Genomic DNA, 114483 nt, shown 5'->3' on the forward strand with positions numbered 1-114483 from the left:
CCACCTGCCTTACCGACTCCTTCTGGGCTTCGATGACCTGAAGCAACTCGCTGTCGAAAACTGCGTAACTCTTTGTTTACCAAGGAGTTTTCCGTTTCGACTGCGCCGGAAGTGGGGCGAATTATAGACTTCCAGAATCTGCCGTCAACACCTATTTTCATAATTCTGTCATATCGGTGCAAACAGCCCCAGAAACGCAAAGGCCGGCCCCTGGGGCCGGCCTTTTTCCCTTTCTACTTACAAGCTAGGGAATGCGAATTGCGATGCTTCATGGCTCGCCCGCTGCGGCCAGCGCTGGGTAATAGCCTTGCGACGGGTATAGAAACGCACGCCATCGGGACCGTACGCATGCAGATCGCCGAACAGCGAACGCTTCCAGCCACCAAAGCTGTGATAAGCCACCGGCACCGGCAATGGCACGTTGACGCCAACCATACCGACTTCGATCTCGTCACAGAACAACCGCGCCGCTTCACCGTCACGGGTGAAGATGCAGGTGCCGTTGCCATACTCGTGATCGTTGATCAGTTGCATGGCCTCTTCCAGGCTATTGACCCGAACGACACACAGCACGGGTCCGAAGATCTCTTCTTTATAGATACGCATCTCTGGCGTGACGTTATCGAACAGGCAGCCGCCCAGGAAGAAACCATCTTCATGGCCGGTTACGCTCAAGCCACGGCCATCGACCACCAACGAAGCTCCGGCCGAGACGCCGTCTTCTATATAGCCACTCACTTTGTCACGAGCCTGAGCGGAAACCAGCGGGCCCATGTCCAGACCACAGGAGGTACCGGCACCGATCTTCAGCGCCTTGATCTGCGGCGTCAGTTTGGCCACCAATGCATCTGCCACTTGGTCGCCAACACACACGGCCACCGAGATCGCCATGCAACGCTCGCCGCAGGAACCATACGCAGCGCCCATCAGAGCACTGACGGCATTATCCAGATCCGCATCCGGCATCAGCACCGCATGGTTCTTCGCGCCGCCCAGTGCCTGGACGCGTTTGCCGCGCTTGGTGCCTTCGGCATAGATGTACTCGGCAATCGGCGTCGAACCCACGAAGCTCAGCGCTTTGACTTCCGGCGCTTCGATCAGCGCGTCAACCGCAGCCTTATCGCCGTGCACCACACTCAGCACACCTTTAGGCAGACCGGCTTCCAGCAACAATTGAGCGATCAGCAATGTCGAGCTTGGATCACGCTCGGACGGTTTGAGGATGAAGCAGTTACCGCAGACGATCGCCAGCGGATACATCCACAGTGGCACCATCGCCGGGAAGTTGAACGGAGTGATACCGGCAACCACACCCAGTGGCTGGAAATCCGACCAGGCATCAATGTTCGGCCCGACGTTGCGGCTGTACTCACCCTTGAGGATTTCCGGCGCTGCGCAAGCGAACTCGACGTTCTCGATACCGCGTTTCAGTTCACCGGCAGCGTCTTCCAGAGTCTTGCCGTGCTCTTCGCTGATCAATTGGGCGATACGTGCTTCGTTCTGCTCCAGCAATTGCTTGAAGCGGAACATTACCTGCGCACGCTTGGCCGGTGGCGTATTGCGCCACGCCGGGAACGCAGCTTTGGCCGAGTCGATGGCTTTCTGAATGGTTTCACGGCTAGCCAACGGCAGCTTGTGGATGGCCTGGCCAGTAGACGGGTTGAACACGTCGGCCGTGCGACCGTCTTCGGTTACCAGTTCGCCATTGATCAAATGCGGGATAAGGCTCATGCAGGGCTCCTGAAAAGTTGTCCACAGACGCCCGTCGAGGGCGTCTGCTGTTTTGTACTTATATAGAGGGGAAAATCAGTCGATCTTGTTCAGCACTTCGCCGACCGCGTCGAACAGACGATCCAGGTCTTGCGGCTTGCTGTTGAAGGTTGGGCCGAACTGCAGGGTGTCGCCGCCGAAGCGCACGTAGAACCCGGCTTTCCAAAGCGCCATGCCGGCTTCGAACGGACGCACGATGGCATCGCCATCACGCGGTGCGATCTGGATCGCGCCGGCCAGGCCGTAGTTACGAATGTCGATGATGTTCTTCGAGCCCTTGAGACCGTGCAGCGCATTTTCGAAATGCGGTGCGACTTCGGCCACGCTCTGCACCAGGTTTTCCTTTTGCAGCAGATCGAGGGCTGCCAGGCCAGCGGCGCAAGCCACCGGGTGTGCGGAATAGGTGTAGCCGTGCGGGAATTCGACTGCGTACTCAGGCGTCGCCTGATTCATGAAGGTCTGGTAGATCTCGGAGCTGGCAATCACCGCGCCCATCGGGATCGCGCCGTTAGTGACTTGTTTAGCGATGCACATCAGGTCCGGCGTCACGCCGAAGCTGTCTGCGCCGAACATCGAACCGGTACGGCCGAAACCGGTGATCACTTCGTCGAACACCAGCAGGATGTTGTGCTGATCGCAGATCTCGCGCAGACGCTTGAGGTAACCCTGTGGCGGAACCAGCACGCCAGCGGACCCGGCCATTGGCTCGACGAATACAGCAGCGATGTTCGAAGCGTCGTGCAGTTCGATCAGCTTGAGCAGTTCATCCGCCAGGGCGATGCCGCCCTCTGTCGGCATGCCACGGGAGTAGGCATTACTCGCCAGCAAGGTGTGCGGCAGGTGATCGACGTCCATCATCGCCTGGCCAAACATTTTGCGGTTGCCGTTGACGCCGCCGAGGCTGGTGCCGGCGATGTTCACGCCGTGGTAACCACGGGCACGGCCGATCATTTTGGTCTTGGTCGCTTGGCCTTTCAGACGCCAGTAGGCGCGGACCATCTTCACCGCAGTGTCGGCGCACTCGGAACCCGAGTCGGTGAAGAACACGTGGTTGAGATTGCCCGGCGTCAGGTCTGTGATTTTTTCAGCCAGCTGGAACGACAGCGGGTGACCGTACTGGAAGCCCGGCGAGTAATCGAGGGTGCCCAGTTGCTTGGCGACCGCTTCCTGAATTTCCTTGCGGGTGTGCCCGGCGCCGCAGGTCCACAGACCGGACAGCGAATCGTAGACTTTGCGGCCTTTGTCGTCCGTCAGCCAGCTGCCTTCAGCCGCCACGATCAGTCGCGGATCACGCTGGAAATTGCGGTTGGCGGTGTAGGGCATCCAGTGAGCATCGAGCTTGAGCTGGCTGGCCAGGGAAGTCGGGGCATTTTCAGGCAAGTTCATGGGCAAAACCTCGCAGGGCGATAAGCGGCGTGGAGATGAAAAGCGTTCTTGCAGCTAAATTGCCACGGAGATAAAGTCTGTGAAATCCAACTCTTCTAACGTTCAGTCTGGTCGCTACTAAACTTTGAGTCATTAACGCATGAGCACTCGCCGTCCCGATCCACTGGCCCAAGTCAGCGACTTTGATATCCGACTGCTGCGCATCTTCCGCAGCGTGGTGGAATGCGGTGGCTTTTCAGCGGCGGAATCGGTGCTGGGCATTGGCCGCTCAGCCATCAGCCAGCAAATGAGCGATCTGGAACAACGCCTCGGCCTGCGCCTGTGTCAACGCGGGCGCGCCGGGTTTTCCCTGACCGAAGAAGGTCGCGAGGTGTACCAATCGGCGTTGCAGCTATTAAGTGCGCTGGAAAGTTTCCGCACCGAGGTCAACGGCCTGCACCAGCATCTGCGCGGCGAGTTGACCATTGGCCTGACCGATAACCTGGTCACCCTCCCCCACATGCGGATCACCCACGCGCTGGCGCAATTGAAGGAACGCGGGCCGGACGTGCAGATTCAGATCCGCATGATCGCGCCCAACGAAGTCGAACAAGGCGTGCTCGACGGCCGCTTGCATGTCGGTGTCGTGCCGCAGGCCAGCGCGCTGTCGGGCCTGGAATATCAGCCGCTCTACAGCGAACGCTCGCTGCTGTATTGCGCGGTCGGGCACCCATTGTTTTACGTTGATGACAAACAACTGGACGACGAGCGCCTCAACAGCCAGGACGCCATCGCCCCGACGTTCCGCTTGCCGGCCGAGATTCAGGCGCATTACCAGGCACTCAATTGCACCGCCAGTGCCTCGGACCGCGAAGGCATGGCCTTCCTGATTCTGACCGGACGCTACATCGGTTACCTGCCGGATCATTACGCGAGCCTTTGGGTGCAACAAGGTCGATTGCGTGCCCTTAAACCCAAGGCACGCTTTTATGACTTGAGCCTCGCATCGGTCACTCGCAAGGGCCGGCGCCCCCATCTGGTGCTGGAAAGCTTTTTGGAGAGTCTGGCGGCAACACGCTAGGGCTTTTATTGCCTCGGGACTTGTCTGGAGCCTGTGGGTGCGCTATCAACGCACTGGTTGCACCCACTCAACAGTCTGGAAGTGCCTATGACCTTTGAAGTCCCCGCTCACGGCGGCAAACCTGCCAGCCGCATTCGTCAGAAGAACGAAGAGACCATCATCAAAGCCGCCGAAGACGAGTTCGCCCGTCACGGGTTCAAAGGCACCAGCATGAACACCATCGCCTTGAATGCCGGGTTGCCCAAGGCAAACCTGCATTACTACTTCACCAACAAGCTTGGTTTGTACGTCGCGGTGTTGAGCAACATTCTTCAGTTGTGGGACAGCACCTTCAACACCCTCACCGCCCAGGACGATCCAGCGCAAGCGCTGACTCGTTACATCCGCGCCAAAATGGAATTCTCGCGCCGCCAGCCACAAGCCTCGCGCATTTTTGCGATGGAAGTAATCAGCGGTGGCGAGTGCCTGACCGAGTATTTCAACCAGGATTATCGCGACTGGTTCCAGGGCCGGGCCGCGGTGTTCCAGGCGTGGATCGACGCAGGAAAGATGGACCCGGTCGATCCGGTCAACCTGATCTTCCTGTTGTGGGGCAGCACCCAGCATTACGCAGACTTCGCCACCCAGATCTGCCGTGTCAGCGGCCGTACCAAGCTGACCAAGCAAGACATGGAAGACGCCGGCAACAACCTGATCCGCATCGTCCTCAAGGGCTGCGGCCTGACGCCAACCATTTAAGACACTTATGCCTTCTACCCTCAGCGGCTTTTGCGAGTTTCGCGAAGAGATTCGCAAAAGCCGCTTCATCACCTTCGCCGCGCCGATCTCCAGCCCCGCTGAGGCTCAGGCGTTCATCGAGCAGCACAGCGATCTGAATGCCTCGCACAACTGCTGGGCCTGGAAACTGGGCGACCAATATCGCAGCAACGACGATGGCGAACCCGGTGGCACCGCCGGCCGGCCGATTCTGGCGGCGATCGAAGCGCAGGATTGCGATCAGGTCGCGGTGCTGGTGATCCGCTGGTACGGCGGCATTCAACTGGGCACCGGCGGCCTCGCCCGGGCGTACGGCGGTGGCGCGAACAAGTGCCTGCAAGCTGCGGCGAAGGTTGAGTTGATCAGTCGAGTGCCCGTCAACTGTGCCTGCGCCTTTGGCGAGTTGGCCCTGGTGAAACTGCGGGTCGCAGAATCGGGCGGTCTGGTGGTGGAAGAAACGTTCACCGCCAACGGCGTGGAACTGCAACTGGCAATCGGCAGGGAACGCATCGACCTCTTGCAAACCCAACTCGCGGATTTGAGTCGCGGACGCATTCTGTTGCAGCACTGATCGCACCAACTCCGTTCACCATCCTTTCATCGAGTCGATGTATTTGCCCACATCTGCTGTGCACCCGGCTGTGGATAACCTGAGCACATTCTGCTGTAACCCTTCTGTCATGCGGCTTTGCGGTGTTTGCTCACTTTTCGTCCAATTTGCCACCAACAAGACAAATTTAACGAAAAAACAAATAGTTAGAGTGGTTTATCACCTTTAGAGATAGCCGCGCGGTGCTTATGCCCGTGCTTTCGGCTTGCGCACAAATACTGTGGAGCAACCTGTGGATAACCCGTTCATGGCTGGCGCAGCCCCCTATCTGGCATAGCTTACGGCGTGTTGCTCGTTTTTTGATCAAAGTGCCTGGGCAAAATCAGAGCCTGATCAAACACTTTGCCCTCAAGTGGTGCCGAGCCGGGATCGAAATATGGCGAGGCCCCGCCGGCAAAGCCGTTACCGACGTGGATTTTCAGTTTTCCTGACTCAATGGCCAGGAAATTGCTTTATCCACAGGTATAACGCCCATCGAACCGAGCCCGTCATGCCCAACCCCGTGCCGACCCCTGATCAAATCCCCCGTCTGCAATTGTGCAAAATCAGCAAACGTTACCCCGGATGCCTGGCCAACGACGCCATCGACCTGAGCATCGCCCCCGGTGAAATCCATGCACTGCTGGGCGAAAACGGCGCGGGGAAAAGCACATTGATGAAGATCATCTACGGCGTCACCCATGCCGATTCCGGGGAGATGATCTGGCAAGGTCAGCGTGTGAACATGCGCAATCCAGCACAGGCTCGCGGGCTGGGGATCGGCATGGTGTTCCAGCATTTTTCATTGTTCGAAACCCTCAGTGTGGCGCAGAACATTGCCTTGGCGATGGGCGCGGCGGCCGGCACGCCGAAACAGCTGGTGCCAAGAATTCGTGAGGTCTCCCGGCGCTACGGCATGGCGCTGGAGCCGGAGCGACTTGTCCACAGCCTGTCGATCGGCGAACGGCAGCGAGTCGAAATCGTCCGTTGCCTGATGCAGGACATCCGCCTGTTGATTCTCGATGAGCCAACCTCGGTGCTGACACCACAAGAGGCCGATGAACTGTTCATTACCCTGCGCCGACTGGCGGCCGAGGGCTGCAGCATTCTGTTTATCAGCCACAAGCTCGGCGAAGTTCGTGCCTTGTGTCACAGCGCCACGGTGCTGCGCGGCGGACGGGTGGCCGGCCATTGCGTGCCTTCGCAGTGCTCGGATCAGCAACTGGCGAAACTGATGGTCGGCGAGGCTGCCGCGCTGATCACCGAGTATCCGAAGGTGACGGGCGGCGAGGCATTTTTGAACGTGAACGGATTGTCCTGGCACAACCCGGACCCGTTTGGCTGCTCCCTGAAAGGCATTGACCTGCAAGTGCGCAGCGGTGAAATCGTCGGAATCGCCGGTGTGGCAGGCAATGGTCAGGATGAATTGCTGGCCTTGCTCAGCGGTGAAGAACGGCTGACCCGCAATGACCACGCGACGATCCGTTTCGGCGGACAACCGGTTGCCGATTTGCGGCCCGATGCGCGGCGTCGGCTCGGTCTGGCATTCGTGCCTGCCGAGCGTCTGGGCCACGGTGCGGTGCCCGATTTGAGCCTGGCCGACAACGCCCTGCTGAGCGCATTTGGGCAAGGGCTGGTCAGCCACGGGTTGATCCAGCGCAGCAAGGTCGAAGCTCTGGCGCGAGAGATCATCCGGCGTTTCGCGGTGAAAACACCCGATAGCCAGACACCCGCGCGCAGCCTGTCTGGCGGCAATTTGCAGAAGTTCATCCTTGGCCGGGAAATCCTCCAGCAACCCAAATTGCTGGTGGCCGCGCACCCGACCTGGGGCGTGGACGTCAGTGCTGCCGCCACCATTCACCGTGCCTTGATTGCCTTGCGCGATGCTGGCGCGGCGATCCTGGTGATCTCCGAAGACCTCGACGAACTGTTCCAGATCAGCGACCGCCTCGGCGCCCTGTGCAGCGGACATCTGTCGCCACTCAGAGCCACGCTCGACACACGCCTGATCGATGTCGGCGGCTGGATGGCCGGCCAGTTCGACGCCCCTCAATCCCTCGCACCCGCTGCGGTTTAACGGAGTTTTACATGCTGCTTTCTCTCGAACCCCGTGGCCAGCAATCGCGCCTGATGCTGTGGTGCTCGCCGTTGCTGGCGGCGGTCCTGACCTTGGGCTGCGGCTCGCTGCTGTTTATTGCGCTGGGACACGATCCATTGTTGACGCTGCACACCCTGCTGATTGCGCCGATCAGCGACCTGTATGGCGTCTCTGAGTTGCTCGTCAAAGCGTTGCCGATTCTGCTCTGCGCCCTGGGCCTCGCAGTGGCGTATCAAGCACGGATCTGGAACATCGGCGCCGAAGGCCAGCTGTTGTTGGGTGCGCTGGCCGGCAGTGCGTTGGCGGTGAACATTATCGACATGCAAAGTCGCTGGGCGCTGGTGCTGATCCTGTTCGTCGGCACCCTGGCCGGCGCGGCGTGGGCCGGTCTGACGGCGTGGTTGCGCACGCGATTCAATGCCAATGAAATCCTCACCAGCATCATGCTCAATTACATCGCCTTGAACCTGTTGCTGTTCTGCGTGCATGGGCCGCTGAAAGATCCTGCCGGCTTCAACTTTCCAGAGTCGGCTATGTTTGGCGATGCCAGTCGTCTGCCGCTGTTGATCGAGGACGGCCGGGTTCACGCCGGGGTGTATTTCGCGCTCCTTGCGTTGGTGGCGGTGTGGGTGTTGCTGCAGAAGAGCTTTGTCGGGTTCCAGATCAAAGTGCTAGGGCTGGACAAGCGTGCGGCAGGTTTCGTCGGCTTTCGCGAGAAGCGCCTGATCTGGTTGGCACTGCTGATCAGTGGCGGGTTGGCGGGGTTGGCCGGGGTGTGCGAAGTCACCGGGCCGATCGGTCAACTGGTGCCGCAAGTCTCGCCCGGTTACGGCTATGCGGCGATCACCGTGGCGTTTCTCGGACGGCTCAATCCCATCGGCATTGTTTTTTCCAGCCTGTTGATGGCGCTGCTGTACATCGGCGGCGAGAGCGCGCAGATGAGCATGAACCTGCCACAGGCGATCACGCAGTTGTTCCAGGGGATGATGCTGTTTTTCCTGCTGGCCAGTGACGTGCTGATTCTCTACCGACCCCGTTTGAACCTGCGCTGGTCCCGCCGTGCGCACACCAATGCCGTGCAGGCAGGAGCGCTGTGATGGATATCGATCTGCTGAGCAATATTTTCTACGCCATGGTTCGTTGTGGTACGCCGTTGCTGTTGGTGGCCCTTGGAGAGTTGATCTGCGAGAAGAGCGGCGTCCTCAACCTCGGCCAGGAAGGCATGATGCTGTTTGGCGCGGTGATCGGTTTTATCGTCGCGCTGAACAGCGGCAACCTGTGGCTCGGTGTATTGCTGGCCATGCTCGCGGGGATGCTGTTGTCGTCGCTGTTTGCGCTGGTGGCGCTGGTGTTCAACGCCAATCAAGTGGCCACCGGGTTGGCGTTGACGATCTTCGGCGTCGGTCTGTCGACCTTTGTCGGCGCGGCGTGGGTCGGTAAACCACTGGCCGGTTTTGAGCCGGTGGCGATTCCTTATTTGAGTGCCATTCCGCTGATCGGACGAATGCTGTTTGCCCAGGATCTGCTGGTGTACCTGTCGTTCGCGCTGTTCGTGCTGGTGGCCTGGGTGATTGTGAAAAGCCGCGTCGGATTGATCATTCAAGCCGTCGGGGAAAACCCGGAGGCGGCCAGCGCGATGGGCTTGCCGGTGTTGGGCGTGCGCACGCTGGCGGTGCTGTTCGGCGGCGCGATGGCCGGTTTGGCCGGGGCGTATTTGTCCCTGGCGTATACGCCGATGTGGGCGGAGAACATGAGTGCCGGTCGCGGCTGGATTGCCCTGGCCCTGGTGGTATTTGCCAGTTGGCGGGTGTGGCGGTTGCTGCTGGGGGCGTATCTGTTCGGACTCGCCAGCATCCTGCATTTGGTGGCGCAGGGATTGGGGCTGGCGATTCCGTCGAGCCTGCTGGCGATGCTGCCTTATGTCGCGACCATTGTGGTGTTGGTGCTGCTGTCGCGGGATGCGCTGCGTACGCGGTTGTATGCGCCGGTGTCGTTGGGGCAGCCGTGGCAGACCGGGCATTAGCGGTTGCCTGCACTGGCCCCATCGCGAGCAGGCTCACTCCCACATTAGAACGTATTCCCCTGTGGGAGCGAGCTTGCTCGCGATGACGCCCGCACTGGCAACACTTGAGCTAAGCCCCACGCCAACTCCAAGACCAGGAAAATCACCAGCAAATAACTGGCGCCGTGGACCAAGGCATAGAGCATCCAAGCCGCAAACAGGAACCGCCCCACCGCGTCATACCGACCAAAAATCTGCTGCGGATCGCGGATGCGCAGCACCGCCCAGATACACACAATCGAGCCAAACAGATTGGCCATCAGCATGTGCATCGGCTCGAACGCCGGCAATTCACCGGGCAGGTTGATAGCCTGACTCAAACTCGACAACACTCCATGCAATGCGGTGAAGCTCCACGGCGTGGCAAACGCCGCCGTCACGATCAAGTCATACCAGGCGCTACCCCGCACCAACCGGCGATATTGCGTTGAAGTCCACATCCTTCTTGCTCCATAAAATCAGGGAGCAAAAAGGCTAAAGCCTGGAGTATGCTCCAAGGTCAACCCCCTCTCGAGACGTCATGATGCGCATCGGTGAATTAGCCCAGGCCTGCGCCGTCAGTCGCGACACGTTGCGCTTTTACGAGCAACGCGGGTTGATCGCGGCACAACGCACGGCCAACGGATATCGCGACTACCCGGCGGACATGGTGCAACTGGTGCTGTATATCAAGACGGCTCAACGGCTGGGGTTTACCCTCGGCGAGATCGCTAACAGTGTCGCCGCGTTGTGGCAGTCGCCCAACCCGGACAGTGCCGTCACGCAATTGCTGCAAGACAAACTCAAACTGATTGAAACCCGAATGGACGAACTGGGCGCGCTGCGCAGTGAGTTGCAGCAACGGCTCGGCCAGCGTTGTCCATTAAATCCGTGACCCTCATTGATCAAGGAAGCCCCTCATGTCTACGGCAAAAACCGCACTCATCATTGGCGCCTCCCGTGGCCTTGGCCTCGGTCTGGTGAAAACCCTGCTGGCCGACGGCTGGCAAGTCACCGCCACCGTGCGCAATCCGCAGAATGCCGAAGCACTGCAAGCGCTGGGCAAGGTGCGGATCGAGAAACTCGATATGGATGACCAGCAGGCGGTCATCGCGCTGAGCCAACAGCTCAAGGGCGAAGTGTTTGATTTGCTGTTCGTGAATGCCGGAGTCAAAGGCCCGGACGTGCAAACACCGGGCGGTGCGACCTTGGCCGAGGTCGGCCAATTGTTCTTCACCAACGCCGTGGCACCGATCAATCTGGCACAGCGTTTTGTCAGGCAGATTCGCCCGGATACCGGCGTACTGGCCTTCATGAGTTCGGTGCTGGGCAGCGTGACCATGCCGGACGCGCCGGAGCTGGCGTTGTATAAGGCCAGCAAGGCGGCGTTGAACTCGATGACCAACAGTTTCGTGACCCAATTGGGCGAGCAGAAACTCACCGTGTTGTCGTTGCATCCAGGCTGGGTGAAGACGGATATGGGCGGTGAAGGCGCCGACATCGATGTGGAAACCAGCACCCGTGGTCTCATTGATCAGGTGAACGCATACACCGGCAAGGGCGGGCATCACTTCGTGAATTACCGGGGTGAAACCATTCCCTGGTAAACACCGCCGCCCCCTGTGGGAGCGAGCTTGCTCGCGATAGCGGTCGCACATTCAACATCGATGTCGACCATTAGTCCGCTATCGCGAGCAAGCTCGCTCCCACACTGGATCTGCGGCGCTCAATCTGAGTAAACTTCGCTCCTCGTCCCCGCGGCGACCCTGGATCAGCAGACAGGGTAATCACTGAGCTGGCTAACCTGAACCCCACTTTCAGAGGAGCCGGCCACCATGCCTGCGACCCGTACCTGGTTAAAAAATCCCCTCGCAATCTTCACTGCCAATGGCCTCGATGCCCGTGGCGGACTGGTGCTGCAAGACGGTTTGATCGTCGAAGTGCTCGCTGCCGGCCAGCAACCTAGCGCGCCTTGTGGACAGGTTTTCGATGCTCGCGAGCATGTGATCCTGCCGGGGCTGATCAACACCCATCACCACTTCTATCAAACCCTGACCCGCGCCTGGGCGCCGGTGGTCAATCAGCCATTGTTCCCGTGGCTGAAAACCCTGTACCCGGTCTGGGCGCGTCTGACCCCTGAAAAACTCGCCCTTGCCAGCAAAGTCGCGCTGGCCGAATTGCTGCTGTCTGGCTGCACCACCGCCGCCGACCACCACTACCTGTTTCCGCAAGGCCTGGAAAATGCCATCGACGTGCAAGTCGAGAGCGTCCGCGAGCTGGGCATGCGCGCCATGCTGACGCGCGGCTCCATGAGCCTGGGCGAAAAGGACGGCGGCCTGCCACCGCAGCAAACCGTGCAGGAAGGCGAAGTGATTCTCGCCGACAGTCAGCGCCTGATCGCCGAATACCACGAGCGTGGCGATGGCGCGCAAATCCAGATCGCTCTGGCGCCGTGCTCGCCGTTTTCGGTGACCCCGGAAATCATGTCCGCCAGCGCCGAGCTGGCCAATAAACTCGACGTTCGCCTGCACACTCACCTGGCCGAAACCCTCGACGAAGAAGACTTTTGCCTGCAACGCTTCGGCCTGCGCACCGTGGATTACCTGGACAGCGTCGGCTGGCTCGGCCCGCGCACCTGGCTGGCTCATGGTATCCACTTCAACCCGGACGAAATCGCCCGCCTCGGCGCGGCCGGCACTGGCATCTGCCATTGCCCGAGCTCGAACATGCGCCTGGCCTCTGGCATTTGCCCAACACTGGACCTGACCGCTGCTGGCGCGTTGCTGGGTCTTGGGGTGGACGGCTCGGCGTCCAACGATGCCTCGAACATGATGCTCGAAACCCGTCAGGCGCTTTATATTCAGCGGCTGCGTTACGGCGCGGAAAAGATCACTCCGGAACGGGTTCTGGGCTGGGCGACCAAGGGCTCGGCGAGTTTGCTCGGGCGCACGGATATCGGCGAACTGGCGGTGGGCAAGCAGGCGGATCTGGCGTTGTTCAAGCTTGACGAACTGCGCTTCTCCGGCAGTCATGATCCGGTGTCGGCGTTGCTGCTGTGCGGTGCGGATCGCGCGGATCGGGTGATGGTGGGTGGCAAGTGGCGGGTGATTGACGGGCAGGTTGAGGGGCTGGATCTTAAAGGTCTGATCGCCGATCACAGCCAGGCTGCCCGGCAGCTGATCGCCGGCACCTGACACAACATCCATCAAAAACTGTGGGAGCGAGCCTGCTCGCGATAGCGGTGTGCCAGACACTATCAAGGTCGGCTGACACTCCGTCATCGCGAGCAGGCTCGCTCCCACAGGGATTTGTGGTGATTTCAGAGGCCCAACAGCGACAACATGATGAATGTTGCAAACAGCACAAAGTGAGTCATCCCTTCGATGGCATTGGTTTCGCCATCGTTGAGGTTGATCGCGCTGACGATCAAGGTGAGGAAGATCATCACCGTCTGCACCGGGGTCATTGCCATCTGGAACGGCTGACCGGTGTAGAGCGCCATGGCTTCCATCACCGGCACCGTCAGGATCACCGTCGACAGCGACGCCCCCATGGCAATGTTGACCACCGACTGCATGCGGTTGGCCAATGCCGCTCGCAACGCGGTGAGGATTTCCGGGGCTGCCGATATCGCCGCCACCAGAATCGCCGTGATCACCGGCGGAGCGCCTGTTCCTTCCAGGCCCAGGTCGAGGGTCTTGGACATCACCTCGGCCAACGCGCCGATGACCACCACGCCGAACACCAAGGTGGCGATACTCAGCGTCAGATTGACCGGTTCAGGTGCTTCTTCCGGGAGTTTCTTGCGACGTTTTTCCGGGTAGCTGTAGCTGAAGAAATAACTGTGTGGCCCCACCTGCATGCGCAGGAACAGGGCATAGAGCACGATCATTGCACCGATGGTGAACGCCGAATACACCTTCCAGTTGGCTTCGGGAATGAACTCCGGCACCACCATCGAGACGCCCATGGCGGTGAGGATCATCACGCTGTAACTGCGGGCCGAATCGTCGTTGTAAGACTGCTCGCCGTGCTTGATCCCGCCCATCAACGCGGCAAGGCCGAGGATGCCGTTGATGTCGAGCATGACCGCCGAATAAATCGTGTCACGCACCAGGGTCGATGAGGCTTCGTTGCTCATCATGATCGCCAGGATCACCACCTCTACCAGCACCGCAGCCAGTGTCAGGATCATCGTGCCGTAGGGGTCACCGACTTTCTCGGCAAGCAGTTCGGCGTGATGGGCCACGCGCATGGAGGCGGCGACGATGAAACCGATCAGGACCAGGCCGGCAGCGAGTGCAACCGGCTGGCCACTGTGCAACATCCAGTGTTCCAGTGGATAAGCAGCGACGGCAGCGAGCAGCGCCAGCAGGAGAAACTTTTCTTGCTTGAAGAGTGTGAGCATTGCGGGCCTTTTTGCCGATGCAGCGAAAGCAGAGTGATGAGCTACTGACTGCGGTGGAGCGCTAACGTTTCGTTACACCTTAGCGCACCAGTGGATGGCAGCCGTGCTCGGCCATGCACTTTTATCGGCCCCAAGGGCCCCATCGCGAGCAAGCTCGCTCCCACAAGGACCGCGCCGTTTTTTGTGGGAGCGGGCTTGCCCGCGATGGCCATCACGGGTCTTCGGTCCATTTGTTGTCTTGTTGGTCAGCAACTTGCATTGCCCCCGCCAACCTCACAACAACATGGAGTTCCATTCATGCACAAACGTCCGTTGAAGAAGCTGCTTGGCGCCGTTGTCGCGGCCATCGGTCTGAGCGCCAGCCTGACCGCCAGTGCCGCCGACCCGCTGAAAGTCGGCTTCGTCTACATCGGCCCGATCGGTGACCACGGCTGGACGTATCAGCATGAACAGGGACGCAAGTTGCTGGCCGAAAAGTTCGGCAATCAGATCACCACCAACTACGTCGAGAACGTCGCCGAGGGTGCGGACGCCGAGCGGGTGATCCGCAACATGGCCAAGGACAACTACGACCTGATCTTCACCACCTCTTTCGGCTACATGAACCCGACCCTGAAAGTGGCGAAGCAATTTCCCAAGGTGACCTTCGAACACGCCACCGGCTACAAGCAGGACAAGAACCTAGGCACCTATCTGGCTCGCACGTACGAAGGTCGCTACGTCAGCGGTTTCCTCGCGGCAAAAATGACCAGGACCAAGAAGATCGGCTACGTCGCCTCGTTCCCGATCCCTGAAGTCATCCGTGACATCAACGCCATTCAACTGGCTTTGAACAAATACAACCCGGGCACCGAGATCAAAGTGGTGTGGGTCAACTCATGGTTCGACCCGGGCAAGGAAGCCGACGCCGCCAACGCGCTGATCGACCAAGGCGTGGACGTGGTGTTCCAGCACACTGACAGCCCGGCACCGATCCAGGCCGCTGAACGTCGCGGCGTGTATGCCGTTGGCTATGCTTCGGACATGGCGCACTTCGGACCCAAAGCGGTGCTGACCTCGATCGTCAACGACTGGGGGCCGCATTACATTCAGGCGACCCAAAGCGTGCTCGACCACATGTGGAAGTCGCAGGATTACTGGGGCGGGTTGCAGGAAGGCACGGTTGAACTGCCGATCAGCGACCTGGTGCCGGCACCGGTGAAAGCCGAGGCAGAACAGCTCATCGCCGACATCAAGAGCGGTGCGCTGCGTCCGTTCACGGGACCGATCAAGGATCAGGCCGGCGCTGTGAAGATCGCGGCGGGTGCGACGGCCAGCAATGCGGAACTGGCGTCGATGAACTACTACGTTGAAGGCATGAAGGCGGACATTCCCAAGTAATCCACTCCAGCCACAACACTGTACCTGTGGGAGCGAGCTTGCTCGCGATGGGGCCGTCACATTCAATATCCAAGTTGACTGAAAGTCCGCTATCGCGAGCAAGCTCGCTCCCACAGGGGTACTGCGGTGTTTTTCAGACTGCGTATTCCTCAGGACAATTGCATGAATCGTCTTCCCATCATCGACATCGCCCCGCTCTACAGCGATGACCAAACCGCCTGGCAAGCCATCGCGACTCAAATCGACCACGCCTGTCGAGAATGGGGCTTCTTCTACATCAAGGGCCACCCGATCAGCCCGTCGCGCATCGACGCGGTACTCGACCACGCCCAACGCTTCTTCGCCCTGCCCACCGACGAAAAGCTCAAGATCGACATCACCCAGACCCGTCACCATCGCGGCTATGGCGCCATCGCCACCGAACAGCTGGACCCGAGCAAGCCCAGCGACCTGAAAGAAACCTTCGACATGGGCCTGCACCTTGCGGCGGATCATCCGGATGTCCTCGCCGAAAAACCCTTGCGCGGTCCCAACCGTCATCCGTCGTTGCCGGGTTGGGCAGCTTTGATGGAGCGACATTACGTCGACATGCAGGCGCTTGCCCAAACCCTGTTGCGGGCGATGACGATGGCGCTGAACATCGAGCGCGACTTTTTCGACACGCGCTTCAAAGAACCCGTCAGCGTGCTGCGGATGATTCATTACCCGCCGCGCCACACCGCCAGTTGCGAAGAACAACAAGGTGCAGGTGCCCATACCGATTACGGTTGCATCACCCTGCTTTACCAGGACGCCGCCGGTGGACTGCAGGTGCGCAACGTCAAAGGCGAATGGATCGACGCACCACCCATCGAGGGCACGTTCGTGGTCAATCTCGGCGACATGATGGCGCGCTGGAGCAACGACCGTTACCTGTCGACGCCGCACCGGGTGATCAGCCCGTTGGGTGTCGATCGATACTCGATGCCGTTCTTCGCCGAGCCTCACCCCGATACGCCGATTGAATGCCTGCCCGGTTGTCAGGATGAAGGGCAGCCGGCGAAGTACCCGGCCACCACCTGCGCCGAATTCTTGCTCTCGCGTTTTGCCGACACCTACGCTTATCGACGGGAACAGGACGCGGTGTGAACCGCCTGGTCAGGTTTTGCTAATTGTTTCCACGAGCATCTGTAGAATGCTCGTCATCTGCACCTGATGAGAAAAGACTATGTACGACTGGCTGAACGCCCTGCCCAAGGCAGAACTGCACTTGCACCTGGAGGGTTCGCTGGAGCCCGAGTTGCTGTTCGCCCTGGCCGAACGCAACAAGATCGCCCTGCCGTGGAGCGATGTCGACACCCTGCGCAAGGCGTACGCCTTCAACAACCTGCAAGAGTTTCTCGACCTGTATTACCAGGGCGCCGATGTCTTGCGCACGTCGCAGGATTTCTACGACCTGACCTGGGCGTACCTGTTGCGCTGCAAGGCGCAGAACGTGATTCACACCGAACCGTTCTTCGACCCACAGACCCACACCGACCGTGGCGTGCCCTTCGAAGTGGTGCTCAACGGCATCGCTGCCGCACTCAAGGATGGCGAGCAGCAACTGGGCATCACCAGCGGTTTGATCCTGAGCTTCCTGCGTCACTTGAGCGAAGACGAAGCACAGAAAACCCTCGACCAGGCGCTGCCGTTCCGCGATACATTTGTGGCCGTTGGTCTGGACAGTTCGGAAATGGGTCACCCGCCGAGCAAGTTTCAGCGCGTGTTCGATCGTGCCCGCCACGAAGGTTTCCTGACCGTCGCCCACGCCGGTGAAGAAGGCCCGCCGGAGTACATCTGGGAAGCGCTCGACCTGCTGAAAATCCAGCGCATCGATCATGGCGTGCGCGCCATCGAAGATGAGCGTCTGATGCAACGGATCATCGACGAGCAGATCCCGCTGACCGTGTGCCCGTTGTCGAACACCAAGCTCCGCGTGTTCGATCACATGTCCCAGCACAACATTCTGGACATGCTTGAGCGTGGCGTGAAAGTCACGGTGAACTCCGATGACCCTGCGTACTTCGGCGGGTACGTGACCGAGAACTTCCATGCGCTCTACACCGATTTGGGCATGACCCAGGATCAGGCCAAGCGATTGGCGCAAAACAGCCTGGATGCACGGTTGGTAAAACCATAAACCACACCGCATAACCCATGTGGGAGCGAGCCTGCTCGCGATGACAGTGTGTCAGTCAACCTCTACATCAACTGACAGACCGCCATCGCGAGCAGGCTCGCTCCCACAGTTAGATAGGCGTTGCTTCGGTCAGTTCTTCAAGCGTCTTGCCCCGCGTCTCCATCCCGAACACCCAAACCACCCCCGCCGCAATCGCAAAGCACATCGCCCCCAACGCGAACACGCCGCCCTGCCCGGTGATCGGAAACACCAGCCCGGTCACCAGCGGCCCGAGTAACGAACCCACGCGACCAATCGCCGACGCAAATCCAGACCCCGTCGCCCTGGCCGACGTCGGGTACAACTCAGGCGTGTAGGTGTAAAGCACCGCCCACATGCCGAACAGAAAGAACTGCATCAACAGGCCCGAGGTAATCAACAAGCCGACATTGCCGCCAAACACTGCGCTCTGACCGTAAAGAAACGCCATCACCCCGCCGCCAAGGAGGGTCACCACGCACACCGGTTTACGCCCCCAACGTTCCACCAGCCACGCTGCCATCAGAAAGCCTGGAATCCCGCCCAGGGAAATCAACACCGTGTAATACACCGATTGCGTCACGGCAAAACCCGACTGCTGCAGCAATGCGCTGAGCCAGGACGTCAGGCCATAAAACCCCAGCAAGGCAAAGAACCACACGCTCCAGATCATCATCGTGCGCTGGCGATACAGCGGCGACCAGATCTGGCGCAAGGCGGAAAAGAAGTTGCCCGGCGTACTGGCCACGCGTGGCAGGCGAATAGGCTCCGGCAAGTCCGAACGCCCCAGCGATGCCCGGACTCGCTGCTCAATTCCCAGCAACACTTTATCGGCCGCCTCATGCCGCCCGGCCTGTTCCAGCCAGCGCGGTGACTCGGGAATGAAAAAACGGATTGCCAGAACGAACACCGCCGGCACCGCCAACACGAGGAAGATGTCCCGCCAGCCAACCAGCGGCAACAGGAAATACGACAACACCCCGGCCGCGACGAACCCCAGCGGCCAAAACCCGTCCATCAATGCGATGTAACGCCCACGCCCCTTGGCCGGAATCAACTCCGAGAGCATCGACTGCGCGATGGGAAACTCCATGCCCATGCCAATCCCCAACAGGATACGGAACAAGGTCAGCGTTTCGATGTTCTGTGCCGTCGAGCACAGGTAACTGGCGATGCCCCACAACACGATGCTCCACTGGAACACCGGTTTACGGCCAAAGCGGTCGGCCAGCAGGCCGGACAGCGAAGCGCCTAGCACCATGCCGAAGAAGCTCGAACTGGCCAGCAACCCGGCTTGCGCCGAGCTCAAGCCGAACTCGGTTTTAATCGAGCCAAGCAGGAAGGTCATCATCGCCAGATCCATGGAGTCGAAGAAAAACGCCAACGCGATGATGATGAAAATGATGCGGTGGTAACCGCTGATGGGCAGCCGTTCCAGTCGTTCTGCCGCGCTGAAGCCTCGTGAGTCCATGCCACATTCCCCCAATCCGAAAATCCCCGAATTCGAGTGTGCGCGATAGACCCTTGGGGTGATGGCTGAATGCGACCTGTCCACAACTGCTAACGACGCCCAAGCTCATTGGCACCAGACGTCGGGCATAAAAGGCTCTAAAGCGCAGCTTCCAGCTCGGTTTGCTTGGCGAAACGATGGATTTCGCGCTGCCCCGTGGCGGTGATCTGCAATGCCCGCGAATCGCCGGGCAGACTCAACCAGCCCGATTGCATGAACAGCTGCAACAGCGCCGCGCCGAGCGCACCGCCCATGTGCGGGCGTCTTTCGCTCCAGTCGGGACACGCGCAGGCGACTCGGCTGTTGCGATGGGCCAGCGCCTGGATAAACACACCGCGTGCGGCCAGTTGCGTGGACCCCTTGTGCGTGATCATGACGCGCTGTTCGAACTGCTCGATCCAGCCAGCATCGAGCAGGCGTTGATAAAGATCGGCGGCCAGCGTGCCGCCCAGATGGTCGTCGCACAATCTGGCGCGCAATAGTGATGACGGGGCAGCCTGAGATTTGGCGACGGGGTTGGCGCGCTTGAAAACGTCCGGCACCTCCCGTGGCGTACTGGCCAGCGTTGCGCTGGCCAAGGCCTCGATGGCCGCGCCCACTTCAGGTGCGGCCAGGCGGAAAAAGCGTTTGCGCCCACGGACTTCGACTTTCAACAGACCTCCGGCGGACAAACGCCCAAGGTGTGCACTGGCCGAAGACGGTGACAGGCCGGCCAGCAATGCCAGCTCTTCGGATTGGCGCGCCGTGCCGTCCATCAAAGCCCACATCATTGCGCTGCGCTTTGGGTCAGCCAGCAACGTGGCAATCTGGCTGATGCAAGGTGCATGTTCCATGTATTCACTCCCTGTTGAATCGTTTCGTCTGCTGCTCAGAGACATCTTGACCAGTAATGTGTCGTCGGCCAAGACGCAAAAAATCGCCGTCAGCCGGACAAAGCTCCACTCACCCATGCCACGGCTTTGCAGGCTGGGCGAAGGTCGATGATTGAGCGTGAGGCTGTCGCCATCGCGAGATCGACCGTGCGTACACGAGGCGGGCGCTAGTATAAGCGGGTTATCCGACGGTTCCTGCCTTCGGGAAAGCGCGGGTGGTGATAGTTCCTGACAGAAATTTCGCTATTTGCCTGCGACTAATGATCGATGCTCGGAATACCCGGAAATTGACTGCCCAGATGAGCGCATCGGCTGGCAAGCATTTCGCGCAAAAGGTTCACAGGCTTACTCAATTGTGCGCGATGGGCGCACAGCAGATTCAGCGGTGCGCGTTCGCAGAGGAGCTCCGGCATCAGCACTTTCAAGCGTCCGGCGAGCACATCGGCGGCGACATCGAGCCAGGACTTGTAGGCGATGCCTGCGCCTGCAATTGCCCACAGCCGAACGACATCCGCATCGTCGCTGAAGCGATCACCGCTGACCGTCAGGCCGACCTCGCGTTTGCCGTCGTGGAAACTCCAGTGGTCATGGACCCGGCTGCCGAGCATGAACAACAAACAATTATGCTGGGCCAATTGCTCCAGGTGGCGCGGTTCGCCATGCCTGGCCAGATAACCCGGAGCGGCACACAGCACTCGGCGGTTTTGCGCTGCGATGGGCAATGCCACCAGACTTGAGTCTTCCGGCTCGCCGTAGCGCAGGGCGATATCGACCGGTTGGCGGAACAAGTCAGCGATGCGATCACCCAGCAACAGGCGCACGGTCAACCTGGGATGCTCGCGCTGGAACTCGTCGAGCCACGGCAGCAACAAGTTGCGGCCAAAATCCGAAGGTGCCGACAACTGCAAAACCCCGCTAACCTGGTCCTGACCGCTGGCCAGCAAGCGTCGCCCTTCATCCAGATTGCTCAGGGCCGCACGGGCGTACTCCAGAAAACCCTCGCCTTCGGCGGTCAACCGCAAGCTGCGCGTTGAGCGGGCAAGCAAACGTGCACCCAATTGTTGTTCGATACGCTTCAGCGCCGCGCTGGCCACCGCCGCGGACATGTCCATCACCCGCGCCGCCGCCGACAGACTGCCCAAGTCAGCGGCACGCACGAACAACTGCAAATCATCGAAACGCAGCATTTTCAGCCTTTATTATCAAAAAAATATTGAAAGAGACTGCTCTTTTAGCGGGTTTTATCTTGCAGAGAAATAGCCAATCATCTGTCCCATCGAAATCATCCCGCTCCCGGAGCCCGACCATGTCCCAGCCTTTTACCGCCATTGCCACCCTCATTGCCAAAGCCGGCCAGCAGGACGCCCTTGAACAGCACCTGCGTGCACTGCTGGAACCGACCCGCGCCGAGGCCGGTTGTGGCCAATACGATCTGCATCAGGACCTGGCCAATCCCCTGGCCTTCTACATGATTGAACACTGGAGCAGCGACGAAGCCCTGCAAGCCCACGACGACAGCGCACACATCCAGAACTTCCGCGCCAAGGCCGGCGAGTTTCTCGAGCACTTCGAACTCAAGCGCCTGCGCACCGTGGCTTGATCCCTTCTTTTATTACTGTTCAGGAGCCCTGCATGAAAGCCATCGCCTATTACGCCTCGTTGCCGATCAGCGACGCGAACGCCCTGCAAGACATCGAGCTTGCAGCACCGGTTGCCGGACCACGTGATCTGCTGGTCGAAGTCAAAGCCATCTCGGTCAACCCGGTCGACACCAAGGTCCGTCAGAACGTCCAGCCTGAAGACGGCGCCGCGAAAGTGCTGGGCTGGGACGTGGCCGGCGTGGTCAAGGCCGTCGGCAGCGATGTCACGCTGTTCAAGGCTGGCGACAACGTGTATTACGCCGGCTCCATCGCCCGCGCCGGCGGCAACAGCGAACTGCACGTGGTGGACGAGCGAATCGTCGGCCATATGCCCAAGTCCCTCGGTTTCGCCGAAGCTGCCGCGCTGCCGCTGACCGCCATCACCGCATGGGAATTGCTCTTCGAACGCCTGCAAGTGCGCGAAGGTAAAACCGATGAAGGCCAGAGCCTGCTGATCGTCGGTGCGGCGGGCGGTGTCGGGTCAATCCTGACGCAACTGGCCAGCCAGCTCACCGGGCTGAAGGTCATCGGCACCGCTTCCCGTGCGCAAACCCAGAGCTGGGTGCGCGAGTTGGGGGCTGATCTGGTGATCGATCACAGCAAGCCGCTGAGCGAAGAACTGAAACGCGCAGGCGTGGACCAAGTGACCCATGTCGCCAGCCTGACCCAGACCGATCAGCATCTGGATCAATTGGTCGAGGCACTGGCGCCTCAGGGCAAACTGGCGCTGATCGATGATCCGAAGGCGCTGGACGTGACCAAACTCAAGCGCAAGAGCCTGTCGTTGCATTGGGAGTTCATGTACACCCGCTCGCTGTTCGAAACCGCCGACATGATCGAGCAACACAAACTGCTCAACCGCGTGGCCGAGCTGATCGACGCCGGAACACTGAAGACCACGGTCGGCGAGCATTTCGGCACGATCAACGCTGCCAACCTGCGTCGCGCCCATGAGCTGCTGGAGAGCGGCAAAGCCAAGGGCAAGATTGTGCTCGAAGGGTTCTGAAACACACTGACTCACGTGTCGTCCTGAAAAGACGACACCGTCAGTCCGACAGTTGACCGTCGTCATAATAGTGATCGTATTCGGGTCTACAATCGTCTCCTCTGTGGTGCAATCTTTTACGCAACATCTTTTACGAGAGGAGAGATCAGCAATGAAGATCCTGATAAAAGAAGTGGCAAAATCCCAGTGGCAGGTCCGTCTGGACCAACACGCCGTGACCTTTCGCAGCGAAGCCGAAGCACTCGCCTTCACCCGCACCCTCGAAGCGCGCCTGCTCGCGCCTCATCAGATTCCCGACCGCCAGCAACGCGCCGTTGGCTGAGGCCTTCCTCAGACCTGGGCTTGCGCCAGTGCCCGGGCATTTTGCAAGCGCCGGGTGAGCATCGCCGCGCTCACCACCAGAATTCCGCACAGGCTGATGACCATCGCCATCGGCACGGCGCTGCCATCGTGCAAGACACCGACCAACGCTGCCGCACCGGCGGCGACGCTGAATTGCAGGCAACCGAGCATGGCTGACGCACTGCCGGCACGAGCGCCCTGGCCGCTCATGGCGCAGGCCGAAGCGTTCGGGAGGATGCAACCGAGGCTGGCGATACAGATAAACAATGGGATCAGCAACGGCCATAACTGCTCGGTGTGCAGTGCACTGACAGCGAGCAATGTCAGGCCCGCGCCCAGGTAGATCCATACCGTACGCGCCAACAGGAAGGCCGGACCACGTTTGGCCAGCAGCCGTGCATTGACCTGCGCCACCAGAATGAAACCCGCCGCGTTGGTGCCGAACAGCCAGCCGAAATGTTCGGCCGGTACGCCATAGAGCTTGATGAAGACGAACGGTGAACCGGCGATGTAGGCAAACATCCCGGCGATGGCGATACCGCCGGTCAGGGCGTGGCCCAGATACACCGGATCCGACAATAGCCGACCGTACTGACGCAGCGCCCCCGACAACGGTTGGCGCGGGACATGGGCCGGCAGACTTTCCGGCAAACCGATTGCCACGGCCAAGCCTGCCAGGGCGCTGAAACCGGTCAGCACCAGGAAGATAGACTGCCAGCCGGTAGTATTGACCAACAGCCCGCCCAGCATCGGCGCGAGAATTGGCGCCAGCCCCATCACCAGCATCAGTTGCGAGAAGACTTTCGCCGAACCCACCGCATCGCATTTGTCGCTGACCACTGCGCGGGAGATCACCATCCCCGCACAACCGCCGAGGGCCTGTATGAACCGCGCACCGATCAGCCATTCCAGATTCGGCGCGAAGGCACAGGCCAGGGAAGCGGCGGTGAACAAGCCGACGCCTGTCAGCAGCGGAAGGCGTCGTCCGAAGCGATCCGCGACCGGGCCGTAAGCCAGTTGCCCAATGGACAAACCAAGGAAATACGCGGCCAGCGTCAGCTGGACATGTTTCTCATCGGTGCCAAACGCCAGCGCCATCGCCGGGAACGCCGGCAGGTAGAAATCGATCGCCAGCGGACCGAAAGCGCTCAGGGCGCCAAGAATCAAAATGGTACGGAAGTTCATCAGGCATCCAGTTGGGGTCGGCAGCCCGACAGTCTAGCCGCGCGTGGACGCCTTGAACATTCCGTTAGGTCGCTAACAATTAAAAAACCACTGGAGGGGCACAAAACCTGTGTGGGCGAGCCTGCTCGCGATAGCGGTGTATCAGTCGGCATCAATGCTGAATGACACACCGCTATCGCGAGCAGGCTCGCTCCCACAGGGATTTGTTCTGGTCTCAGGCGAGTTTTGCCTCATAGCCTTCTTCAGTGATCGCCGCGATCACTTCTTCGGCGGTCAGGGTGCTCTCGACGCCGACTTCTTTTGCCGCCAGTTCGACCCGCACACTCGCCGCAGGATCCTTGGCTTGCAGCGCCTGGGTGATGGCTTTGACGCAGTGGCCGCAGGACATGCCTTGAACATTGAACAGTTGCATGGGATGACTCCTTGAGTGAGGTTGCGAGCAGTCTCGAGCTTGCCACCATGGCAAGGTCAAGTTCTGTAAAACGCTGCCGGGCTGGCAATCGGCGTCTCGCTCGGCCAAGCTGCGTGCATCAATGACTCGACCTCAGGAGATTCAGCCATGCGCTGGTCAGCTCTCAGCCTGTTTGGCTTCCTCAGCCTATTTGCCGCGACGCCTTCGGTTCAAGCCTCCGGGGAGGACTACGGGGTTCTGATCATTTCCCGCGAGCGCCTGGAAGTCGCAACCGCCTGCGAGATCGGCGTGTACATTCAGGATCAACTGTCGGCGCGGCTGTTCCAGGAACAAAGTACCTCGTTCAACCTGCCGCCGGGCAATGTGTCCCTGCGCCTCAAACTGTTGCCGGGCCAGGCTCCAGGCTGCAACGCGGGAATGCTCGCACCGGGCTCGCAGAACATCACGCTCAAGGCCGGTGATGTGTTGAAGTTCCGGATCGCGATGTCGCAGGAAGGGATGTACCTCAAACCCGCCGCCCTCGAATATTAATCACCACACCGTTCGTCACTGATCGTTCCCACGTCGAGGCGTCGAACCGTCCGCGTGGGAATGCCTCAACGGACGCTCTGCGTTCGGCTTTTAAATGGGACGCGGAGCGTCCCGGGCTGCATTCCCACGCAAAGCGTGGGAACGATCAAAGATCATCTTTTGATCTGAGACATGGCGCTTGACCTTGCCAGCATGGCAAGGTTGATCCTGTAGACATCTTCTACAGGGAGCGCGACCGATGTCCGAATCCACTACGTTCGATCTGCCGATTGCCGGCATGACCTGTGCCAGTTGCGCCGGGCGTGTCGAGCGTGCCTTGAGCAAAGTCGTCGGCGCCTCCGCCGTCAGCGTCAACCTCGCCACCGAGCAGGCTCGTGTTCAAGCGCCCAGCGACAGCCTGCCGGCATTGATGGATGCGGTGCAGCGGGCTGGTTACAGCGTGCCGCAGCAGACGCTGGAATTGAGCATCGACGGCATGACCTGCGCGTCATGCGTCGGCCGTGTCGAGCGGGCGCTGGCCAAGGTGCCGGGGGTGAAAAGTGTCAGCGTCAACCTCGCCAACGAGCGCGCCCACCTCGAACTGCTCGGACACGTCGATCCACAGACATTAATCGGTGCTGTGACCAAGGCAGGCTATAGCGCCAGCGTCTGGGAAGTCGAGCACCCGCAGACCGACAACCAGCAACAGCGCCTGCACCGCGAGCGTTGGGCATTGATCATGGCCATCGCCCTGGCCTTGCCGCTGGTGTTGCCAATGCTGCTGCAACCGTTTGGCGTGCACTGGATGCTCCCGGCCTGGGTGCAATTTGCGCTGGCCACACCGGTGCAGTTCATTTTCGGCGCGCGTTTTTACATCGCCGCCTGGAAAGCCGTGCGCGCCGGTGCCGGCAATATGGATTTGCTGGTCGCCCTCGGCACCAGCGCCGGTTATGGCTTGAGTCTTTATGAATGGGCCACCGCGGCCGGGCGCATGCCGCACCTGTATTTCGAAGCGTCGGCGGTGGTGATCGCGCTGGTGCTGCTGGGCAAATACCTGGAAAGCCGCGCCAAACGCCAGACCGCCAGCGCCATCCGCGCCCTCGAAGCGTTGCGCCCGGAACGAGCGATTCAAGTCATCGATGGCCGCGAGCAGGATGTCGCCATCAGTGCTTTGCGCCTCAATGACCTGGTGCTGGTCAAACCCGGCGAACGCTTCCCGGTGGACGGTGAAGTGGTCGAAGGCCAGAGCCACGCCGACGAAGCGCTGATCAGCGGCGAAAGCCTGCCGGTGCCCAAGCAACCCGGCGACAAGGTCACGGGGGGCGCGATCAATGGTGAAGGTCGGTTGTTGGTTCGCACCCAGGCCTTGGGCGCGGAAACCGTGCTGGCGCGGATCATCCGCCTGGTCGAGGACGCCCAGGCGGCCAAGGCGCCGATTCAAAAACTGGTGGATAAAGTCAGTCAGGTGTTTGTGCCGACGGTGTTGCTGATCGCATTGGCGACACTGATCGGCTGGTGGTTGTACGGTGCGCCGATGGAAACCGCGCTGATCAACGCCGTCGCGGTGCTGGTCATAGCTTGCCCTTGCGCATTGGGCCTGGCCACGCCGACCGCAATCATGGCCGGTACAGGTGTGGCGGCCCGCTACGGCATTCTGATCAAGGACGCCGAAGCCCTCGAACGCGCCCATGAAGTCAGCGCCGTGGTATTCGACAAGACCGGCACGCTGACCTCTGGCACCCCTCGCATCGCTCACCTAAGCGCTATCGAAGATGACGAAGCCACCCTGCTGCAAATGGCCGGCGCCCTGCAACGTGGCAGTGAACATCCATTGGCGAAGGCAGTTCTGGACGCCTGCGCCGAACGCGACTTGAGCGTGGCCGATGTCAGTGACAGCCAATCACTGACCGGACGCGGCATCGCCGGCACGCTCGACGGTCGTCGCCTGGCGCTGGGCAATCGCCGGATGCTGGAAGAAAGCGGTTTGAATGCAGGCCCGTTGGCGGACTCGGCAACGGCCTGGGAAACCGAAGGCCGGACACTGTCCTGGCTGATCGAACAAAGTCCCAAACCTCGAGTGCTCGGCCTGTTCGCGTTCGGCGACACCCTCAAGCCCGGCGCCCTGCAAGCGGTGCAACAACTCAACGCACGCCACATCAGCAGCCACTTGCTGACCGGCGACAACCGCGGCAGCGCCAACGTGGTTGCCCAAGCCTTGGGCATCACCGATGTGCACGCCGAAGTGCTGCCGGCCGACAAAGCCGCCACAGTGGCCACACTGAAAAAAACCGGTGTGGTGGCGATGGTCGGTGACGGCATCAACGACGCCCCGGCACTGGCGGCGGCCGACATCGGCATCGCCATGGGCGGTGGCACCGACGTGGCGATGCACGCGGCCGGCATCACCTTGATGCGCGGCGATCCACGGCTGGTGCCCGCGGCACTGGAAATCAGCCGCAAGACCTACGCGAAGATTCGGCAGAATCTGTTCTGGGCCTTTGTCTACAACCTGATCGGCATTCCGCTGGCGGCGTTCGGCTTCCTCAACCCGGTACTGGCCGGCGCAGCGATGGCGTTGTCGAGCGTCAGCGTGGTGAGCAATGCGTTACTGTTGAAAACCTGGAAACCCAAGGACCTGGAGGACAATCGATGAACATCGGCCAAGCAGCCCGCCACAGTGGTCTGAGCGCAAAGATGATTCGTTATTACGAGTCCATCGGCTTGCTCAAGGCCGCCCATCGCACCGACAGCGGCTACCGTGTTTACGGCGATGACGACCTGCACACGCTGGCGTTCATCAAGCGCTCCCGGGACCTGGGGTTTTCACTTGAAGAGGTCGGCAAACTGCTGACCCTCTGGCAGGACCGTCAACGCGCCAGTGCCGACGTGAAAGCCCTGGCCCGTCAGCACATCGACGAACTGAACCAGAAGATCCGCGAACTCGGACAGTTGCGCGACACCTTGCAGGACCTGGTCGAGCACTGTCAGGGCGACCATCGCCCCGACTGCCCGATCCTCAAGGAGCTGGCGTCGGGCTGTTGCGCCGAACCTGCCCGCGCCTGAGCGCCAGTCCTTTCACCACCAACACGGTGGTGATTGGAATGCCGTGGAACAGCAACACCACGGCCCCCGGCGCCCACCATGCATAGAATGGCGCGGCGATCAGCATGCCGACACCGAACCCGGTCATTTGCAGCAGCGTCAACACGCTGAAGATCGGCAGGCGCAGGTTGTCCGGCTCGCGTTGCAGACGCGACATCAAGCCAACCTCCGAAAACCCGTCCCCCAACCCCGCCGGCAACGAGAACAACAGCAAACCGTAGAGCGTCTGCTGCTGAAACATCAGGATGAAACCGCAGGACATCAGCAACACGCCGAAGAAAAATCGTCGCTCCAGATGTGCGTTGTCCGAGCCTTGCAGATGACTGGCGATTCGCGCGCCGATCAGTTTGCCGCTGGCCCAGACCGCCAGCATCAAACCCAGCGTGGTACTGGCGGATTCGGGGGTGAGCAGTTTCGAAATGATCGGAAAACCGACATTGTGCGCGGCGCTGCCAAGGGTGTCGGCCATGGTGACAGCCAGCATCGCGGCGACCACGGGTGTGCTGCGCAAACCTTGGCGCAGGGCCGACCATTCGCCGTGCTCGTCGGCGGGTTTGTGAGAAGGTCTGGAAAAGCGCAGCGGCACGATGAACACCGCGGCCAGCAAATAAGTGACCACGTTCAACGCAAACACTGTTTCAAAGCCAAACGCGGCCACCAACAACCCCGCCACCAGACTTCCGCCGACCATGGCTGCCGACGACGCCGAGGTGATCCAGGCGTTGGTCTTGAGCAGGTGCTCGCCTTCGATCAAGTGCGGCAATTGGCTGTTGAGGCCGATCGCAAACATGGAATTGCCGAAACCCAGGCCGAAAGCGATAAACGGTAATAACAAAGCCTGCTGGGTGACGGGCAGCACCAGCAGCAAACCCAGAAGTGCGGCACGCAGCAGGTCGAACGCAATCAGCGGCCAGCGCCCGGCCCAGCGGCGGTAGAACGTCGTGCCGATGAGGCTGGCGAAAATCCCTCCGCCCACGCGGCTGGCGAGAAAAATTCCCACGCTCATGGCGCTGTTGCTGAGCAGGTAGACGTAAGTGGCCAGGGCGACCATGTTGAGGAAGGCGCCGAAGTCCGAGACCAGACGGGCGCTGACGATCAGTCGGGCATTGCGGGTGGAGGTGTTCACATTCAATCCTTGAGTGTGGGAAGTGCGGAAAACTCAATACACAGCTACACCGCAAATTCAGTGTAGGAGTGAGCCTGCTCGCGATGGGGCCGTCATATTCAACATCATTGTCGCCGGACTGTCCGCTATCGCGAGCAGGCTCGCTCCCACATTAATTTTCAGTGTTTGGAGGATTCGGGGCAGGCATCTACAAAAAACCCGGCCGAAGCCGGGTTTTTCGTTAACCGATCACTGCATCCACGGCGGAGGCGGTTCTTCGGCTTTGCTCGGTGGCGCGTCGTCAGCAGCGCGGATCGCTTGCTTACGCTCTTCATCCAGGCGTGCCGCCTCGATCTCGCGCATGATCCCGCCCACGTCAGCCAGCTCTTCCGGTTCGTCGAACTCGCCGGTCAACACGCTGGCCGGGTGCAAGGTGCCGGCTTCGAACAACGCCCACATTTCCTTGGCGTACTTGGTCTTTTTCAACTCCGGCGCAAACCGGCCGAAGTAGGACGCCATGTTGCCAACGTCCCGCTCCAGCATGCTGAACGCGTGGTTATTGCCCGCCGCGTCGACCGCTTGCGGCAAGTCGATGATCACGGGGCCGGTCGGGGTCAACAGCACGTTGAACTCGGACAGGTCACCGTGCACCAGACCGGTACACAGCATCAGCACGATCTGCGAGATCAGGAACGCGTGATATTCGCGCGCCTGATCCGGCTCCAGCACCACGTCGTTCAGACGCGGCGCCGCATCGCCGTACTCGTCGGCCACCAGTTCCATCAGCAACACGCCTTCAAGGAAGTCGTACGGCTGAGGCACCCGGACACCCGCACCGGCCAGACGGAACAATGCCGCCACTTCGGCGTTCTGCCAGGCGTCTTCGGTTTCTTTCTTGCCGAACTTGGAGCCCTTGGCCATCGCCCGAGCCTGCCGGCTGTTGCGTACCTTGCGGCCTTCCTGATACTCGGCCGCCTGGCGGAAACTGCGTTTATTCGCCTCCTTGTAGACCTTCGCGCAACGTAGCTCGTTACCGCAGCGCACCACATAAACAGCTGCTTCTTTACCACTCATGAGTGGGCGCAGCACCTCGTCGACCAGACCGTCCTCGATCAGGGGTTCAATGCGTTTTGGAGTCTTCATCAGCTTTTATTGTGGGTCCTTTATTACCAAACACGCGAAAGTCATTCGTTATACGGCAATCCACTCGTTCGGGGGAGGGGTTGCCGACCTATGAACGTTGAGATGCACACAATGTGCCGGATTAATCGCGCCCTCCCCTTCAGTCATCATCGGCCGCAAAAGATCATAGCTGAGCTGACAATACTTGTTGGCAAAGGATTGTGAGGGCATTTTCGACAGAAGCTGACACCTTAATTCATACCCTTCGTAGGATTTTTCTTTTTAAGCCTCAATTTCCCCCGCAATCAGCCGAAGTCCTCAGAGACAAAGTGATTTGTCCGACAATCGTGCCGACAACAAAAACGATGGCGCGCTCCAGGATCGGGGACCAAAAACGTTTACGGCTGCCAAAAATCCGCGAGTCTTCTGCACTGCGTGGGCCTACAAGAAAAATCTGGAGCGCGGATGAACATCAAACAGAAGTTGACCTGGGCGTTTGCAATCATCGCCTGCTTGCCGGTGGTGCTGGTCGCCACCCTCGTCGTGCTGAACTTGCGCAGTGAGGCCAAGGAGAATTTCGTCGACGGCAGCGGTCGTGAAATTCGTCAGGTCAGCAACGCCATGCAACTGTTCTTCGACGGCATCAGCCAGAACGTCGACTACCTGGCCAAGCAACCTCTGATCAAAAACTCCGACGACAGCCTCAAAACCTACATGGGCGCCAATGCCGAGAGCATTCCCCAGGGCGAGATGGACAAAAAAGTCTTCGGCCTCCTGCAGGACCTGGGCAACAGCCATCCATCCTATGCCTACGCCATCCTCGGCACGGCGGCGGGCGGTTATGTGTCCTGGCCGGACGATGCCAAGCTGAGCAATTACGATCCGCGCCAACGCCCCTGGTACAAGGCCGCCCAAGCCAAGCCGGGCAAACCGTTTCGCACCGAGGCCTATTATTGGGCCCAGGACGACGCAACCTACGTCAGCACCGTGCGCACCATCGACAACAAATTGGGCACCAACGGCGGTGTAGTCAGTATCGACGTGACGCTCAAGCAGCTCACCGAAATCGTCAAACAGATCAAACTCGGTGAAACCGGCTATCTGATGCTGCTGGAAAACACCGGCACCGTGCTGGTCGATCCAAAACAGCCGGAGCACAACTTCAAAGCCCTCAGCAGCCTCGGCGAAGGCTATGCGCAACTGGCCAAAGCCGGTAAAGGCCTGGTGGAAGTCGAGCTGAACGGCGAGCGCTACATGGCCAACGTCTGGCCGTCGGAGCAACTGGGCTGGACCTTTATCGGCCTGATCAAACAGAACGACGTGATGAGCTCGGCCACGCAACTGACCTGGCTGATCGCAATCATTGCTGCCGTGCTGGCGGTGTTCTTCGCCATCGTCGGCGCCAGTTTCGCCAGCCTCATCGTGCGGCCGATCCGCAGCGTGGCCAGCGGCCTGGAAGGCATCGCCCAAGGTGAAGGCGACCTGACCAAGAACCTGGAAATCCGTGGCAGCGACGAAACCGCGCAACTGGCCAACTGGTTCAACCAGTTCCTGACCGCGATCCGCAACCTGATCCAGAGCATCGGTGGCGCGGCGAACAAGATTCTCGCCACTTCGAAAAGCTCGACCCAGGTCTCCAGTGACATGGCCGAAGCGGCCGGGCGCCAGCGTGAAGCGGTGGACATGGTGTCCACGGCGTTCCACGAAATGGTCGCCACGGCCAACGAAGTCGCGCGCTCTTGCAGCCAGGCAGCCGAGTCGGCAGACAGCGGCCAGCGTCAGGCTCGTGAAGGTCAGCAGCAGATCGATGCAGCCGTGACCAGCGTTGATCGCTTGAGCCAGGAAATCGAACAGTCGGCGCAGTCGATGCAGCAGTTGGAACGCGACAGCAACGACATTCAGTCGATCCTGGGGACCATTCGCTCGATTGCCGAACAGACCAACCTGCTGGCCCTGAACGCGGCCATCGAAGCGGCGCGGGCCGGTGAACAAGGTCGCGGCTTTGCGGTGGTGGCGGATGAAGTTCGCGCCCTGGCCAAGCGCACAGCCGATTCCACAGCGGAAATCGATGGGCTGCTGGGCAACCTGGCCAAACGCACCAGCCAGGTGACTCAGCAAATGCATGCGAGCCTGGAAGTGTCGCAGCAGTCGGTGAGCCGCATCGGCGAAGCCCGCAGCAGTTTCGGGCTGATTCGTGAGTCGGTGGATGTGATTCGCGACATGAACACCCAGATCGCCACGGCGGCAGAGGAACAGCATCAGGTGGCGGAAGACATCAACCGGCACATCAGCCAGATTCATGGCGATGCACAGTTGGTGGCTGAACTGGCCAACTCGGCGCGTCTGGATTCCCAGAGCCTGGCCGGCTTGTCGAATGAACTGGATGTCTTGGTTCGCCGCTTCCGGACCTGATTCCCGAGCACACTGACAGCCCCATGTGGGAGCGAGCTTGCTCGCGATGGCGGTGGCATATCCAACATCAATGTGGAATGTCACGCCCTCATCGCGAGCAAGCTCGCTCCCACAGTGGTCAGGTGGTGTTACTGTCTGAAGAGCTCCCCAGGAGTAAACCCGAACAGACTCTTGAACGCCGCAATAAACGCTGACGTCGAGTCGTACCCGCAAGACAGCGCCGCATTCGTCACGCTGTCACCCTCCTCCAGCAAACTCAATGACGACAGCAGCCGCATCCGCTGGCGCCACCCGCGAAAACTCAACCCGGTCTCGCGCTGGAACAAGCGCATCAGCGTCTTTTCCGAAGTGCCGAGGCGTTCCGCCCATTCCTGCAACGTCACGTTGCGCTCCGGGCTTTCGATCAGTTCGTTGCACAAGCCCAGCAGTCGCGGGTGCCGAGGCAACGGCAGAGAAAAACCCACTTCCGGCAAACTCGCCAACTGATCCAGCAGCACATTCACCAGCCGCGCTTCTTGGCTATCGCCTTGGGGATATTCCACTGGCAGCGCACAAAAGCTCTTGATCAACTCTCGCGCCAGCGGCGTGACTTCCAGCACCCGGCAACGCCCGTCCGCCCACTCACAATCTTCGCGGCGCACGTAGAGGCTGCGCATCTCGGCACGCATCGAAGTCACCACCTGGTGTTCCAGGTCCGCCGGAATCCAGATGCCCCACTGCGGCGGCGCAAAGAAACTGCCCTCGGCAGTGTGCACGCCAAGAACGCCACTGATGGCGTAGGAAAACTGCACCCAGTCATGGCGATGAGGCGGTGTCCAGGAACCGGCGTTCAGGCTTTCCGCCCGCGCGAACAGCGGACGCGGCAGCGCGGTGAGCGTCGGAATGGTCCGTTCGAGGGAAAGTTGTCCGTTAGTCGGCATTGATTGGCCTTATGTCGCAAGACGGCAGTCAGGGCCAACGTTAGGCTAAGTCACCATTTCTTACAAATGTATTCGGTGACTGCTATGCATGCCTTCAAACACCTCAAACGCGTGGTCACCGACTGGTTCTTGTGCGGCATGCTGATCGCCACGCTGCTGGCGTATTTCTTCCCGACCTTTGGCGCCACGGGCGGCGGCATGCACGCCGAATACGTGATCAACATCGGTGTGTTCCTGGTGTTCTTCCTTCACGGCGTCAACCTGTCCAGCGAGCAGATCCGTCACGGCCTGAAGAACTGGAAGCTGCATGTGATGGTGCAATGTTTCACCTTTGCGGTGTTTCCACTGATCTGGCTGCTGAGCGACACACTGCTGGGCTCGCACCTTCCATCACTGCTGATGCTGGGCTTCCTCTACCTCTGCGCCCTGCCCTCGACCATTTCCTCGTCCGTGGCCCTGACTGGCAGCGCAGGCGGCAACGTGCCGGCGGCGATTCTCAACGCCAGCCTGTCCAGTGTGCTGGGGATTTTCCTGACGCCGTTGCTGGTGAGCTTCGTGGTCGGCAGTGGTGCCGGCGGCATCGATTTGGGCTCGACCCTGCTCGATCTCTGCGCCATGTTGCTGTTGCCGCTGGTACTCGGCCAATTGGTGCGGCCACTGTTCGGCAAGTTTTTCGCGCGACACAAACGCTACACCAACGTCGCCGACAAACTGGTGATCCTGCTGCTGGTGTATGCGGCGTTCTGCAACTCGATGGTTTCGGGGATGTGGCAAAAGCAAGGCAACACAGTGATTCTGACGGCGCTGATCGGCAGTGCGATCCTGCTGGCGATCATCCTGTGGATGACCACCCGCACCGCCCGTGCGCTGAAATTCAGCCCGGCAGATGAGATCGCGGCGGTGTTCTGCGCCAGCAAGAAATCCCTGGCTGCCGGTGCACCGATGGCAGCGCTGATCTTCGGTGCCAACCCGGGCCTTGGCTTGATTCTGCTGCCGATCATGATCTATCACCCGTTGCAGTTGATCGTCTGCTCAGTGATGGCCGAGCGTTACGCCAACCTCAACCGTGAACGCATCGCGCAGCAAAACGCGCAACTGGTCAGCGCTCGATAATCGCCGTCACACCTTGACCACCGGCGGCGCAGATCGAGATCAAGCCTCGGCCCTTACCCGCCGCATCCAGCAGCTTCGCCAGGTTGGCAACAATGCGCCCGCCAGTCGCGGCAAACGGATGCCCCGCCGCCAGCGAACTGCCTTTGACGTTGAGTCGGCTGCGGTCGATGGAGCCCAGCGGCGCATCGAGGCCGAGGCGTGTTTTGCAAAACGCTGGATCTTCCCAGGCCTTCAACGTGCAGAGCACCTGCGCGGCGAAGGCTTCGTGGATTTCGTAATAATCGAAGTCCTGCAACGTCAGGCCATTGCGCGCCAACAAACGCGGCACTGCGTACACCGGCGCCATCAACAGCCCTTCGGCGCCATTGACGAAATCCACCGCCGCCGTCTCGCCATCGCGCAAGTAAGCGAGGATCGGCAAGCCACGTTCCTTCGCCCATTCCTCGCTGCCCAGCAGCACCAGCGATGCACCGTCGGTGAGTGGCGTGGAGTTGCCCGCCGTCAGCGTGCCCTTGGCGCTTTTCTCGAAGGCCGGTTTCAGCGCGGCGAGTTTTTCCAGGGTCAGGTCCGGGCGCAGATTGTTGTCGCGGGTCAGGCCGAGGAACGGCGTCATCAGATCGTTATGCCAGCCTTCGGTGTAGGACGCGGCCAGATTGCGATGGCTTTCCAGCGCCAGTTGATCCTGTTCTTCGCGTGGGATGTTCCAGGTCTGCGCCATCAATTCGCAGTGCTGGCCCATGGACAAACCGGTGCGCGGTTCTCCGTTGCGCGGGAACTCAGGGATCAAATCCCGGGGACGCAGTTGCAGAAAGGTTTTCAGTTTGTCGCCCGTGGTTTTGGCCCGGTTGGCTTCAAGCAACACCCGGCGCAAACCTTCACTGACGCTGATCGGCGCATCCGAAGTGGTGTCGACACCACCGGCAATCCCGCAATCGATCTGGCCCAGGGCAATCTTGTTCGCCACCAGCAACGCCGCTTCAAGCCCTGTGCCGCACGCCTGTTGGATGTCATAGGCCGGCGTGCTGGGGGACAACCGTGAGCCGAGCACGCACTCGCGCGTCAGGTTCATGTCTCGCGACAGTTTGAGCACGGCACCTGCCACCACTTCGCCGATGCGCAGGCCATGCAGGTTGTAGCGTTCGATCAGGCCTTCGAGCGCGGCGGTGAGCATCGCCTGATTGCTGGCGGTGGCGTACGGCCCGTTGGAGCGGGCGAAGGGGATACGGTTACCGCCGATAATCGCGACGCGGCGCAGCTGAGTCATGAAAAGCTCCTTGAAAAATTCTTATGTAAACACCGAACCTGTGGGAGCGGGCTTGCCCGCGATAGCGGTGTGTCAGCCGACTTAGATGCTGGATGTGTTGGCCTCTTCGCGGGCAAGCCCGCTCCCACAGTGATCTCATTTCCCACAAATCCGGTGTTCCAACTAATCTGCTGAGTTCAAGCGTAGGCCTAATCTCGTGGATCGAACGACTGATTGCCATTCGTGGTCCACACTTTGAACCCCAGCTGCCGGAGTGCGTTCCATGTCTGACCGTTATATCGACTTCGCCAATTCGTCCATCGGCCATCGTCTGGTCGGGGCCTTGGGGCTGCCGTCTCCGGTACGCCTGGAACGCTGGCAAGCAGGCCGGCTGCGGCCTGTCGAAGGAGCGCTGTTGATCGGCGGCGGCCCGTTGGCGGACAACGTCAGCGCCTTCGCCAATCGCCTGACCGATGCGATCTACGCCTACGGTGCCGAGCCGTCCCTGGCGACCGCGTGGATTCCCGGCCACGGTCCGAAAATCAAGGCGGTGGTGTTCGATGCGAGTGATGTGCTGCACACCGATCAGCTGAAACGGCTGCGCGAGTTCTTTCAACCGCTGATGAAAAACCTCGATAACAGTGCGCATCTGGTGATTCTGGGGCGTGCGCCAGAGACCTTGAGCGACCCGTTCGCCGCCAGCGCACAGCGCGCCCTGGAAGGTTTCAGCCGTTCGCTGGCCAAGGAGTTGCGCAGTGGCGGCACCTTGCAGCTGATCTATGTCGGCGAAGGGGCCGAGGATCAACTGGAAGGGCCGCTGCGGTTTTTCCTCTCGCCCAAAAGCGCGTTCGTCTCCGGCCAGGTCATCCGGTTGAAGGCCTGTGATACACAGGTGACGGACTGGACTCGCCCACTGGCCGGGCGCAAGGCGCTGATCACCGGTGCCGCGCGAGGCATTGGCGCCTCCATCGCCGAGACCCTGGCCCGTGACGGTGCCGAAGTGATCCTGCTCGACGTGCCACCGGCCAAAGCCGATCTGGATGCGCTCGCCGCACGCCTTGGCGGGCGCAGCATCACCCTGGACATTTGCGCCGAAGACGCCGCCGCGCAATTGATCGAACAACTACCCGGCGGTGTCGACGTGGTGGTCCACAACGCAGGCATCACCCGCGATAAAACCCTGGCCAACATGACCCCGGAATTCTGGGATGCAGTGCTCGCGGTCAACCTCAACGCACCGCAAGTGCTGACCAAGGCGTTGCTCGACAGCGGCGCCTTGCATGACAACGGTCGGTTGATTTTGCTGGCCTCGATCAGCGGCATCGCTGGCAATCGCGGGCAAACCAATTACGCGGCAAGCAAGGCTGGCCTGATCGGGCTGGCTCAAGCCTGGGCACCGCTGATGAGCGAACGCGGCATCAGCATCAACGCCGTTGCGCCCGGCTTCATTGAAACGCAAATGACCGCACACCTGCCATTCGGCATCCGCGAGGCCGGGCGACGCATGAGTTCGCTTGGTCAGGGCGGCCTGCCACAGGACGTTGCCGAAGCAGTGGCCTGGCTCGCGCAACCGGGCACCGGCGCTTTCACCGGGCAAGCGTTGCGAGTCTGTGGACAAAGTGTTCTGGGGGCGTAGACATGATCATTGATTGGCACACGCTCAATCGCGAACCGAGCCTGCCTGCGCTGTATGTGCGGGCGGCGATGCGGCGAAAAATCACCGGCACGACGTTGCCCGAGACCGGTTTGCGCTGCTGGGTCGAGGTCGATCCCAACCGCCTGGCGGCGTATCGCAAGGTTTGCGGGTTTGCCGACAACGGTTTGCTGCCGCCGACCTACCCGCACATCCTGGCGTTTGCGTTGCAGATGCAATTGCTCACGGCCAAGGAGTTTCCATTCCCGTTGCTGGGGCTGATTCACCTGAGCAACCGCATCCGGGTTTTACGGCCAATGGGCGGCGTGCATCGTGTTCGTGCCAGTGTTCAGGTGCAGAACCTGCAACCGCACGCGAAGGGCGCCACGTTCGACCTGGTGACCTCGCTCGAAGATCAGTTGGGGACCCTTTGGGAGGCTGAAAGCCGAATGTTGTGCAGGGGCGTGAAACTCGAGGGCGAACCCGTCGAGGACGTTCTGGCCCCGACCCTGGAAATGATGGAAGTGACGCGCTGGAAAGCCCCGGCAGACATCGGTCGGCAGTACGCAAAAGTGTCCGGGGACTACAACCCGATTCACCTGAGTGCCGCCAGCGCCAAACTATTCGGCTTCCCGACTGCCATCGCCCATGGGCTGTGGAACAAGGCGCGCACATTGGCCGCGTTGAGTGAGCATCTGCCCACCGCCAATGTCGAGATCGAGGTGCAGTTCAAGAAGCCGGTGCGACTGCCCAGCGAAGTGACATTGCGGTCCAGCGCGGCTGGCTCCAGTGGCGATTTTCAGCTGGTGGGTGCGGGGGATCTTGAACACATGACGGGGCATTGGCGGCCCATCGCTTGAGTCGCTCGTTCCCACGCTCGCGTGGGAACGGTTTTTCAGCCCTCATGCCATGGTCAATTGTGTCTATACACCTTTGGGTTTTCAGCGCCTTCTCAAGGAACGAGGCGTTGCATCTCAGGCTGCGGAAAAAGGTTATTCAGCGTTTCCAGCAACCGCACGTGGTAAATCGGCTTGCGAAACAGGTCAAGCACCTGCAGGCGCAACATATCGCTGACATCCTCCATGTCCGCATGCCCGGACGTGACGATCACTGGCAAATGTTGCCGTGAGGTGTGTTCGCGCAAGCGCCTGATCAGCGACATGCCGCTTTCCTCCGGCATGCGCAGATCAGTGATCACCAAGGCAATATCAGGATGGCGGGTCAAATGCTGCAGGGCGATCTTGACCGACGTTGCGGTGAAACAATTGAAGCCCTCCCCCTCCAGCAATTCCGCCAATTCCAGCAATGCGTCCTCTTCATCATCGACCAGAAGCAGCTGTTGACGTGGCAGCGCGTGCGCGTTCATGGGTAACTCCTGTAATGGACCAAGCGCTGACGTCAGTACCACTCAGGCACGCTGGCAAGCTGTAACGTTCATGGCGTCGCCGGCACCAACACATTTTTGATACCGGTGAAAATCAGCGTAATCGCACCCGAAATCGGTGTCATGAAAGCCGCCAGGGCCACGGCGGCCATGCCCGCGATAATGGCGTATTCGATACCCGAAGCCCCTTCGGTGTCTTTCGCCAGGTTGAAGTAGAAGGCCGCTTCGGACTTGATCTTCTGAACAATGTTCGTGAAGGACATAACGATTTCTCCTTGAGAGCAGCGGGTGTTGCACCGTCGCAACATGATTCCCCTGTGCCAGCACCAGCATTGTCGCCATTGTTCGTACCAACAACTGTAAGAACGCATTAACACTTTAGTAGTAAGCGCAGGCCGTGGACGTCGGAAAACTGCACCGGGCGCGTCAACCCTTTCCTTTTGTTAGATATTTTTTGGGCGCTAATGGCGTTTTGCTCTACCTGCGCTACCGTCCAATAGCGAAATAGTTCAATTTTTTTAGAGCCTGAATGCAAAAAATTTCTCGTCGAACGGCACGGGTCATCAAGCACCAGGGAAGGGGAAGCCGTCATGAACAGCCGAATCACCATGGGCCTGGCCGGATTGTTTCTGGTGGGCGCGCTGATTGCCGGTTACTGGGGACTCACGCTGAGCCGACAACCCTCTCCCGATCCCGTCGTGCAACCTGGCGTTGTCACTGCCGCGCCAACCGCGCCCGCACCGGAGCCCGCAGACGATCCCACCCGCCAACCGGTTGTGGTCTTGCTGCACGATGTGGCGCCGTTCGTTCAGATCACGGCCGCCGATGTGACCCTGGAAAAACTGCGCATGGCCCCGGTCGGCAGTTTGACCCGACTGGATCAAGCGATTGGCCGCACGCCGTGGCGTGCACTGGCGGCAGGCACTTGGCTCAATGCTGAAAGCTTCGAAGCCGGCAGCGCGCTGGCGCGAATGATCCACCCCGATGAGCGCGCGCTTGCCGTCGCGGTAGATGAAGTGATCAATGCCGGTGGTCAACTCAGCCCGGGCGACTACGTCGACGTCCTGCTGTTTTTGCGCGCAGACGCCAACAACCCCCAGCAGTCGGCTCAAGTCGTGGTCCCGGCCTTGCGCGTCCTCGGTGTCGGTGAACAACTGGGACTGACCAACGATGGTCGACCTGCCAACCCGCCGCGCAGCACCGAAGAGCAACTCAAGCAAGACCAGCTGCGTGCCAGCGCCCGCTCGGTGTTGCTCGCCGTCCCCGAACCGCTGCTCAGTCGCCTGATGCTCGCGGCCCAGGCCGGCGTGTTGCGCCTCGCCGTGCGCAGCGCCGAAGAGAAACGCCTGGCGCAGTATTGGGCGGGCGCAAACAGTTCACCGGCCAACCTCGCCAATGCCAATCGAGACCTCGTGCAATTCAATCAGCTGGCCCTCGTCAGCCCTCCCAAACCACTCACCTTCGGTGGCGGCGCCGCACCTCGCCAAGCGCGGGTGGAAGTCATACGCGGTAATGAAGTGACCCAACAAACCCCCTGAGTCGAGCAAGGATGCATCTCAATGCACAGTCGTTCCATGCCCATGTCCGTGTTCCAAGGCCTGCTTTGGGTTTCCTTGATGAGCGGACTGCCGTTGAGCATGACCTTCGCCGCCACCGGCAATTGCGCCGCGCTGGGCTCGTTGCCTGCGACGCTGGAAGTCGGTGAAGGGCTGCAACAGGAGCTGCAGTCGCCCGTAGCGATCACACGCCTGGCGGTCGGTGATCCGAAAATCGCCGACGTGCGGGTCAACGGCAACCAGGCTTTCCTGGTCACCGGCATGGCACCCGGCGCCACCAGCCTGATGGTCTGGACTGCCTGCGCCAGCGCTCCGCGCCAAAGCATGGTGTTTGTCCAGGGACGGGCCACGGCGGCGATGACCCGCACGTCGTCCATGCCCTCCGAAGATCCCTTGCTGCCCTCGCAAGTACAAACCGACATCCGATTCGTGGAGGTCAGCCGGACCAAACTCAAAGAAGCCAGCACGTCGATCTTCGGTAAAAGTTCGAACTTCCTGTTTGGCTCCCCCGGCACCGTGCCCAACACCGCCGTGACCCCGCGCGTATTGCCATTGCGCAACATCGACCCGCGCATTGCCGTGCCCAGCATCCCGCTGGCCAATGACATGTTCAACATCGTCGCCGGGGGTGGCAATTTCCTCGCGATCATCAACGCCATGGAAGGCAGCGGCTTCGCCTACACCCTGGCACGGCCGAGCCTGGTGGCGATCAGCGGGCAGAGTGCGAGCTTCCTGGCCGGTGGCGAAATTCCGATTCCGGTCCCCAGCGCCAACAGCAACAGCTACTCCATTGAGTACAAGGAATTCGGGATCCGGCTGACACTCACCCCGACCGTCGTCAGCACCGACCGCATCGCCTTGAAAGTGGCGCCGGAAGTCAGCGAACTCGACTACAACAACGGCGTGACGATCGGTGGCACTACCGTCCCGGCATTCACCATTCGCCGCACCGACACCAGCATCTCTCTGGCCGATGGCGAGAGTTTTGTCATCAGCGGGCTGATCAGTACGCAAAACGCCTCGCAGGTCGACAAGTTTCCGGGGCTGGGTGACATCCCGGTGATTGGCGCGTTTTTTCGCAGTTCCTCGATCAAGCGTGAAGAGCGCGAGCTGCTGATGATCGTCACCCCTCACCTGGTTCAACCGCTGGCCGCCAACGCGCAATTGCCGTCGCTGCCCGGTGAACAACTGCGCAACTACGACCCCGGGTTTTACCGCATGTACTTCCTGGAAAACGGCAACTTCGATAAACGCAGCGGGTTATCGCAATGAGCCAGAACCTGAGTCAAACCTTCCTCGCGATCACGCGTAACAGCACCGACCTTGAATGGCTGCAAGGCGCCCTCGCGCCCTTGGGTCAGGTCGTCAGCGCCGGCGGTGGAAGCCTCGACGAGTTGCTTGCACTGGTCGATGTGACGTTCGCCAGCCTGGTGTTCGTCGGCCTGGATCGCGAGCACGTGGTGGCGCAGAGCACCTTGATCGAAGGTGCGCTGGAAGCCAAGCCGATGCTGGCCATCGTTGCGCTGGGCGACGGCATGGACAACCAGCTCGTGCTCAACGCCATGCGCGCCGGGGCCCGGGACTTCGTCGCCTATGGCTCGCGTTCCAGTGAAGTCGCCGGGTTGGTGCGGCGCCTCGGCAAACGTCTGCCGCCGGTGGCGCCGAGTAATCATCTGGGTGGACTGACCGTGTTGTATGGCGTGCAAAGCAATGCCGATGGTGCCTTGCTCGCCAACCACATGGCGCACGTGGTGCAGAAGAGTGGCCAGCAAACCTTGCTGCTGGACTTAGGCTTGCCCAGGGGCGACAGCCTGGCGCTGCTCGGGCTGGAGAGCTCGTATCATTTCGGCGATGCGCTGCGGCATGTACGACGCCTGGACTCGACCCTGATCGACAGTGCCTTCACCAGCGACGGCGACGGCCTGCGCATCCTTGCCTACGCCGGTCACGATGAACCGCTGGAGCTCACCAGTGCCGCCGAGCTGTACATGCTGCTGAGCGCCTTGCGCCAACACTTCCAGCACATCGTGGTCAACCTCACCGGGCAACCCGACTGCGAAGCGCTGCGCACCTTTGTCAGCCATTGCGACAAGCTGCTCTGGTACACCGATCAGAACGTGCTCGACTGCCGCCGCAATCTTGCGATGCTCAACCTGTGGCGCGAAAAAGGCATGAAGCTGGACCACGCCCGGCTGCTGATCGACCGCTATTTGCGCAACGTCGCACCGGACGCCGACACCCTCGGCAAAAGCTTCGGCATGGAGGTCATCGCCATCCTCGCCTGTAGCCCGGAAGTGCGGCTCAACGCAAAAAACCAGGGCGTGAGCCTGTTCGAACTGGCCCCGCGCGAAGCCTTGACCCAAAGCCTGCGCACCCTCGGCGAATGCTTGGCCAAACGCTCCGAAAGCCTGTCCAAACCCAAGACCGGCTGGTTCAACCGGCTAAGGGGCGCGCAATGAACGGTGAACAATTGTTCGGCGCCACTCAACGCACGCCGACCGGTAACAGCGACCACGAAGGCCTCAAACAGGTCCTGCACCGCTACATCATCGACGCCATTGAAGAGTCCGGAAAAAACCTGCTGGAGGGTTCGCGGCAGGTACTGTCGCAGTTCGTCATCGACAAAGTGGCCGAGTACATTGCGCGCCTGCACCTGGCGATTACCCGCTATGAAATGGAGCGACTGGCCGAAGAACTGGTCGATGAACTCACCGGCTTCGGACCGCTGGAAGTGCTGCTGCGCGACCCGTCAGTGACCGAGATTCTGGTCAACGGCCCGCACCGGGTGTTCCTCGAACGCGAGGGCGTGTTGTATCAGAGCGACTTGCGTTTCATCGACGCACACCACGTCGAACGGGTCATGCAACGAATCCTCGCGCCGTTGGGCCGGCGGCTTGATGAGTCGTCGCCGATGGTCGATGCACGCCTGCCCGATGGCAGCCGGGTCAATGCAATCATTCCGCCCATCGCCCTCGACGGCCCCTGTTTGTCGATCCGGAAATTTCGCAAAGACATGCTTAAAAGCACCGACTTGATGGCGATGCAAACCATCGATCAGGCGATCTTCGATTTCATCCAGGAAGCCGTGGGCAAGCGCTGCAACATCCTGATCAGTGGCGGCACCGGCACCGGCAAAACCACGTTGTTGAATATTCTCAGCCAGTTGATCAACCCGCACGAACGACTGGTCACCATCGAGGACGTCGCCGAATTGCAGCTGGGCCACCCGCACGTCGTGCGCCTGGAAACCCGCCCGCCGAATGCCGAAGGCCACGGCGAAGTGAAGTCCAGCGACTTGATCCGAAACGCCCTGCGGATGCGCCCGGACCGGATCATCCTGGGTGAAATCCGCGGTGTCGAAGTGGTCGACGTGCTCACGGCGATGAACACCGGTCACGACGGTTCGATGAGCACCGTACACGCCAACAATGCCCAGGATGCGCTGCTGAGGCTGGAAACCCTGGTCGGCCTGACCGGTCGCACGATTGCCGAAAAAACCCTGCGGCAAATGATCTGCGCGGCGCTGGACGTGGTGATCCAGTTGACGCGTATGCCTGATGGCCGGCGTTGCGTCGCCGAAGTGGTTGAAGTGATTGGCGTGCGCGACGACGTCTACGTGACCAACACGCTGTTCCGGCTGGACCGGCGCACCGGCTTCGGTTTTCTGCGTGAGGCAGTCAACCCTGCCGGAGACAAACTGCGTCGCGAGTCGGCGCTCCCCCTCTCACCCTATTAAGGGCCACGGCATGCTCAAACCGGTGCTGCTTATCCTCGTTTGCCTGGTGATGTTCGGCCTGTCGATCCGTTTGCTGCTCAGCGGACTGCGCCAGACCGGGACCGAACGCGTTCTGCAACGCCTGACTCAGGGGCAGCCTGAACTGGCCGTCGAAAAATCGTCCTGGGCCGGCCTGGAAAGGGCTTTTCTGCGCGCCGGTCTCGGACGCCCGACCGAACGCCTGGGGACTTGGCTGCTGCTCTGGGCCTTGGTCATTCTGATCGGTTTCGCCAGCGCCGGCTGGATCGGTGCCGGGGTGTCACTGCTGGTGCCGCCTCTGGTCCTGCGGCTGTACATCAGCTGGCGCTATCAACGACGCCTCAAGCGCATGATCGAGCAACTGCCACCAATGCTCGATCACACCGTGCGCAGCCTGAAGTCCGGACGCAACCTCGCCGATGCCGTGCTGGGCGCCATCGATGCCGCCCAGGACCCGTTGAAAAATGCCATGGGCCGCGTGCAGCGCAACGTGCAGTTGGGCGTCAGCCTGCCGGACGCGGCCACCGACTTTGCAGAGCTGTATGAGAAAGACGAACTGCGCCTGTTTGCCTTGGGGCTGAAGGTCAATCACCGCTACGGCGGCAGCGCCAGCGAACTGCTGGAGAACCTGATCAAAATGATCCGCGAGCGCGAGCAGATCGCGCGACAACTGAGCGCCATGACCGGAGAAACCCGGGTGACCGCCTGGGTGTTGGGTAGCTTGCCAGTGGGCCTGGCCGGCTATTTTCTGGCCGCCAACCCCGCCTACTTGCTCGCCATGTGGCACGACAGCTCGGGACAAATCATGCTCGCCACCGCGTTCGGCTTGCAGGCCGTGGGCAGCCTGGCGCTCTGGCGTATGTTGCGCAGCGTATGAAAATCGCCCTGCTGATCAGTGCGCTGCTGTTTCTGGGAGCCACTCTTTTGCTGCTCAGCGCCCTGCTGCAACAACGCCGGCGCACGCGCCAGGTGGCCCAGCGACTGGACGGCAAGCGAGCCGAAAAACACCGCGTGGGTCTCTGGCTGCAGGCGCTTGGCAACAGCCCTATCGGTCAGCGCGCGGTCAATCTGGACAACGAGACCCAGACCCTGCTCAACCGTCTGGGCTGGCGCAGCGCCCGACGGCGCTCGCTGTTTGCCGCGTGCCAGGTCGGCGTCCCGGTGCTGGCGCTGTCCGTCAGCTTGCTGATCCAGAGTGTTTTCTACCCCAACGTGGAGAACCACTGGATCGCCCCGCTGTTTGCCACCGCCATCGGCTACTTGATGCCCAAACGCTTGCTCGCCGCAGCGGCACAACGTCGACAAAGACAACTGGCCACCGAGATCTCCACCTTCATTCCACTGCTGCGCATCCTGTTCGAGTCGGGCATGGCGGTGGAGCAGTCACTGCGCGTCATGAGCCTTGAAGGCAAAAACCTTCTGCCCACACTGACCCAGGAACTGCGCTTGGTGCTGGCCCGTGTCGACTCCGGCCTGGAGCTGGGCGAAGCGCTGAACAGGGCCAGTCACCTGCTGGCGGTCGATGAATTCACCGACACCTGCGTGATCCTGCAGCAGTTGATTCATCAGGGAGGCGGGGCGATGAAATCCCTGCTGGCGCTCAAGCAATTGTTCGATGACCGGCGCCTTACGCGCTTGCAGGAATACATCTCCAAGATGTCCGCCAAAATGTCCGTCGTGATGATGCTGTTTCTCTTCCCGGCGTTGTTGATCGTGCTGGCCGGCCCCGGGTTCACCGCCCTGGCGCGGGCCATTGGTTCATAGAGGGATGATGATGAAAGCAATGATTGCCGGTTTGAGCCTGCTGTTACTGGGCGGTTGCGCAACGAATAGTCAGGCACCCTGGAGCGCACTGACCCACACCGCCAGTTGCGGAAAATTGGGCGCTGATGAACAACTGTCGATGAACCTCGCCGACGACATGGCCAAGGACGGAAAACTGCACGCCAGCCTGGCCAATCTGCAACGTCTGCCCGACAACCTGGCCGACGTGCGCCTGCGCAAGGCCAAGGTTTACCGCCTGCTGGGCCGCAGTGAAGCCGAGCCGTTGTACCGCAGCCTGGTCGGCACCTGCCTGGCCGCCGAAGCCGAACAAGGTCTGGGCCAACTCGCCGCCGCCAAGGGCGATAACGCTCAGGCCCAAACCCACTTGCAACGCGCCGCCCAGTTGGCGCCCACCGATGAAAAAATCCGCAACGACCTCGGCGTGGTCTACCTCAATCAACGGCGCATCGAAGATGCACGCTTCGAGTTCCTGACGGCCATGGAACTCAAACAGAGCGATCAACTGGCGGCGTTGAATCTGGTGACGCTGTTGATCTACCAGGACGACTGGAGCCGCGCCGCCGAACTGGTCAGTCGCCTCGGCCTGAGCCCCGCCCAAGTCACCGAAGCCCAAGAGCGCGCGCAAAAACTCAAGGCCCCGGACAAGACAGGCCCGATCGCCACGAACCAAGTCGCCGCCGTGACGGTTGCGCCCCTTCAATAGAGAGAACATTGCGATGAAACCGATCTTCGTTTACCTCGCCCTGTTGACCTTGCCCCTCACCACCCACGCCCTCGACGGCCCCTCCTCGGCGCAACAACAGGAAACCGAAGGCTGGCTGCAACTGCAAAGCAGCAACAAGGCCGCCTCGCAGAAACCACAAACCTCAACCGCGACCGAACGCGAGCTGAGCATGCAGCGGTGGCTGAAAAGCTATGAGCATGAGATCCCGAAATTTTTTGACCAGAATGAAGGAGGTACGGTGTCCAGCGGGTCTGGGGGATAACCTTCGGAGGTGATTCGCCTGATCCATCGCCTTCGCGGGCAAGGCCGCTCCCACAGGTATTGCGCGGCCCTGCTCGCGAAGAACGAAAACGTCGCCTGACAGTTACACCGTGGCTAGCGGGACATCCACATTATCCAGCGCGCGATTCACCGCCAACTCGGCCAGCATGATGATCTGCTGGATCGCCAGCGCCGTATGCCGCTGCGGCCCCTCCAGATTCGTCGCAAAATCACTCGCCAGAACACTCGCCGACGCCAGGGATTCGCAAGCGTGAGCCAATAGGCTTTCGTTATCGATATCGGCGGCGACAACGAACATCGTGCTGGGCTTACGGATGACAGGCGCTTTCAGCACAGACGGATTGAGGTAGTGATCGAGCGCGCGGTCGGCGGCTTCGTTGAGTTTTTTCGGATCGAGGGGATCGTAGGGGGAAACGTCGTCGGCTTGCGGGGGATTGGGGGTTGCTTTGAACATGGTGACACCTCAGAAGTTAACTGGAGCCACGTCCAAATTGCCGCGATGCAAAATGGGGTGGCGACTGTACGCGGGTTCGCGGACCGATTCTGAGGCAACTCGGCATACCCGAAGGTATCCCGCGCACAGACGCCATGACACGAAATGACAGACACCGGAAAGTGCTGTAAATCGGGCGAGTGATTATGCCTCAGTTGAATGGACCGCGAAGTCCGACCGCTGATTAGCAGCGATGCGGAAACGATAGAGACCAGGGTCAAAGCACACAAGCCGGCGGATTCTGGCGCAGCCGTAGGCAACGGCGCAAGAATCTGTAGGTCTCAGGAAGGAATGCTAAACACCATTAAACAACGCCATCGAATCAGCACACAGTCGCTATGGGGGCGAGCCTGCTCTGGACGGCGTTCCGTCGATGGAGGTCTGTCATCCAACGTTGATGGTGAATGACAGACCGCCATCGCTGGCAGGCCAGCTCCCACAGTTGAATTGTGTACATCTGCATGAGATTGGTTGGCCGGCAGGTCGCCATCGTCGGAACGCCGCCCGGAGCAAGCCCACTCCTACACGGTATGAGTGTACAACTTGAAGAAAATGGTCGGCTGTCTCCACTTGCCGCTTCTCGCACGGCGAAGAGGTGGCAGCTATGTGCGAGGTGAGAAGACCGGTATGGACACCCGGCAGGACCGAAGTCCGCCCGCACACAGCCGCCATAATGCATTGACCGGCAGCGATTATGCGTGAACAGACAATGGCGACAGCGAGAGGTTAGATACACGGCTTCCTACCCGGCAACCTTAAAAATGCGTGGGAAAGGGCTGTGTTTCTTACACATCGCTCAGCACAAAAATGGAACGCGGAGCGTCCCTGGCTGCATTCCCACGCGGAGCGTAGGGAACGATCATGGGGTAGCAGGAAGAGATTGGTCGGCTGGCAGGCCGCCATCGCTGCGATGCGGCGACCCGACAGGCCAGCTCCCACAATGGACCGATGTCTACCGCCCGCTCTTCACCACTCAACAGGCCGAGCGGTAGCTCGCCTGCAGCTCTTGATCTTGATCTGGCTTTTGATCTGCCCGCCCCTTCGGCAGGCTTCGCTCCGGCATTCATCTGGGGGGTAGGCGCGTAGCGCCGTGCGGCGAAGCCGTACACATCGAGAGGAGGTCGTCGCGAAGCAGACCGGAGGCGATGCCCCCAGATGAATGCCGGAGCGAAGGAACACCGAGCCTAAGCGAGGGGCCGAACGCCGGGGCAAGCCTTTTTGGGTACTTTTTTGGCGTTTGAAAAAAGTGCCTCGCCGTAAGGGCGAAACCGCCAGCCGCCGTTACCGCAGCAACGGATATACCCCCCATCAAAAACCAACAAAAACCTCAGTAAGCAGTAACCCGCCGAAGCCCCCCAGCCCCACCAGGCGAAAGCGCCAACGCCAACTGCGTCCGATTATGCATATGCGTCAACCGCAAAACCTGCGACACATACAACTTCACCGTGTTCTCCGTAATCCCCAACTCACAAGCAATCTGATAATTGGTCTGCCCCTTACCCACCAACTGCGCCACCTCCAACTGCCGTGGCGACAACTGATGGAAAGCCGCCGGAAGCCGCACCCGATCCCCGACATCGCCATCAGAAAAATCCGACGGCTGCGGACCCCGGCGAACCCTATCCAGATCCTGATACAGATCATCGATAGACTCCGACAGATACTGCAGCTTCTGATTCAAATGCCCCAGCTGCACACTCTTCTGCCGCTCCTGCAACGCCACCTCCTGACGCTGAACACCTTCGAGCAACTCATCCAGATCAATCGGCTTCTGATAATAATCAGACACGCCAGCGCGCAACGCCTTGATCACATCCTGCTTGTCCGCACGCCCCGTGAGCATGATCGCTTCGAACGCACGATGCTTACCCGCCAACACCTGCAACGCCTGAACCAACTCAAGCCCGTTCTTGTCAGGCATATGCAAATCAAAGAGCACCAGACCAATCTCCAGATCATCCTGAAACTGCTCGATGGCTTGCCTGCCGGACTCGCAAGGAACACAACGATAGCCATTCTCTTGAAGAAACTCACAGAGCTCTTCGACAATCAGCGGTTGATCGTCCACCACGAGGATTTTTACAGCCGATGTAAACTTGTTCACGAGCAACTCCTTGCGGGGTCAGGTCAAGGCTGACCGTTCCTGTACTTGCATCAACAGGCTGTACAACAACTGATTTGAAAGTAGACGCACTTTCCAACTCTGTACATAGACGTACCGGCGCCTGGCGACTAGTGAATCCAGGCGAGCGCGAACAAAAATCCGACCAGCACAAACGGAGCAAACGGCGGCTTTTTTGACGATTCCGGCCCTAGATATCGAAGAATATCCCTAACCCTTTGACTCATATGAAGCCAGACTTTTGGCGCGAGCAGCAGCCAAAGGACGCTGGCCAATCCGGCACCGATGAACACGCCCAGCAGCACCCTACCGTCTGTCGCCAAACCCAAGGCTGTCATTAATTTCACATCGCCGGCCCCCAGGCGTCGCAACGCATAGCCGGGCAAGGTGAAGGCCAGCGCCAGCAAAAAAGCCCAGCCACCCTGCGTCGCCTCGGCGCCCAGCCAAGTGGTGTCAGTCCAAAGCAGATAGGCGAGCGCCAGTAAGCCACCCCCCAGGGTCAGGCCATTGGCGATGTGTTTTTCTCGAGCATCCTGGGCGGCGCATAACGCCAGCCAGGTCAGTAGGACAAGGCTCTGCATTCGGTAAAAAACATCCGTTATGGCTGAATGATTCTATGCTGATATTACGCAGTGACAGTCAGGGTAGACGCGCGCATGAAAACAGGCCTCCCCCGCAAGCAAAAAGGCGCCGTGGCAATTGAATTTGCCTTGGTGTTCGTGATCTTTTTCGCCGTGTTTTATGGAATCGTGAGTTACAGCCTGCCGCTGTTACTGATGCAATCGTTCAATCAGTCGACCGCCGAAGCGGTGCGTCGCAGCGTGGCGCTCGACCCGAGCACACCTGGCTACGCCACCGCCGTGCGAACCGTTGCTACCACGGAGTTGAGTCGGCAGCTGGCGTGGATTCCCGCCGCGCTGAACTTCAATGTCGCCACCGATGCCAGTGCCACTTATGTGGGCGGAGTCTTGAAGGTCACCATCAACTACCCCACCAGCAAATTGAACCGGGTGATCCCGTTTCTGGTGCTGCCGGGAATCGGTCCGGTGCCCAACCTGCCGGCCAACCTCACCGCCAGTTCGAGCCTGCAATTTTGAGTTCCGGGGACAAACTCTTCGGGCGTCTGCTTAACCGCCAACCGCCGCTGCCACTGGCGCCGCCAGACACCCCGAACGTGCCAACTGTCGGCCTGCAATTGCACCTGGACGCCGAAGGTCGGGTGCTGCACCTGACCGGTCCGCTGCGCCATGCCCTGGCTCAGCAAATACCCGCCGCGCAGGCATCGCCCTTGCTCGATTACCTCATGCCCCACAGCAGCCTCGCCGTCGAAGGCACACCGTCGGACTGGCAAGGACAAATGCTGGACCTGGACTTTTACAGCCTCAGCGGACACCCGCTGCACTTGCGTGGCTGGGTCCAGCCATTGGCGAGCGGCTGGCTATTGCAGCTGCTGGACATCGGCGACTTGTTGCTTGAGCGTCGACAATCACGCAGTCGCGAACACAATCATTTGCGCGCGGCCAAAATCAGCGAACAGCTACGCCTGTGCAGCCTGACGCGACTGGCTGACGTATTGGCGGATCAACTCCAAAGTCTGGCTCAGCGCTTTCATATTCCCTGCATCGCGGTGGCATTGCTCGATGAGCAGGGACAGGGCTGGCAAATTCATCAGCATTACGTCGCCTGCGACGCCCCTCAGCTCTGGAAAAACAACCAACGACTGGGCACTGGGCTCGACAGTTTGAGCGGCACCGCGGTGCATCACCTGACGTTCGGCGAGCACCCTCGCCTGCACGATATCTTCGGCCATGCCGAAGGGCTCGCGGTGCCGTATTACGATGCGCACGGCGTGGTCGCCTGGTTGCTGTGTGGTTGTTATGCGGCGCAGCGCGGCGCCCCCGACCTGAACGACAGCGACTGGTTGCTACTCACCGCCGCCCTCGCCAGCCCCTTGCTGGAACGGTTGCGCGAGCATCGGCATCACCTGCAACTGGAACGTCTGGACTCGTTGCAAGCGTTACTCGGCACCGGATGGCTCGAGGTTTTCAGCACCAGCGCCGAAGTGCAATTGGCGCCATCGCTCGCCGACACGCTGAGCTTGCCCGCGACCCGGGTGCCGCTGAGTGAATGGCTTGATCGCGTGCACCCTGCCGACCGCGAGGAACTGCGCAGTCGTCTGCAAGACTGGCAGGACGATGTCGCTCCGTTGCTTCTGTGTGTGCGCTTGCATTGCCCTGACGGGACTCAAGCACCGCGTTGGTATCGCTTGCAAGGCCAGGCACTGGGTGCCGGAATCAACCGCCGACTGGTCGGCTTCATGCTCGACATCAGCGACATCAAGATCCAAGAGCAGAACGCTTCGACGGCCCATGCCCGACTGGACAATCTGATCGCCAGTTCGCCGGCGGTGATCTATGTGCAGCGTTACGTCGAAGGTGCGCTGCTACCGACATTCTTCAGCGCCAGCCTGCAACCCTTGCTCGGCCTGGAGCTGGCCGATTGCAATGCCGGCGCACTGACGGAACGGGTTCATCCCGAGGACCGCGACCGCTATTTTGAACGCACGCGACTGTTGTTGCGCGAAGGCTCGGTGCGCAGTCGCTATCGACTGCGCGACGGCAGCGGCAATTACCACTGGCTGCTCGACGAAGCCAAACTGCTGCGCAACGACCTGGGCCTGCCGGTGGAAGCCGTTGGCTTGTGGCTGGATGTCACTGAAGCGACCCTCGCCACCGAGCAGGTCAAACAGAGCGAAGAGCGCTACCGAATACTGGTGGAGGATTCCCCGGCGATGATCTGTCGGTATCGCCCGGACCTGAGCCTGATCTTTGGTAACCGGCCACTGGCGAGGTATCTGGAATGTCAGCCTGAGCAACTGCCGGGGGTGGATCTGGGCAGCTGGATGTCAGACGAACAACGCGCAGCGTTCCTCCAGCGGCTCAGCCGACTGAGCCCGGACGCACCGGTCAGCACCGAGGAAATCAATCTGCAATTACCGGGACGGGAACATGCGTGGTGGGTCTGGTCGGATCGCGGGGTGTTCGATGAGCAGGGGCGCCTGCTCGAGATCCAGGCCGTGGGCCGCGACAACACCGAAGTCCGGCGCGCCCAGCAACAACTCACGCAAAGCGCGAAAATGGCCACCCTCGGCGAAATGGCCACCGGGCTGGCCCATGAAATCAATCAGCCGCTGAACGTGATGCGCATGGCCATCGTCAATGTGCTCAAGCGCCTGAACAGCGGTGAGGTGCAGCTTGATTATCTGACTGACAAGCTCAACCGCATCGACGCGCAGGTCCAGCGTGCCGCGCGGGTGGTGGATCACATGCGGGTGTTCGGCCGCCGCTCGGAGATCGAGCAGCAACCCTTCAATCCGGCCGAGGCGATCCAGGGCACGCTGTCATTGCTGGCCGAAGGCATGCGTGGCAAAGGCGTCGAGCTGCGGATCAGTCAGACCGATTTTGAGGTGCAGGTGCGCGGCTATATCGATCAACTGGAACAGGTGCTGATCAACCTGATGGTCAATGCCCGGGACGCATTGCTGAGCAAACGCGAGTCCGATCGTGAATTCAAACCGTGGATTTCGCTGTACGCCGAAACGGATAAGCAATCGGTGCGATTGTGGGTCGAAGACAACGGCGGCGGTATCGATCCACGGTTGCTGGACAAGATTTTCGAACCGTTCTTCACCACCAAACCGGCGGGCATCGGCACCGGGCTGGGGCTGTCGGTGAGCTATGGCATCGTCGAAAATATGGGCGGCCGCTTGAGCGTGAGAAATACGGTCGAGGGCGCCCGGTTCTGCATTGAGCTGCCAATCGCCAACGGCGATCAGATCACCAGTGACGCACGCCCGGATTGACAACTGAGGTTGGCGCCGACATCGACCTTGTTCAGGTCGATGCCCAGACTGACCAGCAGCGTATTGATCAAGGTATCGAGCAACGGGCTGAGCACTCCGTTGATAGTGTCGACCAGGACGCTGGTGACGGCGCTGAGAATCGTCCCCAGACCACTCACCAGACTGCCCGTCGGGCCATACATGTTGACCTTGATATTGGTCAGCGTGTCGGACAGGCTGCTGACGATATTGCTGGTGGAAAAGGAATAGTAAAACGGTGGCTGGTTGATCTCCGGCAGGCTGGTTGCCGGTGGCGCGGAATAGACGTGCGGGATATTGGCGTTCTGCGCCACGGTGGTGTCGACCATGATATCGATCCCGCCGCCGACGCCGGGAATCCGTGGGTCGCAACTGACGGGAAAGATCAGGAAGCGGCGACAGGTTTTCACCCCGATATCGATCACCTTCAGCGGCTGCACCACCACGGCTGGCGGCGCGGTGTTGCTGCCGAACGTCGTGTTCGGGTCAATCTTGCCGACTTTCAGATTCACCAAGGACGTGCTGGTATTAGTGGTCAATGTTTTGCTGGTCGGACTAAGGCAGCTGTAGGCGGTGACGTAACTGTTGGCGCTTGCCACGTCCACTGCGACGTCGAGGCCCACGACATTGGAAAGCGGCACGATCGACGGGGTCTGACAGTCAGCCCCCAGCGCGCAGGTCAGTGAATCGATGACACCGACCAGATCAAGATGCAGCAAGGCCTTCAAGGTATTGGTCAGGGGGCCGGCCAGATCGGCCGCGGCTTCGAGCAACGGTTGGATGGCGCTCAGAATGGGCAGGTTGATCGACAGCAGCGTGCGCACCTGAGCCGTTTTCACATAGATCCGATTGGGCCCCAAAGGCGCGAGTGCGGCGTGTTTCGGATTGCCGATGGCGGAGAGTTGGGGCGGCTCCAGGACTTGTACCCGAGCGGTGATTTGCGCCAGCCCCGAAAGGCTGATCGGCAGGGTCGCCACCAGGCCGTTTTTCTTGTTGGCCAATTGCACAACGGCCTCGATCAGGTCGAACACTTTCAGGTTGGTCGCCAGTGCTGTCACGTTGCTGCCGGTTTCAATGTGCAGCATGTTGCCCAGTACAACGGTGGTCGCGCCGGCCGCGACTTTCAGCGCTTGAAGGCTGCCGATGGTGGCCGTCGCGCCGAGTGTGCCGCTGGGGTCCAGCACGTTGACGGCGGTCTGGATCAACTGGCTGACGGCAATCGTATTGCCCAGCACCTGGTCATACCCGGCGGCACTGAGGTTGAGGTCGACTTTCAGCCGGTCGAGGTAGCCGAGCAGGCTGATGTTGGTGTTCACCAGTCCGTTCCAGCCGACGGCATTGATGTTCAGGTTACCGCCGAGCAACCCACCGAATAACGCATTGAGCATGACCGACTTGCTGGTATCGACACTCAGCGCTGTACTGCGAATGGTCAGCGAAGCCAGGGGTGGCGGTAAGGCGGCGACCGCCGTGGCTGACAGGTTGATCGTCGCCCCGCGTGGCGCGCCACCGAACAGTGCGCCGATGCCGCCGGCGAAACTCTGCGGGACCACATGGCTCGCGATCACCCGAATGGCTTCGCTTTTACTTGGGTCGCCGGCAAAGATTCGAAGATTATTGGCGTCCAGGGTCAAGACACCGCAAGCCACCTGCAGGTTGCGGTTGGGGCCGGGAAAGCTGAAGCCATTGCGGTTGGCGCTGGCGTTGGCATACACCGTGGCCGTGGCCCCCGCGGCGCAATCACCGCCTCGGGTCGAGGCTTCAAGTGCGGCCATGTCCGCCACGCGCTGCAGGTCGCGCTTTTCCAGGTACAACCGACCGCTGTCGACCACCACCAACACAAACACCAGGGCCATGCCCAGCGTCAGCGCCGCCATCATGCCGATAGCCCCGCGCTGTCGGGTCGGGCCGTAGAACTGCTGTCGGGAAGACATCGCGCACTCCTTTGCCGGTGCACAACCGAGGGCTACCTCCTTGGGTCAAAAGCAGTGTAGACAAGGCGCGGCAAGACTGCTGGCAAGACGCCACTTCACACGCAAAAACTAATGTGGGAGCGAGCCTGCTCGCGATAGCGGTGAGTCAGTCGACATTAATGTCGAGTGGACCGACGCCATCGCGAGCAGGCTCGCTCCCACAGGGGGGGCATGGTGTTTGGGGTTCGGTGGTTAGCGTGGTGGATAGTTAGCGAGGATGCGTCCAACGGTTTCACGTATCGCATTGCTGCGATCAGAGGGGTTGGTTGTGCGGCTGAGCATTTGCTCATCGCTGCCGCGCCACACCAGTTTTCCGTCCTGGCCATCGAGCAGATCGATCTGGATGGTCGCCACCTTGTAACTGATGTTACGGGTTTCGTTGTACATCGGTGCGCCCCAGTAGCCATTCCAGGGATTACCCCAACCGCCGCCATAGTTGGTGCTCACCTGCTGCTGGCGTTCCTCGATGATCAGGTAAGTCTGGACGTCAAGATTACCCTTGCTGCCGGTAGCCGCAGGACGCAAGCCGCGCTGATCCAGTTGGTCGGCAACCGATTCGCGAATGCGCTGTTCGGTCAGGTCGCTCTTGATCCGTGGGTCATCTGGGCGATATTGCAAAGCGGGCTCTTTCCAGCTCCAGCTGCGATAGGCAGCGAAGTCGCGGCTGGCATCGAAGTCACTGTTGACCTGGTTGGCGGCGCAGGCGCTGAGTAACGCGGCCACCGCCAGTAAAGCAAAACGGCGGATCATGATGGTTCTCCGGGTTGAAGACATGAACCTGTGAAACGCTTCCAAACAACAGAAGCTAACTAGGAGGATACGCCGACATCGCCTTTTCTACAGCCTCCCGGATCGCGTCGGCATGCTCGCTTTGACTGCCCCGATTGCCGGTTTCAGCGCTTGAACTCCACACCGGTTGACCGGTGCTCGCGTCGAACAAATCCACCCGCACGACCACGACCTGTTCCTGATAAGTGCGCACGATCGGCACCGTGTTGTACAGGCCATAACCGCTGCCGTAATGGTTGTAACCGCCGCCGTAATAGCCATAGTCGTCCTGCACTTGGCGCAAGCGCGTCTCCAGATGCAGGTCGGCACTGACAAACAGGTCGGCCGGGCGGCTGTTATCGTGCAACGGCCGCAAGCCACGCTGATCGAGGGCGTTGCTGACCGCTTCAGCAACCTGGGCTGAGTCCGCCCAAACGCTGCCCGGCGGCAGTTGCCCGTTGAGCCAGGCCCAGCTGCGGTAACGCCCGTAGTCACGCGGCGCTGCCGGGTAGGCGCTACGGTCGAAGGTGTTGGCGGCTTGAGGCGGTGCCGGTGGCAACGGGTTGGACGTCGCCACGTAAGGGTTGCTGCCCTGACACGCCGACAACCCGAGACAGATCACCAGTAACCCTGCACGACTTTTCATTTCGAGCTCCGATCAGACCGGCCGACAGATCCAGTGCAAATAGCGTCCAAGCCCGGCAAAGCTTGGGTGACGTCGATGAGCCAGCTCCATTTCGAGCAGGTCCACCAGTTCGGCGCGGGCCTGGAATTCCACTGGCATGTAGTCGTGAAAAACCCGCACTCCGCTCTGAGTTTCGACCCGCCACAGCCCCTCAAGTTGCTCCGCCAATTCGCGCGGATCAAGGGGCTGCTGCGGGGTCAGGCTTTGCTTCTCGCCGGCCATGTCGTTCTTGCGCATTTTGCGAAAGTGACCCTTGAGCAGGTTGCGGTAGATCAATGCATCGCGGTTGTAGAAGGCCAATGACAGCCAACCGTCCGGCTTCGTCAATTGATGCAGCACCGGCAGGATCGCGTGCGGTTCGGCGAGCCATTCCAAAACGGCGTGGCACAGTACCAGGTCATAAGGTTCGGTGAGCTGACCGAGCAATTCCTGCCACGGCGCCTGAATGAACGTAGCACTCTGCCCGGCCTCGGCGAAGCGCTGGCGGGCGCCTTCGAGCATCGGTTCGGCGGGTTCGGCCAGCGTGACATCATGCCCGCGCTGGGCCAGCCACAGCGACATGTGCCCCAGACCGGCGCCGATATCCAGGACGCGCAACGGCCGCTCCGGCAAGGTTTCCGCCAGGTCGGCCTGAAGCACGGCCAGGCGGATCGCCCCTTTGGCGCCCCCATAGATCTTTTCCGCGAAGCGGGTCGCCAACTGGTCGAAATGACGGTCGCTCATGAGCCGAACCTCCTTTCACTGTCCGCGAGTTTGCTACGCACCACTTCATCCATGTCCAGCCCCAATTCACTGCACAGCAGCAGCAAGTAGAGCACGATGTCGCCGACTTCCTGCCCGGCATGGGCGAGTTTGTCGGCCGGCAACTGGCGCGACTGGTCTTCGGTCAGCCATTGGAAGATTTCCACCAGCTCGGACATTTCCACGCTCGCGGCCATGGCCAGGTTTTTCGGGCTGTGAAATTGCCGCCAGTCATTGCGGTCACGGATGGCGTGCAGGCGTTCGGTCAGTTCAACAAGGTTCATCGGGCTCTCCTGAAGGCGTATAGCTTCGGGGGGATGCTGCATGAAGGCAAGCGGCACGCACCGTAAAACCACTATGCTTGCAGGGAACTCGCCATCGCGATCAATGGCCCAAGCCTCAACCCCTTACATCAGGACGTTCACGACATGCAGGTAGAAAGCTTTTTCGAATGGCTCGGTCAGGCACTCGGTTCGGTCATCCGCTTTATCGTTGATGGCCTCAGTGGCTTGTTCAACCTGCTGAGCCATGCCGGCAGCAATTTTGTCGAAGGCTTGTCCCGTGCCTTGGGCATGGAAACGTCGATTATCACTATCATCGCGTTGATTCTGGGGTTGATGCTGTTGTGGTCAGCTATTCGGGCGTTCATGAACGCGTCGATCATCATGGGGATCATCTGGTTGCTGCTGGGGCTCTGGTTGCTGAGCTGGATCATCCACTAGCCACTGATCGTTCCCACGCTCTGCGTGGGAATGCAGCCCGAGACGCTCCGCGTCCCAAACGTCGTGACGCAGAGCGTCACAGGAGTCATTCCCACGCAGAGCATGGGAACGATCATCACAAACTGTCGCTACAATGCTGGCTCCCCAAGGAGCCTGCATGTCCAACCTGATTGCCGACTGGCGCGACCGCCCTACCCATCGCCGGGTCTGGGCGCTCGCTGCGCCCATGATTCTGTCGAACATTTCCGTACCGCTGGTGGCACTGGTCGACAGCACGGTCATCGGCCACCTGCCCCACGCCCATCAGTTGGGGGCCGTCGCGGTCGGTGCCAGCCTGTACACCTTTCTCGCCTGGGCCATGGGTTTTCTGCGCATGGGCTCCACCGGTTTTGCCGCCCAGGCGGCCGGTCGAGGGGATGGCGCAGCGTTGCGACAGATCCTGTTGCAGGGCTTGTTGCTGGCGATGGGCCTGTCGATTCTCCTCGGGGCACTGGGTGTGCCATTGAGCGGCGTCGCGCTGCACTTCATGCAACCCTCGGCGGAACTGGATCAACTGACCCGCGAATTCTTCCACACCCGATTGTTCGGCCTGCCGGCGGCGCTGGCCAGTTATGCGCTGGTCGGCTGGTTTCTCGGCACCCAGAACGCCCGGGCACCGCTGGCGATTTTGCTGAGCACCAACCTGGTGAACATCGCGCTGAACCTGTGGTTCGTTCTCGGACTGGAATGGGGCGTGGTCGGTGCGGCCAGGGCCTCGGTCATTGCCGAATGGACTGGCGCCTTGATCGGCCTGTACATGACGCGCCACGCTCTGCGCGCTTATCCCGGCCATATCGCCTGGGCTGCGCTGGCGCTGTGGAAGAGTTGGCGTCCGCTGCTGGCGGTCAATCGCGACATCTTCATCCGTAGCCTGGCGCTGCAATCGGTGTTTTTCCTGATCACCGTGCAAGGCGCGCGGCTGGGTGATGCCACGGTCGCCGCCAACGCGCTGCTGCTCAACGGTTTGCTGCTGACCGCCCACGCGCTCGATGGTTTGGCCCATGCCGTGGAAGCGCTGTGCGGACATGCCATCGGTGCGCGTGATCGAGAGGCGTTGCGCCGCTCATTGGTGGTCGCTTGTGGTTGGTCATTGCTGGCGAGCCTGGGGTTTGCGGTGCTGTTCGCGCTGGCCGGGCATCTGTTCATCGAGATGCAGACCGATATCCAGAGCGTGCGCGACACCGCGTTCGTCTACCTGCCCTACCTCGCCGTGCTGCCGTTGATTGCCGTCTGGAGTTACCTGCTCGATGGCCTGTTCATCGGCGCCACTCGCGCCCGGGAAATGCGCAACGGCATGCTGCTGACGGTGCTCTTGTTGCTGCCCTTTGCCTGGGCGCTCCACCGTTTTGGCAATCATGGGCTGTGGATAACGTTTTTGCTGTTCATGTTGCTGCGCAGCCTGACCCTCGGCGCGTTTGCCTGGTACCTGCGCCGGAACGACGGCTGGTTCGCCGGCAACGTTCACTGAATCGGGCCGGCCTGCCAAACCTCCAGCGCCAGGCCCCAAGCCTCATGGGGCTGACTGCCCGGAGGAATCGTCCTGCCACAGGTTACGCAGGGTATCGAGCCGTTCCTGCTGAGTGCTTCCCGGCAACGGCTGCACAGGCAACGCGTCGGGATACTGCAAGCGCAGCCATAGCCAGCCATCCAGTACCGCACGCTCACTGAAACCCAGCGCCAGCCCTTCCTGCACATGCGACCAGAGGCGGTTGTAGTCAGTCCCGGTGGATCGGCTCCAATGCCAGGCATGTTGTTCCAGCATGCAGGTTTGCAAGGTGTCCTGCTGGCGCGGCGTCAGGGTTTCTTCGATAGCCAGCGCACTGACGGCAAGCCCTGGATTGAACAGTTGCTGCCAGCCCTGACTGCCGATTGCGCGGTCCGCCCATGTTCCGCCAAACCAGCGCAACTGGCTGATCGGGCCGAGCCAGCGACTCAGTTCCTGGGCATCGCAGGCATCGAAAAAGTAACTGGCGGTGTGCGGGTTGTAAAAGCTCAACAAGGCACGATGATGCAGGCCGAAAGAAACCGTCAGCATGCGTCGCAAATGGTCGAGCAACTGCGACGGCGACGCCTCGCTGGTCAGCAACAATCCGCTCCAGACGTGAGGCTCACGGTGGCACAGCCCGGCGAGCAGCGGGCATTGTTCAAGATCGACCAACACCGGGCCGTACTCGCGCAACGGCTGGAACTCGGTGCCATCGAACAGCAGGAACTGTCGAGCCTGCGCAAACTGCTGGCGCAGCGCCGCACCGGCCCGTGGTTCGCCCGGGACATCAAGCAATAACCATTGCGCCGTCAAGTCAGCTACCTGGACGGTGATCATGCCGCACCGCTCTGGCCAGACTGCGTCGCCAGTCGGCAGGTGCAAAAAGGCTGGGTGCAATGAATAAAACTGCCGCCTGCGGGCAACAGACACAGAAGCGCCAGCGGCTCGCTGGATTGCAACTGTCCCAGCAAACCGCTGAACGCCAGGCTCTCATTGGGCGCCGCAGCGGGTGGCACGCTGGATGCTTTGATCGGTACAGGTCCAGGAAGGAATCCAGTGATCAACGGCTGGTCCGGATCGCCCTCGATAAAACTCACGAGCACCTGCACCCCTTCGCGCAATGGCAGGTCCTCTGCGTCTGCCAACTCCGGCGCCATCGGCAACCAGCAATGACTCGGCGCCGCGCCTTCCCCCTGGTAAACCCAGTCAAACTGCACGGCAACCGGCCTGGACGAGTCCGGTTGCGGCTCATCGATCTCAACCACCCACGCCCGCTGCTGACTGTGCATCCGCGGCTTGCCGAGTGTATGAGTCGCCAGGATAGAACGCTCCCCCGCCACCGCATGAATCCGGTTTCGATACCCCGATTCCGAAGCCTGATGCTCGACGCGGGTCAGCAGCCAGCGACGATTGCATTCAATGATCGGATGGCCGGACAGCGACATCCACTGACCGCTGCGCAGTGTTGGCCGGTGGGTATGGCCCTCCAGCCGATGATCGCGCCCCTGCAGCGTGAACGGGAGCACACCCGGTCGTTCGCCTTCGCCATTGAAGACGACGGCTTCACCGCCAACAAACTGGCCCGGATCATCACCGAAAACCAGGCAGTGCCCCCCTGCGCGATGCGCGAACCAGTAATGAAGCCCCTCCTGGGCGCAAAGACGCTGGAGAAACTGCAGGTCCGATTCCCGGTACTGCGTGCAGAAATCTTGCGGCGTGTAGTCGCCCCTCAAATCGAAACGGCAACCGTTGCCGGTAATGCCATGCTCCCTGAGCACCTGACGAAGAATGTCCGGCACTGAGCGATCGCAGAAGATTCGTTGGCTGACGCGCAGTCCCAGACAGGCCAGTTTCGGTCCCATGCGCACGCGGCAAAGCCTCGAACCGACGCCTTGACCAGGCTGGACGAGCTCAAGCAAATGGCCGTGGATTCCGTTTCCTTGAGGACCGAAATGTAAAAAAGCCGGGCGGTACAGCAGGCCTGCCAGGTCCAGTGTCGGATCATCGATCAGCAGATCCACCTCGAACACGAAAGGTTCGCTGATCGCTTCACTACCGGTAAAGGCCAAGACCTCAACGGGGTCGGACAGACCCTCTACATCGAGACGACAGGACGGCTCGTTGACTGGATCGAACATCGGCGATTCTCTACAGGAGGGGCGGCCGGGGATTCTCTCCGAGAGAGTTGACCGAGTAGAGAGCCGAAGTACAAATTAGGAAATGGCCTACGCGAAAAGAAGACCACATCGCTTGGATAACCAATGATGTAAGTCATTTCGGTAGAAAACAGGGAAGCGTCCCACCGGGTCATCTGAAATTTCCGTAGCGCACGGAACATTTTCAGACAATCCGATGAGAGCGAGCCTTACCTCAGGAAGACAGGTAAGACGAACGGGTCAGCCCCAGACGCAAAGCGTCGAGGAACTGGGTACGCTCGGCGGCGGTGATGCGGGCACTGGCGCACTTGTCGCGGTAGTGGGTCATCAGCTCTTCCGGCGACAAGTGCACGTAACGCAGCATGTCTTCGATGGTGTCGTGGGTTTCGATACCGGCGTGGTACACGCTGCCGTCAGCGTTCTGGTAGATGTTCACCGAATCGGTGTCACCGAACAGGTTGTGCATGTCACCAAGGATTTCCTGGTAAGCGCCGACCAGGAAGATACCCAGCAGGTAATCTTCGCCTTCGTTCAAACCGTGAACCGGCAGGCTGGTCTCGATGCTCTGCTCGTCGACGTATTGCTTGATCTTGCCGTCGGAGTCGCAGGTCAAGTCTTGCAGCACGGCACGGCGCAGCGGCTCTTCGTCGAGACGGTGCAGCGGCAGGATCGGCAAGACCTGGCCGATGGCCCAGGTGTCCGGCAGGCTCTGGAACACCGAGAAGTTGCAGATGTACTTGTCGGCCAGCTTGTCGTTGAGTTCATCGAGCACCTGACGGTGTGAACGCTGACGCGCCTTCAACGAGTTGTGCAGGCGACGGCACACGGCAAAGTAGCATTGCTCGGCCAGGGCTTTTTCAGCCAGGGTCAGCTTGCCATCGGCGTACTGGGTCGCGATGTCGCTCATGTAGTGCGTGGCGCGCCAGTAGGTTTCGGTGACCATTTCGATGTCGGTCGGACCCAGCAGGTCAACCAGCCATTGCACGGTTTCCGGCAGCTCTTCCTTGTTGTCGATCTGCGGCACGTCATCGTTGTGCTTCTCGACGTCGGTCACTTGCACCACCAGCATCGCGTGGTGAGCGGTCAGCGAGCGGCCGCTTTCAGAGAAGATGTTCGGGTGCGGCAGGCTCTGCGCGTCGCAGAACTCCTTGAGCATCCCGACCACGACACCGGCGTAATCGTCCATGTCGTAGTTGATCGAACTGGCGTTACGCGAATGCGTGCCGTCGTAGTCCACGCCCAAGCCGCCACCCACATCGATGTGGTCCACCGGCAGGCCGAGGTTGCGCAGTTCGCCGTAGTAACGAATCGCTTCCTTGAAACCGTGCTGGTAGTCCGCCAGGTTGGCGATCTGCGAGCCCATGTGGAAGTGCAGCAGGCGAATGCCCTGATCCAGGCCAGCGGCGCGGAAACGCTCAACCACCGACAGCAGCTGCGCCGCCGACAGACCGAATTTGGATTTCTCGCCGCCGGTGTCCGCCCATTTGGACGAGGCCAGGGAAGACAGACGTACGCGCAGGCCGACCTGAGGCTTGACCTTCAGCGAAGCCGCTTCTTCGATCACCAGGCCGACTTCGGATTCTTTCTCGATCACGATGAACACGTTGTGGCCCAGCTTCTGGCCCATCAGCGCCAGACGGATGAACTCGCGGTCCTTGTAACCGTTGCAGACGATGGTGCCGCCCTTCGGCGCCAGGGCCAGCACGGCCAACAGCTCAGGCTTGGAGCCGGCTTCCAGGCCGATGGACACGTTCTGGGTGGCGATGATGTTTTCGATCACCGCTTCTTGCTGGTTCACCTTGATCGGGTACAGCGCGGTGTACTTGCTCTGGTATTCCAGACGCTCGATGTTGGCATCGAACGCGCCGGTCAGCTGACGAACGCGGTCTTGCAGGATGTCGGGGAAGCGCACCAGCAACGGCAAGGACAGGCCGCTTTTGCGCAGCTGGTCGACTTGTTCGAAGAGGTCGATAGGCGAACTGGTCGGACCGTTCGGACGAACTTCGACGCGACCGGCGTCATTGATCGCGAAATACCCGGCCCCCCAATGGCGAATCCCGTAAACACTGCGGCTGTCCGCAACTGTCCATTGGCTGCCATCGTCTTTGCGTGTGCGTCGTACGGACATTGAAGTCCCCTATAAAGAAGTCATAGAGCGTCGCCTGGGATCAGGCCGGCGCATTCTAAAGAATGAAAATGACGGTTCGTCAACGAGGGGATAGACCTCGCTGACCGCAGTGAGTTTAGAAACCGGTCAGAACAGGCTCTGTGAAAACCATGTAGGCGACGCCAGTCCTGAATCGGATCAGGGCTGGATCAAGCCGAGGGTGGTTTTCACAGAGGCTGCTAGCCGCCGGACTTCTTCGCCTTGAAACCAAGCTTGATCAGTTCGGCCAAGAGTAGCTCGACATGATCGCCCTGGATTTCAATGATCCCGTCTTTCAACGCCCCGCCGGTCCCGCAACGTTTCTTCAACGTGGTCGCCAGGTCCTTGAGCGCGTCTTCGGCCAACGGCACGCCGGTGATGGTGGTCACCGTCTTGCCGCCACGGCCCTTGCTTTCGCGACGCACGCGAGCAATGCCGTCGCCAGCCGGGATAACGGTCTGTTTGCAGATACAGGCGTCCACCGGTTTACTGCAATCCGGGCAATGACGACCTGCGTCGGTGGAAAATACCAGGCCACCAAGGGCGGCGAAGGATGCGGCTTTTTTGGCCACCGGCAATCCTCTTGGGAGGACAAAGACTGGCCGCAGCACTTGGGCAAGGCTATCGACCGCGAAGCCCCACTCAGGCAGGGGCAGCGCTACTGAACCGGAAGCCCTGTAAAGGAGTGCCGGTTCAGCTTGAAAAGGTCGCGCAGTGTAACGGCAAAAAGCCGACTTGCTAAGAGCCAATCGGCGCCAATTTATAGCTCTTTTGCGACGTCTTTCCCTTGAGCCCGCAGATAGCGCATCAACGCGGCCAGGGAGTCCGGGCAATAGGGCTTTTGCTGGATTTCCAGCATGACCTGATCAATGGGGATGAAGCGCGCTTCAAGCACCTCTTCCGGCTGCAGGATCAACGGGCCGTCCCACACCGCCGAAAACGCCGAACACCACAGGCGATTGCCGGTGTCTTCAAAGAAGAAGTGATCATGGGCGCTCAATTCCACGCCGCTCACGCCCAGTTCTTCTTCAAGTTCACGCGCTGCCGACTCGGCGTAGGTTTCACTGGCGAGCACCATGCCCCCCGCCGCCACGTCCCAGTACCCCGGATAAATGGCTTTGCTCAGGGTTCGGCGATGCACACAGAGTTCACCGGCCGAATTGAACAGCATGATGTAGGTGCCGCGCCCGATCAGCCCGCGCTCGCGCAAATCGGAACGGACCAGGGCGCCGAGCAGGTTGTCGTGCTCGTCGACCCAGGCGATCTGTTCGGCATCCGAGGCCGCGCGGTGGGCGGCCTCTTTGGCGTTATCGACCATGACTCAGCCCTGATTGAGCAATTGACGCAAATCGATCACGGCAGCGTTGGCCCGGGAAATGTAATTGGCCATGACCAGCGAGTGGTTGGCCAGCACCCCGAAACCGCTGCCGTTAAGGATCATCGGGCTCCAGACCGGCTCTTGCGAAGCCTCCAGCTCACGAATGATCTGGCGCACGCTGACCGTGGCGTTCTTCTTGGCCAGTACATCGGCGAAGTCGACTTCGATGGCGCGCAGCAAGTGCGACAGCGCCCAGGCCTGACCGCGCGCTTCGTAGAACACGTTGTCGATCTGCATCCACGGGGTCTCGACGATTTCTTCATCGACCTGCGGCACCTGGCCCGGGGCCAGGACTTCGGTTTTCAGCGCGGTGTTGAGCTTGACCCGACCGACGCTGGCCGACAGACGTTGCGACAGCGAACCCAAACGGGTGCCGACATCGCCCAGCCAGTTGTTCAGGTTGTCGGCGCGGGCATAGAACAGCGCGCTTTTCTGGTTCGGATCGGACAGGCGTGCCTGATAACGGCTCAGGGAATTGATGCCTTCCTGGTATTCGGACTCACTGGAAGGCAGCACCCAGCTCTTGTTGTCGAAGTTGAAACGCGGCTCGGCCTTGGCCAGGTCGGCGTCTTCGGTGGACTGCGACTGGGAACGGGCGAAGTCTTTACGCATTGCACGGCTCAGGTCGCGGACCTGGACCAGCACGCCATATTCCCAGCTCGGGGTGTTGTCCATCCACAGGCCTGGCGGGAAACGGTCGTTGGAAATATAGCCGCCCGGTTTATTCAGCAATGTGCCGGCGACGGTCTTGAGGGTTTCCACCGTGGTGTACCCGATGACCATCTGCTTGCCTTCTTTCTCGGCAGCCGCCTGGGCATTTTGTTGAACCGGAAACAGCGCAGGCTCCTCGCTCCAATACCAACCCAGCCCAATCGTCACGAGCAGGTAAAGGCCGATCAGCGTGGCCAGCGCCCGGCTGAACAACAGGCCGCCGACGTAACTGCGGGTGGCCGATTTCGGTTCAGCGGCACGTTCAGGCGCGCTGCCCGCGCGGTTCTTCCAGTCCAGCATGGCGATATCCTTTCAATCACTTGAGTTCATCGGTTCGACCACAACCCTACGCCATCGTGCCTCGTTTGCCGCGCATTAATCCTGCGCGAAACGGCGAGCCACCCAACGAGGCGATCCAGGCGCCACTATAAATGAAGCACAGCGCTGAGCCTATGCGACCAGTCGGTCAGAAACTGAATGATGTCGCTTTGCAGATTATTGACACACAACACTCATGGGATTCAAAAGAGGTGCTAGCATAGAGCCACCAGTCGATCTCAGCATGCACCCTAACTAGTAGTCAGGATATGACCGAGCCAGAAGACCCCAGCCGTGAGCGCCTCAAGCACCACTTTGCCCAGCGGGTAATTCATCAGGCACGTCAGATTCTTGAGATATGGCAGCGCCTGCAACGCAGCGAGTGGTCCACTACCGATTTGTCCGAACTGAGCGAGGCCAACCTGCGCCTGCTGCGGTTCGCCGAGCGTTTCGAACAACCGGAACACTCTCAACTGGCGCGCCACATCGGCCAGTCGCTGGAGGCGGTCGACGCCAATCGCGGACGCCTTAGCAGCGGGCTGATCACCGACCTCAATCGCTTGATGCAACGCCTGTCACGCACCGGCCTGCGTCACGGCGATCAGCTTGAACAAACTTTCCTGCCGCCGCTGCGCAAGCCGATCTACGTGATGTTGCAGGATCACGATCGTGCCGAGCGTCTGGCCAAGCAACTTGAATTTTTCGGACTCAGCGCGCAGTCCCTGGACAGCGTGTCGGCGTTTCGCTCCTCGATGGTCGAGCGCTTGCCCGCGGCGATCGTCATGGACGTTGACTTCAGCGGCGCCGGCATCGGCCTGACGCTGGCCGCCGAAGCCCAGGTCGGCCTGGACGAACCTTTGCCCCTGCTGTTCTTCAGCCTGCACGAAACCGACACCCCGACCCGCCTGGCCGCCGTGCGCGCCGGCGGCCAGGAATTCCTAACCGGCACCCTCGAAGCCTCGAGCCTGCTGGAGAAGATAGAAGTCCTGACCTGCGTCGCCCAGTACGAACCCTATAAAGTGCTGATCATCGACGACTCCCGCGCCCAGGCGTTGCACACCGAACGCCTGCTCAACAGCGCCGGCATCGTCACGCGCACGTTGATCGACCCGATCCAGGCGATGGCCGAGCTGGCGGACTTTCAGCCGGACCTGATCATCCTCGACATGTACATGCCGACCTGCACAGGAACCGAACTGGCCAAGGTGATCCGTCACAACGACCGCTACGTCAGCGTGCCGATCATTTACCTGTCGGCCGAAGATGATCTGGACAAGCAGCTCGACGCCATGAGCGAAGGTGGCGACGACTTCCTGACCAAGCCGATCAAACCACGACACCTGATCACCACCGTGCGCAACCGCGCGGCCCGGGCGCGCAATTTGAAGGCGCGAATGGTCCGCGACAGCCTGACCGGTTTGTATAACCACACGCACATCCTGCAATTGCTCGAAGACTGCAGCTTCCGCGCCCGTCGCGAAAACAAGCCGCTGAGTTTTGCGATGCTCGACATCGACCACTTCAAACGCGTTAACGACAGCCATGGCCACCCCATGGGCGACCGGGTAATCAAGAGCCTGGCGCTGTTCTTGAAGCAGCGCTTGCGCAAGACCGATTTCATCGGCCGTTACGGCGGTGAAGAATTCGCCATCGTCATGCCGGACACCGATCTCGAATCGGCGCACCGGGTGCTCGATGAAATCCGTCAACGCTTTGCCGAGATTCACTACCCGGCCCAACCCCAGGATTTGTGGTGCACGTTCAGCGCCGGGGTGGTTGAGCTCTGTGAATACTCCGACAGCTTGATGATGGCCAGCCAGGCCGACGAGGCGCTGTACCGCGCCAAGGACGGTGGACGCAACCGCGTGCAGGCCGCGCGGACGTCAAAGCAAAGTGCCACTTTTTCATCGGAATGGACCCATTCAGTCATAACCCTGTAACAGAAACGCAATAACTTCAGGCGCTTACCATTCTGCCGTTGGTAGACCCGCGATGCGCCTGAAGCTGCTGACCAATCTCAATACCCTCCTTTTAGTCGCCGTGTGCGTGGCCCTTGGCGCGACGCTCTGGTGGTCGCAAAAAGCCCTGGAACGTCCCTATCTGCTGATGGAACGTTATCTGGGCCTGTCCCAGCAATTCCAGAATGAAGTGGCGCGCAATATCGAGGATTACCTCTCCAGCGGTGATGCCCTGCGCTTGAGCAGCGCCAGCCAGGCCATCGACGACCTGCAAAAGGAACTCGTTGATTTGCCGCCAGCACTGGCCGAAACCCTGCGCCCGAGCCTGTCGACCCTGGAAGAATTCAGCAAAACCGACCTGCTGGCCGCCGGCAAACTGGCGGGCGATCCGCAGGCGTTGCTGTTGCAAGCCGAACGGGAACTTGGCGCCAGCCTCGAACAACTCGGCCAGTACGCCAGCGGTAACGCGGCTTATATGGCGCCCTTGCTCGCCGCCTCTCAGCATGTGAGCAAACTGTCTCTGGCCCGAGACAAACTGGTCAGCAGCGGCCGCAGCGAGTTGGCCGCCGATGTCGAGCGCGAAGTCGCCAGCATCCGCACGCAGGCCGAGCTGCTTGGTGCGTTGCCGTTACTCGGTGTCGCCAGCAGCAACGAATCCGGCAGTGATGATTTCACGGCGATGATGGGCCTGGAGAACACTGAAAAAACCGTGGCCGAAGACGCAGGCGTTGGCCTGAAACGGGAACTCAATAGCCTGCTGACGCGCTACCCCGCCGAACTCTCGCGCACGCGCGACCAGATTCAGAAACGCGCCGACCTCAGCACCGCGACGCACCTGAAGATTGCCGCCGTGCAACAGGCCATTGCCGGGCTGGAACCGGTGGTCCGCGCTCAACACGGACAGATCCAGGGTGAAGTGCGGTTGATGCAGGGCGTGATGATCGGCCTGATTTTGCTGATCGCCCTGCTGATCGACACCTTGCAACGCAAACTGGCCAGGACACTGACCAACCTGGCGCCGGCGCTCTCGACCTGGGCCGAAGGCGACTTCAGCCAAGACATTCAACTGGGCAAGACCAACCGCGAACTGCATGACATTGAAGCGTCGCTCAATCGCCTGCGCGCCTATCTGGTGGACTTGGTGGGGACCATTCGCCTGAACGCCGAACAGGTCGCCGGCAGCAGCCGCACTCTGGCCGAGCTGAGTAATGACCTGCACAGCGGCGCCGAGCATCAAGCGGGCGACACGGCGCTAATCCGCGATTCCCTCGGTGAACTGGAAGCGACGATTCAACAGGTCGCCGGCGACGCCAGCCAAGCAGCCGACGCCAGCCGTCATGCCGGACTGGCGGTCGAGCATGGACAAAAAGTCATCGGCCTGAGCCTCACCGGGCTGCATGCGCTGGTAGGCGAAGTGCAGGGCAACGCACAGATGATTGAACACCTGGCCGAAGAGTCAGCGACCATCGGCGGCGTACTCACAGTGATTCGCTCGATTGCCGACCAGACCAACCTGCTGGCCCTGAACGCCGCCATCGAAGCGGCCCGCGCCGGGGAAATGGGCCGCGGATTTGCGGTAGTTGCAGAAGAGGTTCGCTCACTGGCACAACGCACCGCGGGCGCCACGGCCGAGATCCAGACCTTGATCGCTGGCCTGCAAACCGCCGCACGGCAATCGGTAGAGGGCATGCGCGCTCAGGTCGAACACGCCGAAGCCACGGCCAATCAGGCCCAGGCGGCCGACGGCGCACTGGATAAAATCGTCGGCGCGATCCAGACCATTTCCGACACCGCCGTGCGCATCGCCGATGTCACCGCCCAGCAGAGCGGCGCCGTGAGTGAGATACGCGATCACAGTGAGCGGATTCACCAATTGGGTGGGGATAACTTGCTGCGCATCGGCGAGGGGCGCGTGCAAGGGGAGAATTTGTTGGTGTTGGGTGGACGACTTCACACCGCCGTCCAGGCCTTCCGCGTCTAAAGGATCGCCGCATGATCGTTCCCACGCTCTGCGTGGAAATGCAGCCCGGGACGCTCCGCGTCCCAAAAAGCGGACGCAGAGCGTCCATTGAGGCATTCCCACGCAGAGCGTGGGAACGATCAAGGTAAAGCTCCCAGCCTGCACGCCCTGCGACTGTCCGCTATCATGCCCTCACTTTCGATACGCGAGATTGTCATGCGCCGTTTGCTCTGCCTGCTGCTTTTAATGATCGCCCTGCCGGCCACCGCCGCCGGGTTGCTGGAGAGTCGGCCCAGTACCACCTTGGGCTCGATCAACAACAGTGCCGACTTCCTGCCGGTGCGCGAGGCGTTTCAGCTGAGCCTGGTAGACAGCACACCGCAATCGATCAAGCTGCGTTTCGTCGCGACAGAGGGCTACTACCTCTACCACCATCGTTTTCAATTTCGCGCCGACCCTGCCGATGTCGGCCTCGGCGCGGCGCAACTGCCCAAGGGCGAACAGAAACACGATGAGTACTTCGGCGATGTCGAGGTCTACCACGGAATTCTCGACGTAGAGCTGCCGCGCACCGACCAACGAGCCTTCACGCTGGCGGTGACTTATCAGGGCTGCGCCGATAAAGGCCTGTGCTATCCACCCGAAACCGAGCGCCTCAGCATTGATGGCATCGGCGCCCCGACGGTCGCGCACATCTGGAACTGGCGCGAACTCGCATTGTTCTTTCTCGCAGGCTTGGGGCTGACCTTCACCCCGTGCGTGCTGCCCATGCTGCCGATCCTTTCCGGCGTCGTGCTTCGCGGTCAGGTCGGTGGCTTGCGCGGTTTCAACCTGTCTCTGGCTTACGTGTTGCCAATGGCGGCCTGCTTCGCCTTGCTGGGTGCGTTGATGGGAATGTTCGGCGCGCAACTCAACCTTCAGGCGCGCCTGCAATCGGCCTGGGTGCTGGTACCGTTCGCGATGTTTTTTGCCGTGTTTGCCCTGGCGATGTTCGGTGTGTTCGAACTCAAGTTGCCACACGCCATCAGCAGCCGGCTGGATCGTATCGCCGGTCGCACCGAAGGCGGCTCGCTGTGGGGCGCGGCGGTGTTGGGCGTGGTGTCGAGCCTGCTGGTCTCGCCTTGCGTGTCGGCGCCGCTGGCCGGCGCGCTGCTGTATATCAGCGCCAGCGGAGATGCTCTCGGCGGCGGCTTGAAACTGTTCATGCTTGGCCTTGGCATGGGCGCGCCCCTGTTGCTCGTGGCCACCGGAGGCGCGGCCTGGCTGCCCAAAAGCGGGCCGTGGCTGATCCAAGTGAAAAATGCGATCGGCGTGTTGCTGCTGGGCCTGGCGATCGGGCTGCTCAGTCGCGTATTGCCGGGACAGATCACCTTGTTGCTGATCGGTTTGCTGGCCGGGGGCGTCGGGTTGTTCATGGGCGCGCTGGAGTTCGTCTACAAACCGCCGCGAAAACGCCTCGGACAGTTACTGGGGATGTTCCTGCTGTTTTACGCGCTGGCCTGTTGGTACGGGGCGTTCAGCGGCCAGACGGACCCGTTCAATCCGATTGGCCAGCCGCACGTCATTGCCGGCATCCCGCAACCGCAAGGCACCGGAGTCTGGCAAACCGTCACGACCCCGGCCGAGCTTGATCGTGTTCTCGCCGACGCCCGATCCACAGCCACCCCGCTGCTGCTGGACTGGTACGCCGACTGGTGCATCAGCTGCAAAGTCATCGAACACGAAGTGCTCAACGACGCCAATGTCGTCGAACGCCTCAAGGGCTATCGACTGATCCGCTTCGACATCACCGCCAGCAACGCCGAGCAACGTACCCTGCTCGATCGCTACAAATTGTTCGGTCCTCCGGCGCTGATGTTTTTCGGCAAGGACGGTGTCGAACGCACCGATGTGCGGGTGATTGGCGAGATCGGCGCAAAGGACTTCGCCGAACGCGTTGCCAAAGCAAATGACCGGATTTAATCACTCGGTCACATATTTCGCGCAAACATCGGCCATCGTGCTGGCTATTGCATAGAACTGGACAGTCACAAAGGCTTTGCGGCATAGTCGCCGGGTTCTGACAACTGCACACAGATAACAAGGATCAGCAGATGGCGACCTTATTGGTTTTGCATGGCCCCAACCTGAACTTGCTCGGCACCCGTGAACCGGGCACCTATGGCGCTACGACACTGGCGCAGATCAACCAGGACCTGGAACGCCGCGCCCGTGAAGCCGGTCACCATTTACTGCATCTGCAAAGCAACGCCGAATATGAATTGATCGACCGCATCCACGCCGCTCGCAGCGAAGGTGTGGATTTCATTCTGATCAATCCAGCAGCTTTTACGCACACAAGTGTCGCATTACGTGACGCGCTGCTGGCGGTGAGCATCCCATTCATCGAAGTGCATTTGTCTAACGTGCACAAACGCGAACCTTTCCGCCATCACTCTTACTTCTCCGACGTAGCGGTGGGAGTGATCTGCGGCCTTGGCGCCAGCGGTTATCGACTGGCCCTGGAGGCTGCCCTAGAACAGCTTGAAAGACCGGCAACAGCTTGAACAACAAGCGTAACGCCCCTGACCGACCCTTGGGAGTTGATGATTCATGGATATCCGTAAAGTTAAGAAACTGATCGAACTGCTGGAAGAATCCGGCATCGACGAGCTCGAGATCAAGGAAGGCGAAGAGTCTGTACGCATCAGCCGTCATAGCAAAACCCCGGCTCAGCAGTACTACGCACCCGCTCCAATGCACGCTCCGGCTCCAGCGCCTGTCGCTGCCGCCCCGGTTGCCGCAGCCGCTCCTGCTGCTCCTGCCGCCCCCGCGCTGAACGGCGCCGTTGCCCGTTCGCCAATGGTCGGTACGTTCTATCGCAAGTCTTCGCCATCGTCGCCGTCCTTCGTTGAAGTCGGCCAGACCGTGAAGAAAGGCGACACCCTGTGCATCGTCGAAGCCATGAAGATGATGAACCACATCGAAGCTGAAACCAGCGGTGTGATCGAATCCATCCTCGTCGAAGACGGCCAGCCGGTTGAGTACGACCAACCGCTGTTCACCATCGTTTGAACCGCGGAGAAACTTTGATGACTGCGAAGTTGGAAAAAGTTCTGATCGCCAACCGCGGTGAGATTGCCCTGCGGATCCTGCGTGCCTGCAAAGAGATGGGCATCAAGACTGTCGCCGTTTACTCCAAGGCCGACAAAGAGCTGATGCACCTGGGCCTGGCGGACGAATCCGTCTGCATCGGTCCGGCCTCGGCCGCGCACTCTTACCTGCACATTCCGGCAATCATCGCCGCTGCTGAAGTGACTGGCGCTACCGCCATTCACCCAGGCTACGGTTTCCTTGCGGAAAACGCTGATTTCGCTGAACAGGTCGAGAACTCCGGCTTTGCTTTCATTGGCCCCAAAGCCGACACCATTCGCCTGATGGGCGACAAGGTATCGGCCAAGCACGCCATGATCGCTGCAGGCGTTCCAACCGTTCCGGGTTCCGACGGCCCACTGCCTGAAGACGAAGAAACCGCTCTGCGCATCGGTCGCGAAGTCGGTTACCCGGTGATCATCAAGGCCGCTGGCGGCGGCGGTGGTCGCGGCATGCGCGTCGTGCATAAAGAAGAAGACCTGATCTCCTCGGCGAAACTGACCCGCTCCGAAGCAGGCGCGGCGTTCGGCAACCCGATGGTCTATCTGGAAAAATTCCTGACCAACCCACGTCACGTGGAAGTCCAGGTGCTTTCCGATGGCCAGGGTCACGCCATCCATCTGGGCGACCGCGATTGCTCGCTGCAACGTCGTCACCAGAAGGTACTCGAAGAAGCACCGGCACCGGGCATCGACGAAAAAGCACGCGCTGAAGTCCTCGCTCGCTGCGTCAAGGCGTGCATCGACATCGGCTACCGTGGCGCCGGCACCTTCGAGTTCCTTTACGAAAACGGCCACTTCTACTTCATCGAGATGAACACTCGTGTCCAAGTAGAGCACCCGGTTTCGGAAATGGTCACTGGCATCGACATCGTCAAGGAGATGCTCAGCATCGCCGCTGGCAACAAGTTGTCGTACACCCAGGAAGACGTGGTCATCCGCGGTCATGCGCTGGAATGCCGGATCAACGCCGAAGACCCGAAAACCTTCATGCCAAGCCCAGGCACGGTCAAGCATTTCCACGCACCAGGCGGCAACGGCGTTCGCGTCGATTCGCACCTGTACAGCGGTTATGCCGTTCCGCCGAACTACGATTCGTTGATCGGCAAGCTGATCACCTACGGCGCAACCCGTGAAGAAGCCATGGCGCGCATGCGCAATGCGCTGGACGAAATCGTTGTCGACGGGATCAAGACCAACATCCCGCTGCACCGCGACCTGGTCCGTGATGAAGGCTTCTGCAAAGGGGGCGTGAACATTCACTACCTCGAGCACAAGCTAGCAGGCGAGAAGCACTAAGCTTCGACCCCATCAACAAAGCCGCCCTCGGGCGGCTTTGTTGTTTCTGGGTATTTCATCCGAGCATCACACCTCCCCTGCGGGAGCGAGCTTGCTCGCGATGACGGCATGTCAGTCGACATAGATACCGGATGTGAGGCCCTCATCGCGAGCAAGCTCGCTCCCACAGGGTATGGCGCTCATCAGAACTGTGCGGTGAGCACAGGCGACTCCCACAAATGCCCCGCGCTCGCGTAAACTTGCGCGCTTCTCGCAGCCCGCTAGGCTGCAATCAATATTTTTCAAAGGTGCCCGCCATGCCTTGGCTGCAAGTCCGTCTCGCCATCAGCCCAGAACAAGCCGAAACCTACGAAGACGCGTTCCTTGAAGTGGGCGCCGTGTCGGTGACCTTCATGGATGCCGAAGATCAGCCGATCTTCGAACCGGAACTCAACACCACGCCGCTGTGGTCGCACACGCACCTGCTGGCACTGTTCGAAGGCGGCACCGAAGCCGCCTCCGTACTGGCCCATCTTGAATTGCTGACCGGCAGCCCGCTGCCCGAGCACCACAGCGAAGTCATCGAAGACCAGGACTGGGAACGCAGCTGGATGGATGGTTTCCAGCCGATGCGTTTCGGCCAGCGCCTGTGGATCGTGCCGAGCTGGCACGCCGCGCCGGAACCGGACGCCGTGAACCTGCTGCTGGATCCGGGCCTGGCATTCGGCACCGGCACCCACCCGACCACCGCATTGTGCCTGGAATGGCTCGACGGGCAGGACCTCAAGGACTGCAACGTGCTCGACTTCGGCTGCGGCTCGGGGATCCTGGCGATTGCCGCGCTCTTGCTGGGCGCCAAGCAAGCCGTCGGCACCGACATCGACGTCCAGGCACTGGAAGCTTCCCGCGACAACGCCGGGCGCAACAATATTGCCGAAGCGCTTTTCCCTTTGTATCTGCCAGAAGATCTGCCCCAGGTTCAGGCCGATGTGCTGGTCGCCAACATTCTGGCTGGCCCGCTGGTTTCCCTGGCGCCGCAGCTGTCCCGCCTGGTCAAGCCTGGCGGCCGCCTGGCACTGTCAGGCATCCTCGCCGAGCAAGGTGAAGACGTTGCCAAAGCCTACGCCCAGGACTTCGATCTGGACCCGATCGCCAATCGCGATGGCTGGGTGCGCATCACTGGCCGTCGGCGCTAGAATGAGCGCCTGCCTAAACCGGATCGCCGCATGACCGACAGCTTCGTCACTCAGTGCCCGCATTGCCAAACCAGTTTCCGCGTGAGCCACGCTCAATTGAGCGTGGCCCGTGGAGTGGTTCGTTGCGGCTCGTGCCTGCAGGTGTTCAACGCCGCCAAGCAGCTGCTTGACCAGCGGGCCGGCAAGGAAGCGCTCAAACCGGTCGCCCCGGCCATCGTCGAACCGCCGGCACAGCGCGCCATCAGCCAAAAGCAATGGTCCGCCGCCGAGCTGGATCTGGACAGCCTGGACCTGGACGAAGAACTTGCCCGGCTCGAACAGCGGGAAATCCAGCCGACCACCGAATTTGGCCGGCACCGCGAAGACAGCCTGAGCGCTCGCCGGGATAACGCCGAACACGACGTTCCGTGGTCCGACAGCCTCTTCAGCGAATCGGCCGCCGATCGCGCCCAGGCGGTCGAAGCCGACCAAAAGGAAGCGCGGACTGAACCGGGCAAACACTCGCGCACTGAACCTTCGTTCTCGCTGGAACCGGTTGATCTGGACGACGACCCCCAGGTGCCACAACTGCGCCTGAATGACCCGCTCGACATGCCCTTGCACCATGATCGTCTGTCGGCAACCGATGCGACTGACGACGACCTGCCCCCGATCGTCCCCCTGCGCAAGCGACACGAGCGCAGCGAATCGACCGAACGTGCCGAGGCCTTGCAAGACCTGAGCGACGATCCGCTGCAACTGGATTGGCAAAAACGCCGTTCCCCCTGGGGCCGACGGCTGTTCTGGTCGGTACTGGTCCTGCTCGGCGTAGCCGCGCTGGCGGGCCAATACGTCGCCTACCATTTCGACGAGCTGGCACGCCAGGACCAGTACCGCCCATGGTTCCAGCAACTGTGTCCGCAAATCGGCTGCACGGTACCGTCCAAGGTCGACATCGCAAAAATCAAGAGCAGCAACCTGGTTGTACGCAGCCACCCCGAGTTCAATGGTGCATTGGTGGTCGATGCGATCATCTACAACCGTGCGCCCTTCTCTCAGCCATTCCCGCTGCTGGAACTGCGTTTCGCCGACCTTAACGGACACCTGATCGCCAGCCGTCGCTTCAAGCCCGGCGAATACCTCAACGGCGACCTCGAAGGGATGGCGGAGATGCCACCGCAGACGCCGATCCACATCGCACTGGATATTCTCGATCCAGGCTCCAAAGCGGTGAACTACAGCCTGAGCTTCCACTCGCCCGAGTGAAACGGTTCACCGTTACAGGCTTGACGGCATATTTCTGACTTTGACCGCTCATACCAAACCGCTGGCGATAACAGAATTACTGTTCAGATTTTGTTCAATTCAGCCTTTATCCAGTCATCGAGAGCGGGTATCATGCCAACCCTTTTTCGAACTCTCATGATCCGGCCCCACAACAGGGAAGTCCTATGTCGGCGGTACGCATCGGTCCATATACATTGCACAACGGCTTGATTCTCGCCCCAATGGCGGGCGTCACAGACCAACCCTTTCGTCAGCTGTGCAAGCGACTGGGCGCAGGACTTGTAGTCTCGGAAATGGTCACCAGCGACATGAGTTTGTGGAACACCCGCAAATCGCGGATGCGCATGATTCACGAAGGTGATCCCGAGCCTCGCTCGGTACAGATCGCCGGTGGCGATGCGCAGATGCTTGCGGATGCGGCCCGAGCGAATGTCGAACTGGGCGCACAGATTATTGACATCAATATGGGCTGTCCGGCGAAGAAGGTCTGCAACAAGGCCGCCGGTTCCGCACTGTTGAAGGATGAAGCATTGGTCACCGAGATCCTGCAAGCCGTAGTGGCTGCGGTCGATGTGCCGGTCACCTTGAAGATCCGCACCGGCTGGGACCGGGACAACAAGAATGGTTTGACGGTGGCGAAGATCGCCGAGCAGGCAGGCATCACGGCGTTGGCGGTCCATGGCCGCACCCGTGCCGACCTGTACACCGGTGAAGCCGAGTACGACACCATTGCCGCGATCAAGCAGGCGGTGTCGATTCCGGTCTTCGCCAACGGCGATATCGATTCACCCGAGAAGGCCCGGTACGTACTCGATGCGACCGGCGCCGATGGCCTGCTGGTAGGCCGGGCTGCCCAGGGGCGGCCATGGATTTTTCGTGAGATCGATCATTTCCTGCGTACCGGCGAGAAACTCCCGGCACTGGAACTGATCGAGGTGGAACGCATTCTGCTAGAGCATCTGGCTGCACTGCACGTCTTCTATGGAGACGTCATGGGTGTCCGTATCGCTCGAAAGCATGTGGGCTGGTATCTCGCAACCTTGCCGGGCGCCAGGGAGTTTCGCGCCCACTTCAATCGTTTGGAAGATACGGAAGCACAATGCGCCAACGTTCAGGGCTTCTTCGCCGAACGTTATAAGAGCCTGACAGGGGACGGAGAAGGGGTGGCCGCATGACGATGATGACCGAGACTTTAGTGAGTGGAACAACACCCGTGAGCGACAACGTGAATTTGAAACAGCACCTCAATACGCCTAGCGAAGAAGGTCAGACCCTTCGCGGGAGTGTCGAGAAGGCGCTGCACAATTATTTCGCCCACCTTGAGGGCGCTGCCGTCACGGATGTGTACAACCTGGTGCTCTCCGAAGTCGAGGCTCCCCTGCTCGAGTGCGTGATGAACTACGTCAAGGGCAACCAGACCAAGGCCAGCGAGCTGCTCGGACTCAACCGGGGCACGCTGCGCAAGAAACTCAAGCAGTACGATTTGCTGTAAGCATTCAATCAAACCAGAAAGGCGCCCGCGTAAAACCGGTCGCCTTTTTTGCTGACTCCTTTGCTTTTGATGGAAATTGAAATGACCGACCAGACTACCCGCCTGCCGATCCGCCGCGCCTTGATCAGCGTTTCCGACAAGACCGGGATCCTTGAATTCGCCAAGGAGCTTGAAGCCCTGGGCGTCGAGATCCTCTCCACCGGCGGAACGTTCAAGCTGCTGCGCGACAACGGTGTTGCCGCAGTGGAAGTCGCCGATTACACCGGTTTCGCAGAAATGATGGACGGTCGGGTCAAGACCCTGCACCCGAAAATCCATGGCGGGATCCTCGGTCGTCGCGGTATTGACGACGCCATCATGAACGAACACGGCATCAAGCCGATCGATCTGGTAGCGGTCAACCTGTACCCGTTCGAAGCCACCATCAACAAGCCAGGTTGCGACCTGCCGACCGCCATCGAAAACATCGACATCGGCGGCCCGACCATGGTCCGTTCGGCAGCAAAAAACCATAAAGACGTGGCCATCGTGGTCAACGCCAGCGACTACGCCAGCGTCCTCGAAAACCTCAAGGCCGGCGGCCTGACCTACGCTCAGCGTTTCGACCTGATGCTCAAGGCCTTTGAACACACCGCCGCCTATGACGGCATGATCGCCAACTACATGGGCACTGTGAACCAGGCCGCTGAAACCCTCAGCACCCAAGGTCGCAGCGAGTTCCCGCGCACCTTCAACAGCCAGTTCGTCAAGGCCCAGGAAATGCGCTACGGCGAGAACCCGCACCAGAGCGCGGCGTTCTACGTGGAAGCCAAGCCTGCCGAAGTCGGCATCGCCACCGCGACCCAACTGCAAGGCAAAGAGCTGTCGTACAACAACGTGGCCGACACCGACGCCGCGCTGGAATGCGTCAAGAGCTTCGTCAAGCCGGCCTGCGTGATCGTCAAGCACGCCAACCCGTGCGGCGTGGCCGTGAGCCCGGACGCCGAAGGCGGCATCCGCCAGGCCTACGAACTGGCTTATGCCACCGACACCGAATCGGCGTTCGGCGGCATTATCGCGTTCAACCGCGAGCTGGATGCTGAAACGGCCAAGGCCATCGTCGAGCGTCAGTTCGTTGAAGTGATCATCGCGCCGTCCGTCAGCGAAGAAGCCCGCGCCATCGTGGCCGCCAAAGCCAACGTGCGCCTGCTGGCCTGTGGCGAGTGGTCGGCTGACCGCGCCCCTGCGTGGGACTACAAACGTGTCAACGGTGGTCTGCTGGTACAGAGCCGCGACATCGGCATGATCAGCGCCGATGACCTGAAAGTCGTGACCAAGCGTGCACCGACCGAGCAAGAGATCCACGACCTGATCTTCGCCTGGAAAGTGGCCAAGTACGTCAAATCCAATGCCATCGTCTACGCCAAGAACCGTCAGACCATCGGTGTCGGCGCCGGCCAGATGAGCCGCGTGAACTCGGCCCGTATCGCTGCGATCAAGGCTGAACATGCCGGCTTGCAGGTCGCCGGTTCGGTGATGGCATCGGATGCGTTCTTCCCATTCCGCGATGGTCTGGACAACGCGGCCAAGGTTGGCATTACCGCAGTGATCCAGCCAGGCGGCTCGATGCGTGATGCAGAAGTGATTGCAGCGGCTGATGAAGCCGGCATCGCCATGGTATTCACCGGCATGCGCCACTTCCGTCACTAAGCACAACGATCAACTGTGGGAGCTGGCCTGCCAGCGATAGCATCCCCTCGGTTTAGCTGATAAACCGAGTTGCTTGCATCGCCGGCAGGCCAGCTCCCACAGAAAAGCGTCCCTGCGGCGCTCAACAGAATTAGCGTCATCCGAGGTTTTTGAAATGAATGTTTTGATCATTGGCAGCGGTGGCCGTGAACACGCCCTGGCCTGGAAAGTGGCTCAGGATCCGCGCGTGCAGAAAGTGTTCGTTGCCCCGGGCAACGCCGGTACGGCCACTGAAGCCAAGTGCGAGAACGTCGCCATCGACGTGCTGGCCCTTGAGCAACTGGCTGACTTTGCCGAGAAAAACGTTTCCCTGACCATCGTCGGCCCGGAAGTGCCGCTGGTCGCAGGCGTGGTCGATCTGTTCCGTTCCCGTGGCCTGGATTGCTTCGGTCCGACCGCTGGCGCCGCTCAGCTGGAAGGTTCGAAAGCGTTCACCAAGGATTTCCTCGCACGCCACAAGATCCCGACCGCCGATTACCAGAACTTCACCGAGATCGAGCCGGCACTGGCTTATCTGCGTGAAAAAGGCGCACCGATCGTGATCAAGGCCGACGGCCTGGCTGCCGGTAAAGGCGTCATCGTTGCGATGACCCTGGCCGAAGCCGAAGACGCCGTACGCGACATGCTCGCGGGCAACGCCTTTGGCGAGGCCGGTTCGCGTGTTGTGATCGAAGAATTTCTGGACGGCGAAGAAGCCAGCTTCATCGTCATGGTCGACGGCAAGAATGTGCTGCCGATGGCCACCAGCCAGGACCACAAACGCGTCGGCGACGGCGACACCGGCCCGAACACTGGCGGCATGGGTGCTTACTCCCCTGCCCCGGTGGTGACTGCCGACGTTCATCAGCGGGTCATGGACCTGGTGATCTGGCCGACGGTGCGCGGCATGGCCGCGGAAGGCAACGTCTACACTGGTTTCCTGTACGCGGGCTTGATGATCGACAAGGCTGGTAACCCAAAAGTTATCGAGTTCAACTGCCGTTTCGGTGATCCTGAGACCCAACCGGTGATGCTGCGCTTGCAGTCGAGCCTGGTGCTATTGGTCGAAGCCGCCCTGGCGCAAGCCCTGGACAAGGTCGAAGCACAATGGGATCCACGTCCGAGCGTCGGGATTGTGCTGGCCGCTGGCGGTTACCCGGGCGACTACACTAAAGGCGTCGCCATCAACGGTCTGGAAGCCGCCGCCGCTCTGGAAGGCAAAGTCTTCCACGCCGGCACTGCGCTCAAGGACGGTCAAGTGGTGACGGCCGGTGGTCGGGTGCTCTGCGCTACCGCCATGGGCGCCAGCGTCGATGCTGCCCAGCAGCAGGCTTACAAGCTGGCGGCCAAGATTGATTGGGAAGGCTGTTTCTATCGCAAGGACATTGGCTATCGTGCCATTGCCCGCGAGCGTGGCGAAAATCAGGAATAATCGATCCATTCAGCCGGGCAAGGGCCTCAGGCCCTTGTCGGACTATTCCGGCGCCGCGCATAGTAATAATCTGGCATCAACCTACGAAGGGATTTCGCCGTGCGCTGGCTCAGGATTGCCATAGGTTTCACTGTCACATTGCTGACCTTGCTCTGCATGCTGCCGGCGCTCGCCGCGCAAGGCAGTGGCTGGGCAGTATTGCTTGATGAACAGGGCGACCTGCAGCTGAGCGACATCCGTTCCGCTCGCTACACCAATCAATTCAGCCCCACCGAACTGGACCGCCTGACCGCGGCCGAGCCCGGAGGGGCGTTGTGGCTGCGCTTCAGGCTGGCGCCCGGCAAACACGAGCAATTGCTGCGAGTGTTCGCCCCCGACCTGTCGCACCTCAACCTGTATGTGCTCGACGGCGACACGCTGATCGATCAATTGAACACCGGCACCTCGCAACCCCAGACTGAGCGTCCCCTGCCCAGCAGCGACTTCATGTTGCCGCTGCCACAAAGCGACAAACCCCTCGAGGTCTACCTGCGACTCGTGTCCGAACACCAGTTGCGGCCCTTCATCACCCTGCAATCGGCGATCATGACCGCCGCCAACCAGAAGCAGACGTTGATTTACGGCCTGCTGTTCGGTTGCATCGGGATGCTGATCCTGCACAACCTCGTGCGCTACGCGTATACGCGATCACGCAGCAGTGTGTGGCTCGCCGGATGCGAGGCGCTGCTGATGCTCAGCCTGCTGTTGCTACTGAATCTGGCCGGCCCCTGGTTACCCGACTGGCATGCCGTGCAAACGCCCGGCGCCTACCTTGCCTTGCTGCTGACGGCGCCCTGCGGCCTGATGTTTGCCTATCGTTTCTTCGCCCCACTCGGCCCGCATCCGCTGAACAAGCTGTTGCTGGGAGATATCCTGTTCATCGTGGTCTGCGGCTTGTTGCTGTTATTCGTTAACACGCTGCCGCTCAATATCATGACCTACGCCCTGGTGGCGCTCGCCGGTCTGAGCATGTTGTTCGTCGGCGCCCATCACTGGCAAAAAGGCTATCGTCCGGCTCGCCTTTTCGTTGCGGCGATGGTGGTGTTCAACATCGGCACGTTGATCATTTTGCCGGCCCTGTTGGGGCTGACACAGGTTGCCCCACAAGGCCTGATCATCACGCTGCTCACGTTCATCTGCGTCAGTGGCCTGCTGATGAGCATTGCCCTGAGTGAACGCCAGCGCAGCATCACTGAGGATCGCTTCAGCATCAGTCGAGACCTGGCGGCCAGCAATGCCGAGATCAACGCCAAGGCCGAATTCCTCGCCAAGATCAGCCATGAAATCCGCACCCCGATGAATGGCGTGCTGGGCATGACCGAGTTACTGCTGGGCACGCCTCTGTCGGTCAAACAGCGCGACTATGTGCAGACCATCCACAGTGCCGGCAACGAACTGCTGACGCTGATCAACGAGATTCTCGACATCTCCAAGCTCGAGTCCGGGCAAATCGAACTGGACGATGTGCAGTTCGACCTCAATGCCCTGATCGAAGACTGCCTGAGCATCTTCCGCGCCAAGGCCGAACAGCAGAACGTCGAGCTGATCAGCTTCATCCAGCCACAAGTGCCACGCGTCATCAGCGGTGACCCGACGCGCCTGCGCCAGACCTTGCTGAGCCTGCTGGAAAACGCACTCAAGAAAACCGACGAAGGCGAGATCCTGATCGTCGTCGCCCTCGATGACCGCAGCGCCAAACCGCGCCTGCGCATCGCCGTGCAGGACAGCGGCGTGCCGATGGAGCCCGAAGAGCGTGATGCCCTGATGCACGCCGAGCTGCACAGCAAGCACTTCCTCTCGGCGACCAGCCTGGGCGGTAATCTGGGGCTGGTGATTGCCCGTCAGTTGATTCGCCTGATGCAGGGTGAGTTCGGCATCAAGAGCGGCGCCAACCAGGGCAGCACCTTGTGGCTGACCCTGCCATTGGACCCTGATCGACTCGAGCATCCGACCTCAGACCTCGATGGTCCGCTGCAAGGTGCACGCGTGCTGGTGGTCGATGACAACGACACCTGCCGCAAGGTGCTGGTGCAGCAATGCAGCGCCTGGGGCCTGAACGTCAGTGCCGTTCCGTCGGGTAAAGAGGCGTTGGCATTACTGCGCACCAAAGCGCACTTGCGCGACTACTTCGATGTGGTTCTGCTCGACCAGAACATGCCTGGCATGACCGGTATGCAACTGGCGGCCAAGATCAAGGAAGACCCGAGCCTGAACCACGATATTCTGCTGATCATGCTCACCGGCATCAGCAATGCACCGAGCAAGATCATCGCGCGTAACTCCGGAGTCAAACGCATTCTGGCCAAACCGGTGGCCGGCTACACCCTCAAGACCACCCTGGCCGACGAGCTGAACCAGCGCAACAAAGGCCAGGCCATGTCGCAGCACTTGCCAACCGGCCCGATGCTTCCGGTCAAGGTCCCAAGCGATTTCCGCATCCTGGTGGCAGAAGACAACAGCATCTCGACCAAAGTGATTCGCGGCATGCTCGGCAAGCTCAACCTGCAACCGGATACCGCCAGCAATGGCGAAGAAGCCTTGCAGGCGATGAAAGCCCAGCGCTATGACCTGGTGTTGATGGACTGTGAAATGCCGATCCTCGACGGGTTCTCCGCGACCCAACAATTGCGTGCCTGGGAGGTCGGCAACCAGCGAGTTCGCACCCCCGTGGTGGCATTGACCGCGCACATTCTCGCCGAGCACAAAGAGCGCGCGCGCCAGGCCGGCATGGACGGGCACATGGCAAAACCGGTCGAGCTGTCGCAGTTGCGCGACTTGATTGAGCACTGGGTGGCGGAACGGGATCAGCAAAACCGGGCGACGGCTCAAACCTCCTGAGCCGACAGACCTCGTAACGCCTGATAGACTCCCCCTCGACTTTCCCAGACTGTGAGCCTGCATCATGCTCCATGTGTTATTCAGCGTTTACCTGAAGATGCTGGTGCTCTATAGCCCGTTCTTCGTGTTGTCCTGCTTCATCAGTCTGACCCGCGGCTATTCGCGCAAGGAACAACGGCGCCTGGCCTGGAAAGTAGCCGTTGCCACACTGGTCTCCAGCGTCTTGCTGTACCTCTTCGGACGCGTGATTTTCAGCGTCTTCGGCATCACCGTCGACGCGTTCCGCATCGGAGCCGGCAGCGTGTTGTTCATCTCCGCATTAGGCATGGCCCAAGGCAAGTCAGCGGTACAGACCGACAATGTGCAGCAGGATGTGACGATCGTCCCGCTGACCATCCCCCTCACGGTCGGTCCCGGCACCATCGGTGCCTTGCTGGTGATGGGCATCAGCCAGCCGCATTGGGACGACAAGCTCACGGCGATTCTCAGTATTGCCTTGGCCAGTTTTACGGTTGGCGTGGTGCTTTACCTGTCGAACCGGATCGAGCGGATTCTCGGTGACCAGGGTTTGCAGATCGTCAGTCGGTTGATGGGTTTGTTTGTCTGTGCGCTCGCGGCGCAGATCATCTTTACCGGGGTCAAGGGTTATCTGGTTCCCTGAACACACAGGCCGCTGGTTACAACCTTCGGCCTCGGCTTGGGCAAGATGGGTCCGGTCAATTGCCGTTCCTCCGATGGGAGGAAGCGGCCATAAAACGCGAGAAAGCGCTGTTGTCCTCCATCAACAAAAACGCCCCGAAAGGGGCGTTTTTGCGTCTTGGCCGAGAGAAACCGACCTGCGCGCCTTCAAGCCAGCGCTAAACGCTCCGGCATCGACGGTGCACGGCTCAACGACAAGAGCTGTTTAAGACCGATACTTTGCGAGTGAGCCTTTTGCGCCACCAGCGCGGCGACCAAGGTCGAAACAGCGCACGACACATACCCTTCCATCGAAAGAAACACATCGCCACGCCCGCTCACGTCGCTGCCATGCACGCCCCGGAATATCAAACTGTGCCCGTTGTCCGCATCGACAATCACCAAGTGCTCATCCACCAGGCTCGCCCATAACTGATCGGCAACCTTGATATCCCAGATCAACTTGCCTGGAATCAAAGGCGGCTGGCCCAGTGCATAGCGGCAATCGACAATCACCGATTCAAGTTTCAACCAGATCGCGAGGGTGAGCCGGCTCGTGACGGCGCCTTGTCCCATCTTGAGGACCAGGATGCTGACATCATCGGCGAGCAATGGCAGCAGGTCCTGACTCCTCGCCGGAGCGTCGATCACCTGCACTTCGGCTGTTCGCTGGACATAGTCGAGCGGCCCGGCATGGACCTTTTGCGGATAGGTGCTCAGGCGCCCTTCTGGCCGTTCATGCAGCAGCACGCTGGTTTGCTTCTGAGTGCCGATCAGCTCGTAGGCGAACCTTATGTCGGTATTCGCGACGCGGATCAATCGCCCGGTTTTAACCACAAACCATTGGTGACTGTCGGGCGCTGCAACGGTTAGAAAAGGTGCGCATCGATGCTCGTTAGCGAGCGCCAGCAAGGCCTCGCTCAAGTCACCGTCATGGCTGGCAACCCAATGACCGTCGACGCCGGTAATCAATGCCGGCTCCCGGTAATCCAACGCCAGCTGGATGCCTTCAGGGGTTGTTGCCCGAAGGCCTGCACCGTCGACCGTGACCTCGGCAAAGCGCCACGAATCCCACTCCCGCTGCGGTGCCGGCACTGCCGTCGCGGACACCTGTCGCGAACCCTCGGCGAAAGCCTTATCCAGAACCGCGACGTCGGTGAAGTCCTGCCGATACACGCCGCCCGTTGAAAGATCAAACAACCAGACGGCCTGTCCATCCGGGGAGACATTGAGCAAGCGCACCGGTTTTCCATGGCCAAGGCTCGAGAGCAGGAGCCGATCGCCCACGTACCAGGCGCACAGCTTCGTATCGCCTGGGGTGCTGATCAAACCCAGCAAGGCAAAGCTTGAGACCGGGTACTGCGTCGCAATGCCGGGCAGTGCCGACCACCACTGCGGCCGATCCAGGAACCAGGCGTCGGCCAGCCCGCCAAATTGCAGATGCCCCTGTTCGCTCAGATTGTAAAAAAGCCCGGCATCGGTGAGGGCGACATAACCCGAATCAAGGGCAATCACCTCCTTCAACCCCGTTGGCGCGATGTGCGTGTTGACCCATTGCCCGCGATCGCCTGCCACTGACCATTGCTGGCGCACCAGGGTGCGGTGGGTCTTATCAAAAGTGACCATCACATCGGCATCGGCGCCGGCCGGGCCAATCAGCACCAGGTCGTCCAGCGTCTTGATCGAATCCGGCCACCCTCGTGCGCGGTGCCCACGGGCAGGTGCGCGAATGATCCTGCGATCCCTGTCGCGAACCCACACCAGATCCCGCACATCGGCCTCAATCAGCCAGCAGACAGAGATCAACGCCGCAAACTGCCAATCGACTGTATGGCTGGCCTTGGGCGGCACAAAGTCGCCCAGGATCGGCGTCCAGTCAGCCAGCGTGTCTCCCGCCAATAATGTCGCTAACGCTGGGTCGAGGTTACGGGTGATGGAGCACAGCAACGCCCTCTGCTCATGAACCAGGAAGACGAGCTCATCATGAGCGCCGTCCTGGCGCGACACCTTCTGGACGATCTGAATGGCACCGCTGGCCAGGAGAGTAACGCCGGTGATCTGGGTGTCGGCATTGGTCACCCATAAGCGATAGCGCTGGATGAGCGTGCCGGTGGTCGCGTCGACCTGCCAGATTTCATACCCCTGGGGATGATAAAAGTAGGCGCAGCCCTGCACGACGGCTCCCAGCATGACCTCGTCGGCCAGCAACACGTCGTGGTTACGGATGTACAGGAAACGATCCTGAGCCACGTCGTAAAAGGCCACGACGGTCCTGGGCTCGTCCGGCTTTTCGAAGGGAACGACAAACCCGTGGACCGGGGTGTAAGGCATCGCCAGCCTGTGCGCTTGAGCCAGCGTCTTGAAGTGATCGAGCAATGCCTGCTCGCCAAGCGTGACGCCGGCCGCTTCTTCGACCAGCACTAATTGCAGGGTGTTCTGGTCCAGACGCAGGACTTTGTTGCCTGCCAGATTGAACAGCACCTCGCGCCGGGCGGTCCCCGTCAGCTTGACGCCAACCATGCCGGCCGAGAATTGATCGGCGCGTGTTATCTGGATCGCCTCTTCGCTAAGCCAGCGGGCCTCAATCACCCAGCGCATGACGCCATTACCCGGCGCATCGAGCTCCAGGCTGACGCCGGGGTTGAGCAGGACCGAGCACTGGCTGCCGGCACCTTCGATACGGTAGGTAATCAGGTCGTGCCACACCTTGGGCAGCACGGGCACCACCAACGAGCGTTCGATGCGGTCGAGGCGGACGTTGAATACGGTGGGTTTGTAGACAGGGTTCAGCCGACTGATCACGTATTCGCCGGGAAACGAATAAAACGAGAACAGAAACTGCAATCGACCGTCGCTGTCTTTCTGCTCCAGCCGACGCGCCGTATCGAACCCGGCGTCATGGCGGGTCGTGGCAAAGGGCAACAACGTGTAATCGTAGCCGTACCAGGTTTTGGGCGTGCAGGGCAGCACGATCGTCTGGCCGGCCAGTGGCTTGAACGCAGCCGTGTCGGGCAGTCCAAGACCCTGACGGATATTGATGCCGCGCTCATAATCGACATCGAAATCCGGGACACCCAGGTGGTCATGTAACGGGAATAATCTCGGGCTGTCGAAGCGCACGATCGATGCGCGCAGGTCCAGCTCGGCGAAACCCGGCAGTGGATGAGCGATCCAGGTATTGGAGGCTTCATCCAGGTGATACCCGCCCTGCCGATAAGCACTTTCGAGGCGGCCAAAAAACTGTCCAACCTGTTTGGCTTCTTCTGCAATGGCGGCAAACCCTTCGGCCAGCGCGGCAACCCCCACGGCCAGACCGCCCAGAATGACACTCGCGCCACCCAACACCGCGGCAGCCGTGCCGGCCCCGACCAGGGCGGCACCAATGCCCGCGGCAGCCAGCGCCGCGCTGGCAGAATCGAAGGCCAACTGACTGCCAAACTGCGCCTTTTCAATGTCATTGGCCGCGTGGTTCAACTGATAGATATCGAACCCGACATTCACCAACCCCAGCACGGTCCCCACGCCTTCATTACCGATATGCCCCAGCGCCCCGCGCACCAGCGGAGCACTGGTGCGAGCAATCACCTTCTCGTCGTTCAGCGCCTGCCGGACCAGTTGGATGACGCCCACCACATCCACCACATTGCCATGCACCAACTGGGCATGATTCACATAGGCATGCAGGCGAATGGCCGTGGTCAGGGCATTGTTCTCTTCGCTGGCGGCCTTTTCGTGATGACGCAACGCGTTCATCAAGGCTTGTACGGTAAAACCGGCGTTGAGGGTGTGGACGCTGCCGGCCTCCGTGGGATCGACCTCATTGACGGGCTGGCGGCCGCCCAGGGTTTCGAAGACCCGGGACAGGTATTGCTTGATCCCGATGAATCGATGATCGCCGCTGGTGACAGACATCATGGCCTGTCCGGCTTTGGGATTGACCAGGCTCAGCGTGTACTCGCCGGTCGGCGTGACGTGCAGCGTTTCAAACAACGGTACGGTATCCGGTGACAGTTGATGCTGCGCCTGTAACTGGCGGGTCGCCTGCGCAATCTGCTCTCCCCACCCCTGCGCATCAAGCTCCAGCAACGAACGGCCCAGCGTGGCGTTGTTCACCAGGGATTGGCCGCGACCGCTGGCCAACCGTTGCCGCAGCGGGGGTGTCATCTGCTCCGGCAGCGGCCCGGGCTCAAACAGAGTGGAAAGCGGCAGGCCGGAGCGGAACACCTGCCGGTTCAGTGCGTCGCCATCGAGTGCGATCAGGTCAAACTGCGGGCGCCCCCCGACGAAGGACGCCGCGTAGTTCCTGGCCATTTCGTGCTGGATGAAAAACGCGGTCAGCGCCTTGCTGAACGAGTCCGCTTGATCGAATTCGAAGACACCAAAATTCGGATCGAAAAAATGCCAGGTGCTCTGCCCGGCGTTGATTGTTTTGGCGACCAACATGGCATGACTGTCAGTGTTGAGCATCAAGGTGCAGGTTAAGGGTTGCGCCTCCAGTCGTGCCACGACACCCGCCAGATCGGCGCGAGGCAACGTCATGCCGATCTCGCTGAGCTGAACGCCGCGAAGCTCCTCGAGCATGCTCAGGAAGGTTTTGGAATCGCTGTCCCTGGCGGCGATGACGCCCAGATAAAACCGCTCACGCAACGTGTTGGCCGCCTGACCGCCCTTGGTGATCGCACCGGCCATGCTCAAGGCCAGAGGCAGGCAACGTCCAGCCACGCGGTCGCCGGTTCCTTCGAGCAACAAGTCCTGCGGCACCAGTTTGAAATAGCCCTCGTCGAAACTGCCCAGCACCTCCTCCGCGCGTTCGACAATCCGGGTCCGGTATTCAAGCTTCGCCACTTGCTGAATCCGGGCAACAGATTGGCCCCATTGATACAGCGTCAGGTCCTGCGCAAGCGCCCGCTGCCTGAGTTGAGTGGCCGTTTCGGCGAAGCTCGGCGAATGCTCGGAACCACTGCTCAATCCGTCTTCGAAAGCGGGGCTGTGGACGTTGAACAATGCATGCTCTATCGCCGAGTAAGCGAGGGACGGCCCCAGCTCTGCCACCGTGTTGGCGAGGTTTTCCAGCTTTGCACTGACGGCGTCGAAGCTTCGGTTATCCAGCATCGTGGCCCCCGACAATGCCCCCAGCATCAGGCGTTGCAACGGATTCACCTGGCCGATGGGCAGCGATTCCCTGGCGATCCGGTTGAGCAATTCACCCACCGCCAGGTCTCGCGTGTCGGGGTCGGGGAGCGAAGCCGGCGGCCGCACACTGGCCGGCTGCGCGATGATCAGTTGCCGGTCATCGAAGCTCAGGGACACCCACTGATCAAACGTCACGCTGCCGGTATGGCGTTCACGCATGGCTTGAAGGAACGGCTTGCCGAGATGATCAGCCAGGCGTTGCAACACATCGGTGATCAGCACGTGGCGACCTTCGATAACCGGCCAGCCTTCCTCGAAATCAATGCGTTGATAGTCAAGCAGCTGCGTCAGATCACCGGCGTAGCGCGCCTTGAACGCCCCTGCCTTCCAGCGTTTTTTTTCCTCGGCGAGCCATCGGTGAGCATTGCCCTCGGCCTCTTTCCAGGAGTGGTCCAGCTCCTCTTCGGTAAAGCGGTTGACGCTATCGGCGAGTATCGCCTCTGCGTTCCATTGCTCAACAAGTTCAGTGGTGTAAGGCATCTGCAAGGCATCAGCCATTGCGTGGCGTACCGCTGCGGGTCCTGTGAGATAGATGGTGCCGTCACTGCCCGGCAGCAGGCCATCACCAAAATAGCCGACGACGCCCCGCATCAAGAATTCGGCAGCCATTTCTTCAAGCTCGGGCAACCTGTCCAAGGGGCCGAAGGTTTGCTGCGCAACTTCCTTCGCTATCTTGCTCAGCGCCTGAACATCGGACAAAGGGACGCCGTCCTGGACGGCCCGCTGCGTCACTGCGTCGAGAACGTCGTAGTTGATCCTGAAGCGCTTGAGCACGGCACCCAGCATTTGCGACTTCGCGTGCGCCATCAACCATGCATTGCTGAGGCTGTTGGAGTCGATGACAGCGCGCAGACCATCGAGTCGGACACGTTGGTCTTGTGGCAGAAGAAAAACATCGGTCAACGCGGGTGTGTTCTTGGCAAAACGCTCAAGGGTTTCGCGATGTTGCAGAGGAATTCTCTCCAGAAAACTTGCGTACTTGTTTGCCTCACGGCCCGGCATCCACTGCGGGTTGTGATTGAGCAGCAACTGCACAACGCCCAACCGCGCATTGGGATCGAAGTGACTGACATCCACTGTGCCAACGGAGTCGGCCAGTGGCGGCAGATTATCGACATCGGAATAAATACCGCCTTCGGCAAATAACACTTCGACCCGCACCACATCAGAGGCCGCTGCCAGGTTTCCCCGTAGTCGGATTTCACGCTGATAAATATCGTTCACTTGAAACGAAGACTGTTCTGTTTTTACATCCCGTCGTTCCAGCCCCTCGAGGGCGACGCTGCGCAGGTTTTTATCGCGCAACGCCTTGAGCGCCACTTCATCCTGAGCATAAGCGCGCACGAGAAGATCAACTCTCGCGTCGTCGGCGCTTCCGCCTTTTTTTACCACCTCGTTGATATGCTCAAACATCTGCGTCTTGAGCACGATCGCCCGTTCTTCGTAGCGTCGCTCCAGTTCTCCGGGGTTATCGAGCGTGTCTCCTCCTTGGGTCATGGCGTGCGCTTTCGCCGCCTGGATAATGATCCGGTTGGTTTCGTGGGCGAGCAGCGCGTCACTGTCATACCAGAGTTTCAATGTATAACCCCGATGCGCCAGCACCTGCTTCCAGACATTGATGTAGTCGCGCTGAATAGCCCCCAGACCGCCCCCCAGCCAGACAAAGTGCAGAGTCTTCGGTACGTCGACGGGTATCGATTGAAGGAGCATGACGTGGCTGTTCAAGCGGTCCTGAAAGGCTTCAACCCTGTCGTGGATCTCCATCAGGTCCGGTGCCTGTGTCCCTTTCGGCTGAGGTGGGTGTTCCAGCTTAGAGGCTCGACGACGTCGCCCTTGCGGTGTCTGCAAGTACGCCAGGGCTTCCTTGAGCAACGCGACCGGCTCACGTTGTCGCTCGGGGGCCAAGACACGGGTACACGCAAGGTAATACCGCACGATCGCCTCGTATTCGGGCGTTCCCTTGAAGTCTTTGAGTGCCGTTTCAAGTTCAGCACGTTGAAACAAAGCGGCAAACTCCTTGAACCCGTCCGCCACCCGGTTATCGATATTCATAACGCATCACATCCTGTCATCGTTGAGAACGCTGGATAAGAAACAGTGGGCGGCGCAGCGCAATGCCTCGATATGTAATCGGAGCGCGACCCATCGTGAATGATTGAAACAAGTCGAAAAAGAGAACAATGATTAATAAAGCAAGCGACTGTACTTAACCAGCGTAACTTGCAAACCGCTCAATCAGTGCCAACTTCGAAAAACACTAAACGACGACCACAACAACTTCAACCAACTCGCGAACTCATTAATTAATTACACTTAATCCCGATATATAAGTGTAACTTTTGATCTTTACCTGACATGTTTATTAACGACTGGCGCATGGCCGCAAACAGCATGGGCTGTGTCGGTTGTTTCACAACATGACGGTCAAAGTAACGAAGAGTCCTGAACGGATTTGGGCATTTTCCAGCCGCGTTATGGCGATGTACGACGGGTTTGCGAGCGAGTTTCCAGGGAGGCGCGGTGAAAAATCCTACGCACTGAAAGAGAAGTTGCGGCCAGCCGGGCTGGCCGCGATGGCTTAACCAGCTGGCTTGTCGCCGTACCAGCGTGGCGTATACACCCACTGGCCACCCTCGGCACGAGGGAAGGTGCTGGTTGTCGAGGAACCGATCAGCACCATGGTGCGCATGTCCACTTGATCCGGGGTCAGCTGCCCCAACGTGATTACACGCAGGGTCTGCCCCGGACGGCCGATGTCCCGCCCCAATACCACCGGCGTTTCAGCGGTGCGGTGCTGCGCGACAATCTCCAGCGCACGGCCCAATTGCCACGGGCGGGAACGGGATATCGGGTTATAGAACGCCAGCGCCAAATCGGCCTGAGACGCCAGGTCCAGGCGTTTTTCGATGATTGCCCATGGCTTGAGGTTGTCCGACAGCGACATGACGCAGAAGTCATGCCCCAACGGCGCACCGGCCTGGGCCGCCGTCGCCAGCGACGCAGAGACGCCCGGAAGGATTTCCAGATCAACGCTGTGCCAACTCGGCTCGCTCGATTCATGCAACGCTTCAAGCACAGCGGCGGCCATGGCAAACACGCCGGGATCACCCGACGATACGACCACCACCGAGCGCCCTTGAGCGGCCAGTTCGAAAGCATGGCGAGCGCGCTGCATTTCCTCGCGATTGTCGGTGCAATGCAGCACCTGATCATCACGAAACGGACCGGCCATGCGCACGTAGGTTTCGTAACCGAGCACATCGTTGGCGCGCGCCAGTTCAGCCTTGACCGCCGGCACCATCAGCTCGGCGGCACCCGGGCCCAGACCGATCACCGCGAGACGCCCGCGCGCACGACCGATCTGCGCTACGTCCAGCGGCTGGCTGGCCAGCGCAATCGCCAGGCCGTTGCCCTGCGAAACGATGGCGGCGTCCGGCAGCGCGTGACGGGCCAGTACGTTGGCGTCGCCGCCAACCGAGGCAAAACGCAGCGGCACGCCCAACTCAAGTGCTGCCTCACGCAACGCCGGGTTGGCCATCTGCTGCTCGCTGGCGAGCAGGCACGCCAACGATTGCACGGCGATGTTCGCCTGCCGCAGCGCCGTGCGAATGGCGCTCGGCACCTGCGTGATTTCGCCACTCACAGCCACCAGCACGCTGCGCGGGTAGATCATCAATTCATTGGCCGCTGGCACGCGCTCGGCACTGCCGATGTGGATCGACAACGCGGCCTCGGGATCTTCCGGCAACTGCGCTTGCGCCAGCCAGGGCGCAGCGCCTTCGATGCGCACGGGTTGGCCCGCCAACAGGTCCGAGACAAAGCGTTTGCCCAGCTCCAGATCGCCCAGCGTGTAACCGCTCGGTGGATTGAGCAGGCACGTACCGAAGCGCAATTCGCCGCTGGTGGTGATGGCCGCAGAGACGTCGAGCCCGGCGGCGATTTCCCGCGCCATGACGTTCACTCCACCCAGACCGCCCAGCAGCGGCACTACCGCGCTACCGTCTTCGGCCACGGCCAGAACCGGCGGCTCGGCGCCTTTTTCCAGCAGCAACGGTGCCAGGGTGCGGATGACGATGCCGGCCGCGCACAAGGCAATGATCGGGATGTCCTGTTGATAGAACTCACGCAAGGTCGCGCCAAACTCGTGATAAACGCGGTCGGCGCCTTCAACCCGCTCGGCCAGGCCATGGATCAATGCGCCGGGGTACACCTGCGCAATCTTGCGCGCAGTGGCAAGGCTGCCATTGCCCAGAATGACAATGGCCGGAACTGGACGGGACATCAGCCTTGCCACCTTTCGCCGGGAACGATGATCAATGAGAAGTACGGCGAGGACATTGGTTCGACCTGATCCAGCGGCACGATTTTCTGATTGGCCATGGTCGCGCGCTCGACGTACAGCGCACGCTGCGCCAGGCCGAGTTCTTCGAGCACCTGGCGGACCTTGGGAAAGTTGCGCCCCAGCTTCATGATCACCGCCGCATCGGCATCCGCCAGACGACGTTTGAGATCATCGTGAGGCAGCACGCCGGACAGCACTGACAGGCTCTGATTGCGATACACCAGCGGCGCGCCCAGGACAGAAGCGCCACCAAGCATCGAGCAGACACCCGGCACCACTTCGGCCTCATAACGCTCGGCCAGACGATCGTGCAGGTACATGTAGGAGCCATAGAAGAACGGATCGCCTTCGCAGATCACCGCCACGTCTCGGCCAGCGTCCAGGTGCGCGGCGAGTTCTTCGCCCGCCGCATCGTAAAAATCGCTGATCACTTGCTCGTACGACAGCGGCGCCGGCAACGCTTCGGTGGTCACCGGATACACCAGTGGCAACAGCGTTTGCGCGTCCTGCAAATGCGCTTCGATGATGCCGAAGGCGTTGCCCTTTTTGCCCTTGGCAACGAAGTACGCCACCACGGGTGATTCGCGTAACAGGCGCAGGGCTTTGACGGTAATCAGTTCCGGGTCACCGGGGCCGACGCCCAGGCCGATCAAGCGTCCAGGCTGCTGCATCATTCGATCTCCGTGGCGAGGGCATTAACGGCGGCGGCGGCCATGGCACTGCCACCCAGCCGGCCCTTCATGATGACAAACGGCACGCCGCGACTGTCCGCCGCCAGCGCTGCTTTCGATTCGGCTGCGCCGACGAAGCCCACCGGAAAGCCAAGAATCAGCGCCGGTTTTGGTGCACCGGCGTCGAGCATTTCCAACAGATAAAACAGCGCCGTTGGCGCGTTGCCGATCACCACCACACTGCCTTCCAGGTGCGGACGCCACAGCTCCAGCGCAGCGGCGGAGCGGGTGTTGCCCAGCTCAAGGGCCAGCTGCGGAACACTGTCGTCGCGCAGGGTGCAGATGACTTGATTGTTCGCGGGTAAGCGCGTGCGGGTCACACCTTCAGACACCATCCGCGCATCACACAGAATCGGTGCGCCAGCGGCCAGCGCATCACGCCCGGCCTTGCCCGCGCCGTCAGAAAATTGCAGACCGTCGATCGCATCGACCATGCCGCACGCGTGGATCACCCGCACCGCGAGTTTTTCCAGGTCGGCCGGAATGCGCTCAAGGTTGGCCTCGGCACGAATGATCGCGAAGGAGTTGCGATAGATCTCCTGACCGTCGCGGATGTAATCAAGCATCTAGGGGGCTCCGTGAGCGGTCGTCGAGCAAGGCCGCGACCGCTTCAATAGTAAGGTTGCGTGCGTGCAGCGCGCCGAAACCCGGCTGCGCTGCATCGCGAAAATAGAGGTCGTAGTGACCGGGTGAAACCGCCAGCAAGGTGATCGGCGCACTGTGCGCCGCCGCGCAGGAACGCGGGCAACCGGACACATGCACATCCGGGGTCTTGCCATGGCCTTGCAGCAACGCCGCCAACTGCCGGGCATCGCCCTTGGTGTCGGCCAGGCCTTTGGCGCAGCCGGTCGAGCCGGTGCAGGCAATCAAATGCGTCAGGGCATCATCGGCCGAGCAGCGCAGGCCGAGCTGTTCGAGGCTGTGGATAACGTGCGCCGCCTCATCGACGGGGACACCGGGTAACAACAGACTTTGCCAAGGTGTGAAACGCAGACTGCCGTCGCCGCGCTCTCGCGCCAGTTGCGCTGCGCCCCTGAGCATCGAGGGATTGAGGCGGCCCAACGGCGGCACCGCGCCTATATAGACATGCCCGGCATCACGCTGCGGATGCGCGCCGATGTGCAAGACATTTGAGCTGACTGTGCGCTGCCAGCCCTCGATGGACTTCAATGGCACGCGCTCGGCCAGGCGGGCGAGAAACAGGTCGAGCGAGCATTCGCCGAGCAAGTGCCGCATGCGGGTCTGCTCGGGGCGCGCACACTCCAGAAACAGCTCCAGCACCGCGACCACCAACGCGTGGCCCTGCTCCAGCGACACCGCGCCCGCCGGCAGGTCCGCCGGGCATCCCGCCAAGCCGAAGGCGAAGACGCGCTCGCCGTTGCGCTCGGTGGCGGACAACCACAGATCATGGGGATGTTCGAGCATCGCCAGACCTTCACCGCCGTCGAGTTGCACGGCGAATTTGGCGCTGAGGTCGTGAAAGCGTGCATGGTTTTGCAGCGTGGCAAGGATCTGCCCGGCCAGCGGACGCGTGTCGAACAGCATCTGCTGATCGATGCCGGCGCTCGGGCTGAGCATCAGGTTGCGCACATCGTCGCCGCCAGCGCTGCTTGGGCCCAGTCCGGTGGCCATCAGGCTGTCGATCAATGCACGGTGTTCGCTGCCGATCCCGCGAATCTGCAGGTTGGCGCGGTTGGTTGCCTCGATCACGCCGCCGGCAAAGCGCTCGGCGGCCTCTGCCACCGCGTCGGCCTGCGCCGCACTGATCGAGCCGCCATTCAATTTGATCCGGCAAATGCCGCCATCCAATGCCTGGACGATACGCAGCAACCCCGGGCAGGCCGAGGGGCGTAAGGCTGTGGACATCGGACGTTCGTTCAAGGGGGCGACCGGCTGTGTGGGAAAGGCGCTTCGCGGGCGAAGGCGCGGTATTATGCCTGCTTTGTTCGACGGCATGAAAAGCCTGCCCGTCGGAACAGTCCGTTTGAGGACTTTTTTTGAGGACGGCAGATGTCACCGTGGCTGACAGTAGTGGGAATCGGTGAAGACGGCTTCAAGGGCCTGGGCAGAAACGCCCGGCATGCCCTGCTGCGCGCTTCGCGGATCATTGGCGGGCAGCGGCAGCTGGATTTGCTGCCCGTGTGCATTCGCGGTGCGCGGCAGTTGTGGCCCAGTCCATTCTCCCTTGACCCTGTCCTGGCGCAGCGCGGGGAACCGGTCTGTGTCTTGGCCAGCGGCGATCCGATGTTCTTCGGTGTCGGCGCCAGCCTCGCCCGGCAACTGCCCAGCGACGAAATGCAGGTCTTGCCCGCACCGTCCTCCTGCTCGCTGGCGGCGGCGCGAATGGGCTGGCCATTGCAGGACGTCGTGACGCTTTCGGTGGTGGCTCGCCCGGTCGCCGCACTCAACGCACAGTTGTTCAGCGGCGTACGGTTGCTGGTGCTGAGCAATGACGCACAGAGCCCGGCCACTGTCGCAGCGCTGCTGCGTGAGCGCGGTTTCGGCCCGAGCCGTCTCAGTGTGCTGGAACATCTGGGCGGTGCTGACGAACGACGTATCGATGGCGTCGCCAATGACTGGAACGATCCATCGGTCGCCGATCTGAACCTGATCGCCATCGAGTGCATCGCCGATCCAGAGATGCAGCGCCTGTCGCGACTGGCCGGCCTGCCCGACTCGGCTTTCCGGCACGACGGTCAATTGACCAAGCGCGACGTGCGCGCCATCACCCTGGCACGCCTCGCACCGGTGCCCGGCGAACTGCTGTGGGATGTCGGCGCCGGCAGCGGCTCGATCGGCATCGAATGGATGCGCGCCCACCCGACCTGCCGGGCACTGGCCATCGAAGCCGATGAAGGCCGGCAATTATTGATCGAACACAACCGCGACGCCCTTGGCGTCCCTGGCCTGCAATTGATTCGCGGCAGTGCGCCGCTGGCGCTGGCAGGGCTCGAACGTCCGGATGCGATCTTCATCGGCGGCGGCGTCACCCGCGAGGGCGTGCTCGACACCTGTTGGGCGCAACTCAAACCCGGTGGCCGGCTGATCGCCAACGCGGTCACGCTGCAAAGCGAAGTGACCCTGATGGCCTGGCGTGAACGCCATGGCGGCGAACTGACCCGCATCCACGTCGCTCAGGCCCAGCCGCTGGGGGACTTCGACACGTGGCGACAGGCGTTGCCGATTACCCTGCTGGATGTGACGAAGCCTTTCGATGCGTGACGAAACCGCCGAGCAACCTGCCCCTCTGCGCAGTGGCCTGACCACCGGCAGCTGCGCCACGGCCACCAGCCTGGCGGCGGCTCGCTTGTTGCTGACCGGGGTGAGCGCTGACGCCGTAGAGATCATTTTGCCCAAGGGCAAGCAGGTGCAGATGCGCCTGGAGTTCTGTCGCCTGATCGATAACGGTGCCGAAGCCGGGACGATCAAGGACGCGGGCGATGACCCCGACGTGACCCACGGCGCGCTGTTGTATTCCCAGGTGCGACTGAGCCCCGAGCCCGGCATTCAATTCAAAGCCGGGCGTGGCGTCGGCACTGTCACCCGACCGGGCCTGGTGCTGGGCGTCGGCGAGCCGGCGATCAACCCAGTGCCGCGCAAGATGATGACCGATCATCTGACGTCTTTGGCTGCAGAACTTGGCTACACCGGCGGCTTCGAGGTCACCGTCAACGTTGAGGACGGCGAAGCGCTGGCCCTGAAAACCATGAACCCGCGACTGGGGATTCTCGGCGGGCTGTCTATTCTTGGCACCAGCGGCATTGTCCGGCCGTTTTCCTGCGCGGCCTACATCGCCTCGATCCATCAAGGCATCGACGTCGCCAAGACCAATGGCTACCTGCACATCGCCGCGTGCACCGGTAACGCCAGCGAAGACACCATGCGCCGGGTCTACGACTTGCCGGAAATCGCCCTGATCGAAATGGGCGACTTTGTCGGCGCCGTCCTCAAGCACCTGCGCAAAGTCCCGGTGGATAAACTCAGCCTGTGTGGCGGCTTCGGCAAGATCAGCAAATTGGCGGCCGGGCATATGGATTTGCACAGCCGACATTCGAGCATCGACCTGCCGCAACTGGCCGAATGGGCCGCCGCGATTGGCGCCGACGAGGCATTGCAGCAAGGGATTCGCGAGGCCAACACCAGCCAGCAAGCCTTGGCGATGGCCAGCGCGGCGGGCATCGCCCTCGGTGACGCGGTGTGCCAGCACGCGCTGGAGTTTGCCCGCAGCGTGGTGCCGGCGCAGGTCCAGGTTGAAGTCTTTGCCATCGATCGCCAGGGCGGGATTGTCGGCCATGCGGGAGCTTTTCAATGAGGCGCATGTTGTTGCTCGGCGGCGTCACCGAAGCCCTGGCCATCGCCCGGACCCTGGGGCCGCAGCACATCTACAGCCTGGCCGGTGTCGGACGGGTGCCAACGGACTTGACCTGCCAGGTGCGCGTCGGCGGTTATGGCGGCGCCGAAGGCCTGACGCAGTTCATTCGCGAGGAAGGAATCGATCTGCTGCTGGACGCCACCCATCCCTACGCCGCACAAATCAGCCAGAACGCCGTGACCGCCGCACAGTTGTCGGGCATTCCTTGCTGGGCGTTACGACGTCCCGCCTGGCAGCCACAGGTCGGCGATGACTGGCGAGACGTCCGCGATTGGCCCGAGCTGATCGAAGCCTTGAAACCCTTCCATCGACCGCTGTTCACCCTCGGCCGCGAACCGTTGCAGCACTTGCACGAAATCCCCCTGGAGCAATTCTGGACCTTGCGCGCCCTGGACGTTTACCCCGGCAACGAACGCTGCGAAGTCATCGGCGCACGCGGCCCGTTTCTGATCGAAGACGAACGGGAGCTGTTTGAACGCCGGCAGATTGATGTGCTGATCAGCAAGAACAGCGGCAGCACCGCGACGGAGCCGAAACTGGAAGTGGCGCGGGAACGCGGGGTGCCGGTGATAGTGTTGCAGCGGCCGGTGTTGCCGGGGGTGGATCGGGAGTTTAGGTCGGTGACTGAAGTGCTGAATGTACTGCACGTGTCAGACGATTCCTGAGACATCCATCTCTTTGCGAATTTGCTGGCAAAACTCTCGGACGTATCCGGCTATCCGCTCCATGGCTTCAATCTTATAGTCCGTGCCTCTGATCCTAATAAGCAGACCCACCTTTGAATTCTAAGGGAAGACTAAATTCGGCCCGAGTAAAGTGTGGCTTGCCAACTTGTATCCCACGGAATACGATCAAACATGATTGACTTCGAGCAATCCCACACTTTTGCCGACTGGCTTGATTTACTGAGAGACACCACTGGTAAAGCTCGGATCATCGCAAGGCTCCGAGCTGCCGAGCATGGAAACTTCGGTGACTGCGAACCGGTAGGCGGGGCTGTTTATGAAATGCGAGTGCACTGCGGTCCAGGCTACAGGATGTACTTTACCCGCCGAGGGGAGGTGGTTTATCTGCTGTTGGTGGGTGGTGACAAGTCCACTCAAAAACGAGACATCAAACGCGCAATTCAAATGGCGCAAAATATCGGAAATGAGGAGTAAATCATGACCGAACAATTCACCCGTTTCGATGCCGCCGAATTTCTCAAAACACCCGAAGAAATGGCCGCCTACCTGGACGCCTGTTTTGAAGAGGATGCTGGCGACGGAGTACTCATACGCGCCGCCCTTAATGACATAGCGAGAGCAAAGGGCATGACCCAGATTGCCCGCGATGCAGGCCTGGGTCGTGAAAGTTTGTACAAAGCATTGGGAAGCACTGGCAATCCAGAATTCGCGACTATCATGAAGGTTATGAAAGCACTGGGCCTGCGCTTGCATGCCACGACGCGGTGATCGCGCTGCGACACCACACCGCACGCCGCTTTTTTACTTATCGGCCCTGATCAGGCTAAATAGCCGCGCCTGATCTCCCACCCAACGGAATGTCTTCCATGTCCCGACAACGGCTTGCAATTGCCTGGATCGCCTGCTTCGCAGTGCTGTTCAACATGCTCGCCATGCCGATGACAGGAGCCATGGCGCAGTCGGCGAAATCACCCGCCGAGCAGTTGTTGTGGGGCAGTTTCTGTACGTCCAGCGGCACCAAAATGGTGGCGATTTCCCTGGGCGACATCGAACAAAAAGCGCCGCAGAACGACGATCATTCCAACATGCAGCATTGCTGGTGTTGTTCGGGTTCTGCGCCGTTGGTGGCATTGCCGGGGCACACGCCACAGCTGTATTACACGCGTTTCGAGGCCAATCGAAGCCTGCCCGCCGCCTCGCTCGACACCCCCACTCCGCGTCAGCAATGGCCCAGTCTCAACCCCCGCGCTTCCCCTCTGGTGTGATTCCTTCTCGCAATTGACCTGCGTTTTGAATCGCTCTGGAGAACTGCCATGTTGAACAAACTCATCGTTCTGGCCGCATTGCTGCTGCCTGCCTGCTTTGCCAATGCCCATGAATACAAAGCGGGAGAATTGGAGATCGCGCACCCGTGGTCGCAAGAATTGCCACCCAATGCCCCGACCGTTGCGGCGTACTTCGTGATCGACAACAAAGGCAAGACGGCTGACCGCCTGCTGAGCGTCGATTCGCCGATTGCAGGCGAAGCCCAGCTGCACGAGCACGTCATGCAAAACGACCTGATGAAAATGCAACAGGTGCCAAGCGTCGACATTCCTGCCGGTGGCACCGTCATGTTTGCGCCGATGGCCTATCACGTGATGCTGGTGAACCTCAAAGACCGCAGCCTGCTGAGCGACGGCAAACGGTTCCCGCTGACGATGCACTTCGAAAAAGCCGGGGACGTGACGGTCGACGTCGCGGTGCAGAAAAAGCCGCCAGAAGAGATGCAGATGCACGCTCACGCCCAGTAATCGACTGAGCAGAAAACGCCATGCGCCCGTCTAGCGCCAGGCGATCCACACACCGTCGTCAGTCTCCGGGGCTGACGCGCGGCAGCTGGATCAGCTTGTTCGCCATGTTGATGATCTTTATCGGCCCGCTGATTTCCCAGTCGATGCCGATGGATCAACGCGCGTCCTCGATGACCATGAGCATGTCGATGGACATGAGCATGGACATGTCGGCGATGGAACACGCCGACCACGGCGCGCAACCCGCCGCCGAGCATTGCCCTCCCACCGCCTCGCATCACGCGCTCTGGGAAAAATGTGGCTATTGCAGTTTGCTGTTCAATTGCCCTGCGCTGACCGGCGGCCAGTCCTTCGTCGCCTTCGATACGCCAACAGCCACCACCTACACCGCCCCGTCCCCTCGCTTGGGCCATGCCCGGCAAACCTTCTTCCCCGGCGCTCGCACCCGCGCCCCGCCCATCGTCGCGTAAACACCCACCTCTGATTGCACACGGTTTCGAAGACAGCTTCAGGCTGCCGGCCGTGTCGTTTACGACTGTTCGATGGAAATTGTCATGTCCAGGTTTTCTGCTGACACACGCTTGAGCCCTGCCCAAGCTTTTTTTGCCCCGAACGAATCGAGCATTCGTTTCAGGCACGCCACCGCCGTCCTTTGCGGTGCCCTGCTGACACCGATGGTGCACGCTGATGAACACGCGAGCCACAGTGAAGAACTGAGCCCGACGGTCATCACTGCCATTGCGCCGAGTTCTCCGCTGACCATCGTCACCAACCCCAAGGACCCGCGCCAACCCGTGCCGGCCAGCGACGGTGCCGACTACCTGAAAACCATCCCCGGCTTTGCCCTGGTGCGCAACGGCGGCACCAACGGCGATCCGGTGCTGCGCGGCATGTTCGGCTCGCGATTGAACATCCTCACCAATGGCAGCCAGTTGCTCGGGGCCTGCCCAGGGCGGATGGACGCGCCAACCTCCTACATCTCGCCGCAAACCTACGACACGCTCACCGTCATCAAGGGACCGCAAACCGTGCTTTGGGGACCTGGCGCATCAGCCGGGACCATCCTCTTCGACCGGGAACCGGAACACTTCGGCGAACTCGGCACCCGGGTGAACGCCAGCGTGTTGGCCGGTTCCAACGGCCGTTTTGACAAAGTAGTGGACGCCGCTGCCGGCGGGCCGCTCGGTTACGTGCGGGTGATCGGCAACACCGCGCACGCCGACGACTACCGGGACGGCAACAACGACACCGTGCCGTCACGTTATGAAAAGTGGAACGGTGATGTCGCGCTCGGCTGGACGCCCGACGCCGACACCCTGTTGGAACTGACCGCCGGCAAGGGCGACGGTGAAGCGCGTTACGCCGGGCGTGGCATGGACGGCTCGCAATTCAAGCGCGAGAGCCTCGGACTGCGCTTCGAGAAGTCGAACATTGGTGACGTGCTGGACAAGGTCGAAGCGCAGATCTACTACAACTACGCCGACCATGTGATGGACAACTACACCCTGCGCACGCCGTCCGGCACCGGAATGATGAGCGGCCCGATGGCGTCCAACGTCGACCGCCGCACCCTCGGCGCGCGGATCAAGGCCACCTGGCGCTGGGCCGATGTGCAGTTGATCAGCGGTATCGACGCGCAGACCAGCGAGCATCGCCAGCGCAGCGCCATGGGCATCGACGTCTACAAGGACCTGCCGTACACCGAGGATGCCGATTTCCATAACTACGGCGTGTTCAGCGAACTGACCTGGTACGCCGCCGAGCGTGATCGACTGATCAGCGGCGCACGCCTGGACCGCGCCTCGGCCAAGGATTATCGGCAGACCACAGGCTCGGGAATGATGACGCGCCCCAACCCGACCGCCGACGAAACCCGCGCCGACACCCTGCCGAGCGGTTTCGTGCGTTATGAACACGACCTGGCCGACAGCCCCACCACGCTGTACGCAGGCCTCGGTCACACCCAACGTTTCCCGGATTACTGGGAGCTGTTTTCACCCCAGTCCGGCCCCGCCGGTTCGGTGAATGCCTTCGATTCGATCAAGCCGGAAAAGACCACCCAGCTCGACTTCGGCCTGCAATACAAGACCGAAGACCTCGAAACGTGGGCCTCGGGCTACGTCGGGCAAGTGCGCGATTACATCCTGTTCAACTACACCCCGACGCCAATGGGCACCACCTCGCAAGCCGAGAACATCAACGCTCGAATCATGGGCGGTGAACTCGGCGCGGCTTATCAACTGACCACCAACTGGAAGACTGACGCAACGCTGGCCTATGCCTGGGGCAAGAACAACAGCGACGGCAACCCGCTGCCGCAAATGCCGCCACTGGATGCGCGTTTCGGCCTGACCTACAGCGAGGACAACTGGAGCGCCGGAGCCTTGTGGCGGGTGGTCGCAGCGCAAAACCGCATCGACCAGAACAAGGGCAACGTGGTGGGCAAGGACTTCGGCAAAACCCCGGGGTTTGGCGTGTTTTCGCTCAACGGCGCGTACCGGATCGACAAGCACTGGAGGGTCAGCACGGGCGTCGACAACCTCTTCGGCAAGGCCTACGCCGAGCACTTGAACCTGGCCGGCAATGCCGGTTTTGGCTACCCGGCCAATGACCCGCAGGCCATCAAGGAACCGGGGCGAACGCTCTGGACCAAGGTGGACATGAGTTTCTAAAAGCATCGCGGGCAGGTTCACCACCGTCGAGGTGGGAACGAGCCTGCTCGAAACAAACAACTAAAAGATCCATGCCAAAGCGGAGCACATGAGATGAAACAGCCCAAAGTGAATTTCTACAACCTGGCCTGGCGCTGGCATTTCTATGCCGGTCTGTTCGTCGCGCCATTCATGGTGATGCTGGCCCTGACCGGCGTCATTTATCTGTTCAAGCCGCAACTCGATCCGTTGATGTACGGCAGCTTGATGAACGTTCCCGCCGGGCATCACAGCGTCTCGGCCGACGAGCTGCTCAAACGGGTCAAAGACGCTTATCCACAGGCCACGATCAAACAGTACCTGCCGCCGGTCAACGCCGAGCGCAGCGCGCAATTTGTCGTCCTCAATAACGGCAGCGAACTCAATGTGTTCGTCGATCCGTACCACAGCGACATCCTCGGCGAGCAAGATGCGAAGAAAAACCTGCAAGCCGTTGCACGGGCGATTCACGGTGAATTGATGATCGGCACGGTCGGTGATCGACTGGTCGAACTGGCCGCTGGCTGGGCCGTGGTGCTGGTGGTGTCCGGCGTATTCCTGTGGTGGCCGCGCGGACAAGCCGCCGGCATTTTGTGGCCGCGCTTGAGCAGTCGCGGGCGCGTGCTGTGGCGCGATCTGCACGCCGTCACCGGGTTCTGGGGCGCGGCGTTTTTGCTGGTGATGCTGCTCAGCGGCATGACCTGGACCGGGTTCTGGGGCAAGCAATACGCGGGTGTGTGGAACGTGTTCCCGGACGCGATGTGGAATGACATGCCCAAGTCCGATGTCGAGGCTCGCAGCCTGAATACCGCCACGCGCCAGACCGTGCCCTGGGCCATGGAAAACACGCCGATGCCGATGTCCGGCGACCACGCCGAGCACATGACCCACGGCGCTGCGCCAGCCGGTCCCGCAGCACCGACCGTCAGCCTGCAAGACGTGCAGAACATCGCCGTGCAACGCCAGGTCGAGCCGGGCTACAGCATCACGTTGCCGACCACGGCAACCGGCGTGTTCACCATCGCGGTGTTCGCCGACGACCCGCGCAACGACGCCACGCTGCATGTCGATCAGTACACCGGCAATGTCCTCGCCGATGTGCGCTACGAGCAATACGGCACTGTCGCCCGCGCCACGGAAATCGGCGTGATGCTGCACGAAGGCAAGATGTTCGGTGCGTTCAACCAGATCATCGTGCTGCTGATCTGCCTGATGATTTTGCTCAGTGCGGTCAGTGGCGTGGTGATCTGGTGGAAGCGTCGGCCACAGGGCAAATTCGGTGTGCCGCCGCTGCGTCACGACCTGCCGAAATGGAAAACCGCCATGGTGATCATGTTTGCATTGGCGGTGGCATTTCCGTTGGTGGGCGCCTCTTTGGTGGTGGTTTGGGTATTGGATCGCGTGCTGTTGTCGCGCTTCACCCGGCAAACTGAATCGGCCTCACCTTCATCGTGAAACAAGCGAGATGCGCGGATTAGAGAGGCCTGTAGACTTTCCGCGCTTATCTCGCAGTCATGATCGTTCCCACGCTCTGCGTGGGAATGCAGCCCGGGACGCTCTGCGTCCCAAAGCGGACGCGGAGCGTCCATTGAGGCATTCCCACGCGGAGCGTGGGAACGATCCCCAAACAGGCATCAGCCATCACCCAATACCTCAGAGCAAACGCATGACCTCGCTGAACCTCACGAACCTCGCCTGGACACCTCTGGGTCATGGCCATTGTCATCACCAGTTCCAGCTGCGTGACGCCTCGTTGCACGTGGCCGCCGGGGAGTTTGTCGGGTTGATCGGCCCCAACGGCAGCGGCAAGACCAGCCTGCTGCGTTGCGCTTATCGCTTCAGCAAACCCGAGAGCGGCGAGGTCCTGCTCGATCATCAGAACGTCTGGAAGCAATCCTCACGCTGGTGTGCACAACGCATCGCCGTGGTCTTGCAAGAATTTCCTGACGCCTTCGGCCTGACTGTCGACGAGGTGGTCGCCATGGGCCGCACACCGCACAAAGGCCTGTTCGACGGCGACACGATAGAAGACCGAAATCTGGCGACCCAGGCATTGGAATCCGTCGGTCTCAGTGGTTTCGAAGGCCACGCCTTCGCCACCCTCTCCGGCGGCGAAAAACAGCGTGTGATCCTCGCCCGCGCCTTGGCTCAACAACCGCAATTGCTGATTCTCGACGAGCCGACCAACCACCTCGACCCGCGCTATCAACTTGAGCTTCTACAGCTAGTCAAACGCTTGAAGATCGGCACCCTGGCCAGCATCCACGACCTCAATCTTGCCGCCGCTTTCTGTGATCGACTCTACGTCATCAATCACGGTCGCATCGTCGCCAGCGGCACACCAAAAGAAGTCCTGACCGCCCCGCTGTTGCGCAATGTCTTCGGCGTGCAAGCGCTGATCGATGAACACCCCTTGCACGGCTACCCACGAATCACCTGGATAACCCAACCATGACTTTGCGTTCCCTGCTTTGCGTCGCCCTGTTGCTGGGCAGTGCCCAGGCATCGGCCGAGGCCACGAAATACCCGTTGACGATCCAAAGCTGCAACCGCGAAGTGACCTTCAAGCACGCGCCTCAACACGCGCTCAGCCACGACATCAACATGACGCAGATGATGCTCGCTCTCGGCCTCAAACCGAGCATGGCCGGCTACAGCGGTGTGACCGGCTGGAAATCAGTGACGCCCGAGATGCAGACCATCCTCGACGGTTTGCCGGAGCTTGCGGCGAAGTACCCGTCGGTGGAAACCCTGCTCGACGCCAACGTCGATTTCTTCTTTGCCGGATGGGATTACGGCATGCGCGTGGGCGGTGACCTCACGCCGCAGACCTTGCAGCCGCTGGGCATCAACGTCTATGAGTTGACCGAGTCCTGCGCCTTCGTGATGAAGCGCCCGGCCGCCACGCTGCAAGACACCTACAACGACCTGCGCAACCTCGGCGAGATCTTCGACGTGCAGGACCGCGCCAACGCCTTGATCGCGCAAATGCAGGCGCAAGTCGCCGAGGTGCGCAAAGACCTGCCGGCGGACAAGCCCCGCGTCTTTCTTTATGACAGCGGCGAAGATCGCGCCATGACCTCCGGCCGCCTCGGCATGCCCCAAGCCCTGATCGATGTGGCGGGCGGGCGCAATATTCTGGATGACGTCGAGTCGAGCTGGACCCGGGTCAATTGGGAGACTGTCGTCGAGCGCAATCCGCAGGTGATCGTGATCGTTGACTACGGCGAAGTCACCGCTGAACAGAAGGAACAATTCCTGCTGAACAACAAGGCGCTGCAATCGGTGGACGCCATCAAGAACCAGCGCTTCATCGTGATTCCGTACGTGCAGGCCACTCCGGGCATCGACAACGTGCTGGCGGTTGAAACCCTGGCCAAGGGATTCCACGGCGAATGATCAATCGTCGCTACGCCTTGTTGTTGATAGCCCTCGGCAGCCTGTTGCTGGTGTCGTGCGTGGTCTCGCTGGGCTTCGGTCCGGCGCGGGTGCCGGTGGACGTGGTGTGGCGGATTCTGCTGCAAAAAGTGTTCGGCGCAGGCGAGGTGAACTGGACCGCCGGACAGGAGCACATCGTGTGGCTGATCCGCGTGCCGCGCATGTTGCTCGGTGCGCTGGTGGGCGCCGGGCTGGCGTTGATCGGCGCGGTGCTGCAAGCGGTGACGCGCAATCCGCTGGCCGATCCGCACCTGCTCGGCGTCACCTCTGGCGCCACCCTCGGCGCGGTGATCGTGGTGCTGCATGTGGGTGAAATCATCGGGTTGCTGACCTTGCCGATCGCGGCATTTATCGGCGCGTTGTCGAGCATGTTGATCGTGCTGATGATTGCCAACCGCAACGGTCGCCTGGACAGTGATCGCCTGTTGTTGTGCGGCGTGGCGGTATCGTTCGTGATGATGGCGATCGCCAATTTGCTGTTGTTTCTCGGCGATCACCGGGCGAGTTCGGCGGTGATGTTCTGGATGCTCGGCGGACTTGGATTAGCGCGCTGGGAATTGCTCGCCGTGCCTGCCGCCAGCGTCTTGCTCGGGCTTGTATTGTTGCTCGGCATGGCCCGACCGCTGAATGCCTTGATGGCCGGTGAACAGACCGCCGTGACCCTCGGGTTGAATGCTCGCACCGTGCGGCTGCGGGTGTTCTTGATTGCTTCGTTGATGACCGGCGTTCTGGTGTCGATCAGTGGGTCCATCGGGTTTGTCGGGCTGATGGTGCCGCACATTGCGCGTCGTTTGGTCGGCGCGGAGCATCGGCGATTGCTGCCGGTGTGCGTATTGACGGGCAGCATTTTCCTCGTCTGGGTCGATGTCGCCGCCCGCACCCTGATCGCCCCGGAAGACCTGCCCATCGGCGTCGCCACTGCGGCCATCGGCGGCTTGTTCTTCATCGGCCTGATGCGCCGCCGCTGATCCCTCAGAAAACCACAAGTCCTGTGGGAGCGGGCTTGCTCGCGAAAGCGGCGGCACATTCAGCATCACTTTGCCTGACATTCCGCTATCGCGAGCAGGCTCACTCCTACAAGGGTTTATCGTCGTTCACAGGTTCCGCATTCACCACAAATCTACTGTGGGAGCGGGCTTGCTCGCGAAGGCGGCGGCATAGCCAACATCAATGTGACTGACACACCGCTTTCGCGAGCAAGCCCGCTCCCACAGGGGGATTGTGATTCTGGGGTTGTCTAGATGTGTTTATGCGAACGCAAAATTACCGGACGTTTCCCACGACTTTTTCAGGTTGTTCGTCGGACGTGGGCTGTCTAGTCTGGGGCTGTCACTGCACATCAGTGATCGGGTGTGAGAACCCGGGAAATATTAGCCATGCAGTACTCGTATCAGCATAATTGCCGTCAGCTTATCCGCTGCCTGCAAATGCGTTATGGCGGCTGTGTGTGGGCGGACTTCGGTCCGGCCGGTTTCTTGTGTTTCCCGGTTTCTCACCCTGCACATAGCTGCCTCCCTCTTCGCCGCGTGAGAAACGGCAATTGGTGGCTCCAACTTGAAACCAAGGCAATCACATGAATAAGAAACTCGTACCCGATCCACCCATCGACACCACCACGCCCGAATCCGAAACACCACACGACGACTTGCGCCGAGACCGCAAAGCCATCAACCGCGCCCTCGACTACTACCTCGATCCCGCGACCCGCTACGCAGAAAAACCCCGCCGCCCCAGCACCATGTTCATGATCGCCCCCGACAACGACACCGAAAGCCTGTTGGTCCATGCCTGTGAGTCCCTGGCCTCCGCCAGTGTCATGGCCAGCGATTTCGCCACCGACCTGATCGGCCCGCAACGCCATAAGGCGCTGGCGATCCAGCAGATCATCATGCTCGCGGAGTTGGCCGTGAACCGCGCGGTGGATAACGTCGTTCCCACCTGAATACACCGCAACCCATGTGGGAGCTGGCTTGCCTGCGATGACGGCGGCACATTCAACACTTGCGTGACTGACCCACCGCTATCGCGAGCAAGCTCGCTCCCACAGGGGTTTATCGTCGTCCACGGATCCTGCGCCCTGTTCTGGCGCAGGCCACCGCACCAATGCCTCATACACGTCCCTTCCTGGTGCGCCGCATGCGCGTGCAACCGCTCTATTACGACGTTTCCTTGCCTGCACCCGACTAGGCACAGCCCTTGCAAAACACCCTTCAGTAGTCCGCATCTGCCAACCAAGAAAAATTTCTAATGTTCATGGAGATCGCACAATGAAGCGTCGTAGCTTGATCAAGGCATTCACACTCTCGGCAAGCATTGCCGCGATGGGCTTGACCTGGACTGTCCAGGCAGCCGAGACCATCAAGGTTGGTATTTTGCATTCGTTGTCCGGGACCATGGCGATCTCCGAAACCTCGCTCAAAGACATGGCGTTGATGACCATCGACGAGATCAACGCCAAGGGTGGCGTGAACGGCAAGATGCTCGAACCGGTGGTTGTGGACCCGGCGTCGAACTGGCCGTTGTTCGCGGAAAAGGGCCGTCAGTTGCTGACTCAGGACAAGGTCGCCGTTGTCTTCGGCTGCTGGACGTCCGTGTCGCGTAAATCGGTGTTGCCGGTGTTCGAAGAACTCAACGGCTTGCTGTTCTACCCGGTTCAATACGAAGGCGAAGAAATGTCGCCGAACGTGTTCTACACCGGCGCCGCGCCGAACCAGCAGGCGATCCCGGCCGTGGAATACCTGATGAGCGAAGAAGGCGGCAGCGCCAAGCGTTACTTCCTGCTGGGCACCGACTACGTCTACCCGCGCACCACCAACAAGATTTTGCGCTCGTTCCTGCACTCCAAAGGCGTAGCGGACAAGGACATCGAAGAGGTCTACACCCCGTTCGGCCACAGCGATTATCAAACCATCGTGGCCAACATCAAAAAATTCTCGGCGGGTGGCAAGACAGCGGTCATCTCCACGGTCAACGGCGACTCCAACGTGCCGTTCTATAAAGAGCTGGCCAACCAGGGCTTGAAAGCCACCGACGTTCCGGTCGTGGCCTTCTCGGTCGGCGAAGAAGAACTGCGCGGCATCGACACCAAGCCCCTGGTCGGCAACCTCGCGGCGTGGAACTACTTTGAGTCGGTCGAGAACCCGGCGAACAAGAAATTCGTCGCCGACTGGAAAGCCTACTCCAAGAAACACAACCTGCCGGGCGCCGACAAAGCGGTGACCAACGACCCGATGGAAGCCACCTACGTCGGCATCCACATGTGGGCGCAGGCGGCTGAGAAAGCCAAGTCCACCGATGTCGACAAAGTCCGCGAAGCCCTGGCGGGCCAGACGTTCGCCGCGCCATCGGGTTACACGCTGACCATGGACAAGACCAACCACCACCTGCACAAGCCGGTGATGATCGGCGAAATCCAGGCCGACGGTCAGTTCAACGTGGTCTGGCAGACCGAAGGACCGATCCGCGCCCAGCCGTGGAGCCCGTTCATCTCGGGCAACGACAAGAAGCCGGATTATGCGGTGAAGAGCAACTAAGCCACTGGATGTCGGGTCCCGAGCACTCCACTCGGGACTACACAAATCCCTGTGGGAGCGGGCTTGCTCGCGAATGCTGACTCACATTCAACATCTGAGTCGCCCGACACACCGCATTCGCGAGCAAGCCCGCTCCCACATTGTCCGCGCAAGGCCAATGACATGCCCACTGCCCTTTACCGTTTTCTCCTCGCGATCACACTATTGCTGCCGATGGCCGTACAGGCCAGCGACGCCGAAGACTTCGTCGCTGCCAATCCCGTGCAGCAAGCCAAACTGCTGGAAGCCTGGGCTGCGCAACCCGAGCCGGCCCGTATCGAATTGATCAATGCCCTGCAACAAGGCGAATTGACCGTCGACGGCCAAGCCAAAACCCTGCGCCTGAACAATCGCCTGCGAGGTCTGATCGACACCGCACTGGCCAGCCATCAACTGCTCGCCGCTGACCCAAAAACCCGTCTGGCCGCCGCGCAGCAATTGCAGAAAAGCGCGAAACCGGCGCAACTGACATTCCTCGACCGGCAACTGGCCGGCGAAAAAGACGAAAGCGTTCACGCCGCCCTGAGCCTGGCCCTGGCCAATCTGCAACTGGTGGACACTGACCCGGCCGTGCGCCTCGCCGCCGTGCGCTTGCTCGGCGAAACCGGCGACCCGCAGGCGCGCACCCGCCTCGAAAGCCTGCTCGAACCGGGTGTCGAAGCCGACGCCAGTGTGCGCACGGCGGCCGAAACCAGCCTCGCGCAAGTCAAACGCAAACTGCTGATCGGCGAGCTGCTCGGACAGGCGTTCAGCGGCATGTCATTGGGTTCGATTTTGCTGCTCGCGGCATTGGGCCTGGCGATCACCTTCGGCCTGCTCGGCGTGATCAATATGGCCCACGGCGAGATGCTGATGCTCGGCGCGTACTCGACCTATGTGGTGCAGTTGATGTTTCAGCGCTTCGCTCCGCAAGCCATCGAGTTCTATCCGCTGATCGCCTTGCCGGTGGCGTTTTTCGTCACCGCCGCCATCGGCATGGCGCTGGAGCGCACGGTGATTCGTCACCTCTACGGCCGTCCGCTGGAAACCCTGTTGGCGACCTGGGGCATCAGCCTGATGCTGATTCAGCTTGTGCGATTGGTGTTCGGCGCACAGAACGTAGAGGTCGCGAACCCGGCCTGGCTCTCCGGCGGGATTCAAGTGCTGCCCAACCTTGTGCTGCCCTACAACCGCATCGTGATCATCGCCTTCGCCCTGTTTGTGGTGGTGCTGACCTGGCTGTTGCTGAACAAGACGCGACTAGGCCTGAACGTGCGCGCCGTCACCCAGAACCGCAACATGGCCGCGTGCTGCGGTGTGCCAACGGGGCGCGTGGACATGCTCGCCTTTGGCCTCGGCTCGGGCATTGCCGGCCTTGGTGGCGTGGCGCTGAGCCAGATCGGCAACGTCGGCCCGGACCTCGGCCAGAGCTACATCATCGACTCGTTCCTGGTGGTGGTGCTCGGCGGCGTCGGTCAGTTGGCCGGCAGCGTCCTGGCGGCCTTCGGCCTGGGCATCGCCAACAAAATCCTTGAGCCGCAGATTGGTGCGGTGCTGGGCAAGATCCTGATCCTCGCGCTGATCATTCTGTTTATCCAGAAGCGTCCGCAAGGCCTCTTCGCATTGAAAGGACGGGTGATCGACTGATGAACCAGCCCCTGTTGCTCACGGCCACACAAAAGGCCGGCCCGAAAGTCACGATTGCCGTTGGCGCGGTGATCCTTGTCTTGCTGTTGGCGTTGCCGCTGATGTCGCTGCTATCGCCCATCAGCGTGTTTCACGTCTCGGCCTACACATTGACGCTGGTGGGCAAAA

General features: G+C 60.7%; 98 protein-coding genes and 2 pseudogenes (1 of these 100 only partly in view). 66 read left to right on the plus strand and 34 right to left on the minus strand.

Features of this window, described 5'->3' with window-relative positions; all coding sequences use genetic code 11:
• Window positions 1-237: 237 nt before the first annotated feature.
• Both ACM6I0_RS01265 and ACM6I0_RS01270 read right to left on the minus strand, forming a co-directional pair.
• Complete coding sequence (locus ACM6I0_RS01265; protein WP_222589655.1) at window positions 238-1731, minus strand: CoA-acylating methylmalonate-semialdehyde dehydrogenase; 1494 nt, start codon at window positions 1729-1731, stop codon at window positions 238-240.
• A 75-nt stretch (window positions 1732-1806) separates the two neighbouring features.
• Window positions 1807-3156, minus strand: a complete 1350-nt coding sequence (locus ACM6I0_RS01270; RefSeq protein WP_208670133.1) for an aspartate aminotransferase family protein — start codon at window positions 3154-3156, stop codon at window positions 1807-1809.
• 139 nt (window positions 3157-3295) lie between these two features.
• Between ACM6I0_RS01270 and ACM6I0_RS01275 the strand changes: the two genes are divergently transcribed.
• The 6 genes from ACM6I0_RS01275 to ACM6I0_RS01300 all read left to right on the plus strand — a co-directional run bounded on the left by ACM6I0_RS01275 (window position 3296) and on the right by ACM6I0_RS01300 (window position 9682).
• Window positions 3296-4216 (plus strand): LysR family transcriptional regulator, encoded by a 921-nt coding sequence (locus tag ACM6I0_RS01275; RefSeq protein ID WP_007940170.1) that lies wholly within the window; start codon window positions 3296-3298, stop codon window positions 4214-4216.
• A gap of 87 nt (window positions 4217-4303) precedes the next feature.
• Window positions 4304-4954, plus strand: coding sequence for a TetR/AcrR family transcriptional regulator (locus ACM6I0_RS01280; RefSeq protein WP_285431970.1), 651 nt, complete (start codon window positions 4304-4306; stop codon window positions 4952-4954).
• A gap of 7 nt (window positions 4955-4961) precedes the next feature.
• Window positions 4962-5543 (plus strand): IMPACT family protein, encoded by a 582-nt coding sequence (locus ACM6I0_RS01285; protein WP_414921295.1) that lies wholly within the window; start codon window positions 4962-4964, stop codon window positions 5541-5543.
• Between the two features lie 529 nt (window positions 5544-6072).
• The gene (locus ACM6I0_RS01290) at window positions 6073-7638 is read left to right on the plus strand and encodes an ABC transporter ATP-binding protein (protein WP_414921296.1); all 1566 of its coding nucleotides are present in this window, start codon (window positions 6073-6075) and stop codon (window positions 7636-7638) included.
• Window positions 7639-7649: 11 nt separating this feature from the next.
• Window positions 7650-8756, plus strand: a complete 1107-nt coding sequence (locus tag ACM6I0_RS01295) for an ABC transporter permease (RefSeq protein WP_285431964.1) — start codon at window positions 7650-7652, stop codon at window positions 8754-8756.
• Complete coding sequence (locus ACM6I0_RS01300; protein WP_414921297.1) at window positions 8756-9682, plus strand: ABC transporter permease; 927 nt, start codon at window positions 8756-8758, stop codon at window positions 9680-9682. The genes ACM6I0_RS01295 and ACM6I0_RS01300 overlap by 1 nt, the downstream gene beginning before the upstream one ends.
• A 44-nt stretch (window positions 9683-9726) precedes the next feature.
• Here the strand turns inward: ACM6I0_RS01300 and ACM6I0_RS01305 are convergent, their stop codons facing one another.
• Window positions 9727-10161 (minus strand): hypothetical protein, encoded by a 435-nt coding sequence (locus ACM6I0_RS01305; RefSeq protein ID WP_414921298.1) that lies wholly within the window; start codon window positions 10159-10161, stop codon window positions 9727-9729.
• 83 nt (window positions 10162-10244) lie between these two features.
• Here ACM6I0_RS01305 and ACM6I0_RS01310 point away from each other — a divergent pair, with 83 nt between their 5' ends.
• The 3 genes from ACM6I0_RS01310 to ACM6I0_RS01320 all read left to right on the plus strand — a co-directional run bounded on the left by ACM6I0_RS01310 (window position 10245) and on the right by ACM6I0_RS01320 (window position 12894).
• Window positions 10245-10595, plus strand: a complete 351-nt coding sequence (locus ACM6I0_RS01310) for a MerR family transcriptional regulator (protein ID WP_208672199.1) — start codon at window positions 10245-10247, stop codon at window positions 10593-10595.
• Between the two features lie 25 nt (window positions 10596-10620).
• Complete coding sequence (locus ACM6I0_RS01315) at window positions 10621-11307, plus strand: SDR family oxidoreductase (protein ID WP_414921299.1); 687 nt, start codon at window positions 10621-10623, stop codon at window positions 11305-11307.
• A gap of 228 nt (window positions 11308-11535) precedes the next feature.
• Window positions 11536-12894, plus strand: a complete 1359-nt coding sequence (locus ACM6I0_RS01320) for an 8-oxoguanine deaminase (RefSeq protein ID WP_285431959.1) — start codon at window positions 11536-11538, stop codon at window positions 12892-12894.
• A gap of 125 nt (window positions 12895-13019) precedes the next feature.
• Here ACM6I0_RS01320 and ACM6I0_RS01325 read toward each other — a convergent pair whose 3' ends face one another.
• On the minus strand, window positions 13020-14108 hold the full coding sequence (locus tag ACM6I0_RS01325; protein ID WP_285431958.1) for a calcium:proton antiporter: 1089 nt from the start codon (window positions 14106-14108) through the stop codon (window positions 13020-13022).
• A 297-nt stretch (window positions 14109-14405) separates the two neighbouring features.
• Here ACM6I0_RS01325 and ACM6I0_RS01330 point away from each other — a divergent pair, with 297 nt between their 5' ends.
• The 3 genes from ACM6I0_RS01330 to ACM6I0_RS01340 all read left to right on the plus strand — a co-directional run bounded on the left by ACM6I0_RS01330 (window position 14406) and on the right by ACM6I0_RS01340 (window position 17649).
• Window positions 14406-15488 (plus strand): BMP family ABC transporter substrate-binding protein, encoded by a 1083-nt coding sequence (locus ACM6I0_RS01330; protein WP_285431956.1) that lies wholly within the window; start codon window positions 14406-14408, stop codon window positions 15486-15488.
• Between the two features lie 162 nt (window positions 15489-15650).
• On the plus strand, window positions 15651-16616 hold the full coding sequence (locus ACM6I0_RS01335) for a 2-oxoglutarate and iron-dependent oxygenase domain-containing protein (RefSeq protein ID WP_285431955.1): 966 nt from the start codon (window positions 15651-15653) through the stop codon (window positions 16614-16616).
• A gap of 79 nt (window positions 16617-16695) precedes the next feature.
• Window positions 16696-17649: an adenosine deaminase gene (locus ACM6I0_RS01340; protein ID WP_222589644.1), complete on the plus strand. Its 954-nt coding sequence runs from the start codon at window positions 16696-16698 to the stop codon at window positions 17647-17649.
• A 109-nt stretch (window positions 17650-17758) separates the two neighbouring features.
• On the opposite strand, the gene ACM6I0_RS01345 is transcribed toward ACM6I0_RS01340, so the two are convergent.
• The 3 genes from ACM6I0_RS01345 to ACM6I0_RS01355 all read right to left on the minus strand — a co-directional run bounded on the left by ACM6I0_RS01345 (window position 17759) and on the right by ACM6I0_RS01355 (window position 21236).
• The gene (locus ACM6I0_RS01345) at window positions 17759-19138 is read right to left on the minus strand and encodes an MFS transporter (protein WP_414921300.1); all 1380 of its coding nucleotides are present in this window, start codon (window positions 19136-19138) and stop codon (window positions 17759-17761) included.
• Between the two features lie 137 nt (window positions 19139-19275).
• A complete protein-coding gene (locus ACM6I0_RS01350; RefSeq protein WP_285431952.1) occupies window positions 19276-20010 on the minus strand; it encodes an ArsR/SmtB family transcription factor in 735 nt (244 codons plus the stop codon).
• Between the two features lie 296 nt (window positions 20011-20306).
• Window positions 20307-21236, minus strand: a complete 930-nt coding sequence (locus ACM6I0_RS01355) for a LysR family transcriptional regulator (RefSeq protein WP_285431950.1) — start codon at window positions 21234-21236, stop codon at window positions 20307-20309.
• A gap of 119 nt (window positions 21237-21355) precedes the next feature.
• Between ACM6I0_RS01355 and ACM6I0_RS01360 the strand changes: the two genes are divergently transcribed.
• The 3 genes from ACM6I0_RS01360 (at window position 21356) to ACM6I0_RS01370 (ending at window position 23017) form a co-directional block, all read left to right on the plus strand.
• Window positions 21356-21649 (plus strand): putative quinol monooxygenase, encoded by a 294-nt coding sequence (locus ACM6I0_RS01360; protein WP_222589640.1) that lies wholly within the window; start codon window positions 21356-21358, stop codon window positions 21647-21649.
• A 32-nt stretch (window positions 21650-21681) separates the two neighbouring features.
• Window positions 21682-22695 carry a zinc-binding alcohol dehydrogenase family protein gene (locus ACM6I0_RS01365; RefSeq protein WP_414921301.1) on the plus strand — a complete coding sequence of 338 codons (1014 nt, stop codon included), beginning with the start codon at window positions 21682-21684 and terminating at the stop codon, window positions 22693-22695.
• A gap of 151 nt (window positions 22696-22846) precedes the next feature.
• Window positions 22847-23017: a hypothetical protein gene (locus ACM6I0_RS01370; RefSeq protein ID WP_285431947.1), complete on the plus strand. Its 171-nt coding sequence runs from the start codon at window positions 22847-22849 to the stop codon at window positions 23015-23017.
• Between the two features lie 8 nt (window positions 23018-23025).
• On the opposite strand, the gene ACM6I0_RS01375 is transcribed toward ACM6I0_RS01370, so the two are convergent.
• Complete coding sequence (locus ACM6I0_RS01375) at window positions 23026-24222, minus strand: multidrug effflux MFS transporter (protein WP_285431945.1); 1197 nt, start codon at window positions 24220-24222, stop codon at window positions 23026-23028.
• Between the two features lie 214 nt (window positions 24223-24436).
• Complete coding sequence (locus tag ACM6I0_RS01380) at window positions 24437-24634, minus strand: heavy-metal-associated domain-containing protein (RefSeq protein WP_414921302.1); 198 nt, start codon at window positions 24632-24634, stop codon at window positions 24437-24439.
• A gap of 147 nt (window positions 24635-24781) precedes the next feature.
• Here ACM6I0_RS01380 and ACM6I0_RS01385 point away from each other — a divergent pair, with 147 nt between their 5' ends.
• The 3 genes from ACM6I0_RS01385 (at window position 24782) to cueR (ending at window position 28207) form a co-directional block, all read left to right on the plus strand.
• A complete protein-coding gene (locus ACM6I0_RS01385; RefSeq protein WP_414921303.1) occupies window positions 24782-25165 on the plus strand; it encodes a hypothetical protein in 384 nt (127 codons plus the stop codon).
• Window positions 25166-25403: 238 nt separating this feature from the next.
• Window positions 25404-27797 (plus strand): heavy metal translocating P-type ATPase, encoded by a 2394-nt coding sequence (locus ACM6I0_RS01390; protein ID WP_414921304.1) that lies wholly within the window; start codon window positions 25404-25406, stop codon window positions 27795-27797.
• A complete protein-coding gene (cueR, locus tag ACM6I0_RS01395) occupies window positions 27794-28207 on the plus strand; it encodes a Cu(I)-responsive transcriptional regulator (RefSeq protein WP_090175934.1) in 414 nt (137 codons plus the stop codon). Before ACM6I0_RS01390 ends, cueR begins: the two co-directional genes overlap by 4 nt.
• On the opposite strand, the gene ACM6I0_RS01400 is transcribed toward cueR, so the two are convergent.
• The gene (locus ACM6I0_RS01400; RefSeq protein WP_414921305.1) at window positions 28161-29372 is read right to left on the minus strand and encodes an MFS transporter; all 1212 of its coding nucleotides are present in this window, start codon (window positions 29370-29372) and stop codon (window positions 28161-28163) included. The genes cueR and ACM6I0_RS01400 overlap by 47 nt on opposite strands.
• A gap of 228 nt (window positions 29373-29600) precedes the next feature.
• Window positions 29601-30494: a PA4780 family RIO1-like protein kinase gene (locus tag ACM6I0_RS01405; protein ID WP_056746159.1), complete on the minus strand. Its 894-nt coding sequence runs from the start codon at window positions 30492-30494 to the stop codon at window positions 29601-29603.
• A 444-nt stretch (window positions 30495-30938) separates the two neighbouring features.
• Between ACM6I0_RS01405 and ACM6I0_RS01410 the strand changes: the two are divergent.
• Together ACM6I0_RS01410 and ACM6I0_RS01415 are read left to right on the plus strand one after the other, a co-directional pair.
• A pseudogene (locus tag ACM6I0_RS01410) lies at window positions 30939-32027 on the plus strand (cache domain-containing protein); the annotation flags it as partial.
• Window positions 32028-32156: 129 nt separating this feature from the next.
• Window positions 32157-32885 carry a methyl-accepting chemotaxis protein gene (locus tag ACM6I0_RS01415; protein ID WP_405046104.1) on the plus strand — a complete coding sequence of 243 codons (729 nt, stop codon included), beginning with the start codon at window positions 32157-32159 and terminating at the stop codon, window positions 32883-32885.
• 128 nt (window positions 32886-33013) lie between these two features.
• Here ACM6I0_RS01415 and ACM6I0_RS01420 read toward each other — a convergent pair whose 3' ends face one another.
• Window positions 33014-33805, minus strand: a complete 792-nt coding sequence (locus ACM6I0_RS01420; RefSeq protein WP_285431935.1) for an AraC family transcriptional regulator — start codon at window positions 33803-33805, stop codon at window positions 33014-33016.
• 84 nt (window positions 33806-33889) lie between these two features.
• On the opposite strand from ACM6I0_RS01420, the gene ACM6I0_RS01425 reads away from it, so the two are divergent.
• On the plus strand, window positions 33890-34918 hold the full coding sequence (locus ACM6I0_RS01425; protein WP_414921306.1) for a bile acid:sodium symporter family protein: 1029 nt from the start codon (window positions 33890-33892) through the stop codon (window positions 34916-34918).
• On the opposite strand, the gene ACM6I0_RS01430 is transcribed toward ACM6I0_RS01425, so the two are convergent.
• Complete coding sequence (locus ACM6I0_RS01430; RefSeq protein ID WP_285431933.1) at window positions 34905-36182, minus strand: acetyl-CoA C-acetyltransferase; 1278 nt, start codon at window positions 36180-36182, stop codon at window positions 34905-34907. The two genes, ACM6I0_RS01425 and ACM6I0_RS01430, sit on opposite strands and share 14 nt — an antisense overlap.
• Before the next feature lie 262 nt (window positions 36183-36444).
• On the opposite strand from ACM6I0_RS01430, the gene ACM6I0_RS01435 reads away from it, so the two are divergent.
• Window positions 36445-37797 (plus strand): 3-oxoacyl-ACP reductase, encoded by a 1353-nt coding sequence (locus ACM6I0_RS01435; RefSeq protein ID WP_414921307.1) that lies wholly within the window; start codon window positions 36445-36447, stop codon window positions 37795-37797.
• 2 nt (window positions 37798-37799) lie between these two features.
• Window positions 37800-38654, plus strand: coding sequence for a MaoC family dehydratase (locus ACM6I0_RS01440; RefSeq protein WP_414921308.1), 855 nt, complete (start codon window positions 37800-37802; stop codon window positions 38652-38654).
• Window positions 38655-38746: 92 nt separating this feature from the next.
• On the opposite strand, the gene ACM6I0_RS01445 is transcribed toward ACM6I0_RS01440, so the two are convergent.
• The gene (locus ACM6I0_RS01445) at window positions 38747-39160 is read right to left on the minus strand and encodes a response regulator (RefSeq protein WP_090175962.1); all 414 of its coding nucleotides are present in this window, start codon (window positions 39158-39160) and stop codon (window positions 38747-38749) included.
• Window positions 39161-39228: 68 nt separating this feature from the next.
• On the minus strand, window positions 39229-39441 hold the full coding sequence (locus ACM6I0_RS01450; protein WP_090175965.1) for a Flp family type IVb pilin: 213 nt from the start codon (window positions 39439-39441) through the stop codon (window positions 39229-39231).
• Window positions 39442-39768: 327 nt separating this feature from the next.
• Between ACM6I0_RS01450 and cpaB the strand changes: the two genes are divergently transcribed.
• Genes cpaB through ACM6I0_RS01490 form a run of 8 tightly spaced genes read left to right on the plus strand, consistent with a single transcriptional unit; the run spans window position 39769 to window position 47259 of the window.
• Window positions 39769-40716 carry a Flp pilus assembly protein CpaB gene (gene cpaB, locus ACM6I0_RS01455; protein ID WP_414921309.1) on the plus strand — a complete coding sequence of 316 codons (948 nt, stop codon included), beginning with the start codon at window positions 39769-39771 and terminating at the stop codon, window positions 40714-40716.
• Window positions 40717-40737: 21 nt separating this feature from the next.
• A complete protein-coding gene (locus ACM6I0_RS01460) occupies window positions 40738-42006 on the plus strand; it encodes a type II and III secretion system protein family protein (RefSeq protein ID WP_414921310.1) in 1269 nt (422 codons plus the stop codon).
• On the plus strand, window positions 42003-43193 hold the full coding sequence (locus ACM6I0_RS01465; protein ID WP_414921311.1) for a pilus assembly protein: 1191 nt from the start codon (window positions 42003-42005) through the stop codon (window positions 43191-43193). Before ACM6I0_RS01460 ends, ACM6I0_RS01465 begins: the two co-directional genes overlap by 4 nt.
• The gene (locus ACM6I0_RS01470) at window positions 43190-44470 is read left to right on the plus strand and encodes a CpaF family protein (protein WP_414921312.1); all 1281 of its coding nucleotides are present in this window, start codon (window positions 43190-43192) and stop codon (window positions 44468-44470) included. The genes ACM6I0_RS01465 and ACM6I0_RS01470 overlap by 4 nt, the downstream gene beginning before the upstream one ends.
• 10 nt (window positions 44471-44480) lie before the next feature.
• Window positions 44481-45365: a type II secretion system F family protein gene (locus ACM6I0_RS01475; RefSeq protein ID WP_414921313.1), complete on the plus strand. Its 885-nt coding sequence runs from the start codon at window positions 44481-44483 to the stop codon at window positions 45363-45365.
• Window positions 45362-46252, plus strand: coding sequence for a type II secretion system F family protein (locus tag ACM6I0_RS01480; protein ID WP_414921314.1), 891 nt, complete (start codon window positions 45362-45364; stop codon window positions 46250-46252). The genes ACM6I0_RS01475 and ACM6I0_RS01480 overlap by 4 nt, the downstream gene beginning before the upstream one ends.
• Window positions 46253-46262: 10 nt before the next feature.
• Complete coding sequence (locus ACM6I0_RS01485; protein ID WP_285431919.1) at window positions 46263-46976, plus strand: tetratricopeptide repeat protein; 714 nt, start codon at window positions 46263-46265, stop codon at window positions 46974-46976.
• 13 nt (window positions 46977-46989) lie between these two features.
• A complete protein-coding gene (locus ACM6I0_RS01490; protein WP_285431917.1) occupies window positions 46990-47259 on the plus strand; it encodes a DUF3613 domain-containing protein in 270 nt (89 codons plus the stop codon).
• Window positions 47260-47361: 102 nt separating this feature from the next.
• Here the strand turns inward: ACM6I0_RS01490 and ACM6I0_RS01495 are convergent, their stop codons facing one another.
• From ACM6I0_RS01495 to ACM6I0_RS01505, 3 genes are all read right to left on the minus strand, one after another.
• Complete coding sequence (locus ACM6I0_RS01495) at window positions 47362-47733, minus strand: DUF6124 family protein (RefSeq protein ID WP_285431916.1); 372 nt, start codon at window positions 47731-47733, stop codon at window positions 47362-47364.
• 1366 nt (window positions 47734-49099) lie between these two features.
• Complete coding sequence (locus ACM6I0_RS01500) at window positions 49100-49876, minus strand: response regulator transcription factor (protein WP_285431914.1); 777 nt, start codon at window positions 49874-49876, stop codon at window positions 49100-49102.
• Window positions 49877-50004: 128 nt separating this feature from the next.
• On the minus strand, window positions 50005-50475 hold the full coding sequence (locus ACM6I0_RS01505) for a prepilin peptidase (protein ID WP_414921315.1): 471 nt from the start codon (window positions 50473-50475) through the stop codon (window positions 50005-50007).
• 75 nt (window positions 50476-50550) lie between these two features.
• Here ACM6I0_RS01505 and ACM6I0_RS01510 point away from each other — a divergent pair, with 75 nt between their 5' ends.
• Both ACM6I0_RS01510 and ACM6I0_RS01515 read left to right on the plus strand, forming a co-directional pair.
• On the plus strand, window positions 50551-50991 hold the full coding sequence (locus ACM6I0_RS01510; RefSeq protein WP_285431912.1) for a TadE/TadG family type IV pilus assembly protein: 441 nt from the start codon (window positions 50551-50553) through the stop codon (window positions 50989-50991).
• Window positions 50988-53756: an ATP-binding protein gene (locus ACM6I0_RS01515; RefSeq protein WP_414921316.1), complete on the plus strand. Its 2769-nt coding sequence runs from the start codon at window positions 50988-50990 to the stop codon at window positions 53754-53756. The genes ACM6I0_RS01510 and ACM6I0_RS01515 overlap by 4 nt, the downstream gene beginning before the upstream one ends.
• Here the strand turns inward: ACM6I0_RS01515 and ACM6I0_RS01520 are convergent.
• The 5 genes from ACM6I0_RS01520 to ACM6I0_RS01540 all read right to left on the minus strand — a co-directional run bounded on the left by ACM6I0_RS01520 (window position 53726) and on the right by ACM6I0_RS01540 (window position 58225).
• Complete coding sequence (locus ACM6I0_RS01520; RefSeq protein WP_414921317.1) at window positions 53726-55708, minus strand: TadG family pilus assembly protein; 1983 nt, start codon at window positions 55706-55708, stop codon at window positions 53726-53728. The genes ACM6I0_RS01515 and ACM6I0_RS01520 overlap by 31 nt on opposite strands.
• A 231-nt stretch (window positions 55709-55939) precedes the next feature.
• Window positions 55940-56497: a DUF4136 domain-containing protein gene (locus tag ACM6I0_RS01525; protein WP_414921318.1), complete on the minus strand. Its 558-nt coding sequence runs from the start codon at window positions 56495-56497 to the stop codon at window positions 55940-55942.
• A gap of 55 nt (window positions 56498-56552) precedes the next feature.
• Window positions 56553-57161: a DUF4136 domain-containing protein gene (locus tag ACM6I0_RS01530; RefSeq protein ID WP_414921319.1), complete on the minus strand. Its 609-nt coding sequence runs from the start codon at window positions 57159-57161 to the stop codon at window positions 56553-56555.
• A gap of 12 nt (window positions 57162-57173) precedes the next feature.
• Window positions 57174-57923: a methyltransferase domain-containing protein gene (locus ACM6I0_RS01535; protein ID WP_090176010.1), complete on the minus strand. Its 750-nt coding sequence runs from the start codon at window positions 57921-57923 to the stop codon at window positions 57174-57176.
• Entirely contained in the window at window positions 57920-58225 is a 306-nt protein-coding gene (locus tag ACM6I0_RS01540) for a MazG-like family protein (RefSeq protein WP_259155535.1), read from the minus strand. The genes ACM6I0_RS01535 and ACM6I0_RS01540 overlap by 4 nt, the downstream gene beginning before the upstream one ends.
• A 144-nt stretch (window positions 58226-58369) precedes the next feature.
• On the opposite strand from ACM6I0_RS01540, the gene ACM6I0_RS01545 reads away from it, so the two are divergent.
• Both ACM6I0_RS01545 and ACM6I0_RS01550 read left to right on the plus strand, forming a co-directional pair.
• Window positions 58370-58663, plus strand: a complete 294-nt coding sequence (locus ACM6I0_RS01545) for a hypothetical protein (protein WP_222589612.1) — start codon at window positions 58370-58372, stop codon at window positions 58661-58663.
• 157 nt (window positions 58664-58820) lie between these two features.
• The gene (locus tag ACM6I0_RS01550) at window positions 58821-60170 is read left to right on the plus strand and encodes an MATE family efflux transporter (protein ID WP_414921320.1); all 1350 of its coding nucleotides are present in this window, start codon (window positions 58821-58823) and stop codon (window positions 60168-60170) included.
• A gap of 42 nt (window positions 60171-60212) precedes the next feature.
• Here ACM6I0_RS01550 and ACM6I0_RS01555 read toward each other — a convergent pair whose 3' ends face one another.
• The 6 genes from ACM6I0_RS01555 to ACM6I0_RS01580 all read right to left on the minus strand — a co-directional run bounded on the left by ACM6I0_RS01555 (window position 60213) and on the right by ACM6I0_RS01580 (window position 66879).
• The gene (locus ACM6I0_RS01555; protein ID WP_414921321.1) at window positions 60213-61025 is read right to left on the minus strand and encodes a DUF4123 domain-containing protein; all 813 of its coding nucleotides are present in this window, start codon (window positions 61023-61025) and stop codon (window positions 60213-60215) included.
• Window positions 61022-62326, minus strand: a complete 1305-nt coding sequence (locus ACM6I0_RS01560) for a type VI secretion system Vgr family protein (protein ID WP_414921322.1) — start codon at window positions 62324-62326, stop codon at window positions 61022-61024. Before ACM6I0_RS01560 ends, ACM6I0_RS01555 begins: the two co-directional genes overlap by 4 nt.
• A 232-nt stretch (window positions 62327-62558) precedes the next feature.
• Window positions 62559-64472, minus strand: coding sequence for an arginine decarboxylase (gene speA, locus ACM6I0_RS01565; protein ID WP_285431898.1), 1914 nt, complete (start codon window positions 64470-64472; stop codon window positions 62559-62561).
• A 218-nt stretch (window positions 64473-64690) separates the two neighbouring features.
• On the minus strand, window positions 64691-65062 hold the full coding sequence (locus tag ACM6I0_RS01570; protein WP_090176030.1) for a translation initiation factor Sui1: 372 nt from the start codon (window positions 65060-65062) through the stop codon (window positions 64691-64693).
• Between the two features lie 188 nt (window positions 65063-65250).
• Window positions 65251-65808 (minus strand): NUDIX hydrolase, encoded by a 558-nt coding sequence (locus ACM6I0_RS01575; RefSeq protein WP_259155543.1) that lies wholly within the window; start codon window positions 65806-65808, stop codon window positions 65251-65253.
• 3 nt (window positions 65809-65811) lie between these two features.
• Window positions 65812-66879, minus strand: a complete 1068-nt coding sequence (locus ACM6I0_RS01580) for a DUF2333 family protein (protein ID WP_285431896.1) — start codon at window positions 66877-66879, stop codon at window positions 65812-65814.
• 287 nt (window positions 66880-67166) lie between these two features.
• Between ACM6I0_RS01580 and gcbA the strand changes: the two genes are divergently transcribed.
• The 14 genes and pseudogenes from gcbA to ACM6I0_RS01650 all read left to right on the plus strand — a co-directional run bounded on the left by gcbA (window position 67167) and on the right by ACM6I0_RS01650 (window position 85855).
• A complete protein-coding gene (gene gcbA / locus ACM6I0_RS01585; RefSeq protein ID WP_285431894.1) occupies window positions 67167-68837 on the plus strand; it encodes a diguanylate cyclase GcbA in 1671 nt (556 codons plus the stop codon).
• Between the two features lie 1492 nt (window positions 68838-70329).
• Window positions 70330-70836 (plus strand): annotated as a pseudogene (locus ACM6I0_RS01590) (methyl-accepting chemotaxis protein); the annotation flags it as partial.
• Between the two features lie 195 nt (window positions 70837-71031).
• Window positions 71032-72777, plus strand: coding sequence for a protein-disulfide reductase DsbD (locus ACM6I0_RS01595; protein WP_414921323.1), 1746 nt, complete (start codon window positions 71032-71034; stop codon window positions 72775-72777).
• Between the two features lie 131 nt (window positions 72778-72908).
• Window positions 72909-73361: a type II 3-dehydroquinate dehydratase gene (aroQ, locus tag ACM6I0_RS01600; RefSeq protein WP_020797556.1), complete on the plus strand. Its 453-nt coding sequence runs from the start codon at window positions 72909-72911 to the stop codon at window positions 73359-73361.
• A gap of 46 nt (window positions 73362-73407) precedes the next feature.
• Window positions 73408-73869 (plus strand): acetyl-CoA carboxylase biotin carboxyl carrier protein, encoded by a 462-nt coding sequence (gene accB, locus ACM6I0_RS01605; protein ID WP_090176048.1) that lies wholly within the window; start codon window positions 73408-73410, stop codon window positions 73867-73869.
• Between the two features lie 17 nt (window positions 73870-73886).
• Entirely contained in the window at window positions 73887-75245 is a 1359-nt protein-coding gene (gene accC / locus ACM6I0_RS01610) for an acetyl-CoA carboxylase biotin carboxylase subunit (RefSeq protein WP_090176051.1), read from the plus strand.
• 296 nt (window positions 75246-75541) lie between these two features.
• On the plus strand, window positions 75542-76420 hold the full coding sequence (gene prmA, locus ACM6I0_RS01615) for a 50S ribosomal protein L11 methyltransferase (RefSeq protein WP_414921324.1): 879 nt from the start codon (window positions 75542-75544) through the stop codon (window positions 76418-76420).
• 30 nt (window positions 76421-76450) lie between these two features.
• Window positions 76451-77665: a DUF3426 domain-containing protein gene (locus ACM6I0_RS01620; RefSeq protein ID WP_414921325.1), complete on the plus strand. Its 1215-nt coding sequence runs from the start codon at window positions 76451-76453 to the stop codon at window positions 77663-77665.
• A gap of 185 nt (window positions 77666-77850) precedes the next feature.
• On the plus strand, window positions 77851-78861 hold the full coding sequence (dusB, locus tag ACM6I0_RS01625; protein ID WP_056746229.1) for a tRNA dihydrouridine synthase DusB: 1011 nt from the start codon (window positions 77851-77853) through the stop codon (window positions 78859-78861).
• Window positions 78858-79178, plus strand: coding sequence for a DNA-binding transcriptional regulator Fis (fis, locus tag ACM6I0_RS01630; protein WP_007907419.1), 321 nt, complete (start codon window positions 78858-78860; stop codon window positions 79176-79178). Before dusB ends, fis begins: the two co-directional genes overlap by 4 nt.
• Window positions 79179-79259: 81 nt before the next feature.
• Window positions 79260-80867: a bifunctional phosphoribosylaminoimidazolecarboxamide formyltransferase/IMP cyclohydrolase gene (purH, locus tag ACM6I0_RS01635; protein WP_285431886.1), complete on the plus strand. Its 1608-nt coding sequence runs from the start codon at window positions 79260-79262 to the stop codon at window positions 80865-80867.
• Window positions 80868-81021: 154 nt separating this feature from the next.
• Window positions 81022-82317: a phosphoribosylamine--glycine ligase gene (gene purD / locus ACM6I0_RS01640; RefSeq protein ID WP_285431884.1), complete on the plus strand. Its 1296-nt coding sequence runs from the start codon at window positions 81022-81024 to the stop codon at window positions 82315-82317.
• Between the two features lie 99 nt (window positions 82318-82416).
• Window positions 82417-85194 carry a hybrid sensor histidine kinase/response regulator gene (locus ACM6I0_RS01645; protein ID WP_285431883.1) on the plus strand — a complete coding sequence of 926 codons (2778 nt, stop codon included), beginning with the start codon at window positions 82417-82419 and terminating at the stop codon, window positions 85192-85194.
• A gap of 64 nt (window positions 85195-85258) precedes the next feature.
• Complete coding sequence (locus ACM6I0_RS01650) at window positions 85259-85855, plus strand: MarC family protein (protein ID WP_285431882.1); 597 nt, start codon at window positions 85259-85261, stop codon at window positions 85853-85855.
• Window positions 85856-86040: 185 nt separating this feature from the next.
• Here the strand turns inward: ACM6I0_RS01650 and ACM6I0_RS01655 are convergent, their stop codons facing one another.
• The 5 genes from ACM6I0_RS01655 to cobG all read right to left on the minus strand — a co-directional run bounded on the left by ACM6I0_RS01655 (window position 86041) and on the right by cobG (window position 98004).
• Complete coding sequence (locus tag ACM6I0_RS01655; RefSeq protein ID WP_414921326.1) at window positions 86041-93117, minus strand: TcdA/TcdB pore-forming domain-containing protein; 7077 nt, start codon at window positions 93115-93117, stop codon at window positions 86041-86043.
• Between the two features lie 526 nt (window positions 93118-93643).
• Window positions 93644-95347 carry a precorrin-3B C(17)-methyltransferase gene (cobJ, locus tag ACM6I0_RS01660; protein WP_414921327.1) on the minus strand — a complete coding sequence of 568 codons (1704 nt, stop codon included), beginning with the start codon at window positions 95345-95347 and terminating at the stop codon, window positions 93644-93646.
• Window positions 95347-96078 (minus strand): precorrin-2 C(20)-methyltransferase, encoded by a 732-nt coding sequence (locus tag ACM6I0_RS01665; protein ID WP_033063954.1) that lies wholly within the window; start codon window positions 96076-96078, stop codon window positions 95347-95349. Before ACM6I0_RS01665 ends, cobJ begins: the two co-directional genes overlap by 1 nt.
• A complete protein-coding gene (locus ACM6I0_RS01670) occupies window positions 96078-96704 on the minus strand; it encodes a precorrin-8X methylmutase (RefSeq protein ID WP_414921328.1) in 627 nt (208 codons plus the stop codon). Before ACM6I0_RS01670 ends, ACM6I0_RS01665 begins: the two co-directional genes overlap by 1 nt.
• A complete protein-coding gene (gene cobG / locus ACM6I0_RS01675; RefSeq protein WP_285431876.1) occupies window positions 96697-98004 on the minus strand; it encodes a precorrin-3B synthase in 1308 nt (435 codons plus the stop codon). The genes ACM6I0_RS01670 and cobG overlap by 8 nt, the downstream gene beginning before the upstream one ends.
• 144 nt (window positions 98005-98148) lie before the next feature.
• Between cobG and cbiE the strand changes: the two genes are divergently transcribed.
• The 17 genes from cbiE to urtC all read left to right on the plus strand — a co-directional run.
• On the plus strand, window positions 98149-99360 hold the full coding sequence (gene cbiE / locus ACM6I0_RS01680; RefSeq protein WP_414921329.1) for a precorrin-6y C5,15-methyltransferase (decarboxylating) subunit CbiE: 1212 nt from the start codon (window positions 98149-98151) through the stop codon (window positions 99358-99360).
• Window positions 99353-100450, plus strand: a complete 1098-nt coding sequence (locus ACM6I0_RS01685; RefSeq protein ID WP_285431874.1) for a cobalt-precorrin-5B (C(1))-methyltransferase — start codon at window positions 99353-99355, stop codon at window positions 100448-100450. Before cbiE ends, ACM6I0_RS01685 begins: the two co-directional genes overlap by 8 nt.
• The gene (locus ACM6I0_RS01690; protein ID WP_414921330.1) at window positions 100447-101175 is read left to right on the plus strand and encodes a cobalt-precorrin-6A reductase; all 729 of its coding nucleotides are present in this window, start codon (window positions 100447-100449) and stop codon (window positions 101173-101175) included. Before ACM6I0_RS01685 ends, ACM6I0_RS01690 begins: the two co-directional genes overlap by 4 nt.
• Before the next feature lie 192 nt (window positions 101176-101367).
• Window positions 101368-101670 carry a type II toxin-antitoxin system RelE/ParE family toxin gene (locus ACM6I0_RS01695; RefSeq protein WP_285431871.1) on the plus strand — a complete coding sequence of 101 codons (303 nt, stop codon included), beginning with the start codon at window positions 101368-101370 and terminating at the stop codon, window positions 101668-101670.
• A gap of 3 nt (window positions 101671-101673) precedes the next feature.
• Window positions 101674-101964 (plus strand): addiction module antidote protein, encoded by a 291-nt coding sequence (locus tag ACM6I0_RS01700; RefSeq protein WP_285431869.1) that lies wholly within the window; start codon window positions 101674-101676, stop codon window positions 101962-101964.
• 98 nt (window positions 101965-102062) lie between these two features.
• The gene (locus ACM6I0_RS01705) at window positions 102063-102461 is read left to right on the plus strand and encodes a DUF2946 domain-containing protein (RefSeq protein ID WP_222589591.1); all 399 of its coding nucleotides are present in this window, start codon (window positions 102063-102065) and stop codon (window positions 102459-102461) included.
• Window positions 102462-102509: 48 nt separating this feature from the next.
• Window positions 102510-102989, plus strand: coding sequence for a copper chaperone PCu(A)C (locus ACM6I0_RS01710; RefSeq protein ID WP_414921331.1), 480 nt, complete (start codon window positions 102510-102512; stop codon window positions 102987-102989).
• 20 nt (window positions 102990-103009) lie between these two features.
• Window positions 103010-103459, plus strand: a complete 450-nt coding sequence (locus tag ACM6I0_RS01715; RefSeq protein WP_414921332.1) for a DUF2946 domain-containing protein — start codon at window positions 103010-103012, stop codon at window positions 103457-103459.
• 84 nt (window positions 103460-103543) lie between these two features.
• Window positions 103544-105661 (plus strand): TonB-dependent copper receptor, encoded by a 2118-nt coding sequence (locus ACM6I0_RS01720; protein WP_414921333.1) that lies wholly within the window; start codon window positions 103544-103546, stop codon window positions 105659-105661.
• Between the two features lie 93 nt (window positions 105662-105754).
• Window positions 105755-107134, plus strand: coding sequence for a PepSY-associated TM helix domain-containing protein (locus ACM6I0_RS01725; protein WP_414921334.1), 1380 nt, complete (start codon window positions 105755-105757; stop codon window positions 107132-107134).
• A 211-nt stretch (window positions 107135-107345) separates the two neighbouring features.
• The gene (locus tag ACM6I0_RS01730) at window positions 107346-108134 is read left to right on the plus strand and encodes an ABC transporter ATP-binding protein (protein ID WP_414921335.1); all 789 of its coding nucleotides are present in this window, start codon (window positions 107346-107348) and stop codon (window positions 108132-108134) included.
• On the plus strand, window positions 108131-109078 hold the full coding sequence (locus ACM6I0_RS01735) for an ABC transporter substrate-binding protein (protein ID WP_414921336.1): 948 nt from the start codon (window positions 108131-108133) through the stop codon (window positions 109076-109078). The genes ACM6I0_RS01730 and ACM6I0_RS01735 overlap by 4 nt, the downstream gene beginning before the upstream one ends.
• A complete protein-coding gene (locus ACM6I0_RS01740) occupies window positions 109075-110085 on the plus strand; it encodes a FecCD family ABC transporter permease (RefSeq protein ID WP_414921337.1) in 1011 nt (336 codons plus the stop codon). The genes ACM6I0_RS01735 and ACM6I0_RS01740 overlap by 4 nt, the downstream gene beginning before the upstream one ends.
• Window positions 110086-110690: 605 nt before the next feature.
• A complete protein-coding gene (locus ACM6I0_RS01745; RefSeq protein ID WP_414921338.1) occupies window positions 110691-111059 on the plus strand; it encodes a DUF6124 family protein in 369 nt (122 codons plus the stop codon).
• A gap of 325 nt (window positions 111060-111384) precedes the next feature.
• Complete coding sequence (gene urtA / locus ACM6I0_RS01750; protein ID WP_222589582.1) at window positions 111385-112650, plus strand: urea ABC transporter substrate-binding protein; 1266 nt, start codon at window positions 111385-111387, stop codon at window positions 112648-112650.
• 162 nt (window positions 112651-112812) lie between these two features.
• A complete protein-coding gene (urtB, locus tag ACM6I0_RS01755; RefSeq protein WP_414921339.1) occupies window positions 112813-114315 on the plus strand; it encodes an urea ABC transporter permease subunit UrtB in 1503 nt (500 codons plus the stop codon).
• Window positions 114315-114483 carry the start of an urea ABC transporter permease subunit UrtC gene (gene urtC, locus ACM6I0_RS01760; protein ID WP_414921340.1) on the plus strand. The gene runs 911 nt beyond the window's last position, so only the first 169 of its 1080 coding nucleotides appear in the window; its start codon is at window positions 114315-114317; the stop codon falls past the right edge of the window. Before urtB ends, urtC begins: the two co-directional genes overlap by 1 nt.

It is taken from the genome of Pseudomonas sp. IT-P294, from assembly GCF_949767865.1.
Lineage (GTDB): Bacteria > Pseudomonadota > Gammaproteobacteria > Pseudomonadales > Pseudomonadaceae > Aquipseudomonas.

What these genes read in the sequence shown, in the direction of transcription:
- ACM6I0_RS01465 (WP_414921311.1), top strand. Translation starts at nt 42,003, where the DNA reads ATGAGCCAGAACCTGAGTCAAACCTTCCTCGCGATCACGCGTAACAGC.
- ACM6I0_RS01385 (WP_414921303.1), top strand. Translation starts at nt 24,782, where the DNA reads ATGCGCTGGTCAGCTCTCAGCCTGTTTGGCTTCCTCAGCCTATTTGCC.
- ACM6I0_RS01290 (WP_414921296.1), top strand. Translation starts at nt 6,073, where the DNA reads ATGCCCAACCCCGTGCCGACCCCTGATCAAATCCCCCGTCTGCAATTG.
- ACM6I0_RS01665 (WP_033063954.1), bottom strand. Translation starts at nt 96,078, where the DNA reads ATGCAGCAGCCTGGACGCTTGATCGGCCTGGGCGTCGGCCCCGGTGAC.
- ACM6I0_RS01285 (WP_414921295.1), top strand. Translation starts at nt 4,962, where the DNA reads ATGCCTTCTACCCTCAGCGGCTTTTGCGAGTTTCGCGAAGAGATTCGC.
- ACM6I0_RS01265 (WP_222589655.1), bottom strand. Translation starts at nt 1,731, where the DNA reads ATGAGCCTTATCCCGCATTTGATCAATGGCGAACTGGTAACCGAAGAC.
- ACM6I0_RS01355 (WP_285431950.1), bottom strand. Translation starts at nt 21,236, where the DNA reads ATGCTGCGTTTCGATGATTTGCAGTTGTTCGTGCGTGCCGCTGACTTG.
- ACM6I0_RS01340 (WP_222589644.1), top strand. Translation starts at nt 16,696, where the DNA reads ATGTACGACTGGCTGAACGCCCTGCCCAAGGCAGAACTGCACTTGCAC.
- ACM6I0_RS01380 (WP_414921302.1), bottom strand. Translation starts at nt 24,634, where the DNA reads ATGCAACTGTTCAATGTTCAAGGCATGTCCTGCGGCCACTGCGTCAAA.
- ACM6I0_RS01550 (WP_414921320.1), top strand. Translation starts at nt 58,821, where the DNA reads ATGTCCAACCTGATTGCCGACTGGCGCGACCGCCCTACCCATCGCCGG.
- cpaB (WP_414921309.1), top strand. Translation starts at nt 39,769, where the DNA reads ATGAACAGCCGAATCACCATGGGCCTGGCCGGATTGTTTCTGGTGGGC.
- purH (WP_285431886.1), top strand. Translation starts at nt 79,260, where the DNA reads ATGACCGACCAGACTACCCGCCTGCCGATCCGCCGCGCCTTGATCAGC.
- ACM6I0_RS01650 (WP_285431882.1), top strand. Translation starts at nt 85,259, where the DNA reads ATGCTCCATGTGTTATTCAGCGTTTACCTGAAGATGCTGGTGCTCTAT.
- ACM6I0_RS01520 (WP_414921317.1), bottom strand. Translation starts at nt 55,708, where the DNA reads ATGTCTTCCCGACAGCAGTTCTACGGCCCGACCCGACAGCGCGGGGCT.
- urtA (WP_222589582.1), top strand. Translation starts at nt 111,385, where the DNA reads ATGAAGCGTCGTAGCTTGATCAAGGCATTCACACTCTCGGCAAGCATT.
- ACM6I0_RS01535 (WP_090176010.1), bottom strand. Translation starts at nt 57,923, where the DNA reads ATGAGCGACCGTCATTTCGACCAGTTGGCGACCCGCTTCGCGGAAAAG.
- accB (WP_090176048.1), top strand. Translation starts at nt 73,408, where the DNA reads ATGGATATCCGTAAAGTTAAGAAACTGATCGAACTGCTGGAAGAATCC.
- ACM6I0_RS01435 (WP_414921307.1), top strand. Translation starts at nt 36,445, where the DNA reads ATGTCTGACCGTTATATCGACTTCGCCAATTCGTCCATCGGCCATCGT.
- ACM6I0_RS01350 (WP_285431952.1), bottom strand. Translation starts at nt 20,010, where the DNA reads ATGGAACATGCACCTTGCATCAGCCAGATTGCCACGTTGCTGGCTGAC.
- ACM6I0_RS01475 (WP_414921313.1), top strand. Translation starts at nt 44,481, where the DNA reads ATGCTCAAACCGGTGCTGCTTATCCTCGTTTGCCTGGTGATGTTCGGC.
- ACM6I0_RS01415 (WP_405046104.1), top strand. Translation starts at nt 32,157, where the DNA reads ATGGTGTCCACGGCGTTCCACGAAATGGTCGCCACGGCCAACGAAGTC.
- ACM6I0_RS01745 (WP_414921338.1), top strand. Translation starts at nt 110,691, where the DNA reads ATGAATAAGAAACTCGTACCCGATCCACCCATCGACACCACCACGCCC.
- ACM6I0_RS01560 (WP_414921322.1), bottom strand. Translation starts at nt 62,326, where the DNA reads ATGTTCGATCCAGTCAACGAGCCGTCCTGTCGTCTCGATGTAGAGGGT.
- speA (WP_285431898.1), bottom strand. Translation starts at nt 64,472, where the DNA reads ATGTCCGTACGACGCACACGCAAAGACGATGGCAGCCAATGGACAGTT.
- cobG (WP_285431876.1), bottom strand. Translation starts at nt 98,004, where the DNA reads ATGTCCACAGCCTTACGCCCCTCGGCCTGCCCGGGGTTGCTGCGTATC.
- ACM6I0_RS01510 (WP_285431912.1), top strand. Translation starts at nt 50,551, where the DNA reads ATGAAAACAGGCCTCCCCCGCAAGCAAAAAGGCGCCGTGGCAATTGAA.
- urtB (WP_414921339.1), top strand. Translation starts at nt 112,813, where the DNA reads ATGCCCACTGCCCTTTACCGTTTTCTCCTCGCGATCACACTATTGCTG.
- ACM6I0_RS01420 (WP_285431935.1), bottom strand. Translation starts at nt 33,805, where the DNA reads ATGCCGACTAACGGACAACTTTCCCTCGAACGGACCATTCCGACGCTC.
- ACM6I0_RS01485 (WP_285431919.1), top strand. Translation starts at nt 46,263, where the DNA reads ATGAAAGCAATGATTGCCGGTTTGAGCCTGCTGTTACTGGGCGGTTGC.
- ACM6I0_RS01735 (WP_414921336.1), top strand. Translation starts at nt 108,131, where the DNA reads ATGACTTTGCGTTCCCTGCTTTGCGTCGCCCTGTTGCTGGGCAGTGCC.
- cbiE (WP_414921329.1), top strand. Translation starts at nt 98,149, where the DNA reads ATGTCACCGTGGCTGACAGTAGTGGGAATCGGTGAAGACGGCTTCAAG.
- ACM6I0_RS01430 (WP_285431933.1), bottom strand. Translation starts at nt 36,182, where the DNA reads ATGACTCAGCTGCGCCGCGTCGCGATTATCGGCGGTAACCGTATCCCC.
- ACM6I0_RS01405 (WP_056746159.1), bottom strand. Translation starts at nt 30,494, where the DNA reads ATGAAGACTCCAAAACGCATTGAACCCCTGATCGAGGACGGTCTGGTC.
- ACM6I0_RS01325 (WP_285431958.1), bottom strand. Translation starts at nt 14,108, where the DNA reads ATGCTCACACTCTTCAAGCAAGAAAAGTTTCTCCTGCTGGCGCTGCTC.
- ACM6I0_RS01275 (WP_007940170.1), top strand. Translation starts at nt 3,296, where the DNA reads ATGAGCACTCGCCGTCCCGATCCACTGGCCCAAGTCAGCGACTTTGAT.
- ACM6I0_RS01720 (WP_414921333.1), top strand. Translation starts at nt 103,544, where the DNA reads ATGTCCAGGTTTTCTGCTGACACACGCTTGAGCCCTGCCCAAGCTTTT.
- ACM6I0_RS01335 (WP_285431955.1), top strand. Translation starts at nt 15,651, where the DNA reads ATGAATCGTCTTCCCATCATCGACATCGCCCCGCTCTACAGCGATGAC.
- ACM6I0_RS01345 (WP_414921300.1), bottom strand. Translation starts at nt 19,138, where the DNA reads ATGGACTCACGAGGCTTCAGCGCGGCAGAACGACTGGAACGGCTGCCC.
- ACM6I0_RS01450 (WP_090175965.1), bottom strand. Translation starts at nt 39,441, where the DNA reads ATGTCCTTCACGAACATTGTTCAGAAGATCAAGTCCGAAGCGGCCTTC.
- ACM6I0_RS01390 (WP_414921304.1), top strand. Translation starts at nt 25,404, where the DNA reads ATGTCCGAATCCACTACGTTCGATCTGCCGATTGCCGGCATGACCTGT.
- prmA (WP_414921324.1), top strand. Translation starts at nt 75,542, where the DNA reads ATGCCTTGGCTGCAAGTCCGTCTCGCCATCAGCCCAGAACAAGCCGAA.
- fis (WP_007907419.1), top strand. Translation starts at nt 78,858, where the DNA reads ATGACGATGATGACCGAGACTTTAGTGAGTGGAACAACACCCGTGAGC.
- ACM6I0_RS01695 (WP_285431871.1), top strand. Translation starts at nt 101,368, where the DNA reads ATGATTGACTTCGAGCAATCCCACACTTTTGCCGACTGGCTTGATTTA.
- ACM6I0_RS01730 (WP_414921335.1), top strand. Translation starts at nt 107,346, where the DNA reads ATGACCTCGCTGAACCTCACGAACCTCGCCTGGACACCTCTGGGTCAT.
- ACM6I0_RS01620 (WP_414921325.1), top strand. Translation starts at nt 76,451, where the DNA reads ATGACCGACAGCTTCGTCACTCAGTGCCCGCATTGCCAAACCAGTTTC.
- ACM6I0_RS01375 (WP_285431945.1), bottom strand. Translation starts at nt 24,222, where the DNA reads ATGAACTTCCGTACCATTTTGATTCTTGGCGCCCTGAGCGCTTTCGGT.
- ACM6I0_RS01370 (WP_285431947.1), top strand. Translation starts at nt 22,847, where the DNA reads ATGAAGATCCTGATAAAAGAAGTGGCAAAATCCCAGTGGCAGGTCCGT.
- ACM6I0_RS01320 (WP_285431959.1), top strand. Translation starts at nt 11,536, where the DNA reads ATGCCTGCGACCCGTACCTGGTTAAAAAATCCCCTCGCAATCTTCACT.
- ACM6I0_RS01270 (WP_208670133.1), bottom strand. Translation starts at nt 3,156, where the DNA reads ATGAACTTGCCTGAAAATGCCCCGACTTCCCTGGCCAGCCAGCTCAAG.
- ACM6I0_RS01595 (WP_414921323.1), top strand. Translation starts at nt 71,032, where the DNA reads ATGCGCCGTTTGCTCTGCCTGCTGCTTTTAATGATCGCCCTGCCGGCC.
- ACM6I0_RS01700 (WP_285431869.1), top strand. Translation starts at nt 101,674, where the DNA reads ATGACCGAACAATTCACCCGTTTCGATGCCGCCGAATTTCTCAAAACA.
- ACM6I0_RS01540 (WP_259155535.1), bottom strand. Translation starts at nt 58,225, where the DNA reads ATGAACCTTGTTGAACTGACCGAACGCCTGCACGCCATCCGTGACCGC.
- ACM6I0_RS01670 (WP_414921328.1), bottom strand. Translation starts at nt 96,704, where the DNA reads ATGCTTGATTACATCCGCGACGGTCAGGAGATCTATCGCAACTCCTTC.
- ACM6I0_RS01525 (WP_414921318.1), bottom strand. Translation starts at nt 56,497, where the DNA reads ATGATCCGCCGTTTTGCTTTACTGGCGGTGGCCGCGTTACTCAGCGCC.
- ACM6I0_RS01555 (WP_414921321.1), bottom strand. Translation starts at nt 61,025, where the DNA reads ATGATCACCGTCCAGGTAGCTGACTTGACGGCGCAATGGTTATTGCTT.
- ACM6I0_RS01305 (WP_414921298.1), bottom strand. Translation starts at nt 10,161, where the DNA reads ATGTGGACTTCAACGCAATATCGCCGGTTGGTGCGGGGTAGCGCCTGG.
- ACM6I0_RS01310 (WP_208672199.1), top strand. Translation starts at nt 10,245, where the DNA reads ATGCGCATCGGTGAATTAGCCCAGGCCTGCGCCGTCAGTCGCGACACG.
- cobJ (WP_414921327.1), bottom strand. Translation starts at nt 95,347, where the DNA reads ATGTCCCGTCCAGTTCCGGCCATTGTCATTCTGGGCAATGGCAGCCTT.
- ACM6I0_RS01655 (WP_414921326.1), bottom strand. Translation starts at nt 93,117, where the DNA reads ATGAATATCGATAACCGGGTGGCGGACGGGTTCAAGGAGTTTGCCGCT.
- ACM6I0_RS01440 (WP_414921308.1), top strand. Translation starts at nt 37,800, where the DNA reads ATGATCATTGATTGGCACACGCTCAATCGCGAACCGAGCCTGCCTGCG.
- ACM6I0_RS01445 (WP_090175962.1), bottom strand. Translation starts at nt 39,160, where the DNA reads ATGAACGCGCACGCGCTGCCACGTCAACAGCTGCTTCTGGTCGATGAT.
- ACM6I0_RS01530 (WP_414921319.1), bottom strand. Translation starts at nt 57,161, where the DNA reads ATGAAAAGTCGTGCAGGGTTACTGGTGATCTGTCTCGGGTTGTCGGCG.
- ACM6I0_RS01740 (WP_414921337.1), top strand. Translation starts at nt 109,075, where the DNA reads ATGATCAATCGTCGCTACGCCTTGTTGTTGATAGCCCTCGGCAGCCTG.
- ACM6I0_RS01425 (WP_414921306.1), top strand. Translation starts at nt 33,890, where the DNA reads ATGCATGCCTTCAAACACCTCAAACGCGTGGTCACCGACTGGTTCTTG.
- purD (WP_285431884.1), top strand. Translation starts at nt 81,022, where the DNA reads ATGAATGTTTTGATCATTGGCAGCGGTGGCCGTGAACACGCCCTGGCC.
- ACM6I0_RS01690 (WP_414921330.1), top strand. Translation starts at nt 100,447, where the DNA reads ATGAGGCGCATGTTGTTGCTCGGCGGCGTCACCGAAGCCCTGGCCATC.
- ACM6I0_RS01280 (WP_285431970.1), top strand. Translation starts at nt 4,304, where the DNA reads ATGACCTTTGAAGTCCCCGCTCACGGCGGCAAACCTGCCAGCCGCATT.
- ACM6I0_RS01300 (WP_414921297.1), top strand. Translation starts at nt 8,756, where the DNA reads ATGGATATCGATCTGCTGAGCAATATTTTCTACGCCATGGTTCGTTGT.
- ACM6I0_RS01710 (WP_414921331.1), top strand. Translation starts at nt 102,510, where the DNA reads ATGTTGAACAAACTCATCGTTCTGGCCGCATTGCTGCTGCCTGCCTGC.
- ACM6I0_RS01470 (WP_414921312.1), top strand. Translation starts at nt 43,190, where the DNA reads ATGAACGGTGAACAATTGTTCGGCGCCACTCAACGCACGCCGACCGGT.
- ACM6I0_RS01480 (WP_414921314.1), top strand. Translation starts at nt 45,362, where the DNA reads ATGAAAATCGCCCTGCTGATCAGTGCGCTGCTGTTTCTGGGAGCCACT.
- dusB (WP_056746229.1), top strand. Translation starts at nt 77,851, where the DNA reads ATGTCGGCGGTACGCATCGGTCCATATACATTGCACAACGGCTTGATT.
- ACM6I0_RS01705 (WP_222589591.1), top strand. Translation starts at nt 102,063, where the DNA reads ATGTCCCGACAACGGCTTGCAATTGCCTGGATCGCCTGCTTCGCAGTG.
- ACM6I0_RS01365 (WP_414921301.1), top strand. Translation starts at nt 21,682, where the DNA reads ATGAAAGCCATCGCCTATTACGCCTCGTTGCCGATCAGCGACGCGAAC.
- aroQ (WP_020797556.1), top strand. Translation starts at nt 72,909, where the DNA reads ATGGCGACCTTATTGGTTTTGCATGGCCCCAACCTGAACTTGCTCGGC.
- ACM6I0_RS01330 (WP_285431956.1), top strand. Translation starts at nt 14,406, where the DNA reads ATGCACAAACGTCCGTTGAAGAAGCTGCTTGGCGCCGTTGTCGCGGCC.
- accC (WP_090176051.1), top strand. Translation starts at nt 73,887, where the DNA reads ATGACTGCGAAGTTGGAAAAAGTTCTGATCGCCAACCGCGGTGAGATT.
- ACM6I0_RS01490 (WP_285431917.1), top strand. Translation starts at nt 46,990, where the DNA reads ATGAAACCGATCTTCGTTTACCTCGCCCTGTTGACCTTGCCCCTCACC.
- ACM6I0_RS01295 (WP_285431964.1), top strand. Translation starts at nt 7,650, where the DNA reads ATGCTGCTTTCTCTCGAACCCCGTGGCCAGCAATCGCGCCTGATGCTG.
- ACM6I0_RS01495 (WP_285431916.1), bottom strand. Translation starts at nt 47,733, where the DNA reads ATGTTCAAAGCAACCCCCAATCCCCCGCAAGCCGACGACGTTTCCCCC.
- ACM6I0_RS01460 (WP_414921310.1), top strand. Translation starts at nt 40,738, where the DNA reads ATGCACAGTCGTTCCATGCCCATGTCCGTGTTCCAAGGCCTGCTTTGG.
- ACM6I0_RS01545 (WP_222589612.1), top strand. Translation starts at nt 58,370, where the DNA reads ATGCAGGTAGAAAGCTTTTTCGAATGGCTCGGTCAGGCACTCGGTTCG.
- gcbA (WP_285431894.1), top strand. Translation starts at nt 67,167, where the DNA reads ATGACCGAGCCAGAAGACCCCAGCCGTGAGCGCCTCAAGCACCACTTT.
- ACM6I0_RS01725 (WP_414921334.1), top strand. Translation starts at nt 105,755, where the DNA reads ATGAAACAGCCCAAAGTGAATTTCTACAACCTGGCCTGGCGCTGGCAT.
- ACM6I0_RS01575 (WP_259155543.1), bottom strand. Translation starts at nt 65,808, where the DNA reads ATGGTCGATAACGCCAAAGAGGCCGCCCACCGCGCGGCCTCGGATGCC.
- ACM6I0_RS01505 (WP_414921315.1), bottom strand. Translation starts at nt 50,475, where the DNA reads ATGCAGAGCCTTGTCCTACTGACCTGGCTGGCGTTATGCGCCGCCCAG.
- ACM6I0_RS01580 (WP_285431896.1), bottom strand. Translation starts at nt 66,879, where the DNA reads ATGCTGGACTGGAAGAACCGCGCGGGCAGCGCGCCTGAACGTGCCGCT.
- cueR (WP_090175934.1), top strand. Translation starts at nt 27,794, where the DNA reads ATGAACATCGGCCAAGCAGCCCGCCACAGTGGTCTGAGCGCAAAGATG.
- ACM6I0_RS01715 (WP_414921332.1), top strand. Translation starts at nt 103,010, where the DNA reads ATGCGCCCGTCTAGCGCCAGGCGATCCACACACCGTCGTCAGTCTCCG.
- ACM6I0_RS01360 (WP_222589640.1), top strand. Translation starts at nt 21,356, where the DNA reads ATGTCCCAGCCTTTTACCGCCATTGCCACCCTCATTGCCAAAGCCGGC.
- ACM6I0_RS01685 (WP_285431874.1), top strand. Translation starts at nt 99,353, where the DNA reads ATGCGTGACGAAACCGCCGAGCAACCTGCCCCTCTGCGCAGTGGCCTG.
- ACM6I0_RS01315 (WP_414921299.1), top strand. Translation starts at nt 10,621, where the DNA reads ATGTCTACGGCAAAAACCGCACTCATCATTGGCGCCTCCCGTGGCCTT.